Origin of the sequence: Bacillus sp. MMSF_3353, from assembly GCF_030733445.1 — a bacterium.
GTDB classification, from domain to species: domain Bacteria; phylum Bacillota; class Bacilli; order Bacillales; family Bacillaceae_G; genus Bacillus_A; species Bacillus_A wiedmannii.
In genome coordinates this window covers 1-115,343 of record NZ_JASHJA010000001.1, presented here as the reverse complement: position 1 = coordinate 115,343, position 115,343 = coordinate 1, and the positions used below count along the sequence as shown (strand labels likewise).

At 36.5% G+C, this 115,343-nt stretch carries 125 protein-coding genes, 3 pseudogenes and 3 other annotated features (1 of these 131 running past the window's edge); of the genes and pseudogenes, 37 read left to right on the top strand and 91 right to left on the bottom strand.

Features of this window, described 5'->3' with window-relative positions:
- Together RBB48_RS00640 and RBB48_RS00635 are read right to left on the bottom strand one after the other, a co-directional pair.
- Positions 1 to 437, bottom strand: partial view of a DHA2 family efflux MFS transporter permease subunit gene (locus tag RBB48_RS00640; RefSeq protein ID WP_087985376.1) — the 5' portion only. It extends 1,363 nt beyond the left edge of the window; the window shows 437 of its 1,800 coding nt (coding positions 1-437); it begins with the start codon at positions 435 to 437; the stop codon falls past the left edge of the window.
- 12 nt (positions 438 to 449) lie between these two features.
- Positions 450 to 1,103 (bottom strand): HlyD family secretion protein, encoded by a 654-nt coding sequence (locus tag RBB48_RS00635; RefSeq protein ID WP_001071411.1) that lies wholly within the window; start codon positions 1,101 to 1,103, stop codon positions 450 to 452.
- A gap of 297 nt (positions 1,104 to 1,400) precedes the next feature.
- Here RBB48_RS00635 and RBB48_RS00630 point away from each other — a divergent pair, with 297 nt between their 5' ends.
- Entirely contained in the window at positions 1,401 to 2,018 is a 618-nt protein-coding gene (locus tag RBB48_RS00630) for a TetR/AcrR family transcriptional regulator (RefSeq protein WP_048544339.1), read from the top strand.
- Between the two features lie 40 nt (positions 2,019 to 2,058).
- Here the strand turns inward: RBB48_RS00630 and RBB48_RS00625 are convergent, their stop codons facing one another.
- The 19 genes from RBB48_RS00625 to RBB48_RS00535 all read right to left on the bottom strand — a co-directional run bounded on the left by RBB48_RS00625 (position 2,059) and on the right by RBB48_RS00535 (position 22,276).
- Positions 2,059 to 3,144, bottom strand: coding sequence for a M42 family metallopeptidase (locus tag RBB48_RS00625; protein WP_048544341.1), 1,086 nt, complete (start codon positions 3,142 to 3,144; stop codon positions 2,059 to 2,061).
- Positions 3,145 to 3,213: 69 nt separating this feature from the next.
- Positions 3,214 to 3,705, bottom strand: coding sequence for a dUTP diphosphatase (locus RBB48_RS00620; RefSeq protein WP_000365057.1), 492 nt, complete (start codon positions 3,703 to 3,705; stop codon positions 3,214 to 3,216).
- Positions 3,706 to 4,175: 470 nt separating this feature from the next.
- A complete protein-coding gene (gene rplT, locus RBB48_RS00615; RefSeq protein WP_001138364.1) occupies positions 4,176 to 4,532 on the bottom strand; it encodes a 50S ribosomal protein L20 in 357 nt (118 codons plus the stop codon).
- A 37-nt stretch (positions 4,533 to 4,569) separates the two neighbouring features.
- The gene (gene rpmI / locus RBB48_RS00610) at positions 4,570 to 4,770 is read right to left on the bottom strand and encodes a 50S ribosomal protein L35 (protein WP_001125946.1); all 201 of its coding nucleotides are present in this window, start codon (positions 4,768 to 4,770) and stop codon (positions 4,570 to 4,572) included.
- Between the two features lie 21 nt (positions 4,771 to 4,791).
- Positions 4,792 to 5,295, bottom strand: coding sequence for a translation initiation factor IF-3 (gene infC, locus RBB48_RS00605; protein WP_000973214.1), 504 nt, complete (start codon positions 5,293 to 5,295; stop codon positions 4,792 to 4,794).
- 62 nt (positions 5,296 to 5,357) lie between these two features.
- Positions 5,358 to 5,478: a sequence feature (ribosomal protein L20 leader region), on the bottom strand.
- Positions 5,479 to 5,688: 210 nt separating this feature from the next.
- Entirely contained in the window at positions 5,689 to 7,626 is a 1,938-nt protein-coding gene (gene thrS, locus RBB48_RS00600) for a threonine--tRNA ligase (protein ID WP_000786074.1), read from the bottom strand.
- A 46-nt stretch (positions 7,627 to 7,672) separates the two neighbouring features.
- Positions 7,673 to 7,902 (bottom strand) — a binding site (T-box leader).
- Positions 7,903 to 7,933: 31 nt separating this feature from the next.
- The gene (ytxC, locus tag RBB48_RS00595; protein ID WP_088064546.1) at positions 7,934 to 8,815 is read right to left on the bottom strand and encodes a putative sporulation protein YtxC; all 882 of its coding nucleotides are present in this window, start codon (positions 8,813 to 8,815) and stop codon (positions 7,934 to 7,936) included.
- Between the two features lie 278 nt (positions 8,816 to 9,093).
- A complete protein-coding gene (gene dnaI, locus RBB48_RS00590; RefSeq protein ID WP_000400114.1) occupies positions 9,094 to 10,032 on the bottom strand; it encodes a primosomal protein DnaI in 939 nt (312 codons plus the stop codon).
- A gap of 33 nt (positions 10,033 to 10,065) precedes the next feature.
- On the bottom strand, positions 10,066 to 11,472 hold the full coding sequence (locus tag RBB48_RS00585; RefSeq protein WP_087985378.1) for a replication initiation and membrane attachment family protein: 1,407 nt from the start codon (positions 11,470 to 11,472) through the stop codon (positions 10,066 to 10,068).
- Between the two features lie 151 nt (positions 11,473 to 11,623).
- On the bottom strand, positions 11,624 to 12,085 hold the full coding sequence (gene nrdR, locus RBB48_RS00580; protein WP_001203687.1) for a transcriptional regulator NrdR: 462 nt from the start codon (positions 12,083 to 12,085) through the stop codon (positions 11,624 to 11,626).
- Positions 12,086 to 12,370: 285 nt separating this feature from the next.
- Complete coding sequence (speD, locus tag RBB48_RS00575; RefSeq protein ID WP_002003660.1) at positions 12,371 to 12,754, bottom strand: adenosylmethionine decarboxylase; 384 nt, start codon at positions 12,752 to 12,754, stop codon at positions 12,371 to 12,373.
- Between the two features lie 387 nt (positions 12,755 to 13,141).
- Positions 13,142 to 14,170 (bottom strand): glyceraldehyde-3-phosphate dehydrogenase, encoded by a 1,029-nt coding sequence (locus RBB48_RS00570; RefSeq protein ID WP_000198978.1) that lies wholly within the window; start codon positions 14,168 to 14,170, stop codon positions 13,142 to 13,144.
- Positions 14,171 to 14,279: 109 nt separating this feature from the next.
- Entirely contained in the window at positions 14,280 to 14,882 is a 603-nt protein-coding gene (coaE, locus tag RBB48_RS00565) for a dephospho-CoA kinase (RefSeq protein WP_097889207.1), read from the bottom strand.
- Between the two features lie 53 nt (positions 14,883 to 14,935).
- Positions 14,936 to 15,568, bottom strand: coding sequence for a sporulation membrane protein YtaF (gene ytaF / locus RBB48_RS00560; RefSeq protein WP_000281739.1), 633 nt, complete (start codon positions 15,566 to 15,568; stop codon positions 14,936 to 14,938).
- Between the two features lie 72 nt (positions 15,569 to 15,640).
- Positions 15,641 to 16,471: a DNA-formamidopyrimidine glycosylase gene (mutM, locus tag RBB48_RS00555; RefSeq protein ID WP_087985380.1), complete on the bottom strand. Its 831-nt coding sequence runs from the start codon at positions 16,469 to 16,471 to the stop codon at positions 15,641 to 15,643.
- A gap of 12 nt (positions 16,472 to 16,483) precedes the next feature.
- The gene (polA, locus tag RBB48_RS00550) at positions 16,484 to 19,117 is read right to left on the bottom strand and encodes a DNA polymerase I (protein ID WP_048544346.1); all 2,634 of its coding nucleotides are present in this window, start codon (positions 19,115 to 19,117) and stop codon (positions 16,484 to 16,486) included.
- Positions 19,118 to 19,401: 284 nt separating this feature from the next.
- A complete protein-coding gene (gene phoR / locus RBB48_RS00545; RefSeq protein ID WP_306007308.1) occupies positions 19,402 to 21,165 on the bottom strand; it encodes a sensory box histidine kinase PhoR in 1,764 nt (587 codons plus the stop codon).
- Positions 21,158 to 21,877: a two-component system response regulator PhoP gene (gene phoP, locus RBB48_RS00540; RefSeq protein ID WP_001065223.1), complete on the bottom strand. Its 720-nt coding sequence runs from the start codon at positions 21,875 to 21,877 to the stop codon at positions 21,158 to 21,160. The genes phoR and phoP overlap by 8 nt, the downstream gene beginning before the upstream one ends.
- Before the next feature lie 153 nt (positions 21,878 to 22,030).
- Positions 22,031 to 22,276 (bottom strand): hypothetical protein, encoded by a 246-nt coding sequence (locus tag RBB48_RS00535; protein WP_000871398.1) that lies wholly within the window; start codon positions 22,274 to 22,276, stop codon positions 22,031 to 22,033.
- An 89-nt stretch (positions 22,277 to 22,365) separates the two neighbouring features.
- Here RBB48_RS00535 and RBB48_RS00530 point away from each other — a divergent pair, with 89 nt between their 5' ends.
- Positions 22,366 to 22,497: a hypothetical protein gene (locus tag RBB48_RS00530; RefSeq protein WP_002122970.1), complete on the top strand. Its 132-nt coding sequence runs from the start codon at positions 22,366 to 22,368 to the stop codon at positions 22,495 to 22,497.
- Positions 22,498 to 22,554: 57 nt separating this feature from the next.
- Here RBB48_RS00530 and RBB48_RS00525 read toward each other — a convergent pair whose 3' ends face one another.
- From RBB48_RS00525 to RBB48_RS00505, 5 genes are all read right to left on the bottom strand, one after another.
- A complete protein-coding gene (locus tag RBB48_RS00525; protein ID WP_000914190.1) occupies positions 22,555 to 23,028 on the bottom strand; it encodes a MaoC family dehydratase in 474 nt (157 codons plus the stop codon).
- A gap of 217 nt (positions 23,029 to 23,245) precedes the next feature.
- Complete coding sequence (gene mdh / locus RBB48_RS00520) at positions 23,246 to 24,184, bottom strand: malate dehydrogenase (protein WP_088609290.1); 939 nt, start codon at positions 24,182 to 24,184, stop codon at positions 23,246 to 23,248.
- Positions 24,185 to 24,203: 19 nt separating this feature from the next.
- Positions 24,204 to 25,496, bottom strand: coding sequence for an NADP-dependent isocitrate dehydrogenase (gene icd, locus RBB48_RS00515; protein ID WP_000206896.1), 1,293 nt, complete (start codon positions 25,494 to 25,496; stop codon positions 24,204 to 24,206).
- 160 nt (positions 25,497 to 25,656) lie between these two features.
- Positions 25,657 to 26,805, bottom strand: a complete 1,149-nt coding sequence (gene citZ / locus RBB48_RS00510; RefSeq protein WP_000503659.1) for a citrate synthase — start codon at positions 26,803 to 26,805, stop codon at positions 25,657 to 25,659.
- 387 nt (positions 26,806 to 27,192) lie between these two features.
- On the bottom strand, positions 27,193 to 27,654 hold the full coding sequence (locus tag RBB48_RS00505) for a DUF441 domain-containing protein (protein ID WP_000625511.1): 462 nt from the start codon (positions 27,652 to 27,654) through the stop codon (positions 27,193 to 27,195).
- A gap of 420 nt (positions 27,655 to 28,074) precedes the next feature.
- Here RBB48_RS00505 and ytvI point away from each other — a divergent pair, with 420 nt between their 5' ends.
- Positions 28,075 to 29,193: a sporulation integral membrane protein YtvI gene (ytvI, locus tag RBB48_RS00500; RefSeq protein WP_088064550.1), complete on the top strand. Its 1,119-nt coding sequence runs from the start codon at positions 28,075 to 28,077 to the stop codon at positions 29,191 to 29,193.
- A 631-nt stretch (positions 29,194 to 29,824) separates the two neighbouring features.
- Here the strand turns inward: ytvI and RBB48_RS00495 are convergent.
- The 8 genes from RBB48_RS00495 to dnaE form a co-directional block, all read right to left on the bottom strand.
- Positions 29,825 to 30,214 (bottom strand): FxsA family protein, encoded by a 390-nt coding sequence (locus RBB48_RS00495; RefSeq protein ID WP_048544357.1) that lies wholly within the window; start codon positions 30,212 to 30,214, stop codon positions 29,825 to 29,827.
- A 199-nt stretch (positions 30,215 to 30,413) separates the two neighbouring features.
- The gene (pyk, locus tag RBB48_RS00490; RefSeq protein WP_001232677.1) at positions 30,414 to 32,171 is read right to left on the bottom strand and encodes a pyruvate kinase; all 1,758 of its coding nucleotides are present in this window, start codon (positions 32,169 to 32,171) and stop codon (positions 30,414 to 30,416) included.
- A gap of 53 nt (positions 32,172 to 32,224) precedes the next feature.
- Entirely contained in the window at positions 32,225 to 33,184 is a 960-nt protein-coding gene (gene pfkA / locus RBB48_RS00485) for a 6-phosphofructokinase (protein WP_306007307.1), read from the bottom strand.
- Between the two features lie 128 nt (positions 33,185 to 33,312).
- Entirely contained in the window at positions 33,313 to 34,287 is a 975-nt protein-coding gene (gene accA / locus RBB48_RS00480) for an acetyl-CoA carboxylase carboxyl transferase subunit alpha (protein ID WP_000818786.1), read from the bottom strand.
- Positions 34,275 to 35,144 (bottom strand): acetyl-CoA carboxylase, carboxyltransferase subunit beta, encoded by an 870-nt coding sequence (gene accD, locus RBB48_RS00475; RefSeq protein ID WP_000942866.1) that lies wholly within the window; start codon positions 35,142 to 35,144, stop codon positions 34,275 to 34,277. The genes accA and accD overlap by 13 nt, the downstream gene beginning before the upstream one ends.
- 185 nt (positions 35,145 to 35,329) lie before the next feature.
- Positions 35,330 to 35,974 carry a FadR/GntR family transcriptional regulator gene (locus RBB48_RS00470; RefSeq protein ID WP_000204434.1) on the bottom strand — a complete coding sequence of 215 codons (645 nt, stop codon included), beginning with the start codon at positions 35,972 to 35,974 and terminating at the stop codon, positions 35,330 to 35,332.
- Positions 35,975 to 35,988: 14 nt separating this feature from the next.
- On the bottom strand, positions 35,989 to 37,197 hold the full coding sequence (ystJ, locus tag RBB48_RS00465; protein ID WP_176546135.1) for an NADP-dependent malic enzyme: 1,209 nt from the start codon (positions 37,195 to 37,197) through the stop codon (positions 35,989 to 35,991).
- 133 nt (positions 37,198 to 37,330) lie between these two features.
- On the bottom strand, positions 37,331 to 40,657 hold the full coding sequence (gene dnaE / locus RBB48_RS00460; RefSeq protein WP_306007306.1) for a DNA polymerase III subunit alpha: 3,327 nt from the start codon (positions 40,655 to 40,657) through the stop codon (positions 37,331 to 37,333).
- Positions 40,658 to 40,699: 42 nt separating this feature from the next.
- Between dnaE and ytrH the strand changes: the two genes are divergently transcribed.
- Complete coding sequence (gene ytrH / locus RBB48_RS00455; protein WP_073516695.1) at positions 40,700 to 41,113, top strand: sporulation membrane protein YtrH; 414 nt, start codon at positions 40,700 to 40,702, stop codon at positions 41,111 to 41,113.
- Complete coding sequence (ytrI, locus tag RBB48_RS00450; protein ID WP_046958744.1) at positions 41,110 to 41,613, top strand: sporulation membrane protein YtrI; 504 nt, start codon at positions 41,110 to 41,112, stop codon at positions 41,611 to 41,613. The genes ytrH and ytrI overlap by 4 nt, the downstream gene beginning before the upstream one ends.
- A gap of 51 nt (positions 41,614 to 41,664) precedes the next feature.
- Here ytrI and RBB48_RS00445 read toward each other — a convergent pair whose 3' ends face one another.
- Positions 41,665 to 42,597: a DHH family phosphoesterase gene (locus RBB48_RS00445; protein ID WP_087985387.1), complete on the bottom strand. Its 933-nt coding sequence runs from the start codon at positions 42,595 to 42,597 to the stop codon at positions 41,665 to 41,667.
- Between the two features lie 237 nt (positions 42,598 to 42,834).
- Here RBB48_RS00445 and RBB48_RS00440 point away from each other — a divergent pair, with 237 nt between their 5' ends.
- Positions 42,835 to 43,131 (top strand): YtpI family protein, encoded by a 297-nt coding sequence (locus tag RBB48_RS00440; RefSeq protein ID WP_001144772.1) that lies wholly within the window; start codon positions 42,835 to 42,837, stop codon positions 43,129 to 43,131.
- A 17-nt stretch (positions 43,132 to 43,148) separates the two neighbouring features.
- Here the strand turns inward: RBB48_RS00440 and RBB48_RS00435 are convergent, their stop codons facing one another.
- From RBB48_RS00435 to RBB48_RS00420, 4 genes are all read right to left on the bottom strand, one after another.
- On the bottom strand, positions 43,149 to 43,412 hold the full coding sequence (locus RBB48_RS00435) for a DUF3949 domain-containing protein (protein ID WP_061677033.1): 264 nt from the start codon (positions 43,410 to 43,412) through the stop codon (positions 43,149 to 43,151).
- An 89-nt stretch (positions 43,413 to 43,501) separates the two neighbouring features.
- Positions 43,502 to 44,443, bottom strand: a complete 942-nt coding sequence (locus RBB48_RS00430) for a phosphotransferase enzyme family protein (protein WP_088609293.1) — start codon at positions 44,441 to 44,443, stop codon at positions 43,502 to 43,504.
- A gap of 135 nt (positions 44,444 to 44,578) precedes the next feature.
- Positions 44,579 to 44,902 (bottom strand): hypothetical protein, encoded by a 324-nt coding sequence (locus RBB48_RS00425; protein WP_306007305.1) that lies wholly within the window; start codon positions 44,900 to 44,902, stop codon positions 44,579 to 44,581.
- Positions 44,903 to 45,049: 147 nt separating this feature from the next.
- Positions 45,050 to 46,363 (bottom strand): CBS domain-containing protein, encoded by a 1,314-nt coding sequence (locus RBB48_RS00420; protein WP_000201566.1) that lies wholly within the window; start codon positions 46,361 to 46,363, stop codon positions 45,050 to 45,052.
- Positions 46,364 to 46,607: 244 nt separating this feature from the next.
- Between RBB48_RS00420 and RBB48_RS00415 the strand changes: the two genes are divergently transcribed.
- A complete protein-coding gene (locus RBB48_RS00415; protein WP_060486545.1) occupies positions 46,608 to 46,769 on the top strand; it encodes a hypothetical protein in 162 nt (53 codons plus the stop codon).
- Positions 46,770 to 46,809: 40 nt separating this feature from the next.
- On the opposite strand, the gene RBB48_RS00410 is transcribed toward RBB48_RS00415, so the two are convergent.
- A complete protein-coding gene (locus RBB48_RS00410) occupies positions 46,810 to 47,493 on the bottom strand; it encodes a metal-dependent hydrolase (RefSeq protein ID WP_097889203.1) in 684 nt (227 codons plus the stop codon).
- A gap of 149 nt (positions 47,494 to 47,642) precedes the next feature.
- Between RBB48_RS00410 and pepQ the strand changes: the two genes are divergently transcribed.
- Positions 47,643 to 48,740, top strand: a complete 1,098-nt coding sequence (pepQ, locus tag RBB48_RS00405) for a Xaa-Pro dipeptidase (RefSeq protein WP_016079120.1) — start codon at positions 47,643 to 47,645, stop codon at positions 48,738 to 48,740.
- A 40-nt stretch (positions 48,741 to 48,780) separates the two neighbouring features.
- Here pepQ and RBB48_RS00400 read toward each other — a convergent pair whose 3' ends face one another.
- Positions 48,781 to 49,155 (bottom strand): hypothetical protein, encoded by a 375-nt coding sequence (locus RBB48_RS00400; RefSeq protein WP_306007304.1) that lies wholly within the window; start codon positions 49,153 to 49,155, stop codon positions 48,781 to 48,783.
- Positions 49,156 to 49,248: 93 nt separating this feature from the next.
- Here RBB48_RS00400 and RBB48_RS00395 point away from each other — a divergent pair, with 93 nt between their 5' ends.
- Complete coding sequence (locus RBB48_RS00395; protein ID WP_306007303.1) at positions 49,249 to 50,076, top strand: DUF2785 domain-containing protein; 828 nt, start codon at positions 49,249 to 49,251, stop codon at positions 50,074 to 50,076.
- A 14-nt stretch (positions 50,077 to 50,090) separates the two neighbouring features.
- Here the strand turns inward: RBB48_RS00395 and RBB48_RS00390 are convergent, their stop codons facing one another.
- The 6 genes and pseudogenes from RBB48_RS00390 to RBB48_RS00365 all read right to left on the bottom strand — a co-directional run bounded on the left by RBB48_RS00390 (position 50,091) and on the right by RBB48_RS00365 (position 52,574).
- Positions 50,091 to 50,297, bottom strand: a complete 207-nt coding sequence (locus RBB48_RS00390; protein ID WP_001248904.1) for a hypothetical protein — start codon at positions 50,295 to 50,297, stop codon at positions 50,091 to 50,093.
- A 62-nt stretch (positions 50,298 to 50,359) separates the two neighbouring features.
- Positions 50,360 to 50,533, bottom strand: a pseudogene (locus RBB48_RS00385) (anti sigma factor C-terminal domain-containing protein); the annotation flags it as partial.
- Between the two features lie 103 nt (positions 50,534 to 50,636).
- Complete coding sequence (locus tag RBB48_RS00380) at positions 50,637 to 50,981, bottom strand: DUF6176 family protein (RefSeq protein ID WP_098230310.1); 345 nt, start codon at positions 50,979 to 50,981, stop codon at positions 50,637 to 50,639.
- Between the two features lie 2 nt (positions 50,982 to 50,983).
- A complete protein-coding gene (locus RBB48_RS00375; protein ID WP_306007302.1) occupies positions 50,984 to 51,772 on the bottom strand; it encodes a GNAT family N-acetyltransferase in 789 nt (262 codons plus the stop codon).
- The gene (locus RBB48_RS00370) at positions 51,769 to 52,101 is read right to left on the bottom strand and encodes a cupin domain-containing protein (RefSeq protein WP_000450941.1); all 333 of its coding nucleotides are present in this window, start codon (positions 52,099 to 52,101) and stop codon (positions 51,769 to 51,771) included. Before RBB48_RS00370 ends, RBB48_RS00375 begins: the two co-directional genes overlap by 4 nt.
- 44 nt (positions 52,102 to 52,145) lie before the next feature.
- The gene (locus RBB48_RS00365) at positions 52,146 to 52,574 is read right to left on the bottom strand and encodes a hypothetical protein (protein ID WP_088064561.1); all 429 of its coding nucleotides are present in this window, start codon (positions 52,572 to 52,574) and stop codon (positions 52,146 to 52,148) included.
- Between the two features lie 178 nt (positions 52,575 to 52,752).
- Here RBB48_RS00365 and RBB48_RS00360 point away from each other — a divergent pair, with 178 nt between their 5' ends.
- A complete protein-coding gene (locus tag RBB48_RS00360; RefSeq protein ID WP_000594567.1) occupies positions 52,753 to 52,968 on the top strand; it encodes a helix-turn-helix transcriptional regulator in 216 nt (71 codons plus the stop codon).
- Positions 52,965 to 53,390: a hypothetical protein gene (locus RBB48_RS00355; protein WP_087985399.1), complete on the top strand. Its 426-nt coding sequence runs from the start codon at positions 52,965 to 52,967 to the stop codon at positions 53,388 to 53,390. Before RBB48_RS00360 ends, RBB48_RS00355 begins: the two co-directional genes overlap by 4 nt.
- A 51-nt stretch (positions 53,391 to 53,441) precedes the next feature.
- Here the strand turns inward: RBB48_RS00355 and ald are convergent, their stop codons facing one another.
- Together ald and RBB48_RS00345 are read right to left on the bottom strand one after the other, a co-directional pair.
- Positions 53,442 to 54,575: an alanine dehydrogenase gene (gene ald / locus RBB48_RS00350; RefSeq protein ID WP_046956217.1), complete on the bottom strand. Its 1,134-nt coding sequence runs from the start codon at positions 54,573 to 54,575 to the stop codon at positions 53,442 to 53,444.
- A gap of 213 nt (positions 54,576 to 54,788) precedes the next feature.
- Positions 54,789 to 55,580, bottom strand: coding sequence for an SDR family oxidoreductase (locus RBB48_RS00345; protein WP_060486605.1), 792 nt, complete (start codon positions 55,578 to 55,580; stop codon positions 54,789 to 54,791).
- 147 nt (positions 55,581 to 55,727) lie between these two features.
- Here RBB48_RS00345 and RBB48_RS00340 point away from each other — a divergent pair, with 147 nt between their 5' ends.
- Entirely contained in the window at positions 55,728 to 56,186 is a 459-nt protein-coding gene (locus RBB48_RS00340) for a universal stress protein (RefSeq protein WP_001066680.1), read from the top strand.
- Between the two features lie 266 nt (positions 56,187 to 56,452).
- On the opposite strand, the gene RBB48_RS00335 is transcribed toward RBB48_RS00340, so the two are convergent.
- Together RBB48_RS00335 and RBB48_RS00330 are read right to left on the bottom strand one after the other, a co-directional pair.
- Positions 56,453 to 56,875 carry a VOC family protein gene (locus tag RBB48_RS00335; protein ID WP_088064563.1) on the bottom strand — a complete coding sequence of 141 codons (423 nt, stop codon included), beginning with the start codon at positions 56,873 to 56,875 and terminating at the stop codon, positions 56,453 to 56,455.
- Between the two features lie 98 nt (positions 56,876 to 56,973).
- Positions 56,974 to 57,669: pseudogene (locus RBB48_RS00330) on the bottom strand (hypothetical protein).
- A gap of 94 nt (positions 57,670 to 57,763) precedes the next feature.
- Here RBB48_RS00330 and RBB48_RS00325 point away from each other — a divergent pair.
- Positions 57,764 to 57,943, top strand: coding sequence for a hypothetical protein (locus tag RBB48_RS00325; protein ID WP_046956214.1), 180 nt, complete (start codon positions 57,764 to 57,766; stop codon positions 57,941 to 57,943).
- 76 nt (positions 57,944 to 58,019) lie between these two features.
- Here RBB48_RS00325 and argH read toward each other — a convergent pair whose 3' ends face one another.
- Positions 58,020 to 59,408: an argininosuccinate lyase gene (gene argH / locus RBB48_RS00320; RefSeq protein ID WP_087985402.1), complete on the bottom strand. Its 1,389-nt coding sequence runs from the start codon at positions 59,406 to 59,408 to the stop codon at positions 58,020 to 58,022.
- Positions 59,405 to 60,610 carry an argininosuccinate synthase gene (locus tag RBB48_RS00315; RefSeq protein ID WP_000412317.1) on the bottom strand — a complete coding sequence of 402 codons (1,206 nt, stop codon included), beginning with the start codon at positions 60,608 to 60,610 and terminating at the stop codon, positions 59,405 to 59,407. The genes argH and RBB48_RS00315 overlap by 4 nt, the downstream gene beginning before the upstream one ends.
- Before the next feature lie 166 nt (positions 60,611 to 60,776).
- On the opposite strand from RBB48_RS00315, the gene RBB48_RS00310 reads away from it, so the two are divergent.
- Positions 60,777 to 61,094 (top strand): radical SAM protein, encoded by a 318-nt coding sequence (locus RBB48_RS00310; protein ID WP_088064564.1) that lies wholly within the window; start codon positions 60,777 to 60,779, stop codon positions 61,092 to 61,094.
- 28 nt (positions 61,095 to 61,122) lie between these two features.
- On the opposite strand, the gene RBB48_RS00305 is transcribed toward RBB48_RS00310, so the two are convergent.
- Positions 61,123 to 61,317: a hypothetical protein gene (locus tag RBB48_RS00305; RefSeq protein ID WP_000910293.1), complete on the bottom strand. Its 195-nt coding sequence runs from the start codon at positions 61,315 to 61,317 to the stop codon at positions 61,123 to 61,125.
- Positions 61,318 to 62,172: 855 nt separating this feature from the next.
- Between RBB48_RS00305 and RBB48_RS00300 the strand changes: the two genes are divergently transcribed.
- Positions 62,173 to 62,835 carry a YitT family protein gene (locus RBB48_RS00300; RefSeq protein ID WP_048544413.1) on the top strand — a complete coding sequence of 221 codons (663 nt, stop codon included), beginning with the start codon at positions 62,173 to 62,175 and terminating at the stop codon, positions 62,833 to 62,835.
- Positions 62,836 to 62,867: 32 nt separating this feature from the next.
- Here RBB48_RS00300 and RBB48_RS00295 read toward each other — a convergent pair whose 3' ends face one another.
- A complete protein-coding gene (locus RBB48_RS00295; protein WP_001256865.1) occupies positions 62,868 to 63,701 on the bottom strand; it encodes an EcsC family protein in 834 nt (277 codons plus the stop codon).
- A gap of 137 nt (positions 63,702 to 63,838) precedes the next feature.
- Between RBB48_RS00295 and RBB48_RS00290 the strand changes: the two genes are divergently transcribed.
- Both RBB48_RS00290 and RBB48_RS00285 read left to right on the top strand, forming a co-directional pair.
- The gene (locus RBB48_RS00290) at positions 63,839 to 64,474 is read left to right on the top strand and encodes a DUF1796 family putative cysteine peptidase (protein ID WP_097889196.1); all 636 of its coding nucleotides are present in this window, start codon (positions 63,839 to 63,841) and stop codon (positions 64,472 to 64,474) included.
- A 71-nt stretch (positions 64,475 to 64,545) separates the two neighbouring features.
- The gene (locus RBB48_RS00285) at positions 64,546 to 64,959 is read left to right on the top strand and encodes an NUDIX hydrolase (RefSeq protein ID WP_087985406.1); all 414 of its coding nucleotides are present in this window, start codon (positions 64,546 to 64,548) and stop codon (positions 64,957 to 64,959) included.
- A 48-nt stretch (positions 64,960 to 65,007) separates the two neighbouring features.
- Here the strand turns inward: RBB48_RS00285 and ackA are convergent, their stop codons facing one another.
- The 5 genes from ackA to RBB48_RS00260 all read right to left on the bottom strand — a co-directional run bounded on the left by ackA (position 65,008) and on the right by RBB48_RS00260 (position 69,367).
- Positions 65,008 to 66,201, bottom strand: coding sequence for an acetate kinase (gene ackA, locus RBB48_RS00280; protein WP_000034571.1), 1,194 nt, complete (start codon positions 66,199 to 66,201; stop codon positions 65,008 to 65,010).
- Positions 66,202 to 66,500: 299 nt separating this feature from the next.
- Positions 66,501 to 67,487: a class I SAM-dependent methyltransferase gene (locus RBB48_RS00275; protein WP_141542729.1), complete on the bottom strand. Its 987-nt coding sequence runs from the start codon at positions 67,485 to 67,487 to the stop codon at positions 66,501 to 66,503.
- Positions 67,488 to 67,685: 198 nt separating this feature from the next.
- The gene (gene tpx / locus RBB48_RS00270) at positions 67,686 to 68,186 is read right to left on the bottom strand and encodes a thiol peroxidase (RefSeq protein WP_046956210.1); all 501 of its coding nucleotides are present in this window, start codon (positions 68,184 to 68,186) and stop codon (positions 67,686 to 67,688) included.
- Positions 68,187 to 68,320: 134 nt separating this feature from the next.
- Positions 68,321 to 68,716 carry a GerW family sporulation protein gene (gene ytfJ, locus RBB48_RS00265; RefSeq protein WP_000350005.1) on the bottom strand — a complete coding sequence of 132 codons (396 nt, stop codon included), beginning with the start codon at positions 68,714 to 68,716 and terminating at the stop codon, positions 68,321 to 68,323.
- A 12-nt stretch (positions 68,717 to 68,728) separates the two neighbouring features.
- Positions 68,729 to 69,367 carry a DUF2953 domain-containing protein gene (locus RBB48_RS00260; protein ID WP_088064566.1) on the bottom strand — a complete coding sequence of 213 codons (639 nt, stop codon included), beginning with the start codon at positions 69,365 to 69,367 and terminating at the stop codon, positions 68,729 to 68,731.
- A 205-nt stretch (positions 69,368 to 69,572) separates the two neighbouring features.
- On the opposite strand from RBB48_RS00260, the gene RBB48_RS00255 reads away from it, so the two are divergent.
- On the top strand, positions 69,573 to 70,376 hold the full coding sequence (locus tag RBB48_RS00255; RefSeq protein ID WP_048544426.1) for an NAD kinase: 804 nt from the start codon (positions 69,573 to 69,575) through the stop codon (positions 70,374 to 70,376).
- Between the two features lie 107 nt (positions 70,377 to 70,483).
- On the opposite strand, the gene RBB48_RS00250 is transcribed toward RBB48_RS00255, so the two are convergent.
- The 8 genes from RBB48_RS00250 to RBB48_RS00215 all read right to left on the bottom strand — a co-directional run bounded on the left by RBB48_RS00250 (position 70,484) and on the right by RBB48_RS00215 (position 80,071).
- Positions 70,484 to 72,052, bottom strand: a complete 1,569-nt coding sequence (locus RBB48_RS00250; protein ID WP_149213744.1) for an amidohydrolase — start codon at positions 72,050 to 72,052, stop codon at positions 70,484 to 70,486.
- Between the two features lie 88 nt (positions 72,053 to 72,140).
- Complete coding sequence (locus tag RBB48_RS00245; protein ID WP_048544430.1) at positions 72,141 to 72,572, bottom strand: VOC family protein; 432 nt, start codon at positions 72,570 to 72,572, stop codon at positions 72,141 to 72,143.
- Between the two features lie 103 nt (positions 72,573 to 72,675).
- Complete coding sequence (mbcS, locus tag RBB48_RS00240; RefSeq protein WP_087985410.1) at positions 72,676 to 74,262, bottom strand: acyl-CoA synthetase MbcS; 1,587 nt, start codon at positions 74,260 to 74,262, stop codon at positions 72,676 to 72,678.
- A gap of 176 nt (positions 74,263 to 74,438) precedes the next feature.
- Positions 74,439 to 74,636 (bottom strand): alpha/beta-type small acid-soluble spore protein, encoded by a 198-nt coding sequence (locus tag RBB48_RS00235; protein WP_000091640.1) that lies wholly within the window; start codon positions 74,634 to 74,636, stop codon positions 74,439 to 74,441.
- An 80-nt stretch (positions 74,637 to 74,716) separates the two neighbouring features.
- Positions 74,717 to 75,931: a tRNA uracil 4-sulfurtransferase ThiI gene (gene thiI, locus RBB48_RS00230; protein ID WP_060486566.1), complete on the bottom strand. Its 1,215-nt coding sequence runs from the start codon at positions 75,929 to 75,931 to the stop codon at positions 74,717 to 74,719.
- A gap of 6 nt (positions 75,932 to 75,937) precedes the next feature.
- Positions 75,938 to 77,080, bottom strand: a complete 1,143-nt coding sequence (locus tag RBB48_RS00225) for a cysteine desulfurase family protein (RefSeq protein ID WP_064460176.1) — start codon at positions 77,078 to 77,080, stop codon at positions 75,938 to 75,940.
- Between the two features lie 228 nt (positions 77,081 to 77,308).
- Positions 77,309 to 79,021 (bottom strand): septation ring formation regulator EzrA, encoded by a 1,713-nt coding sequence (ezrA, locus tag RBB48_RS00220; RefSeq protein ID WP_060486568.1) that lies wholly within the window; start codon positions 79,019 to 79,021, stop codon positions 77,309 to 77,311.
- Between the two features lie 207 nt (positions 79,022 to 79,228).
- Positions 79,229 to 80,071: a LysR family transcriptional regulator gene (locus RBB48_RS00215; RefSeq protein WP_088064571.1), complete on the bottom strand. Its 843-nt coding sequence runs from the start codon at positions 80,069 to 80,071 to the stop codon at positions 79,229 to 79,231.
- A gap of 124 nt (positions 80,072 to 80,195) precedes the next feature.
- Between RBB48_RS00215 and RBB48_RS00210 the strand changes: the two genes are divergently transcribed.
- On the top strand, positions 80,196 to 81,140 hold the full coding sequence (locus RBB48_RS00210) for a DMT family transporter (protein WP_088609303.1): 945 nt from the start codon (positions 80,196 to 80,198) through the stop codon (positions 81,138 to 81,140).
- A gap of 11 nt (positions 81,141 to 81,151) precedes the next feature.
- On the opposite strand, the gene refZ is transcribed toward RBB48_RS00210, so the two are convergent.
- Complete coding sequence (gene refZ / locus RBB48_RS00205) at positions 81,152 to 81,790, bottom strand: forespore capture DNA-binding protein RefZ (protein ID WP_087985414.1); 639 nt, start codon at positions 81,788 to 81,790, stop codon at positions 81,152 to 81,154.
- A 147-nt stretch (positions 81,791 to 81,937) separates the two neighbouring features.
- On the opposite strand from refZ, the gene RBB48_RS00200 reads away from it, so the two are divergent.
- Positions 81,938 to 82,417 carry a GAF domain-containing protein gene (locus tag RBB48_RS00200; RefSeq protein WP_087985415.1) on the top strand — a complete coding sequence of 160 codons (480 nt, stop codon included), beginning with the start codon at positions 81,938 to 81,940 and terminating at the stop codon, positions 82,415 to 82,417.
- Between the two features lie 62 nt (positions 82,418 to 82,479).
- Here the strand turns inward: RBB48_RS00200 and megL are convergent, their stop codons facing one another.
- Positions 82,480 to 83,658, bottom strand: coding sequence for a methionine gamma-lyase (gene megL, locus RBB48_RS00195; protein ID WP_088609304.1), 1,179 nt, complete (start codon positions 83,656 to 83,658; stop codon positions 82,480 to 82,482).
- Positions 83,659 to 84,058: 400 nt separating this feature from the next.
- Between megL and rpsD the strand changes: the two genes are divergently transcribed.
- Positions 84,059 to 84,661, top strand: a complete 603-nt coding sequence (rpsD, locus tag RBB48_RS00190; RefSeq protein WP_000135322.1) for a 30S ribosomal protein S4 — start codon at positions 84,059 to 84,061, stop codon at positions 84,659 to 84,661.
- A gap of 54 nt (positions 84,662 to 84,715) precedes the next feature.
- Here the strand turns inward: rpsD and RBB48_RS00185 are convergent, their stop codons facing one another.
- Entirely contained in the window at positions 84,716 to 84,844 is a 129-nt protein-coding gene (locus RBB48_RS00185) for a transporter (protein WP_087985417.1), read from the bottom strand.
- 150 nt (positions 84,845 to 84,994) lie between these two features.
- On the opposite strand from RBB48_RS00185, the gene RBB48_RS00180 reads away from it, so the two are divergent.
- A complete protein-coding gene (locus RBB48_RS00180) occupies positions 84,995 to 85,297 on the top strand; it encodes a YjdJ family protein (protein ID WP_088609305.1) in 303 nt (100 codons plus the stop codon).
- Positions 85,298 to 85,376: 79 nt separating this feature from the next.
- On the opposite strand, the gene tyrS is transcribed toward RBB48_RS00180, so the two are convergent.
- The 6 genes from tyrS to acsA form a co-directional block, all read right to left on the bottom strand.
- Positions 85,377 to 86,633, bottom strand: coding sequence for a tyrosine--tRNA ligase (gene tyrS, locus RBB48_RS00175; protein ID WP_046956195.1), 1,257 nt, complete (start codon positions 86,631 to 86,633; stop codon positions 85,377 to 85,379).
- 70 nt (positions 86,634 to 86,703) lie between these two features.
- Positions 86,704 to 86,933: a binding site (T-box leader), on the bottom strand.
- A 77-nt stretch (positions 86,934 to 87,010) separates the two neighbouring features.
- Positions 87,011 to 87,256 (bottom strand): hypothetical protein, encoded by a 246-nt coding sequence (locus tag RBB48_RS00170; RefSeq protein WP_088064575.1) that lies wholly within the window; start codon positions 87,254 to 87,256, stop codon positions 87,011 to 87,013.
- A complete protein-coding gene (locus RBB48_RS00165) occupies positions 87,237 to 87,782 on the bottom strand; it encodes an RNA polymerase sigma factor (RefSeq protein WP_088064576.1) in 546 nt (181 codons plus the stop codon). The genes RBB48_RS00170 and RBB48_RS00165 overlap by 20 nt, the downstream gene beginning before the upstream one ends.
- Complete coding sequence (locus tag RBB48_RS00160) at positions 87,763 to 88,218, bottom strand: hypothetical protein (protein ID WP_306007300.1); 456 nt, start codon at positions 88,216 to 88,218, stop codon at positions 87,763 to 87,765. Before RBB48_RS00160 ends, RBB48_RS00165 begins: the two co-directional genes overlap by 20 nt.
- A gap of 66 nt (positions 88,219 to 88,284) precedes the next feature.
- Entirely contained in the window at positions 88,285 to 88,842 is a 558-nt protein-coding gene (locus RBB48_RS00155; RefSeq protein ID WP_000845594.1) for a maltose acetyltransferase domain-containing protein, read from the bottom strand.
- A gap of 85 nt (positions 88,843 to 88,927) precedes the next feature.
- The gene (gene acsA, locus RBB48_RS00150; protein ID WP_046956190.1) at positions 88,928 to 90,646 is read right to left on the bottom strand and encodes an acetate--CoA ligase; all 1,719 of its coding nucleotides are present in this window, start codon (positions 90,644 to 90,646) and stop codon (positions 88,928 to 88,930) included.
- A gap of 176 nt (positions 90,647 to 90,822) precedes the next feature.
- Here acsA and acuA point away from each other — a divergent pair, with 176 nt between their 5' ends.
- From acuA to RBB48_RS00125, 5 genes are all read left to right on the top strand, one after another.
- Positions 90,823 to 91,455, top strand: a complete 633-nt coding sequence (gene acuA, locus RBB48_RS00145) for an acetoin utilization protein acetyltransferase AcuA (RefSeq protein WP_063222474.1) — start codon at positions 90,823 to 90,825, stop codon at positions 91,453 to 91,455.
- A gap of 17 nt (positions 91,456 to 91,472) precedes the next feature.
- The gene (locus RBB48_RS00140; protein ID WP_000634566.1) at positions 91,473 to 92,117 is read left to right on the top strand and encodes an acetoin utilization AcuB family protein; all 645 of its coding nucleotides are present in this window, start codon (positions 91,473 to 91,475) and stop codon (positions 92,115 to 92,117) included.
- Positions 92,114 to 93,280, top strand: a complete 1,167-nt coding sequence (acuC, locus tag RBB48_RS00135) for an acetoin utilization protein AcuC (RefSeq protein WP_000092828.1) — start codon at positions 92,114 to 92,116, stop codon at positions 93,278 to 93,280. Before RBB48_RS00140 ends, acuC begins: the two co-directional genes overlap by 4 nt.
- 195 nt (positions 93,281 to 93,475) lie before the next feature.
- Entirely contained in the window at positions 93,476 to 94,327 is an 852-nt protein-coding gene (locus tag RBB48_RS00130) for an alpha/beta fold hydrolase (protein ID WP_306007299.1), read from the top strand.
- Positions 94,328 to 94,395: 68 nt separating this feature from the next.
- Positions 94,396 to 94,809: a VOC family protein gene (locus RBB48_RS00125; RefSeq protein WP_000660174.1), complete on the top strand. Its 414-nt coding sequence runs from the start codon at positions 94,396 to 94,398 to the stop codon at positions 94,807 to 94,809.
- A 106-nt stretch (positions 94,810 to 94,915) separates the two neighbouring features.
- Here the strand turns inward: RBB48_RS00125 and RBB48_RS00120 are convergent, their stop codons facing one another.
- From RBB48_RS00120 to RBB48_RS00110, 3 genes are all read right to left on the bottom strand, one after another.
- Positions 94,916 to 95,185, bottom strand: a complete 270-nt coding sequence (locus RBB48_RS00120; protein WP_097908099.1) for a hypothetical protein — start codon at positions 95,183 to 95,185, stop codon at positions 94,916 to 94,918.
- 123 nt (positions 95,186 to 95,308) lie between these two features.
- Complete coding sequence (locus tag RBB48_RS00115) at positions 95,309 to 95,998, bottom strand: response regulator transcription factor (protein WP_000821767.1); 690 nt, start codon at positions 95,996 to 95,998, stop codon at positions 95,309 to 95,311.
- Position 95,999: 1 nt separating this feature from the next.
- Positions 96,000 to 97,454 (bottom strand): sensor histidine kinase, encoded by a 1,455-nt coding sequence (locus RBB48_RS00110; RefSeq protein ID WP_098089157.1) that lies wholly within the window; start codon positions 97,452 to 97,454, stop codon positions 96,000 to 96,002.
- A 149-nt stretch (positions 97,455 to 97,603) separates the two neighbouring features.
- On the opposite strand from RBB48_RS00110, the gene RBB48_RS00105 reads away from it, so the two are divergent.
- From RBB48_RS00105 to mscL, 4 genes are all read left to right on the top strand, one after another.
- Positions 97,604 to 97,819, top strand: a complete 216-nt coding sequence (locus RBB48_RS00105) for an ankyrin repeat domain-containing protein (protein ID WP_088064581.1) — start codon at positions 97,604 to 97,606, stop codon at positions 97,817 to 97,819.
- A 743-nt stretch (positions 97,820 to 98,562) separates the two neighbouring features.
- On the top strand, positions 98,563 to 99,693 hold the full coding sequence (locus RBB48_RS00100; protein WP_306007298.1) for an RNA-guided endonuclease InsQ/TnpB family protein: 1,131 nt from the start codon (positions 98,563 to 98,565) through the stop codon (positions 99,691 to 99,693).
- Between the two features lie 154 nt (positions 99,694 to 99,847).
- On the top strand, positions 99,848 to 100,774 hold the full coding sequence (locus RBB48_RS00095) for a Gfo/Idh/MocA family protein (RefSeq protein WP_088610258.1): 927 nt from the start codon (positions 99,848 to 99,850) through the stop codon (positions 100,772 to 100,774).
- Positions 100,775 to 100,902: 128 nt separating this feature from the next.
- Positions 100,903 to 101,304: a large conductance mechanosensitive channel protein MscL gene (gene mscL, locus RBB48_RS00090; RefSeq protein WP_000267007.1), complete on the top strand. Its 402-nt coding sequence runs from the start codon at positions 100,903 to 100,905 to the stop codon at positions 101,302 to 101,304.
- A gap of 48 nt (positions 101,305 to 101,352) precedes the next feature.
- On the opposite strand, the gene RBB48_RS00085 is transcribed toward mscL, so the two are convergent.
- Positions 101,353 to 101,625 carry a DUF3917 domain-containing protein gene (locus RBB48_RS00085; protein WP_000636592.1) on the bottom strand — a complete coding sequence of 91 codons (273 nt, stop codon included), beginning with the start codon at positions 101,623 to 101,625 and terminating at the stop codon, positions 101,353 to 101,355.
- A gap of 148 nt (positions 101,626 to 101,773) precedes the next feature.
- On the opposite strand from RBB48_RS00085, the pseudogene dhp61 reads away from it, so the two are divergent.
- From dhp61 to RBB48_RS00070, 3 genes and pseudogenes are all read left to right on the top strand, one after another.
- Positions 101,774 to 102,073 (top strand): annotated as a pseudogene (gene dhp61, locus RBB48_RS00080) (protein Dhp61).
- A gap of 79 nt (positions 102,074 to 102,152) precedes the next feature.
- Positions 102,153 to 102,389: a DUF3949 domain-containing protein gene (locus tag RBB48_RS00075; RefSeq protein WP_088064585.1), complete on the top strand. Its 237-nt coding sequence runs from the start codon at positions 102,153 to 102,155 to the stop codon at positions 102,387 to 102,389.
- 1 nt (position 102,390) lies between these two features.
- Positions 102,391 to 102,753: a DUF4288 domain-containing protein gene (locus RBB48_RS00070; RefSeq protein WP_137012498.1), complete on the top strand. Its 363-nt coding sequence runs from the start codon at positions 102,391 to 102,393 to the stop codon at positions 102,751 to 102,753.
- 34 nt (positions 102,754 to 102,787) lie between these two features.
- Here the strand turns inward: RBB48_RS00070 and ccpA are convergent, their stop codons facing one another.
- The 4 genes from ccpA to RBB48_RS00050 all read right to left on the bottom strand — a co-directional run bounded on the left by ccpA (position 102,788) and on the right by RBB48_RS00050 (position 106,305).
- The gene (ccpA, locus tag RBB48_RS00065) at positions 102,788 to 103,786 is read right to left on the bottom strand and encodes a catabolite control protein A (RefSeq protein ID WP_001103309.1); all 999 of its coding nucleotides are present in this window, start codon (positions 103,784 to 103,786) and stop codon (positions 102,788 to 102,790) included.
- Positions 103,787 to 104,332: 546 nt separating this feature from the next.
- A complete protein-coding gene (locus tag RBB48_RS00060; protein ID WP_088610259.1) occupies positions 104,333 to 105,349 on the bottom strand; it encodes a CamS family sex pheromone protein in 1,017 nt (338 codons plus the stop codon).
- Between the two features lie 117 nt (positions 105,350 to 105,466).
- The gene (gene ytxJ, locus RBB48_RS00055) at positions 105,467 to 105,793 is read right to left on the bottom strand and encodes a bacillithiol system redox-active protein YtxJ (protein WP_046956174.1); all 327 of its coding nucleotides are present in this window, start codon (positions 105,791 to 105,793) and stop codon (positions 105,467 to 105,469) included.
- A complete protein-coding gene (locus RBB48_RS00050; RefSeq protein WP_001197725.1) occupies positions 105,793 to 106,305 on the bottom strand; it encodes a DUF948 domain-containing protein in 513 nt (170 codons plus the stop codon). The genes ytxJ and RBB48_RS00050 overlap by 1 nt, the downstream gene beginning before the upstream one ends.
- 187 nt (positions 106,306 to 106,492) lie before the next feature.
- On the opposite strand from RBB48_RS00050, the gene RBB48_RS00045 reads away from it, so the two are divergent.
- Entirely contained in the window at positions 106,493 to 107,608 is a 1,116-nt protein-coding gene (locus RBB48_RS00045) for an aminopeptidase (RefSeq protein WP_046956172.1), read from the top strand.
- A gap of 36 nt (positions 107,609 to 107,644) precedes the next feature.
- On the opposite strand, the gene RBB48_RS00040 is transcribed toward RBB48_RS00045, so the two are convergent.
- From RBB48_RS00040 to RBB48_RS00030, 3 genes are all read right to left on the bottom strand, one after another.
- Positions 107,645 to 108,049, bottom strand: a complete 405-nt coding sequence (locus RBB48_RS00040; RefSeq protein WP_088610260.1) for a PH domain-containing protein — start codon at positions 108,047 to 108,049, stop codon at positions 107,645 to 107,647.
- 77 nt (positions 108,050 to 108,126) lie between these two features.
- Positions 108,127 to 108,618 (bottom strand): GNAT family N-acetyltransferase, encoded by a 492-nt coding sequence (locus RBB48_RS00035; RefSeq protein ID WP_088064589.1) that lies wholly within the window; start codon positions 108,616 to 108,618, stop codon positions 108,127 to 108,129.
- Positions 108,615 to 109,163 (bottom strand): GNAT family N-acetyltransferase, encoded by a 549-nt coding sequence (locus RBB48_RS00030; protein WP_088610261.1) that lies wholly within the window; start codon positions 109,161 to 109,163, stop codon positions 108,615 to 108,617. Before RBB48_RS00030 ends, RBB48_RS00035 begins: the two co-directional genes overlap by 4 nt.
- 145 nt (positions 109,164 to 109,308) lie before the next feature.
- On the opposite strand from RBB48_RS00030, the gene RBB48_RS00025 reads away from it, so the two are divergent.
- Together RBB48_RS00025 and RBB48_RS00020 are read left to right on the top strand one after the other, a co-directional pair.
- A complete protein-coding gene (locus RBB48_RS00025) occupies positions 109,309 to 109,653 on the top strand; it encodes a PadR family transcriptional regulator (RefSeq protein ID WP_048544504.1) in 345 nt (114 codons plus the stop codon).
- Positions 109,650 to 110,312 carry an HAAS signaling domain-containing protein gene (locus tag RBB48_RS00020; protein WP_199695301.1) on the top strand — a complete coding sequence of 221 codons (663 nt, stop codon included), beginning with the start codon at positions 109,650 to 109,652 and terminating at the stop codon, positions 110,310 to 110,312. The genes RBB48_RS00025 and RBB48_RS00020 overlap by 4 nt, the downstream gene beginning before the upstream one ends.
- 55 nt (positions 110,313 to 110,367) lie before the next feature.
- On the opposite strand, the gene murC is transcribed toward RBB48_RS00020, so the two are convergent.
- The 3 genes from murC to RBB48_RS00005 form a co-directional block, all read right to left on the bottom strand.
- A complete protein-coding gene (gene murC, locus RBB48_RS00015) occupies positions 110,368 to 111,678 on the bottom strand; it encodes a UDP-N-acetylmuramate--L-alanine ligase (protein ID WP_000219461.1) in 1,311 nt (436 codons plus the stop codon).
- 253 nt (positions 111,679 to 111,931) lie between these two features.
- Positions 111,932 to 113,050: a nicotinate phosphoribosyltransferase gene (locus tag RBB48_RS00010; protein WP_000658380.1), complete on the bottom strand. Its 1,119-nt coding sequence runs from the start codon at positions 113,048 to 113,050 to the stop codon at positions 111,932 to 111,934.
- A 61-nt stretch (positions 113,051 to 113,111) separates the two neighbouring features.
- A partial coding sequence (locus RBB48_RS00005; protein ID WP_306007297.1) for a DNA translocase FtsK occupies positions 113,112 to 115,343 on the bottom strand: 2,232 nt, incomplete at its 5' end.

The window sequence follows — 115,343 nt, the reverse complement described above, 5'->3', positions numbered from 1 at the left end:
TTTACAAGCATGAAACCTGTAATTAACCATTGTGCTGTTGAAGTTGATACGTTAAATTCGTTCATTAACGGAGGCAATGCAACGTTAATAATTGTTTGGTTTAAAATAGAAACGAACATGCCGAGAATTAATACAGCTACAACTGCTTTGACGTTCACATTTTCTACAGGCGTAGACATTTGTTTTTTCGGCGCTTCTTTTTCTTGTTTTACTTCTTCTTGCTTTCCTGTTTCTAACTCAACTACATTAGAAATTTCTGCTTCTTGCTTTCGTTCAATTTCTTTCTCTTCTGTTTCTACCTTACTTACTTCTATTTTATTTACGGCTGGGACTTGTTCTTCTCCCACGTTCGTTTTTTTCTTTCGTAAAAGACGATTTACAAGGAAGAAGACGATTATACAAAATAGTGCATATCCTGCAATTGCAATTGAGGACATCTCATCTCCCCCTTACTTATGAATACGAACTGACACATTCATTCCAGGAACAATATTTACTGATTTACTATGATCTAAAGAAATTTTAACTGGTACTACTTGTGTTACTTTCGTATAGTTCGCTGTTGCGTTGCTTGATGGTAACATAGAGAATGTATTCGCTGTTGTTAATCCAACTTGCTCTACTTTTCCTGATAAAGTTGTATCTGGGTATGCATCTACATACACATCTACATCTTGACCTTTTTGTACATCGTCAACATCTGTTTCTTCAATGTTTGCTGTTACCCATAAATTGTTCATATCAAATGCATAAGCAATTGGGCTACCTGCTCCAACGAAAGCATTTGTTGTTGCATTTGATTGCACAATTGTTGCATTTTGTGGAATTGTTACATCTACTGTTTGTTCTCCATTTGCTGCCGCTACAGTAACAGCACCTAATTTATCATTTTCATTGTAATTCTTTCCTACTTCAGCTTTCCAGTCAGTTAATTTACCTGCTACTGGTGATGCAATCGGAATTACCTTTCCATCAATTTTTGCATTTTCTGTTTTTAAATAATTTTCCGCTTGATTGTAATAGTAATAACCGCCAATACCGCCGCCAACTAGTACAATTAATGTGATAATGTTGATAATCACCATTCTTCGAAACTGATTCATTGCATTCCTCTCCTTATATCGCATATAATTTTTTTCTAAACTATTTACGTCCTTATTGTTTAGAGTGTTTAATTGTTAATTATATTAACTTTTAAACAAAAAAATCACACCATCTGCGGTGTAAATTGAAATTTATCTACCTGCGAGCGGTGCTGATTTCTGAAGGACTATCGTTTATAATTATAAATAATTATTTTGAATCTACAACCGACAATTTAAGTATGAAATGTCGCTTAAACAACAATATAATACCTATATGTTGTTTAAGTATAGAAAATTAAACGAGGGGAAGTAAAAATGTCTATTAAAAATACAAATGATCCACGTGTAAAGCGGACGAGACAACTCATACAGGATGCTTTTGTCGCTTTAGTAGGCGAAAAAGGATTTGATGATGTAACTGTTCAACATATTGCAGAACGTGCTCCTGTAAATCGCGCTACGTTTTATAGCCATTACCATGATAAATATGACCTATTAGACAAAAGCATTGAAGAAATGTTAGAGAAATTAACAGAAGTTATTAAGCCGAAAAATAGAAATAAAGAAGATTTTCAACTTACATTTGATTCACCACATCCGACATTTTTGGCTTTGTTCGAACATATTGCAGAAAATGTGAACTTCTATAACGTTATGCTTGGTGATAAAGCCGCTGGAAACTACTCTTATAAAATGATGAAAACAATACAAACACATTTAACATTAAGCCTGTCTATTTCACAGCCAGATGATAAAGATCTTATGGTTCCTCGTGATATTTTAATTAGTTATGTGACAGGAGCTCATATCGGGATGATTATGTCATGGTTAAAAAGAGGGATGATTTATACCCCGCATTTTATGGCTATGCAATTAACTCGTTTAATCATTTTAGGTGCTCATACTGCTGCAGGATTAGAACGACCTTTTTAAAACATAAAAAAGCGAAGGAAAATCTCCTTCGCTTTTTCTATTAATTAAATGTAATGTTATGTACAGCCTCTTTATCAAGACGTTTAATAACTTCTACAATTAACTTCACTGCATTTTCATAGTCATCACGGTGTAACATTGCCGCATGAGAATGAATGTAGCGCGTTGCAATCGTAATTGCCATAGACGGAATACCATTTGCAGAAATGTGAATTGCGCCTGCATCCGTTCCACCGCCCGCTACTGAATCATATTGATACGGGATTTGTAATTCGTCAGCAACATCAACTACAAAGTCACGTAAACCTGTATGTCCAATAACAGAAGCATCATATAAAATGATCTGTGGTCCATCACCCATTTTACTTTGCGCTTCTTTTGCCGTTACACCTGGTGTGTCACCAGCGATACCAACATCTACTGCGAATGCAATATCTGGTTTAATATAGTTCGCAGATGTTTTCGCACCACGAAGACCAACTTCTTCTTGTACAGTCCCTACGCCGTATACAACGTTTGGATGCTTTTCATCTTTTAATTGTTTTAATACGTCAATTGCAATTGCACAACCAATTCGGTTATCCCATGCTTTTGCAAGTAACATTTTTTCATTTTTCATCACTTGGAATTCAAAGTAAGGTACAACTTGATCGCCAGGTCGTACGCCCCACTCCATTGCCTCTTCTTGGCTAGAAGCACCAATATCGATGAACATGTCTTTAATTTCAACTGGCTTTTTACGCGCTTCTGGAGGTAAGATGTGTGGTGGTTTTGAACCAATTACACCTGTTACATCTCCTTTACGCGTTACAATTGTCACGCGCTGCGCAAGCATAACTTGTGACCACCAGCCACCAACTGTTTGGAAACGAAGGAAACCTTTGTCATCAATTTGCGTAATCATAAAGCCAACTTCATCTAAATGACCTGCAACCATAATTTTCGGGCCGTTTTCTTCCCCTATTTTTTTCGCAACTAAACTTCCTAAATTATCAGTAGAAAGTTCGTCCGCAAACGGCTCAATATATTTCTTCATTACTTCGCGTGGTTCACGCTCGTTACCCGCAATACCACGTGCATCTGTTAATTCTTTTAGCATTGTCAATGTCGCGTCTAATTTTGTCATTGCCAACACCCTCCTTTTTCTTCAGTCACTTCATTATACAAAAGGAAATTGAAATATTCAAAAATTAAATCAGTATCCTTGTGTTTGACGCTGATGATTTACTTCATTTTTATCTAAATATGCCTTTTCAATTTCTTCTTGCTCAAACTCTAGCGCTTGTCCAAGTCGAAGGTAGCTTGTAAATAATTCAATATAGTTCGTAATAGATGGTTGATCTGTAAAACGAATTACTTTCGCATATGTGTCTAAGAAAATTTCTACTTGTGTTTTATTCGTTTGTGCACATTTATAGAATAGGAAGTTTTTATCAATACCTAAATCAATTCCGATTGATAAAATAAAATGCAAGCCATCTACGTATTCTTCTAATATTACTTCACGTTCTGATGCTGGTTTGTTGCTCCAATATTTAAAACAACGTGTTTCATTTGCAAGTTCTCCAATTTCTACAAGAAGAGCTAACATTTTTTCTTTTAACAACTTTTTCGGTTGTAAATCATGCTCTTTCACAATACGGTCATCTAATTCTTTTTGTAATTTAAATAGTTGTAGTAAGTCCATTCTATTGTCCTCCTCCAACATCGCATTTTACGCAACAATGTTGTTTCATCTCAAAGTTCATTATTATTTTTCGTTTCTTATTAATAAGTCAGCCATTTATCTCTTTACAAAATAGCTTGTCCTTAATTTACAAATACGTTTCAATCATCACTATTAGATTGTTCACTCCGATTGGTGATAGTTAATCATTATCCGGGGATTGTCCACTGATAAAAAATTTATTTTATCTGATGAAAGTTGCATATCATCTTTCCATTATAGCAGTGTCGTTTCAGGTAGGAAAGATACTCTTCTTTCCAAAGGGGGATAATTGAAAAAAGCCAGGAGAATTCTCCTGGCTTCATATATATATTCTTCTATATCGCTATAGCTTTTATATTGATTTTGTCATATCGATAACGACATACTTCTCTTTGCATACAAATAAAAAAACCTTAGAAGAAAAATCTTCTAAGGTTTCAACTAATTAATTAGTTAATGTTGTTTTTTGCAACTGTTGCTAATTCAGCGAAAGCTTTTTCGTCATGAACAGCTAAGTCAGCAAGCATCTTGCGGTTAACTTCGATGCCAGCATTTTTAAGACCGTGCATTAAACGGCTGTAAGAAAGACCATTCATACGAGCTGCTGCGTTGATACGTGTAATCCATAATTTACGGAAGTCACGTTTCTTTTGACGACGGTCACGGAATGCATACATTAGAGATTTCATAACCTGTTGGTTAGCAACCTTGAATAATGTACTCTTAGAACCGTAGTAACCTTTTGCTAATTTTATAACTTTTTTACGACGTTGACGAGTAACTGTACCACCTTTTACTCTTGGCATAATATTACCTCCTAATTGTTCTATATATCAGCCGAACTTATTTTAAGTTGTCAAGCATTTGACGAATGCGTTTGAAGTCACCAGCGCTTACTACACCAGCTTTACGTAGTTTACGTTTAGCTTTTGTAGATTTGTTAGCGAATAAATGGCTTGTGTAAGCGTGAGAACGTTTCAGTTTACCTGATCCAGTCTTTTTGAAACGCTTTGCAGAGCCGCGATGAGTTTTTTGTTTAGGCATAGGTATTTCCTCCTCTATCTATTACTTATCGTTTTTCGGTGCTAAAACTAAGAACATACTACGTCCTTCCATTTTAGGCTTAGATTCAATTGTACTAACTTCAGCACAAGCTTCTGAGAAGCGATCTAAAACACGTTGACCGATTTCTTTATGAGTAATGGCACGTCCTTTAAAGCGAATTGACGCTTTAACCTTGTCGCCTTTCTCTAAAAACTTGATAGCATTACGAAGTTTTGTGTTAAAGTCGTGTTCATCAATTGTTGGACTTAAACGAACTTCTTTCATGCTAATTACTTTTTGATTTTTGCGCTGTTCTTTTTCTTTCTTCTGTTGCTCAAAGCGGAATTTACCGTAGTCCATAATGCGGCATACTGGCGGTTTCGCATTTGGAGCAACTAATACTAAATCAAGATTAAGATTTGCAGCTAAGTCTAAAGCGTCATTACGAGACTTGATTCCAAGTTGATCGCCATTTGCACCAACTAAACGTACTTCACGTGCACGAATTTGCTCGTTAATCATCATATCCTTGCTAATAGTAAGCCACCTCCAAGGTTTTTTCAGAACATCTTTTGTAGTCATAGAACCCGACAAAAAAAGTGCGGGCATACGACACCCACACTTGTAAATTCTTAAGTAAGAAATACATTTACCTGTAAACTGCGAATGCGTCCATCAGGTGAGAAGCGGGTGCTTCTACTTGTTCCACAAAACAATATTCTATTATCCTTGATGAGTTTATCATAGGACATGACGTCTGTCAAGAAGACGCTATGTGTTTTACTAACAACAAGAAATATTGTAACAAACAACTAACATACTTGCAATACTTTTTTATGATAAGTATAGTTTGGTTATTTTTTCTAGTTTTTCTTTTTTATAATACATACGAAAGCCGCGGTATACCGCGGCTCTGTCTTATCGTTTTCCTTCTACTTTAATCATATCAACAAAAGCATCTAATGCAATTGTTTCTGATTTTTGTTCACCATATTTACGTACGTTTACGCCGTTTTCAGTTACTTCATTGTCACCTACTACAAGCATGTACGGAATTTTTTGCATTTGTGCTTCACGGATTTTGTAACCAATTTTCTCTTCACGAGTATCTAATTCAACACGGATACCAGCACGACGTAATTCATCTTGTACTTTCTTCGCATAATCTAAATGTACTTGCGGAGAAACTGGAATTACTTGCGCTTGAACTGGAGCTAACCAAGTTGGGAATGCACCTTTGTATTCTTCAATTAAGAAGGCTACGAAACGTTCCATAGTTGATACAACACCACGGTGAATTACAACTGGACGATGTTGTTTACCGTCTTCACCAACGTAAGATAATTCAAAGCGTTCTGGAAGTAAGAAGTCTAATTGTACAGTTGAAAGTGTTTCGTCTTTTCCAAGAGCAGTACGAACTTGAACGTCAAGTTTTGGACCGTAGAATGCCGCTTCACCTTCAGCTTCATAGTAATCAAGACCCATTTCATCCATAGCTTCTTTTAACATACCTTGTGCTTTTTCCCACATCTCATCATCAGCATAGTACTTTTTAGTATCAGCTGGGTCACGATAAGATAGACGGAATGAATAGTTCTCTAAACCAAAATCTTTGTACACTTCTAGAGTTAAGTTTACAACACGTTTTAACTCTTCTTTAATTTGATCTGGGCGAACGAAAATGTGCGCATCGTTTAAAGTCATTCCGCGTACACGTTGTAATCCAGATAATGCTCCAGACATTTCATAGCGGTGCATTGTTCCAAGTTCGGCAATACGGATTGGTAATTCACGGTAGCTGTGAATATCATTTTTATAAACCATCATGTGGTGAGGGCAGTTCATCGGACGAAGAACTAACTCTTCATTATCCATTTCCATTGATGGGAACATACCATCACGGTAGTGATTCCAGTGACCAGAAGTTTCATAAAGCTCTCTGCTTCCTAGTACTGGAGTGTATACGTGATCATAGCCTAAGCTTGCTTCTTTATCAACGATGTAACGCTCGATAATGCGGCGGATAGTTGCACCTTTTGGTAACCAAAGTGGTAAACCTTGTCCTACTTTTTGGCTATTAGTAAATAGTTTTAATTCTTTACCTAATTTACGGTGATCGCGCTCTTTCGCTTCTTCAAGCATACGTAAGTGCTCATCTAATTCTGCTTTCTTAACGAATGCAGTACCGTAAATACGTTGTAGCATTTTATTATTGCTATCGCCGCGCCAGTAAGCACCTGCAACGCTTAATAATTTAAATACTTTAATTTTCCCTGTAGATGGAAGGTGAACACCACGGCAAAGGTCGAAGAATTCGCCTTGCTCGTAGATTGAAATAACTGCATCTTCTGGAAGATCGTTAATTAAATCTAATTTTAACTCATCGCCGATTTCTTCAAAGCGACGAAGTGCTTCTGCACGTGGCACTTCATGACGAACGATTTCTAAGTTCTCGTTCACAATTTTTTGCATTTCTTTTTCGATTTTCTTGAAGTCTTCAACTGTAATTGCTTCTTCCATATCAATATCGTAGTAGAAGCCATTTTCAATCACTGGACCAATGCCGAGCTCAAGCTTAGCATCTTTATATAAACGTTTTAACGCTTGTGCTAATAGGTGGGCTGTTGAATGGCGTAAAATGTATAAGCCATCTTCAGAATCTAATGTAATAATAGAAACTGCACCATCTTCTTCGATTGGTGTAACAAGATCGATCATCTCATCGTTTAATTTTCCAGCCACAGCTTTTTTCTTTAAGCCTGGGCTAATAGAAGCTGCGATTTCTTCAGTTGTTACGCCTTTTGGAAACTCCTTCACAGCTCCATCAGGGAAAGTAATTTTAACTACATCTGCCATCACTGGTCACTCCTCTTTTTTCAAAATAAAAAACACTCATCCCGTAAAAAGGGACGAGTGTTGAATTCGTGGTTCCACCCTTGTTCCAATTAACATTATTGTTAATTGCTCAAGTTCAACATAACGGTGTTGTCCGTTAGCAATTACTAGAAAAAACCGTTCACTGCTAAAGTTTAGAGGTGGTAAGTAATAATCCCGTACTAGGAAGCTCACACCCTAAGGCTTCCCTCTCTGAAAATCGTAGAAAACTACTCATGTCCTCATCATGACATTTCAATATATTTCATTTATGTAGGTAATTATATGCTCAAAAACTTAGAAAATCAAGGGCGTTACCTTTATTTTTTAAATTTTTCACATTGCGCTCAAACTCATGTAATCCATGTAATTGGACCCGTTCTTGAAATACATTTCGCAAAGTAATAATCATATTATGGTCTTGTTCTTTCGTATATAAATAAATTTTTTTCGGCGAAATAGAAAGAAGTGGTGCAATTACTTTCGTATCAATATATACATCCTTTTGCTTTAATAATTCCTCGTCTATATATTGGACCAATTTCTCCTGTTTTAAACGTCTACCTTTATCATCATAGAAAATAAAACTTTCATCAAAAATAAGATGCACACAGGACAAACGTGATTTTCGGCTGCGCACTTGTTGCCTTAGCGTCTCAATAAACATTTGATATTCTTGTTCCAACTTATACTCATCAATCGACAATTCAGCAAGCTTAGCTACCATTTCCCTATATGTACGAAGGCGAAAACGAACATATGATGAAAACGAGAACGAAAGCGGATCACAAAGCCAGTTATTTAAAGAAGATTTAATATATGATTCAAATGTGTGACGTGTTAATTCACGAGCAATCCCTTTTCTTCTTCCCTTTAAAATCTCTTGTGCCATATGCAATATTTGATGACACTCTTCCTCTTCTTCATAAAAAAACTTCTCTTTTAAGATTGTATAAATCCACTTATTTTGCTTTACATTCACAATGAAACATACCATTACCGGCAATAAAATCTTTTCAATATAATTCGATTCACATACTGGTATGTGAATCACCACTTTTTGTTCCTGTAAATACACACTCGTTTCCTTATATAACAGTTCCGCTCTTTTCAATAGTTGTCTATATACATGCATAGCATCATTTTTTTCTTCGAAGCAAATTTCAATCACTTTTGTCCCCCCTTTTATCCCTGCTCTAAAGGATTGTATCTATACGTTACAAATCCTATAAGAGTCCGTCCCGCGTGAAGTTCACTCTTAGTAGAATTACATTTCCTATCGTTAGAAAATCCACTCAATATGGCTTGCTAATTTTATATATATTAAGGGAGGGAGAAAAAAATGATACAAGCTACAATGAATTTTCTATAAGAAGTTTTTCGTTTTGCAATTCACCTATTCTGAAAAGTGTTCAAAACGAAAAAAGAGCAAGCTTTTCAGCTTACTCTTTACTTATGACGTCGGTTTTTCCCGCCAATCGGAATTGGCTTCGCTAAATATTTAATTCGTTCCATAATACGCGCTGCTTTCATTTGTTCTGCTTCACCACGCTGTGTATACGTTAAATGATGTTCCAATTCCTTGAAATCAAAGTTAGACGTAAAGAACGTCGGTAAGTTTTCTAACATACGGAATTGCAAAATGGCACCAAGCACATCGTCACGCACAAAACTTGACATCGCTTCTGCTCCGATATCATCTAGCATTAAAACTTGTACGCGTTTCACCGCATCAATCTTTTCCCCAATCGAATTATCTTGAATCGAACTTTTAATTTCACGTAAAAATTCAGGGAAGTATACGAGCATCGAACTTATTTTCTTTTGAGCAAGTTCATTCGCCATTGCTCCTAACAAATACGTTTTCCCTACACCAAATTTACCGTACAAATATAAACCTTGTACTTTTTTACCAGGTTCATATGTACTTAAAAATTCATTAGCTGCACCAATTGCATCAATACGCGCATCTAAATCTGAAGGATCTAAGTTTTCCATCGTTGCCTGTAAAATGTCAGTTGGCATATATACACTTTGAACGAGTTTTTCATATTTCTTTCTCTCGTCATATGCTACTTTTCTAACGCAACGATCGTATTGAATATCAATCATCTTCCCTTGGATAACGAGCTTTGGCTCATATCCTTGCAGCATGTTTTTACACGAACCTAGATCCGGACAATCCGCACAACCTACACTTTGTCCAATATATTCGTATAACTTCACAAGGCTGCGCTCAATCATAGAAGTTGTTACTTCACCTTGATGTTCGTCTATAAATTCTTTCACACGCGGATGCGCCATTACTTCCGCCTTTAATACTTCATATCTATTTTTAAAATTTTTATTTTCCATTAACTTTGCAAATGAATTTTGAATATGCTCCATTTTCTCACCTCAAAGAGCGTTCATTCTCTTCTATTAATCACGCTTATATTTTTTTAACACTTCTTCTAGTCGTTTTCGTTCATCATCTAACGTACTTGCATCTTTTTTCTTACTTACATCTTTCTTCACTGTTTCTTTCTCTTGTTCTTTCGGCTCTTCTTTCAGCCAATCTGGTACCATTTCTTTTCTTATCGTTTTCTTCGACGTACGGCCTTTTTTCTTCGTCTCAGCCCATTCTTGATATTGACGGTTTTCTTCTTTCGCTAACGCCATTGCTTCAGCTACTGTACCGACCTTTTTACGTGCCCAATGCCCAGCAATTTTCTCCACATACGTTTTCGCAAGCTTCATATCTGAGCGTAGCATAACGTAATAAATAAGTACATTCACAACACCTGGCGTTAATTTTTGATTGATCATTACATCTTCAACGATCTGCAAGTCAGCCTTTGTCGCCTCTGCACCACCAGAGATTTCTTTTAATAGTTGTTTTGGTGAGATTTCCTCTAACTGTTTTATTAACATCTCTTCTTGTGTAGAAGGCTCTTTTCCTTCCATCATACGTGCAGCGTGAGGTTGTACTCTTTCACTTAATACAGGTAACGCTTGACCGTTTTCGAACTGATACCAATCACGTGCTCCTTTTCTAAGCCTTTCGGTATCAATTGTCTGCATCTCTGTCACCGTACCAAGAACGATATTTTGCATCGATAACACATCTACATCGTACACGTAAGCAAGTGTAATGACACATTCTCGCACTTGATCTGTAATCGCCTTTTTAGGGACAAGAGCGGACAAGCCATCTACAAATAAGGAGAAATCAAAGAAATCATTCCAAACTTTTGGAGCGTCTCCCTTCTCGTTACTTGGCATAGCTGTCGTTTTTGGAATACGAAGATCTTCTTGCGCATGCTCAAGCTGTCCTGGATTAAACGAACCAAACACATCATTGAAAGAACGCGTAACATTTTCATAAGAAGCAAAATCAAATTCTTCTTCTAAGAAATATTGCTTTACTTGATTATATTTTGTCCGACTCAATCGATTGTATAAAAAGATGCTTAACACAATATCATCAAAAAACTGCTTCGGAGATAAAGGTGGTTGCAATTCATATATAAACATTCGAATATCTTTTTCTTTCTTAATATATACCTTCAAAAGCCCAATTGCTTCTAACTTTACTCGTTCCTCATATATTTCGGGAAGCTGCATCTGCATGGTCACCATAAGGGAATGATGTGTATTCTCTTTTCCAAACACACGATCTTGCTCTAACTCTCCCCATAGCGTCATGTACAAACTAAAAGCTCTACTACCTATTAACGGCTGATACAACATCGTTAACACTTTTCGGTCGTAATTATGCAATAACCCTTTCGCACTTACTTTATAACGATCAATTGGCAATAGCTCCATCCATGACTGTTTTTCCATTCTTGCTTTTCCTTTCTCTCATCCAATCTATCCTCTACTTCATTCGTTCTATCTTCATTATATAATTGCTTAGCGAAAAAGAGCTATTAGCTTTCGCTTCTAGCTCTCTTATCTCATTACTACGGTATGTAAAGAGAATAAAATACAACTTCTACTCTCTTTCTTTTTGCAGTATATCTTTTAATTCTTCAATAAATACATTTAAATCTTTAAATTGGCGATATACAGAAGCAAAACGCACGTAAGCAACATCATCAATATCACGCAGTTCTTCCATAACAATTTCACCAATCATATCACTTTTCACTTCTGATATACCTAAATTACGAAGTTCACGTTCCACACTTTGAGTTACTTCTTCTAATTGTCTTAAAGATACTGGTCTTTTTTCACACGCTTTAATTAAGCCGCGCAAAATCTTTTCTTTATTAAATTCTTCTCGTGTGCCTTCTTTTTTTACAACGATAAGAGGTGACTCTTCTACTCTTTCAAATGTCGTAAAGCGACTTAAACAACTTTCACACTCTCTCCTTCTTCGAATAGAGCGCCCCTCGTCTACCGGACGCGAATCTAACACTCTTGTACCATTATGCGAACAGGATGGACAACGCAATATATTCACTCCTTTACACTATACTCTTTATTTTTTCTCTACTTACTTCATCTGACAATATATATACAATATTATATAACTCATTCTAACTCTCTTACCACTTTAAGTTTAAGCACATTATTTTATCATCTCGTTTTCAAAAATAAGATGGTAGATGGGGTGCTAACTTATTCGTAAGAGCTCAATTTATCTCACTAACGAGTACGTTATATTTTTCCTTTTTTATAAACTAAAAAAGAGGTGCATTATACACCTCTTTACATTTTAAATCAATTATGTTCTTTTTTAAAGAGCTTTTGTTTCTCTCTGCTTAATTTCGAAGCTACCAGTGCCTCGAGGAAGCTCGATGCTCTCACGCGTTTTCGCGTTTAAACCTTCTGCAATATATTCTGCAGCAACATTTGGATCAATACGATCCCCACAAGTATAAACATCAATACTTGCGTAACCGTGCTCCGGAAAGCTATGAATTGTTAAATGTGATTCCGAGATAATTACTACTCCACTTACACCTTGTGGTGCAAATTTATGGAAAGCAACCTCACGCACTTCAGCACCAGCTCTCAGTGCTGCATCCACAAATAATTGTTCAATATACGGCATGTCATTAAGCTTGTCGAAATCGCAATCCCAAAGTTCAGCGATTACGTGACGACCCATCGTATCCATAGTATCCATTCTACAGTTCCCCCTTGTAAATTTATTCTAACTGTTCGAATTGAAAACTAATTTGCAATTTGGCTTGCTCCACTACCACGGGGGAAAGTTAGTCCAGAGAGGTCCTAACCCTTTAAGTAGTGACTACGTACCTCAGCTCTTAAGTTTACGAGTGTTAGTATACTTTGTTTATTTTCATTTTGCAACAACAGTTTTTTCGATTTTCTGTCATATTTTCCTCTTTACTTTTCCCTAAAAAAAATAAATGATTCACAAATACAGTAATCACAACGTTTCGTGGTATGTCCACTTTCAAAAATATACTCCTATAATTTTTTTCCTTTTCAGAAAAAAATAAAAAAAGAGGGCAAATATTCACTTGCCCTCTCCCTTATTCACTTAAATATGTTGCACATTTTTTTGTTTCGCTAATTCGTCAACAACTAACGTTACAAGATCTACAACACGACGAGAGTAGCCCCACTCGTTATCATACCAAGCAAGTACTTTCACTTTACGATCACCCATTACCATTGTAGATAAACCATCAATAATAGCTGAGTGTGTATTTGTATTAAAGTCAATAGATACTAAAGGCTCTTCGCTGAATTCTACAATGCCTTTTAACGCACCGTTTGCAACAGTTTTGAATGCTTCATTAATAGCTTCAACTGTCACATCACGTTTTACATCTACTACTAAGTCAACAAGAGACACGTTTGGCGTTGGTACACGAAGTGCCATACCATGAAGTTTTCCGTTTAAGTGCGGAAGAACTTTTGCAAGCGCTTTCGCGGCACCTGTCGTTGTCGGAATGATTGATTGTCCGCAAGCACGTGCTCTTCTTAAATCTTTATGTGGGTTATCAATATTTTTTTGGTCATTTGTATAAGCGTGAACAGTTGTCATTAAACCGTTTTCAATTCCAAACTGCTCATCTAACACCTTAACAACAGGCGCTAAACAGTTTGTTGTGCAAGATGCATTTGAAATAACAGTATGTTTTGTAATATCTAATTGGTCTTCGTTCACACCAACTACAATTGTTACATCTTCATTTTTACCAGGCGCTGTTAAAATAACTTTTTTCGCTCCAGCTTCAACATGAAGAATTGCTTTTTCTTTTGAATTAAATTTACCAGTTGCTTCAATTACAACTTCAACACCTAAATCTGTCCAAGGCAATTCCTTTGGATCGCGGTTGTTTAAAAGGCGAATCATTTTCCCATCAACTAACAAGTGATCTTCAAATGCTTCTACTGTTCCGTCAAACTTGCCGTGAACTGTATCATATTTAATTAAATGTGCTAACGTTTCAGATGGATAGCTTGCATTGATTGCTACAATTTCGAATGCGCTTTCTTTTATTGCCTGACGAAATACCATTCTCCCAATACGTCCAAATCCATTAATTGCCACACGAGTCATAATATGTTATCCCCCTTGAATGCGTTATACTATTTATCTCCAATCCCAATAATAGTATAACACAAAAAGGGGATATGTCACTAAGCATTTTCATTAATTTCACAATTTTTTAGTCAATAATGTTCCAATTCTTTAAAATCACCTGTAATTGTGTTTTCGTTCCCATAATTGTGCCATCATTATTTATCACTTCATCTGCATTCTTCACTTTTTCTTCTAACGGCATTTGAGATTGAATACGAGCTGTTGCTTCTTCTTCTGAAAAATTATTTCGTTTCATTAAACGTTCTAATTGCGTATGTGGCTTAACCGCTACAACTAATACGCGGTCAACGAGACTTGTTAATTTGCTTTCAAATAAGAGAGGTATATCTAACACAACCGCTTGCATACCTTCCTTTATGTACTTTTCCTTTTGTGTATTCATTTCCTCACGAACTGCAGGATGAACGATTTTATTTAACTGCAATCGTTTTTCTTCATTATAGAAAACGACACTTCCTAATTTCGGGCGATCCAATTCTCCATCTTCTTGTAATACTTCCGTTCCAAACACTTCTACAATTTTGCTATATGCTGGTTTTCCTCGCTCTACAACTTCTCTTGCAATAATATCTGCATCAATAACTGGTATACTCAGTTCACGAAACATTTGAGACACTGTACTTTTTCCGCTTGCAATGCCTCCCGTTAATCCAATTACTACTGTCATCATAATCCTCCTCACAATATAAAAGGCGCGAAACTAATGTTCCACGCCCATACTTACATTTTCCAAATTCCAATAATAATGAGTAATACCCCAGGCAGGAATGTAAATTTTTGTAACCACTTCATGTTTGATAAAACCGTTCCAAGTTTCATTCCAATAAATAAAAACAAAGAACTCATAACCGCAACTAATATCGCCATCATAGCGGGCGCATACCCTAATAAAGATGCACCAATTCCAGCACCGAACGAATCTATAGAAAGAGCGATACCAAGAAGCAATGCTTCTCCTGCGGAAATGGTGCCTGATTTATCAAAATCTGCAACAGTCGGTTTCCGTAAAATTTGAATCACTAGCCCGAGCGAAGCAATTTCTAATTTCCAAACCTTCTCCTCTTGCTTTGGTTCTTCTTTTTTCTCACTTCGAAAAAATTGATATAATACCCAAATTCCTATTCCAATAAGAACAAGCCCACCGATACGCGTTGCGATAACAGGTGAAAATATTTTCGCGATCATATGTCCAATTCCCATTGAAACAAGCATAACAGCCGCTGAACACATTCCGATAATTATAATTGATCTTAGTGGAATTCTTACGCTTCTTAAACCATATGTTAGCCCTACACTACAGCTATCTAAGCTTAATGTAAAAGCTAATAAAATAAGAGATAAATAAAGGTACATCGGTAAGCTCCTCCCTTATACATAGCCCTGCTGTATGTATATGACAAATGCCTATCCAATGTTATCTCTTTTCTATATTCTCGGCTGACAAATCGGGCAGTAATGCGTTCCTCTTCCGCCAACAACTGTTTTTTCTAATATCGTACCGCAAGTCACACATGGTTCTCCTTTTTTTCCGTATACATTTAGAAGTTCTTGGAATGAGCCAATTTGCCCTTGCGAATTCATATACGTTCGAATTGTACTTCCGCCTCGCTTCACTGCTTCACCTAACGTTGTAACAGTCGCCTCGTAAATTCGTTCAATTTCTTCTGCTGTTAAAGACGAAGCTTCTCGTTCCGGATGAATTTGAGAACGGAATAAAACTTCATCTACATATATATTTCCAAGCCCTACTAAAAGACGCTGGTCTAATAATACGACTTTTATTTTACGATTGGTCTTTTGCAATCTTTCTTGTAAATACTGCGGTGTCAATTCAGCATCAAACGGCTCCGGACCTAAGTCAGCAAGAGGCATTTGATTCAATTCTTCACCTTTCTTAAAGAGATGCATCGTACCAAACTTTCTCACATCTTTATAATGTAATTCAGTTCCATCTGTAAATAAGAAACGGACGTGTGTATGCTTATCAATTGGCTCATCCTCTTGATGCAGTAAAAACTTACCTTCCATACGTAAATGTGAAACAATAACATAATTCGTTACATATAAAAGCAAAAACTTTCCTCTTCGCTTTATATTTTCAATCTTCTCGCCTCTTAGCATTTCTTTAAAGATTTCTGCATCATCCGGACGTTTTACTATTTTTGGATAAGTAATAATGACATCTTCAATCGTTTTTCCTGTTACAAGATTTTCAAGCGTCCGCCTAACATTTTCAACCTCTGGTAATTCAGGCATTTCATCACTTCCTTATTTTGCGTCGTACCAAGTTGGACCGTAAGAATAATCAACTTTCAGCGGAACCGCGAGTTCAATCGCATGCTCCATTACTTCAGGTACAAGCTTCTCTAATTTTTCAATTTCTTCTTTTGGTGCTTCAAATATCAATTCATCGTGTACTTGCAGAAGTAGACGCGCCTGTAATCCTTCTTCTTCTAGACGGTCTGCCATAATAATCATCGCTTTTTTAATAATATCTGCTGCAGTCCCTTGAATTGGTGTATTCATAGCCGTACGCTCAGCAAAGCTACGTAAATTGAAATTACGACTCGTAATTTCCGGAATATAACGGCGGCGATTTAATAATGTAGCCACATACCCTTTTTGTTTCGCATCTTTTACGATGTCACTCATGTATTCTTGTACACCAGGGAAACTTTCTAAATACTTTTCAATAAATTCCGCTGCTGCTTTTCTTGTAATTCCTAAGTTTTGTGAAAGACCATAATCACTAATACCATATACAATCCCGAAATTGACAGCTTTCGCTTGTCGTCTCATATTCGAAGTTACTTCATCTTTTTCAACGCCAAATACATCCATCGCTGTTTTCGTATGAATATCCATGTCATGTTGGAACGCTTCAACTAGCCCTTTATCATTTGCAATATGAGCTAATACGCGAAGTTCAATTTGTGAATAATCTGCCGCATACATAATCCATCCTTCTTCTGATGGAACAAATGCCTGACGAATCTTTCTTCCTTCTTCTAATCGAATCGGGATATTTTGCAAGTTCGGATCCGTTGAACTTAATCGACCTGTTTGCGTTAATACTTGATTGAAACGAGTATGGATTTTAGATGAATCTTCATGTACAACTTTTAATAAACCTTCAATATAAGTTGAATTTAGTTTCCCTAATTGACGATAATGTAAAATGTTTGGAATGATTTCATGGCGATCCATAAGCTTTTCTAGTACATCTGCTGACGTAGAATAACCTGTTTTCGTCTTTTTAATAACTGGTAAGTTTAAGTTCTCAAACAGAATAACACCAAGCTGCTTCGGTGAATTAATATTAAATTCTGTTCCCGCAAGCTTATAAATTTCCTGTTCCATTTCCTTTAATCTACCTGCAAGTTCTTCTCCCATATTACGAAGACGCTCCGTATCAACTTTTACACCTTTTACTTCCATATCAGCTAATACACGCGCAAGTGGTAATTCTAACTCTGTAAACAGTTCATATTGCTCATTCTTTTGTAACTCTTCAACGAATGTTTGCTTTACATCATATAATACGTGCACTTTACGAGCTACATGCTCCGCTACTACTTCTAGCTCTGGAACAGCACGCTTCGCACCTTTTCCGTAAACTTCTTCATCAGATTTCACAGCATGTGTTTCTTTCATTTTTGCTACAGTACGGAAATCTTTATCCGTATCAGCCGGGTCAAGTAAATAAGCAGCGATTAGTAGATCAAAGTCAATCCCTTGCATATCTATCCCGTTCCATTTAAGTGCAACGATTGCGCGCTTCGCATCAAATGTATACTTTCTCATTTCTCCATCTGCAAGCCACTCTTTAAAAGCGTCTGACTTAAGAGCAATTTCTGTTTGAATAAAGTAACAGCCATTTTCATTTTGAATACCAAAACCTTGAATGTCCGCTTTATGATAGTTATCTTCTTGTACTTCAACAATAAGCGCACTATCTTGCACTAGCATTTCTTCTGTAACTTCTTCCACAATATCAAATGTAATATCATCTAATTCAGCTGGAGTCGTTTCTTCTGGCGTAACACCTAATTTATTTAAAAGTGATGTAAATCCTAAATTCTCGAACATTGGAATCACATCACTTGCTTCATACCCTTTATACTCCATATCATCCACATGCACTGTAATCGGCGCATCTGTAATAATAGTTGCAAGATCTTTACTCATAAGAGCTTGGTCTTTATTTGCTTCTAGCTTTTCTTTTAATTTCTTCCCGCTCACTTGATCTATATTTTCATACACTGCCTCGACCGTTTCAAACTGTGTTAACAATTTAATCGCAGTTTTTTCACCAACTCCTGGTACACCTGGAATATTATCTGACTGGTCTCCCATTAAACCTTTCATATCGATAATTTGCTTTGGTGATAAGCTGTATTTCTCAAATAAAGCTTCTTTCGTATATTCATCCACTTCTGTAATCCCTTTGCGTGGAATACATACGAGTGTATTATCTGAAACAAGTTGCAGTAAGTCTTTATCTCCTGAAATAACTTTTACATGAAACCCTTGTTCACTCGCTTCTTTCGCTAACGTCCCCATAATGTCATCCGCTTCATAATTTTCTAATTCATAACGCGGTACGTTGAATGCATCAAGCATCTCACGAATAAACGGGAATTGCTCTGATAATTCAGGTGGAGTCTTTTGACGTCCTCCTTTATACTCACTATACGTTTTATGACGGAATGTCGTTTTACCCGCATCAAACGCTACTAACATATGCGTTGGTTTTTCTTCCTCTAATATTCTCATTAACATCATTGTAAAACCGTAAATTGCGTTCGTATGTATACCTTTGTCGTTATTTAAAAGCGGTAGTGCAAAGAAAGCACGATACGCGATATTGTTACCATCTACTAATACGACCTTTTTTTCCAAACCAGAAACCTCCCCATACAAATTTGAAATGATTTTTTTCACAGAAAAAAAACCGTTCCTTTCCTCTCTCTATATTAACATGACTAATAGAGAGAAGAAAAATAACGGCTATTTTCTATCATATATATAAACGTTTACTAACATAAAAGGGAAGTGACGAGAACAGCATAACTATTCTCGTCCAAAATTACTCCTTGGATGAAGGGGTTTTCATGTATTATATTAACAGACCTTTATTAATATTTAATTAAGCCATTGTTAATATATTGTAAACATCCTTCATCCTATTTTTCAGTTGCTGATTTTGGTAAAACAACTGTAAATGTTGTCCCTTCCCCAACTTCACTATCCACTGTAATCGTACCGTGATGTGCCTCAACTAAATGCTTTACAATCGATAATCCGAGGCCTGTACCACCAGTATTTCTACTTCTCGCTTTATCCACTCGGTAAAAGCGTTCAAAAATACGCGGAATTTCATCTTTACTAATACCAATTCCCGTATCCGATACTTTTATATAAGCATTATATTTATCTTCTACTAATTCTACAGAAACAACGCCTCCAGCCGGCGTATATACGATTGCGTTATTCATTAAATTAATAAAGATTTGCTTCAAACGACTTGGATCTCCAATGACCGAGACTCCTTTTAGCGCATTTACTTGTAAAGAAATTTCTTTTTCTCCTGCTTTGTTATCAAGCACCATATGAATGTCTTCAAGAAGTCCCTTCATATCAACGGTCCCCATACTCAATTTAAATCCTTGTTGCTCAATCTTTGATAAATCTAATAAATCTTCAATTAACCCTTGCATGCGTTCACTTTCTTTTAAAATAATGTGCAAGAAATGTTCGCAGAATTTTTTATTATCCATAGCACCGTCCAAGAGCGTTTCTGAAAAACCTTTAATAGAAGTAATCGGTGTCTTTAGTTCATGAGAAACATTCGCTAAAAAGTCTTTTCTCATTTGTTCTAATTTCTTTAGCTCAGTAATGTCATGGAATACAAGGACAATCCCTTTCCATTCATGGTTCGTCCCGATAATCGGTGCTCCATATACTTCAAAATGCTTTCGCTCAATTCCAAGCGGCAATAACATTTGTTTACGCACTTTCACTTCTGTCATAAAGATTTCTTCCACGAGCTCTATAATTTCTGTATGATGAAACGACTCATAATATAAACGATCTAAATATTCTTCATCTGTTACGTGGAAAGTCTCCTTATAAGAACGGTTTACAAGGTTTATATAACCGCGGCTATCAATTAAAATCATTCCGCTTCCCATATTTTCAATTAACGTATGCAGACGATCTTGTTGCATTTCTTGCTCAAGTGTCATCTCTTGTAAATTACGGGCTAAAATATTAATTGCTTTACTCAGCATTCCTGTTTCATCCGAATGACTTTCATAAGCGCGTGCTTTATAATTTCCCTTCGCTAATTCGATAGCAACTTTCGTAACGGATTCAATTGGCCTAATATATTGCCCTGTAATTTTCATACCTAAAAATACGACTACGAGACAAGCGATAACAAATCCGATAATTAATAATCCCCACGTTTTTTGATGAACAGATTTCAAAGGCTCAATTGTACTTTTCACCAAAATGTACCCTTGTTTCCCTGCTACATCTTGAACGAATACCGCATGGTAAAATTCATTATTCTGATTTGTTTCTTTCGTAATGACTTTGTTTCTTTGTTTTGTTGTTTCAGAAGAAAGTTCTTTAATTATCCCTTCACTAAAAGCAGACTGTTCTCCTCCGCTATATTGAACTTTCTTTTTTTCATCTACAAATGCAATAGAAGCCTGTATTTTTTCTTCTAACTTTTCAAATACATATGGATTTTTTAAAACATCATCAAAACCCTGTTCTTCTGCTAATACCGCAACATACTCTGTCTCTTTTACCATTCTCTCTTTTGCATGATCTATATAGTAGTTTTCAAACACGGTTTCCAGTAATAAACCTAGTCCAACTAAAATAAGAACAATAAGAGAAACAAATGTAAAAAGAAGCCTGGAACGAAATTTATTCATCCCCTTTTGGCTCCTCTAATTTATATCCTAAACCACGTATCGTTTTAATGTACGTCGGTTTTTTCGTATTTTGTTCAATTTTATCGCGCAAATGGCTAATATGAACGTCAACAATTCGTGTATCACCAGCAAAATCATAGTTCCATACAGCACTTAATAATTGATCACGTGTCAACACGCGACTTTTATTTTTCGCAAGATAAACAAGTAGTTCAAATTCTTTTGGTGTTAATTCAAGCTTTCTTCCTTGGAAATAAGCCTCATAAAATTCCGGCAAAATTTTAAGTTCAGCAAGTGTGATGCTCTCTTCATCTGACGCTTCTTTCACTTGTTCTTCTTGTTGTAATTTCGTGCGGCGCAAAATTGCCTTCACACGCGCAACAACTTCCCTTGGGCTAAATGGCTTCGTCATATAATCATCTGCCCCAAGTTCAAGACCTAGCACTTTATCAAATTCATCATCTTTTGCTGTTAACATTAAAATCGGCGTCATAACGCGCTGCAATCGTAATTCTTTACACACTTCCATACCATCCATTTTTGGAAGCATTAAATCTAATATAATTAAATCTGGGCGTTCTGTTGTCGCTTTTTGAAGCGCCATTTCTCCATCCATCGCTGTTATCACTTCAAACCCAGCTTGTTGTAGATTAAATTCAATTAAAGTTAAGATAAATTCCTCATCATCAACTACTAAAATACGATTGTTCATTCTTTTCCTCCAAGTTATAGACTTGAAACCTTCTTCATCCTAGTATTTTCCCCGTTATTCTCATCATACTAGAAAACAAGGTCCCTCTCAATATAATTGTCTATTCATGGGCTCGTTTCTACTAATGCTTCGAAAATAAAAGCAATTAAAACTTCATTCTCTCTCCCTCTCCGCTATCCAAACTCGGTAGATAAACCTACCTTTTTCAAAGTATTTTTCCGTATGAACCACAAATCCCCTCTCCTGCGCTAGGAAAAACGAAAGAGCATACGCTATTTTATAGTCCGGTGTTTCATATCTATCAAATAGTCTTCCATACATTTCATTCGCGACCCCGTCTGCCCACACTTCAGCTTCTCTTATCGTTTCAAAGATAACATCTTCTTTTTTCCACTTCACCTTAAAAATCACCCCTTTTATTGACTTACATTATTAATCTTTATATTATTAATTTAAATATATAAATATTAAAAACACGGAGGTCTATTATGCGATTAGTTCTACCTATTCTATCTTTAGTAGTAACATGTATTCTTACTTTCAACGCCCCAAGCTGGGATACTATTAAAACAGGTTGTTCCGATTTCGCCGAAGGATTCACACAAGGATTCTTCAACTAAAAATAACGCTAGCCCCCTTATAGAAAGGTATGCTAGCGCTATTCATATTTTCATGTTTTAAAAATTATCTAATGCTTTTTCCATAATAGAAACTGATTTAAAAGGCGGCGTTACTGTTAAAGAACCCTTTACAACCGTTTCTCCTTTTTCATCATGAGCAGATACAAGCATATCAATTGTATGTTCCTCCTCAGAAACAGCTACAACTTCAAAATGGATTTGTAACGTTTCATAATGATGAACATGCTTCACGAACGTAAGGTCCTTCCTAGTAATATGACTGCCTGGACCTGGTAAATATTTCGTAACTGCCGTTGTAATCATTCCCGTTAGCATAATGCTTGGTACAATCGGCTTTTCATACGGAGTTTGGGATGCGTAATCATGCTGAATATATAATGGATTGGCATCATTCGTTAACCCTAAGTACAATAACAAATCTTTATCCTCAATTTTTTCAGTGATAGATAATTTCTCTCCTACTGTAATTTCATCCATTCTACGACCAATTTGAACTTTTTTCTTTAACATGTTACAACCCCCTCCGATTTTTTCACCTTATTATCCTACTAATAGCGATACCTTATCCGAAATTTACTATGATGAGGGCAATGTATAGTATAAATCTATAGTTTCATTATAGGATACACCAAATGATAGCGTTTTCATATTATTTCAAAAAAACATTTGAATAAATAGTAGAAAAAGATTCGGGGCCCCGAATCTTTTTCTACTTAATATTTAATTATTAAACAAGAACCTTCATTATATTACGTACAGATTCTACAGAGCGATCTAACGCTTCTCTTTCATCTGTAAGAAGTTCTAACTCAATAATTTTTTCAATTCCGTTACCACCTAGAATTACTGGTACGCCTAAGTAAAGGTCGCTATAACCATATTCACCTTCAAGGTACGCAATAGCTGGTAATACACGGCGTTGATCTTTTAAGATTGCTTCTGTCATTTCAACTAAAGAAGCAGCTGGTGCGTAATATGCACTACCGTTTCCTAATAAGCCTACAATCTCGCCGCCACCTTTACGGGTACGTTCTACGATTGCTTCTAAACGCTCTTTCGGAATTAACGTTTCTAACGGAATGCCACCTGCATAAGAATAACGTACAAGAGGTACCATATCGTCACCGTGTCCACCAAGAACAAATCCTGTAATATCTTTCACAGAAAGATTTAATTCTTGTGCAATAAATGTACGGAAACGAGCTGTATCTAATACGCCCGATTGACCGATAACACGCTCTTTCGGGAATCCTGCTTCTTTAAATACAGAATATGTCATTGCATCAACTGGATTTGTTAACACAACAATAATCGCATTTGGTGAATGTTTTGCAATGTCGCGCGTAATACTTTTCATAATTTTAGAGTTTGTTGCTACTAAGTCATCACGGCTCATACCAGGCTTACGTGCAATACCTGCTGTAATAACGACAACGTCAGAATCAGCAGTATCTGCGTAATCAGATGTTCCAATAATGTTAGCATCAAAACCTTGTACTGGGCTCGCTTCTAACATATCTAACGCTTTCCCTTTTGTTGGATTTTCCAGTTGTGGAATGTCCACTAATACAACATCTGCAAGTTCTTTTTGTGCTAATAAGAATGCTGTTGTTGCTCCTGTAAATCCTGCACCGATGACTGAAACTTTCTTGCGTTTGATTGTCATAATTTACCCCCCGCTTTAATTATGCGTTTTTGATTATCGCTACATCCATGTTTTTAATAAGTTCATTAGCGAACTCAGAACATTTCACTTCTGTTGCACCTTCCATTAAGCGTGCGAAATCATAAGTTACTACTTTTGAAGCAATTGTTTTCTCAACTGAATCAGTTACTAATTTCGCAGCTTCGTTCCATCCTAAGTGCTCTAATAATAATACACCAGAAAGAAGAACTGAAGATGGGTTTACTTTGTCTAAACCTGCATATTTTGGAGCTGTACCATGTGTAGCTTCAAAGATAGCATGTCCAGTCACATAGTTAATGTTTGCACCAGGTGCAATACCAATTCCACCTACTTGTGCAGCAAGTGCATCAGAGATGTAGTCTCCGTTTAAGTTCATTGTTGCAACAACATCGAACTCACGTGGACGAGTTAAAATCTGTTGTAAGAAGATGTCTGCAATAGAATCTTTTACGATGATTTTCCCAGCCACTTCAGCGTCTGCCATCGCTTTATTCGCTGCATCTTTACCATCTTTCTCAACGATACGATCATATTCAGCCCAAGTAAATACTTTATCGCCGAATTCTTGTTCCGCTACTTCGTAACCCCAGTTTTTGAAAGCACCTTCTGTAAATTTCATAATGTTTCCTTTATGAACTAATGTAACAGAAGAACGTTTTTCATTAATTGCATATTGAATTGCAGCACGAACAAGACGCTTTGTCCCTTCTTCTGAGATTGGTTTAATACCAATACCAGATGTTTCTGGGAAGCGGATTTTATTAACACCCATTGCTTCTTTTAAGAAAGCAAGGACTTTTTCTGCTTCCGGAGATCCTTGTGCATATTCAATTCCAGCATAAATGTCTTCTGTATTCTCACGGAAAATAACCATATCAGTATCTTCCGGACGTTTTACAGGTGAAGGAACACCATCAAAATAACGAACTGGACGTAGACATACATATAAATCTAATTCTTGACGAAGTGCTACGTTTAGAGAACGAATACCACCGCCAACTGGAGTTGTAAGTGGACCTTTAATCGCGATTAAATATTCACGGATTAAATTTAAAGTTTCTTCTGGTAACCACTCGCCTGTTTGGTTGAATGCTTTTTCCCCTGCAAGCACTTCTTTCCAAACGATTTTCTTCTCACCATCATAAGCTTTTTCAACTGCTGCTTCTAGTACACGAGATGCAGCTGCCCAAATATCAGGACCAATTCCATCTCCTTCGATAAATGGAATAATCGGATTGTTTGGTACATTCATAACACCATTAGTTACAGTAATTTTTTCACCTGTCGTCAATGTGATAACCCCCATGTTTGAAATTTCATATGTATGAAACTGAGGGAATAACCCCTCAGTTCAAACCGTTATTTAAATTAAAATATTCTAATCATTACGTCTTTCCGAAAAAATCAGACTTTTGAAAGCGTATTTTCACTATCAAAATAGTGTTTTTCGCTTATCGTTGTGCAATTGGAACGTACACTTGATGTGTTGGTCCATTATAATCAGCACGCGGACGGATTAAACGGTTGTTTTCATATTGTTCTAGAATATGAGCTAACCAGCCTGACATACGGCTAATTGCAAAAATAGGTGTAAATAAGTCATGGTCAATTCCTAAACAATGGTATACAGAAGCTGAATAGAAATCAACATTTGGTGGAAGACCTTTTTCTTTTGTTACAATGTCTTCAATTTTGATAGACATATTATACCATTTGTCTTCTCCTAAAAGCACGCATAATCTCTTAGACATTTCGCGTAAATGTTTTGCACGCGGATCACCCTGCTCATATACACGGTGGCCAAAGCCCATGATTTTCACTTTATTTTGAAGAGCATTATGAATATATGATTCTACATTTTCTTCTTCGCCAATTTCAGTTAGCATCTTCATTACATTTTCGTTTGCCCCGCCGTGAAGAGGACCTTTTAACGCACCGATTGCTGCTGTAATACCAGAATATACATCTGAAAGTGTAGCTACACAAACGCGTGCAGTAAATGTAGAAGCGTTTAACTCATGATCTGCGTGAAGTACAAGCGCCTTGTCAAAAGCTTCAATTTCAACTTCATTTGGCTCGCGATCATTTAACATGTACAAGAAGTTTGCAGCTAATGATAAATCGTTTCTAGGCTCAACAACATCTAAACCTTTACGAATTCTTGCATAAGCAGCAACTAAAGTTCCCACTTGAGCCTGCAATTTAACCGCTTTCAAATAATTGGAGTTTTCATCCATAATTTCAGCGCTCTCATCATATAATGATAGCATGGAAATTGCAGTTCGTAAAACAGACATCGGATGTGCGATTTTTAAATCTACTTGTTTCAAATATGTTAAAATCTCACCTGGAACTTTATAGTATTCCGATACAATCTCTTTAAATTTCGCTAGTTCTTGTTCATTAGGAAGCTTGCGATGCCATAATAAGTACACTACTTCTTCAAATGTAGCATTCTCAGCTAAATCATCAATATTATACCCAACATAAGTTAATGTATCATCAATAATAGAGCTCACAGATGATGTTGTTGCTACTACCCCTTCTAAACCTCGAATAACAGTCATGACATTCTCTCCTTTTCCTGAAAATTCTCCCAACCTTGCTCCTTATATCTATTTGCTTCCCTTTTGAATTATGAACGCCCGTTCACTCTTTAGGCAAGCAAAATGCACGATCATGCAAATTTGTTGCGATGTTCCCCTCTTATTGTCCATTGTTTACATGGAAAGCATGAGCGTGAATGTCTCCCCGAATCCTCACGCTCAAAACAACAAGTTAGTGAGGAAAATTAATCCCGAAGAGTTTTATGATAAAAACAACATAAAACAATATCATTATAAAATTGTTTTATGTTGTTTTTATTTTATCTGGTGTAAAGTCTCTGCTGTTATGTAACTTTTCAAAGTTTCTAATCCTATTATAAACAATTATCTGACTTTTGTGAACAGAAAGAATTCAAAAATTTTATATTACTATAAAATTCCTTATTTAAACATCTGTATAATACTCATAACTGCATAGGCAATTCCAGCCCCAATTAATGGACCTACAGCAACTCCATTAAATAAAGCAACCGCTATAATTGTCCCGAAAACGAGCGCAGTTGTAATATGAGGATCCGTCGTCAATAATTGTACGCCGCCTTTCGCTAACAAAGCAACCGCTACCCCTGAAGCTAAAGCAATCCATGCATAATACGATTTCGCCGCTTCTCCAAGTTGTTTAAAACCTATTTCCCCCGTTGCAATCGGTACGAGTACTGCTATTGTAATAACCGTTACACCGAGGTTAATCCCTTTCGTTTGTAGATAAGGAAAGACTTTATCTCCTAGAAACGTAAATTTCAATAAAAATAACACACCAATAGCTACAGTAAGCGATTGGTTTTTAGCAACAAGTCCTATAATAAGTAGTATGAATAAAAATAACGTTGACTGACTAATCATGTTTACACTTCCTTTCTGAAAATAATGAACTCATTTCCAAACAAAAATACCTTTAAACCTATCGTTATACATGCTATATCGATGTATATTCAACAATAACCACTTCATTTTTTATGTATTTTAAAATGCTAAACTGAGACTTTCATCATCAAAAATTTAAGCCTATATACATTTTTGAAAACGATTGTCTCTCCTTTCTTTTCTAATAAGAAACAGGTAAAATAAAAAGAAGAGAAAATGAAGTTTTTACCATATAGTAGAAGCATCAACACCAAGCTTTTACAGTCACTCATGTACTGAAAAAGCAGGAAAAATCCATCATTCCACTATAACATAAAGTGAAACTTTAATCAGTGCAGCACACTCGTTATAAGTTGAGCGAATTAGGATAATCCAAATTGGAATGGGAGGTATACATCTTTGAACCGAAACTTACTATATATGATATTGCGACTCATATTTGTCATTGTAGCAACGGTAGCCGGGTTCTATGCATTACTATATATGTCAGGACTTATCTATCCTTTTATTATCGCTTTCGCATTTGCTTATTTGATTAATCCCGTCGTCAATTTCCTTAATCAAAAACTACAATTTCCTCGCGCACTAGCAGTACTCGTTAGCTTAATTCTCGTATTCGGAGCTATCGTCGGACTCGTTACATATCTTGTAACGGAAGCAATATCGGCCACAACATACTTACTACAACTTGTTACAGTAAAGTTCCCGGATATCGTTAAATTCGCAGAGCAATTTGCACTTAATCATATTATGCCTCTCTATGATGATTTAATTTCTAAATTTAATCATCTTGGGGAACCACAGCGCTATACGATTACACAAAACATTCAAAACTTAGGAACCGAAGCAACGACGCAAATGAAAGAACTTTTAACTGCTATTATAAGCGGGTTAACAAATTTCATTAGTGCATTACCAACCACTTTAACTGTCCTTGTATTCGTTTTATTAGCCACTTTCTTCATTAGTTACGATTGGCATCATCTTGCTCAGAAAGTAAGAAAATTTTTGCCCAATCGTGTTCATGGCTATGGAAAAACTATTTTTGTCGACTTAAGAAAAGCTTTATTTGGTTTTGTTAAAGCGCAACTTACACTCGTATCTATGACAACTGTTATTGTACTAATCGGACTTTTAATATTACGCGTACCATACGCCATTACTATCGCGATTATTACAGGGGTTGTAGATTTACTCCCTTATTTAGGAACAGGTGCCGTCTTCGTTCCTTGGGTTATATACGTATTTTTCACTGGCGATACTGCTTTCGCCATCGGTCTTCTCATCTTATACATCGTCGTGATTGTCCAAAGACAAATTATGGAGCCTAAAGTACTTTCATCTAATATCGGCCTCGATCCATTAGCAACACTAATCGCTCTATTTGTCGGCTTTAAGCTTTTTGGCTTTTTAGGATTAATCATCGGTCCAGTCATCTTAGTACTACTTAATACATTGCACAAAGCTCGTGTATTCCATGATTTGTGGAAATATATTAAAGGCTCACCTTCAAAATAATAGTTTCTAATTCATATACAACAAAAAACTTATATGTAATCAGTGGGAATTTCCCACTGATTATTCCTTATACTTGTTTTTCACACTCATTACATACAACAAGAGAATTTCCCACAAAAAGGATAATACTCTTGTTTTTTTGCATAGAAAACGCATATTCTGAGGTATTTTTACATATTTATTCTATTATTTTTATAATTATTACTTACATTTATTACTTTTTATGTAAATGAATAAATATGCAAAATGTTATAAAATAAGACTTAAACTAACATTTTTCCTGTTCGTATCTAACTTTTCCATACCAATTGATTCTTTTTATATACAAAAACCAGCTTGAGTTCATATGAATTTCCCTACAACACACTCATTAAGAACTACCTCCATATCCAATCGAAAAATACATAGCAAATATAATAAGGCAAAACTATGATCAGTAAGGATTTTGTCCACCACCGATTATTAACTTTCACCAACCGGACTTGTATGAGTAGTCTGATTTCCACTTAACTCCTTCGCATTCACCACATTTTAAGGCATGATACAGCAACACTTTAATCAACAGAACTTTATCCATCTCTCATCCTTTTGCGGGCAAAAAAATAGTGCTTAGATCGCTATAATCTAAGCACTATTTCTGCACAATAATAGTAGAACTCTTTCTAAACTTCCATTCCATCCACTTCATAACAAATGGCTTCAACAAAGCCCTCGTCATAGGGATAACGAAGATCAAACCTATTATATCCGTTACGTATCCAGGAAGTACCAAAAGAATACCTCCTACAAAGATAAAAATACCATCCAGTACCGCTCCTCCTGGCATTTCTCCTCTATTCAACTTAGATTGAATCTCTCTAAGCACTTTAAATCCTTGTCTTTTCGCTAAATAGACACCTACAACACCCGTAAATACAATCATAGCGAACGTAGACCATAAACCTATTACATGACTCGATCCAATTAAGACTGTAATCTCAATCGCCGGTATTAAAATAAACAAGAATAGTAACCACTTCATAGTTCTACACTCCTCTCACTCATCACTTTAAACGAACCCAGAGCGCCCGTATACGCTACACAGAAACTAAACACCTTTCCTTCCCTATTGAACCTCGTAACAAACGGATTTTAAACGTAATTCCAGGCGTTTCAAGCTGATTCCACCTCGTTTTTGTGTAAAAAAAAGAGAAGGACTCCGATCCTTCTCTTCGTATTACTTATAGCACTTCCGCATGTCCATTATAAACAATTCCGCGTGCTGCATCAACTGTTACTTCTTGGCCATTTTTTAAAGTTGCTGTTACGCCGTTTACACCAACGATAACAGGAATACCGATTGATACACCTACAACAGCCGCATGGCTTGTTAGACCGCCTTCTTCTACAACTAGAGCAGCAGCTTTTTCGATTGCAGGAATCATATCTTTATCAGTGCTTGTTGTAACAAGGATATCACCTTTGTTTACGTTCGCTACAGCTTCAGCAGCTGTTTTCGCTACAACTACTTTACCTTTTGCAGCTTTACGACCGATTCCTTGTCCTTTCGCAACTTCTTCACCAACAACATGGATTTTCATTAAGTTTGTTGTACCAGTTTCAGCAACTGGAACACCAGCAGTGATTACTACAGTGTCTCCAAGTCCAATTAGACCTGCATCCATACCTGTTTGAATTGCAGTATCTAACATTTCGTCAGTAGACGCTGCACGTTTTCCAGCCATAAATGCTTGTACACCCCAAACAAGTGCAAGACGACGTCCTACTTGCTCGTCAGATGTTACAGCTACGATTGGAGATTTCGGACGGTATTTAGAGATCATTTTCGCAGTATGTCCACTTTCTGTTGGAGCTACGATTGCAGCTACATCAAGAGCAAGTGCTGTATGCGCAACAGATTGGCTAATTGCATCTGTAATTGTTGGAGTGAACTCTTTAATACGTTTTTTGAACATATCTTCATATTGTAATGATTTTTCAACACGCACTGCAATGTTAGCCATCATTGTTACTGCTTCTACTGGGTATTGACCAGCAGCTGTTTCACCTGAAAGCATGATTGCATCTGTACCATCGAAGATTGCGTTAGCTACGTCACTTGCTTCCGCACGAGTTGGACGTGGGTTACGTTGCATAGAATCTAACATTTGTGTCGCAGTAATAACCGGTTTACCTAACACGTTACATTTTTTGATTAGACGTTTTTGTACTAATGGTACTTCTTCTGGTGGAATTTCTACACCCATATCACCACGAGCTACCATTAAACCGTCAGAAACTTCTAAGATTGAATCGATGTTATCGATACCCTCTTGGTTTTCGATTTTTGGTACGATTTGGATGTATTGAGCGTTATGCTCTTCTAATAATTCACGGATTTCTAATACGTCAGATGCTTTACGTACGAATGAAGCTGCGATGAAATCAACTTTTTGCTCGATACCGAAGACGATATCTTTTACGTCTTTTTCAGTGATACCAGGAAGCTTAATGCTTACGTTTGGTACGTTAACACCTTTTTTATTTTTTACAGTTCCGCTGTTTAAAACTTTTGTACGGATGTTTCCGTCAGCTTTTTCGATTACTTCTAGTTCGATAAGACCGTCATCGATTAGAATACGAGAACCTGGGTCTACATCGTCATAAAGACCAGCATAAGATACAGAGAACTTCTCTGCAGTACCTAATACTTGCTCAGTAGAAAGAACTACTTCTGCACCTGTTACAAGCTCAGCTTGTCCGTCTACGAAGTCGTGAGTACGGATTTCTGGACCTTTTGTATCAAGTAAGATACCAACTGTTTTACCAGTTTTCTTTGAAGCTTCACGAATGTTTTTAATACGAGCGCCGTGCTCTTCATGGCTACCATGAGAGAAGTTTAAACGAGCAACGTTCATACCCGCTTCGATTAATTGTTCTAATTTCTCAATACTTTCACTAGCAGGACCTATAGTACATACAATTTTAGTTTTACGCATATTGCACCTCCGAAAATTATGAAACCGTTCCCAAATATCCGACATTAAGCCGATTAGATGGATAATTCTTTAGATAATTGATACATATCTTTATCGATTGTATGCTTTTGAGCTAACGCTTCGATAATATCATGATCAACAAGTTTATTATCTTGAATACCTACACAGCGTCCACCTCTATCAGCAATTAATAATTCAACTGCTCTTGCGCCAAGACGACTTGCTAATACACGGTCTTGTGCACTTGGTGATCCACCACGTTGTACGTGACCTAATACAGTTACACGAGTATCAAAGTTTGTTGCTTCTTCAATGTGCTTACCGATGTCAATTGCACTTCCAACACCTTCAGCCACAATGATAATACTGTGTTTTTTACCACGTTCACTACCACGCTTCAGACGAGCAATAACATCTTCCATGTCATACTCTTCTTCTGGAATTAAGATTGTTTCGGCACCATCAGCTAAACCAGCCCATAATGCGATATCTCCAGCATGACGTCCCATTACTTCGATAACATATGTACGTTCATGAGATGTAGCTGTGTCACGAATTTTATCAATTGCATCAATAACAGTATTTAAAGCTGTATCGAAACCAATTGTGAAGTCTGTTCCAGGAATATCATTGTCGATTGTACCTGGTACACCAACACATGGGAATCCTTGTTCAGTTAATTTTTTAGCACCTTGGTAAGAGCCATCTCCACCAATAACAACAAGTCCTTCGATACCATGTTTCTTTAATTGCTCGATACCTTTTAGTCGTACTTCTGGATCTTTAAACTCAGGACATCTTGCTGTATATAATTTCGTACCACCACGGTGGATAATATCGCCAACAGAACCAAGTTCTAATTTTTCAATATGACCAGAAATTAAACCCGCGTATCCATGGTAAATACCATATACTTCAATATCATGGAAAATCGCTTTACGAACAACTGCACGAATGGCAGCATTCATACCAGGTGAATCTCCACCACTTGTTAATACACCAATACGTTTCATTTGTACTCACCTCATAAAGATTATTTGCCTTATAATAAAATAACACGAAAAAATATAAAAACACAATGGAGAAGATGTGTCTTTTCATAATAAAAACGTGCATTCGCGAAGAGGAACGCACGCTTTTATTATTTTATCCCAATGGAAGCGTTTGAAAACGAAACTTGCCCAATTTTCATATATTTTTCATAACGTTTTTCGATTAATTCATCTTTCGAAATTCCGCTTAATTGTTCAAAAGTTTTCTTAAGCATTAAATCTATATTTTCTGATTGTTTTAAAATGTTACGATGCGCTCCACCTTTTGCCTCTGGAATAATTTCGTCAATTACACCTAATTCTTTCAAATCTAATGCTGTAATTTTCATCGCTTCTGCAGCTTCTTTTGCTTTACCAGCGTCTTTCCAAAGAATTGCCGCCGCACCCTCTGGTGTAATAACAGAATACGTGGAATTTTCCAGCATATGAATGTAATCTCCTACTCCAAGACCTAACGCACCACCACTACCACCTTCACCGATAACAATACAAATAACAGGTACAGTTAAACCCGCCATTTCAAATAAATTACGGGCAATCGCCTCACTTTGTCCACGTTCTTCAGCTGCTTTACCAGGATAAGCTCCCTTCGTATCGATGAAACAAATAATAGGACGATTAAACTTTTCCGCTTGTTTCATTAGACGCAGTGCTTTTCGATATCCTTCTGGATGAGGCATCCCAAAATTACGACGAATATTTTCTTTCGTATCTTTTCCGCGTTGGTGCCCAATTACAGTTACAGGCATCCCCTTATATTTCGCAATGCCGCCGACAATCGCTGCATCGTCGCCAAATAGGCGATCTCCATGACATTCAAAAAAATTAGTAAATAAGTGCTCAATATAATCGAGCGTTGTCGGTCGTTCTGCATGACGAGCAATTTGAACACGGTCCCATACTTTCATATTGCCGTATATATCTTCCTCTAATTTTTCTAGCTTGTCTTCCAAAATACGAATCTCCTCACTGAAGTCCATCTGGCTGTTTTTCGTATAGTCTTTCAGTTCACGAATCTTATTTCTTAGCTCAACAACTGGTTTCTCAAATTCTAGCTCTGCCATACAGCCATTTCCCCTCCTTGATGAACTTCTAAAATCTTACGGAGTGATTCTCTCATATCATCACGATGCACAACCGCATCTAATTGACCGTGCTCTAATAAAAATTCTGCCGTTTGGAAATCTTCCGGTAGTTTTTCACGCACTGTTTGTTCAATTACACGTCTACCAGCAAATCCGATAAGTGCACCTGGCTCTGCAAGATTGTAATCACCAAGTGAAGCGAAACTCGCTGAAACCCCGCCCGTCGTTGGGTGAGTCATAACAGAAATAAATAACCCTCCTGCATTACTATGCTTTTTCAAAGCTACGCTTGTTTTTGCCATTTGCATTAAACTTAATATCCCTTCTTGCATACGGGCACCACCCGACGCAGTAAAGATAATAAATGGAACTTGTAAGTCGTATGCTTTTTCAACTGCACGGGCAATTTTCTCTCCTACAACAGAGCCCATGCTGCCCATTCGAAAACGAGAATCCATTACTGCAACAACAACAAGCATGTCATCAATTGTTCCTTCACCAGTTACAACCGCTTCGTTCAATTTAGTCTTCTTACGATCGCTCTCTAGTTTCTCTTCGTATCCTGGAAACTCGAGTGGATTTAATGAAACCATTTCTTTGTCATACTCACGGAATGACCCTTCGTCCAATATACTATCAAGACGTTCCCATGCATTCATAGGATGATGATATCCACAATTCACACATACTTTTAAATTTTTTAGAAGCTCTTTCGTATACATGATTTTTTTACATTTCGGACATTTTGTCATAACGCCATCTGGTACATCTTTTCGTACTTGTTCTGAAGGTATTGCAGCGTACTTTTTCTTTTTCACGAATAAATCTCTTAGCACAATTTGACCCCCTTCGTTGAGAGCTAAGGTTAGCGCAAGAAGAAAATTGGGCTAACACCAAAGTTTGATGTTAGCCTTATCTTCTCAATCTGTCTAATAACCTCACTCTTTACGTTTAACTTTAACCGCTACGCGATAGAATGTTTGTCATAACGTGTCATGGTCATTTCGACAAATTTTATACATTACGAGTGAAACTGTATATTCTCTACTAATTCATCGTAAATTTTTAGTGCATCATTTTCTTGTTTTTCTTCCAAAGTAGCATAAAGCTTTCTATACATATCGATAGAATCTCCTGAAACTTCACAAGAAAGAGTTGATACGTAATCATTTACGATCATCCAAATGCGATAGAGTAAATAATTATCGACTTGTTCAATGAGTGTTTTAAAGAACGTTTGATGAAGCATTGGAATCGAGTTTTCATTTTCTTCAAGCACTTGATTTAATTTTCTTAGCACTTTAGAAAACGTTTCTTTCGGCAAATTACATACAATTCGAATCATATCTTTCTCAAGCAATCGTTTTGTTTGTAATAAATCACGAATTGTTTTCTCATCTTGCAGCAAGAACGGCGCAATCAATTGTACAAGACCGTTATCGTAAAAGTTTCGAATAAACGTCCCTTCACCACGTCTCGTTTCAATCAATCCTACCAGTTCTAAAGCACGCAATGCTTCTCTTACAGAGGAACGCCCTACGTTTAAACGTGAACTTAACTCACGCTCAGACGGCAAACGATCCCCCGCCACCAATCCATCTTCTTCCATAATGGAACGGATTTTTTTTACAATTTCGAGATATACTTTTGTATTTGATGATGTCAATGGAAATTCCTCGCTTATTCTTTACCAATCAGCGCTAATTGTTTTGTTTTCTCAGCAATCTCATTTGGATCTACTTGACGGCGAGCTACTCCTGTCTCCATTGCAGCTCTCGCAACGTAAGCTGCCACTTGAGGCGCTACACGCGCGTCAAACGGTGCCGGAATGATATAGTCTGCATTCAACTCATCTTCTGCTACAAGCTCAGCAATAGCCTGTACAGCTGCCATCTTCATTTCTTCGTTAATTTGTGTCGCATGTACGTCAAGTGCACCACGGAAAATACCAGGGAACGCTAGTACATTATTTACTTGGTTCGCGAAGTCAGAACGACCCGTTCCAACAACAGCTGCGCCCGCTGCTTTTGCCAATTCTGGCATAATTTCTGGAACTGGATTCGCCATTGCAAAAATAATTGCATCGTCATTCATTGTACGAACCATCTCTTCTGTTAATGCACCTTCTGCAGATACACCAATGAATACGTCCGCACCTTGTACAACGTCAGCTAAAGAACCTTCAATACGATTCTTATTTGTATATTTTGCAACTTCATCCTTCACCGGATTCATACCTGTAGGACGACCATCATAGATTGCGCCTTTACGGTCACACATAATAATGTCGCGTACACCATAGCGATATAAAAGTTTAATAATTGCAATACCTGCTGCACCTGCGCCATTTGCGACAACTTTAATGTCAGACATTTTCTTTCCAACTAATTTTAGCGCGTTCACAAGACCTGCTACTGTTACGATAGCTGTTCCGTGTTGATCATCATGGAAGATAGGAATATTTGTTTCTTTTTTCAAACGTTCTTCAATAATGAAGCAGTTTGGTGCTGCGATATCCTCTAAGTTAACGCCGCCAAAAGTTGGCTCCATTAATTTTACAGTTTCAACAATTTTATCTACATCGTTTGTATTTAAGGCAATTGGGAATGCATCTACACCAGCAAAGCTCTTGAATAATACAGCTTTACCTTCCATTACTGGAAGAGATGCTTCAGGTCCAATGTTACCAAGACCAAGTACAGCCGTTCCATCTGTCACAACTGCTACCATATTTCCCTTCATCGTATATTCATATACCTTACTTTTATCGTCATAAATTTCCTTACAAGGTTCTGCAACCCCTGGAGAATATGCAAGACTTAAATCTTTTGCATTTTCTACTTTTACTTTTGATACAGTTTCTAATTTTCCTTGATGCACTTTATGCATGTGAAGTGCTTCTTCACGAAGTGTTGACAAACTATCCACTCTCCTCAAATTATTCTAGCTGATATCAATTTCTCCAAGTGGTCTGACCACGAACACTACTACTATAATAATCGAAGTGTAGGGAAATTGTCCATTATATTTTCACAACTACATTTTCTTCCCCGACAATTTCACGAAGTGCTCCTAAACATTCTTCACTTGGATGAATCGATAAACTTCGAGACAATTGTACCATTTTATGTTCCTTTTCATAATAAATTAGTACTTTCGCAAAACCTGAATAGTCAAACAATATTTTAGTAACCTGATTTAAAAGCTTTTTCTCATACTGAGACGACAATTTCACGTAAACAGATGCATCTTTCTTTTCTTCATACACATCCATTTCTTCTAACGGATATAGTCCATTTACAATCCATTGCAACTTATGATTTCTAAGCTCAATCATGCCGTCAACTAAAACAATTGCTCCTTCTTGTAACTTATCTGAGAAATGTATATATGTTTCAGGGAAAAGAACTGCTTCCATTTCATCGTTTTGATCACAAAATGTAATAAACGCCATCTTTTGCAACTTTTTCGTACGAATCACTCTCACGCTTGTTATATACACGATAGCCCTTTGTACTTTTTTCTTATGTCGCATTGCCTGAGCAAGAGATGGAATTTCTAATTCTTTCGCTAACTTCACATACTGCGCTGTCGGATAGCTTGATAAATAAAAACCTAGTGCTTCCTTCTCTTTATTTAACTGTTCAATAAAAGAGAGCTCTTCTCCTTGCACGTATTTTGATTTTGGAACAGCATCTCCTAAATCACGTGCAAGATTTGCGTACTCTAACGCTCCTTTAAGGCTTTTCCATAAATTTGTTCTCGAAACACCAAAATCGTCAAAACACCCAGACCAGACGAACGCCTCTAAATTTCGCTCTGTTACAAACTTTGATGGCATGCGAAGACAAAATTCAAATAAATCTTCAAATACTTTTTTCTCTCGTTCTTCGAGTAATGCTGTCACTGTAGCCATTCCGATGTTTCGAATTGAAAGTAAGCTGTAACGTATCGCATTACCTTCTATTTGGAAATTGTAACCACTTCTCTGAAGAGACGGCGGCAAAACGTGAAAACCTTTCCGCTTCGTTTCTCGTATATACTGCACAATCTTATCTTCATTTCCAATTGCACTTGATAATAATGCTGTCATAAATTCCAGCGTATAATTCGCTTTTAAGTAAGCAAGCTGATATCCAATCATACTGTAGGCTACAGCGTGACTTCGGTTAAAACCGTAATTCGCAAATCTTACAATTAAATCGTAAATTTTCTCTGCGGATGTCTCGTCATAACCATTTTGTAAACAGCCTTGTACAAAATGCTTACGCTCCTGATCTAAAATATCACGATTTTTTTTACTCACTGCTCGGCGTAATAAATCTGCTTCTCCGAGCGAGAATCCCGCCAACTTCGACGCAATTTGCATAATTTGTTCTTGGTATACAATTACACCGTATGTTCTTTCTAAAATTGGCTTTAAATCCGGATGTAAATATTCAATTTTTCTTTTTCCGTGCTTTGATTCAATAAAGGTTGGAATTTGTTCCATTGGTCCTGGTCTATATAACGAGTTAACAGCGACAATATCTTCAAATTCATTCGGTTTTAACCCGCGAAGTACATTTCGCATACCACCTGATTCAAGCTGGAATACACCTGTTGTATCCCCTCTACCTAACAATTGGAACGTCTTTTCATCTTGAAGTGGTAAATTTCTTAAATCAATTTGTGTCCCCGTCTTTTTCACGATAAACTTTATAATATTTTCAAGTAACGTTAAATTACGTAATCCTAAAAAATCCATCTTTAACAAACCAAGTTCTTCTAATGCATCAGCTGGGTATTGCGTAACATACACATCGTTATGCCCTTCTTGTATTGCAACACTTCCGGTTAACGGCTCTTGGCTCATAATAACGCCAGCTGCATGAATAGACGTATGACGTGGTAAGCCTTCTACACGTTTTGCAATTTCAAACACACGCTCATGTAACAGATTCCCTTGTATAAACTCACGGAGTGATTGCGATTCCTCATATGCATCTTTTAACGTTATACCAAGCTTTGATGGGATAAGTTTTGAAAATATGTCAATGTCTCGCGGCGGAAGCCCCATTACACGCGCAATATCTCTAATTGCCGCTTTCGCTGCAAGCGTCCCGAACGTTACAATTTGTGCAACACGCAGCTGACCATATTTATCTTTCACATATCGAATCATCTCATCACGTCTTATATCTGGAAAATCGATATCAATATCTGGAAGTGTCACACGTTCAGGATTTAAAAATCTTTCAAATAATAGATCGTATTCAATCGGATCAATATCTGTAATTTCTAATACGTAAGAAACGAGTGAGCCGGCTGCCGATCCACGTCCTGGTCCTGTTAAAATATGATTTTCATGCGCATACTTCATAAAATCCCACACGATGAGGAAATAATCACTAAACCCCATACTAGAAATAACGTTTAATTCATGATTCAAACGCTTTATATGTACTTCTTTCGGCGTACCATATCGTTTCTGCAAGCCTTCTTCACAAACGCGGCGTAAATACATATCATTCGTCTCGTTAGCTGGAACAGGAAATTTCGGTAATTGATTTATATGAAACGGTATTTCTACTCTGCAACGTTCTGCAATTTCTACTGTGTTATAAATCGCTTCTTCTACGTGAGAAAATAGTGCTTCCATTTCATCTGATGATTTTAAATAATATTGATCAGTTTTCAACCTTGGTCTATCTGGATCAGTCATTTTCGTTCCACTTTCAACAGATAATAAGCACTCATGAACAAGTGCGTCACTTTGATTGATGTAGCGTACATCGTTTGTTGCAACGACTGGAACATTTATCCTACTCATAAATGCAGGTAATTTCTCTTGCAGGAGCAGTTCATCTTGAATTGCATGATGCTGCAAACTCATATAAAAATTGTCGAACATACCTTGATACATGCGAGCTACTTCTTCAGCTTGACTCTCTTTGTCTTCTAATAATAATTTTTCAATTTCCCCATCTTTACCTGGTGAAATAGCAATTAATCCTTTCGCATAATGGGCAAGCCACTTTTTCGGAATACCTTCTTTTGACTTCGTCATAATGCTACTAGAAATCTTTAATAAATTTTGATAGCCCATTTCATTTTCAGCAAGTAAAACAAGCGGATAAGATTTTTCCTCTTCTTCACTAAAAATAGAAGCTGTTAAGCCGATAATAGGCTGTATACCATGTTTCTTACATGCTTTATAAAACGGAATAACGCCATACATAACATTTTCGTCCGTAATAGCGAGTGACGAGAAACCAAGTTCTTTCGCCCTGACTACAAGCTCATCAATTTTACAAGCACTTTTTAATAAACTAAAAACGGTTTGACATTGTAAATGCACAAACTTCACTGTTGTACCCTCTCTTTACCAATCTGACTACTTTTATTATAGGTGATGAGGAAAGCGGAAATCAAAACATACTTCTTATACTTTGTCCATATATATGAAGAAGAAAGGGGAATGACGATGGATGTAAGAGAACATACTTTTTTCTCTCTGCTTATTATTAGTTATTTTATTGCCTTTGGGGTGATACTTGGTGGTTCATTAATTGGTGGATTTGGTGCATTTCTTATCGGAAAACCAACTCTAACTTACATTAATCAATTCGCCCAAAATTTAAGAATTTGGGCACTCGTTGCAGCAATTGGCGGAACATTTGATACTTTTTATAGCTTTGAAAGAAGTTTCTTTGGCGGAGATATGAAAGATATTGTAAAACAAATTCTCCTTATTTTTTTCGCAACGGGTGGTATGCAAACAGGTCTTACTATTATTAAATGGCTAACGCAGGAACATGTATGAGAGTACCAAGTGCCAATACAGCAAAAAAATGGTATTTAGTTTTAGCTGGTGCTGCTGTTGGAGGCGTGTTGAGCTGGTTTGTTTTTTTGTACATATACGGTGTTTTTCAAGAAGAACAAGCTAGTAAAATAGCAGAGCAACGAGAAATTATAGAAAAACAAGAAGCAAAGCTCCACGTCCTTCTCGAAGATCAAGAAAAATTGAATACAGAAAATAAACGGCTCTTAACTATTCAAGAGATTAAAATAAAACTTATAAATCGAGAAAAATACGATTTAGACAACCTTACACTCGAAAATATGACTACGTCTATCCATAATGACCTCCAACATCTTTTAACGAAAAACATTCAAAGTATAGCAAAAAATAAAGACCTACTCAAAAAGGTAATCGAAAACAAAACGTACAAACATTACGATCGGCTATACCGTTTCAAAGTCGATACGATATCTTTTGATACAGTGCTTGAAATTAGCATTACGATAGAGAAAGAAAAATAAAGAAGGAGGGCTTTAGCGCCGCTCCTTCTTTTCGTTTTCATATATAATCTCTTATCTACACAACTCACGTAAATCAGCAAAAAGACGATCCGCTTCTTCCCAAGAAGATGCTTTTGCACCAGAAGCCATCGGATGCCCTCCGCCATTATATTGCATTGCTAATTTATTTATCACTGGTCCTTTTGAACGAAGACGAACACGAATCACATCGTCTTCCTCTAAAAATAGAACCCACGACTTTAATCCATCAATATTACCAAGTGCTCCAACAACACCGGATGCCTCAGAAGGAAGTACATCAAACTTTTCTAACACTTCTTTCGTTAATTTAATGTAAGCTGCTCCTTCTTCTACCATCGTAAAGTTTTGTAAAATATAGCCGTTTAAACGAGCAATCTTTTCTTTCGTCTTATACATTTCATTATATAAATCTGTGAACTTCACATCCATATCAACAAGCTCACTTACATAACGAAGTGTTTTCGCTGTTGTATTCGGGAATAAGAAACGACCTGTATCCCCAACAATACCCGCTAAAATAAGACGAGCTGCTTCTTTCGTTATCTGTAATCCTTTATCTTTTCCATAACTGTAAAACTCATAAATCATTTCACTTGTAGAACTTGCTGTCGTATCTACCCACGTAATATCTCCGTACGGATCTTCATTCGGATGATGATCAATTTTAATTAACATCTTCCCTTTTGCATAGCGTTGATCGTCAACACGTTCTTGGTTCGCAGTATCACATACGATAACAAGTGCATTTTCATATACACTATCTTCAATATCATCCATTACTCGTAAATATTCTAGTGAAGGTTCATTGTACCCAACCGTATAAATATTTTTCTCTGGAAACGATTCTTGTAGAATTGTACCAAGACCTCCCTGTGAACCTAACGCATCTGGATCTGGACGCACATGACGATGAATAATAATTGTATCAAACTCTTTAATTGCTCTTAAAATTTGCTCATGCATATGTATAATCTCCTTTTTACTCAACTTCTTCACTTTAACGTGCAGTAAAAGCCCGATTGGTGCGGGCAAATCATTAGCGTAGAAACATCCTCACACTAATTAAAGTTTCACTTTATCCTCCATTATAACGGAAAGTATTTCATACATGCGAACAATTGCTTTATAATAAAAGTTAGAAAGTTTAGATATTTCTTTTTCTCTACCATTATTTTTCACAAAGCGATGGGAGCGTGCATTATGCCAGTATTAGTCTTCTGTATTATCGTCTCATTTATGTTGTACCTCTTTTACAAAACAAAATACTTTCGTACAAACCGCCCAATGGAGAAAGGTTGGCTCTCAGGAAAATCCGCAATGGCACTTGGTTCATTCGTCTTATTCTTTGGGATAAACCAATTCTTTTTAGAACTTTCAACCGCTCGAATTATCGTTGGTGTTTTATTTGTTCTATTTGGTAGTGCAAGTGTATTTAATGGATTTCGCCAATACAAACATTTCTTACCATTAGCAGTTGAAGAAGCTGAATCTGTCTGAAGCAACATAAAAAAGCATCAATATTGTGATGCTTTTTTACGTCCCCTAACTTTTAAAATCATATATGCAACAAAAGCAGAAGGTATATTAAAGGGGTTGCCTTGTACATGAAAATGTAATTGTTCTTCCTCAAAAGACATTTTTTCATATAGTTCTCGCTGAGATAATCCTGTTCGTTTCTTTTTTTCATGTAAACCTTGTAAGTATAAATATTGAAACGGTATCATCACAAGAAAGTAAAATAGTGCGATTCCACCAAAGAAGAGCACTTCTGATGACATATTGCATACCACCTTCCTAAAATCCATTTCCTTACAATTCAATTGTAACATAGTATAAATTCTAATTAAATTAATATTCTGTTTTTTAGTTATACAATTGTCTCACCACATAATTCCTCTTCAGCATACTGAACATATCGCCGAATAAAAGCACCGGGATCTTTTCTAATAGGCTCGATATCAAGCCTTAATGGAATCTTTCCCGCCATATAAAAAATTCTCGAAGCAGTCCCAAGTCGAATGGCTGGTTCTGAAATACTTTCCCCATATCCCATCATAAAATTCTCCCATACGTCTTCTAACTGTCCCGAAGCAATTAAATGCAATCTCGGAACACCAATATCAAACTCTTTATACCCAAATCCACATTCATCAAAATCAAGTAAATACCAATCCTCTTTGTCTACAAGAATATTTCCAAAATGCATATCACCGTGAACAAATTGTTTTTCTCCTAGTTGAGTTGAATTTGCGAGTTCTTGTATTCTTTCTGCAATTCTTATGCATTTATGCTTATCCGCATGCGATAGAAATGAAGCATTTAGTAATCGTTGTAAAGGCTCGTGGATTATCTTTTGCTCACTATATATAGGCCTTTCATAACCTCTCCAAGTTTGCGGCACTCTTTTGAGCACTTCATTTGTTTTTTCATGAAACTTTCGCATTAATGATCCGAGTTTTTCATAGTCCCTATCCCTTGGTTCTAAAATTTCACTTCCGTTTATAAACCTAAAGACAACAAAATACTGGATATTTCCTTCATCTTTCATAATAGGTGTGATCAAATCACCACTTTTATTGACAACTACTTCTGGTACTAACATTTGTTTTTGTATCGCTATTAACCAATGTATTTCAGCTTCTATTTGCTCGGCTGTATAACGTCCCTCTCTATACTGCCTCACTACAAATTTATTTTTGTCCGATTCTAATATATATGTTTGATTTTCTCCCCCATGTAACAATGAAACTTTCGTAAAACTATTAAAATTATATTGCTTACATAACTGCTCTTTAATGTGAAAATCCATTCTTCTCCCCCTAGTTCATATAGTGAAGCGTAGTTTCCCTATCCAATTACACTATTATTATCTCTTAATGATTAGTAGCGTAAGCTTTCTTATCAACTAACAACCAATTTTCTATCCGTACTCATACATATCCTTCTATTTTTTCACTTCTCTATCCGAACTCTTACGTAACTTAAACAATAGCTTCAAAATCCAATAAAACAAAATAAAGTTAAAGAAAAAACCTAATGGATTAAACCAACATTCCCACACACCATAATAAACAAACGTTTCAGCTGGTACACCAAAGTAAAGAAAATCCGGCTCATTTTCTCCTGATATAGGAATCAAGGCACCTATACTAGCAAGAGTCAAACTTACAAAATACAACCTCTTTTTAATAGCATTCATTCTTCTATGCGTTAAAACATGAATAATGATGAAACATACGACCACTAAAAAGAAAATGATTCCGTCCATTCACTTCCTCCTTATCGCTATGCCATTTCCGCATCTTCGAATTTTTCAGTATTTTTATTATACATATGAAATGATACGCTATTTATTTTTTGTTTCTATCCTTTTAAATAAAAAATGGAACAAACCAAAGCGGTCTGCTCCATCTTTTTATTTATCGATCAACTGCACCATAAGTAATGCTTTCCCGACAACATTACCTTCATGATGTACTTCTACATCAACCTTACCAAATTTACGTCCAATTTCTAATACTTTCGGATGAACCGATACAACATTGTCAATTTGAACTGGTTTTACGAAATAAATTGTTAAGTTCTCAACAATTAAATCACTCTTCTTTTGCGCACGAATAACGCGATTCGTTGCTTCCGTCACAATTGTTGTGAATACACCGTAAGATAACGTTCCGATTGAATTCGTCATTTGCGGCGTCACTGAAAATTGATATAAATGTTCATTTTTCGCTTCTTTCGGCGTCATAAATTGATTCGTTACAATATCATCGATTGTTTCGCCGACTTGTGGTTGACGCTGAATCATTTGTAGCGCCTGAAGTACATCTTGACGACTAATAATTCCTTGCAGTTTATTTCCTTCATCAACAACTGGAAGTAACTCAATACCTTCCCACACCATCATACGTGCTGCAGCTGCGACAGACATTTTACCGTTTACCGTAATTGGATGCTTTGTCATCACTTTATCAATTGGTGTTTCTTTCACGACACCAATCATATCTTTTGAAGTTACGATACCTAACACCTTTTTATTTTCATCAACAATTGGATAACGTCCATGCATCGTTTCTTCATTGTACGCATGCCATTGCTGCACTGTATCATTCGGCTTTAAATATAACGTCTCTTCAATTGGCGTTAAAATATCTTCAACGAGGACAATTTCTTTCTTAATAAGCTGATCGTAAATTGCACGGTTAATTAACGTCGCAACTGTAAATGTATCGTAACTACTTGAAATAATCGGCAGTTTTAATTCGTCTGCTAATTTCTTCACATGATCTTCCGTATCAAATCCGCCCGTAATTAATACCGCAGCTCCGGCTTCTAACGCTAATTGATGCGCGTTCGTACGGTTACCGATAATAAGTAAGTTTCCAGCTTCTGTATAGCGCATCATCGCTTCTAATTTCATTGCCCCGATTACGAATTTATTTAACGTTTTATGTAGGCCCTCTCTGCCCCCAAGTACTTGACCATCGACAATGTTAACGACTTCTGCATATGTCAGCTTTTCAATATTCTCTTTCTTCTTTTGTTCAATTCGTATTGTTCCGACACGTTCAATCGTACTAACATATCCTTTATTTTCTGCATCTTTAATTGCACGGTAAGCTGTCCCTTCACTTACACTCAAATCTTTCGCAATTTGCCTTACAGAAATTTTATGCCCTACTGGCAGGCCATTAATATGTTCTAAAATTTGGTTATGCTTGGTAGCCAAATGGTTTCACCATACTTTCTTTTCCCTAAATTCTTCATGTGTTGTATTTTCAGTATACTATATTTTCAAAACTGTTACACTCTCTCTTTATATATCTGTACTATTTTTTTTATAACAAAATACGCCTTACATTACACTACTTCTTCTATTACAACAATGTAATGGTATTGTCATCTCGTTCGATAGTTTGTCCAGCCGCTTCAATATACAATGAAGACAAGAAATGAAACAAAGGAGCGGATATATGATGAAAAAATTATTAGAAGTTGTAGGTGCTGTATTTTTAGCTTTCGTAGATGGAAAAAAAGTTGCAATGGAATTGAATGAAACACCTGAACAGCCACTTCCAAAAAGAAAAAAATCATCAAAACAAGTACAACCTTTAAAAGCTGTCCTACACACGTAAAAAACCCTTCACTTGTCTTTTCAAATGAAGGGTTTCTTTTCTATAGTGTAATACTTTCTCCAGCTTCTAATACTTTTCCTGTACAATTTTGTAGCTTTTCTACAAATTGATATGGGTCTTGTTCAATTACTGGGAACGTATTGTAATGCATCGGTACAACAGTTTTCGCCTGAGTCCATTTCGCTGCTAAAACAGCATCTTCTGGCCCCATTGTGAAATTATCACCAATTGGTAAAAATGCTATATCAATGTTATTCAGTTCCCCAATTAATTTCATATCAGAGAATAGAGCGGTATCTCCTGCATGGTATACAGTTTTCTCTTCTGCTGTAAATAAAATACCTGCTGGCATACCTGTATATGTAATCGTCTTATTTTCTTCATCAATATAACTAGAACCGTGGAATGCTTGTGTAAACTTCACTTTTCCGAAGTCAAATTCATGCGAACCACCAATATGCATCGGATGTGTATTTACACCTTGCCAACTTAAAAATGTCGCTAGTTCAAATGGTGCCACAACAACTGCATTATTTTTCTTCGCAAGCTCTACTGTATCTCCAACATGATCACCATGTCCATGCGATAAAAGAATTACATCTACTTTGACATCTTCAGCCTTTAAATCCGTTGTCGGATTTCCAGTTAAAAATGGATCAATTAAAATCACTTTTCCATTCGTTTCAATCTTTACAACTGAATGCCCGTGATAAGATACTTTCATTACTACATTCCTCCCCTATTCACATTCTCATTTTTTATTCTACATGATTTTTCAATTCCCTGTCTTTTCTAACATCTATTTACTTGTCATAACGCTTTCTTCCGATGTAAAGTTATATTTGTAATTAAATATCTCGGGGGTGCCAATCGATGAATGCTAGATTAGAAAATTTAATGCAATGGCTAAAAGAAAAAAACGTAGAAGCTGCGTTCTTAACTTCTACACCGAACGTCTTCTACATGACAAACTTCCACTGTGAACCACATGAAAGACTTCTTGGTATGTTTGTATTCCAAGAAAAAGAGCCTATTTTAATTTGCCCTAAAATGGAAGAAGGTCAAGCGCGTAACGCTGGCTGGGCACATGAAATTATCGGATTTACTGATACTGACAGACCATGGGATATGATTGCAAAAGCAATTAAAGACCGCGGCATCAATGCAAATGCAGTTGCAATTGAAAAAGAACATTTAAACGTAGAACGCTACGAAGAATTAACAAAGTTATTCCCAAATGCAGCTTTCAAATCAGCTGAGGAAAAAGTTCGTGAACTTCGTTTAATTAAAGATGAAAAAGAACTTTCTATTTTACGCGAAGCAGCTAAAATGGCGGACTACGCTGTTGAAGTTGGTGTAAATGCAATTAAAGAAAATCGTAGCGAGCTAGAAGTATTAGCAATTATTGAACACGAATTAAAAACAAAAGGCATACATAAAATGTCATTTGATACGATGGTATTAGCAGGTGCAAACTCTGCTCTTCCACACGGTATTCCAGGTGCAAACAAAATGAAACGCGGCGATTTCGTACTATTTGATTTAGGCGTAATCATTGAAGGTTATTGCTCTGACATTACACGTACAGTAGCATTCGGTGACATTTCTGAAGAACAAACTCGCATTTATAACACTGTACTTGCTGGACAACTACAAGCAGTTGAAGCATGTAAACCAGGTGTTACACTTGGCGCAATCGACAACGCTGCTCGTTCTGTTATCGCAGATGCAGGTTACGGCGACTTCTTCCCGCACCGCCTTGGTCACGGACTTGGAATTAGCGTACACGAATATCCAGATGTAAAAGCTGGTAACGAGTCTCCATTAAAAGAAGGTATGGTCTTCACAATCGAGCCAGGTATTTACGTACCAAACGTAGGTGGCGTTCGTATTGAAGATGATATTTACATCACAAAAGACGGGTCAGAAATTTTAACGAAATTCCCGAAAGAATTACAATTTGTGAAATAAGAAAAAAGGCAGCGTGATTGCTGCCTTTTTTCTTTCTCTACTATTTCAAATTTAACACCATCTTCTCCTCATACTTATCATCCCATTTAATCACAACCTCTATCGGTTCATCTTTAGATAGAGGCGCACAACTTACACAAGAAGACTTCATTTCAATCCTTGCTCCTTTATGAACTTCTGAAGTTTGCATCATTGCACTAAAGGTTTCATTAATAGCAATCTCTAAATTTTTAAATTCTGTATTTCCATCTCCGCCCTTATACTGAAACGTAAACATTCCATCTTCACTGTCATCCTTAATATATCCTTTATATTGCCCCGTCCAACTTTTGCTCTCACTAGAAAAAGTAACATACGAAATCGAACAACTTCCTAAAAAGAAAATACTAATAAAAAAGAATAATGCTCTCTTCATAATGCCCCTCCATTCAAAAGCACTTATTTATTGTCTATTTCTTCCTCTTATTATATTATAAAAATACAGAATTTTCTAAAATAGGAGGTTTATATGTTACAACAACAGTTAGAAGAAATTCGTAATAATAATTACATACTGAATAAAACACTTAACATTGATTCTTTAAGTTCCAATATGCTTGAGCATATCGGTGTTACTGATAGCTATTTAAGAGACAAACTTATTTACTCTACTTTTTTTCATCTCATCAAAAAGGACTACATTTCACACACACAATTAAAGAAACTATTATTAGAAAGCATGAGTGAAAAATATTTATTGTATAAAATTCATTCGGATGACGCAGATGCTGTATTTACCCGCGCATTTACAACATTATTAATTGCGCTCATTATTGATGCCGATACAAAATATAATTTCTTATCACAGAATGATATTTTAACTGTAAAAGATCAATTGATTCTATATATGAACAATGAACATGATTTCCGTGGATATGTGCAAGACCACGGCTGGGCACATAGTATCGCTCATGCTACTGATACATTTGAAGCGCTTGTTCGTAGTCCTAAACTGGAAACTTTACATTACGAAGAAATATTACAAACTTTATTAAACAAAGTTTGTGTCCATTCTATTTACTACAAATATGAAGAAGACGAGCGACTCGTTTATCCGATTGTCTCAATGCTACAAAATAGTCTAAAGGAAGACGTACTCATATTAGCCCTTCATGACTTAGTAGCTCAATTACCAGCCCAAAAACAAACACTACATATTGAATCATACGAGTTTCTATACGGAAATATAAAATCTTTCCTACGCAGCTTATTTTTCAGACTACGTACACTTTCTATATGTGAAGAAACCGAATGCGAAATTGAAAAATTGCTACGAGAGCTTCCAAAATATTATTAAAAAAAGAAGGCCACTCAAAAAGTGCCTTCTTCTATTTCACTAATATTTAATTGAAATTTCACGATCCAAACTGAGAAAAGGTGGACAAGAATCGCAAACGCCATACATGCTCCGCTTAAAAAAGTTAGTATAGGATGCGAATACACGTGCCCTAATCCATAGGATATCGCCACGAAAAACATTGTTATGTAAATATAAATTGCTCCATGTATTTGCCTCATATTAACCTCCTTTTCCCATATTATAACATAAATTTCTGATTATTCACATTAATCTCTCGTAATCAATATTTCTCAACTGTTACACCTCTAACAGCAGCCTTAATATACGGTGCTCCTTGTAAACTTTGTAAATCCTCTGTTTTACCTGTTACAACTACACCGTATATTTATAAGTCTTTTACTACAAAGTTTTTCATCTCATTATAGTTTTCCCTAAAATACTTTTGATACCCCCCTTATTTTCACTTAAAGATATCTAAATACAGCTTTTCTTCAAATTTTTTTTCAAAATAAAAAGCACACCTACCTTGATGTGCTTCTCTCAAAAATACTATTCTATTATTTCATCGCTTCCTTCACAACATCTTGAATCATAACGACTTCTGTTTTCATATCAACAGATGGTGCTTCTTCATCAATACATTCATGCCAAAATTCTAAGTGCTTTTTATCAATTTCATGATGAGAATTTTCGACAAGAGCCCCGCCTTCTCCTTGCACAGAATACCAATATAAGTATTCTTTTCCATCTCTTATTTCCCGGAAAATTGTCTCAACGTACATCTTTTCGTCGTTTAGTGTCAAAAGCACTTCTTTCATATTGTCATTAAGAAGCTGCATCCATGCATCTACACGCTGACTTTTACCTTGTTTCACTTTGAATCTCGTTAACTCTACATTCATTTTTATTCCCCCGTTTTCTTGCGTACAAACAATCTATATTCTATTGGATGATTAAAACTTAATTTACTAGCTAGTTTTTGCGAAGGAATATTGTCTACATAACAATCCCAGCACGGTGTAATATCATTTTGCATGCAATGTTCAATAAACCGCGTTGCAACAGCTTGTGCTAATCCTTTTCCTTGATATGATTCATGCGTCACAATATCAATTTCAGCAAATCCATTCCCATTAAATATCGAAACACATTCAGCTACAATCATCCCATCTTGTTCTATACAAAATCCAAAGCCATTATTTAAAAATGCTTCAGTTGATCCCCAATATTCTTTATAATACACCTCTGTAAATTCATTGCTTCGTTCTATATCACTTTTATCAATACGCTTCACTTCATATGTATTTTTGTTTGCATCTCGTTTTCTCTCTTCAAAAATTTCTCGTTGAAATTTCATTCGAGGCATGTCCCGAAGTGCATTACTAAAACGCCCTTCAATCATCATTTCCCACTCTTCAATTGAAGTGAAGAGTGTAAATCTCTTCTCTGTTTTTTCAATGGCCATTTTTAAATACGCAAATAAATCTTCGTTATAATTATGATCATCCGTATCACCAAATAAATAATAGATACCGTTAGCTGTACGAATTAATCCTGCTGTTAACTTCTCGTTTGCAAAAATCTCACCATCTATCATTTGATCACATACCGCATAAGCAAACGTCGTCGTTTTTGTATGACTTTCTAAAATCGGAAAGATTTTTCTATACTCAGCTACAGATAATTTTTTCATAACTGCTCCACTTTAATCGTATCAGCTTCTATATTTTCAAAACAAAGATTTACTGTTCTCTTTAATGCTCTCGTTCTATGAATCGTGCATGCTGGAATTAAGATAGAATCATTCGGCTTTAAAACTGCTGTTTCTCCATCTTCAAAATCGATAAGTAATTCTCCCTCTAGCACAATGAATAATTCATCCGAATTAGAATGATAGTGCCAATCATATTCACCAGTAAATACAGCGATTCGTAAGCAATGACTATTTACATTTGAAACGACGAAGTTTTTATGTTGATCTTGAATGTCCTTTGTTAATTCTATTAAGTTCACAGTTTCCATCTTTCGTCCCACCCTTTCATTAGTCGTTCTTCTGAAAAAACAACTTAGTCTCCACCACCTCCGCAATCTCCTCCACTATCACTTGAGCTGCTACAATCGTTGCTACTGTAGTCACCGAATCCACTTGATGAGCTTGAAGCATCTGAAGATTTTTTTCTCATTTTTCTTTGCTTATCGTTCTTACTTTCATAACTAGGCCACACTTTATTAAATAATATAAAGAATAAGACTAGCTCTATTGCGACAAGGAGATACCCAAAAACATTCTCAATAATATTGGGTGTTATCCCAAAACTGTAAAACACCCTAGCTGAATAAAGACACAAAATTACATACAGAGCCATACAAATATACCGAAATGTTTTCTCTATCATAATGACTATTTTTTGTGATAGAGGTATGTTCTGTTCCTGTTTTTTCTTCATATACTTTTGTCTTTTAACTTGCCTTTTCTTCCGCTTTTTACTCCCCATTAAATCTCCTCTTTCGACTTCTTTTTTCATTTAATTCCAAATTATCACAAAAAATAACATTATAACAAGCTATATTTCACGTAAAGTTTTGTTTACTTTTTGTAAAGTTTTATTTACTTATTACCTAAAAATGGATATAGTAAATGTAACAAATTTACAAAAAGGAGACTTTGTATATTTGATTAAAAATAAGGTGAAACAATTCCGCGTCGTTAGAGACATCACCCAAGAACAATTAGCTTCCTCTGTTCAAATCACTAGACAATCCCTCATCGCTATCGAGAAGAATAAATACAACCCGAGTTTAGAATTAGCATTGAAATTATGTGAGTTTTTCAACTGTAAAGTAGAAGATTTATTTCAATTAGATAAAACCGGGGAGGAAAAAGAATGAAAAACCCTTTTAATCAAAAGTTCATTTCGCATCTTACCTTTTTATTGTTAGGTTCAACTTTTCTTTATTTCACTAGTAATGATGAAGAAAAAATTACTTCTGTCCTTCTATTCGCTGGCGTATTTATACTCTTAGACTCGATACTATTCGTAGTGAAACAAATATTCTTTAAGAAAAAAAAGAGCGATCCCGAAAAATATCCATTACCTGAGATGGATGAAAGAATCGAGAAGATGAGTTTAAAACTTATGGCGCAAATTTTTGGTCTCTCTCATTTAATCGGTTCTGCGATACTATTTATTTTATATATCACTGACAAAAATTCGATGATACGAGTTGAGTATGCCTTATATTACTTATTCGGCATTCTTTTCTTTACAATGATGTTCGGATTGAAAATTGTAAAGAAACTAGACAATTAATCCAAGCAAAAAGCCCCTCCTTACAAAAGGAGGGGCTTACATGTATTTCTATTATGATAAAGCAGGAGCTTTTTCAAGAAGCTCTTTCGCATCAGCATATTGTAAACCGTGTGCTTCTGCAACTGCTTCGAATGTTACATATCCGTCTAATGTGTTAATACCTTTTAATAATGCAGTGTTGCCTAAGCAAGCATCTTTGTAGCCTTTGTTCGCAATTTGTACTGCATATGGTACCGTTACGTTTGTTAATGCAAGAGTTGATGTACGTGGAACTGCTCCTGGCATATTAGCAACTGCATAATGAACAACGCCATGTTTTTCGTAAGTTGGGTTGTCGTGAGTTGTAATACGGTCAGTTGTTTCGAAAATACCACCTTGGTCAATCGCGATATCTACAACGACAGAACCTGGTTCCATTGATTGAATCATTTCTTCTGTTACAAGTTTTGGCGCTTTTGCACCTGGAATTAATACCGCTCCAATAACAAGGTCAGATTCTTTTACAGCTTCTGCAATGTTGTATGGATTAGACATTAACGTTTTTACTTGGTTACCGAAAATGTCATCTAGTTGACGAAGACGCTCTGCACTTAAGTCAATGATTGTTACATCTGCACCTAAACCTACTGCAATCTTAGCTGCGTTTGTACCAGCTTGACCACCGCCGATAATTGTTACTTTGCCGCGTTTTACCCCTGGAACGCCTGCAAGTAAAATACCTTTACCGCCTTTGTTTTTCTCAAGGAATTGTGCACCGATTTGTGCAGACATACGACCAGCTACTTCACTCATAGGTGCAAGTAATGGTAAAGAACGATTGTCTAATTGCACTGTTTCGTATGCAATTGATACAACTTTGTTATCAATTAATGCTTTCGTTAATTCTGGTTCTGGAGCTAAGTGTAAGTATGTGAATAAAATTAAACCTTCGCGGAAATAGCCGTATTCACTTGCAACTGGCTCTTTCACCTTCATAACCATATCTTGATTCCATGCTTCTTCAGCAGTTTCAACAAGTTTCGCACCAGCTTGTACGTATTCTTCATCTGTAAAGCCTGATCCTATACCTGATCCTTTTTGAACAAAAACTTCATGACCATTTTGTACTAAATGTACCGCTCCCGCTGGCGTCATTGCCACACGGTTTTCATTATTTTTAATTTCTGTTGGAATACCGATACGCATTATTAGTTCCCCCTTGAGTTATGAAATGACCCCTGAATCATTTTTAAAGCGCTTTCTACGCTCTTATATTTTAACATAATATCTCAATATTTGACAAAAAAATAATACAAGTTTTCCGATAGATTTAATCTTACATTAAAGGACAGTATTATCCGCACCTCTCAGCGTAAAGGATAAACTGTCCAATTATTCAAAACTTCACCTTATTTCGCTCTATCGATGTCTATGAATAACATCTACTGCACCAGTTACTTCAATAATTGTACCGGTAATCATATCGGAATCGTCTTCACATAAAAACGAAATCGTTCTTGCGATATCTTCACCTGTTCCAGATCTACCAATTGGTGTTTTATGTTCTTTCAATTGACGTGCTTCTTGAATTGTCGCTTCTTTCATTTCACCAATAATATCACCAGGACATACCATATTTGCAGTAATACCATATTCTGCCTCTTCGTAAGCAATTGTTTTCGTTAATGAAACAAGTCCTACTTTCGCTGCTGCAAAAGCTGAACGATAAATCCATCCCGGTGCGCTATCTGCCCCTTGGAATCCGTAATTAATAATACGGCCAAAGTTCTGTTTTCTCATAACCGGAACGACAAGTTTTAATAAATGAAATACCGCTGTTAAATTACCCTGAATCATTTCATTCCATTCGTCTTCTTCATAATCGACTAACTTTTTTCGTTCAAATACATATGGACCAGCATTATTAATTAAAAAGTCAATTTTACCAAAACGGCTTATCGCTTCTTCTACTATTTTATGTAAATCTTCCTTTTTCGTGACATCCGCTTGCACGAATTGTAGACGCTCTTCCATATTTTTATATGTTTCTTTCATCGTTTCCATAGCAGTTATATCGCTATGATATGTTACTGTTACTGAATACCCTTTAGCCAATAACTTTTCTGTTACTTGCTTTCCTAAACCTTTCGTACCGGCTGTAATGAGCGCGTGTCTCACAAACATGCCTCCTTTTAAATTGCTATACTTCATATGTAACAAGTTCTCGCCTCAATTACAACTAAAATGAATTAAAGCAAAGTTTTCAAAATTCTGTAACGTTTCTGGCAAGCACATTACCAAAATTTGCTTTATAATAAAGTTGTAAACGGTAATAAAAATGATTGGGAGGAATTTACTATGAATAATACATATACAAATATTTTAATCGCGGTGGATGGTTCTAAAGAAGCAGAAAGAGCTTTTAAAAAAGCAATTCAAGTCGCAAAACGCAACAATGCAACATTAACAATTGCTCATATCGTTGATGTAAAAGCATACTCAGCAGTAGAAGCTTATAGCCGCGCAATTGCTGAACGTGCAAATCTATTTGCAGAAGACTTATTAGAAGACTACAAAAAAACTGCGCTTGAAGCTGGCCTTGAAAAAATTGAAACTGTATTAGAATTTGGTAATCCTAAATCTAAAATTTCAAAAGAAATCGCTCCAAACCATAAAGTAGATTTAATTATGTGTGGTGCAACTGGTTTAAATGCTGTTGAGCGTTTCCTAATTGGTAGCGTCTCTGAACATATTATTCGCTATGCGAAATGCGATGTCCTTGTTGTTCGTGGTGATGAGGAGCAAGGTGATCTTTAATTCATAAATAAAACACCAAGTCCACATGTTTTACTGGTGGATAAGGGAAATGAAGCTTTAGGCTTGAATGAACAATAAATACATGTTGCTCAACAATGATAAAAAAGGAGTGGGTAATCCACTCCTTTTTTTCACGAATGTGTAAGAAGAATAAAGATGTTTCATTTTACTCATAAAAATAAATCTTCTCTGTTTTTCTCCACTCTTACATGGATTTTAAAATCCTCATTTTTTAATTGATTTTCTAATCAAGTTTAAACTGTATTCTACTTAATTCTTTGAGTAATTGGATGGTCATCTTTTAGTTGTAACAAATCCCATAAATTCCCGTACAAATCCTTGAATACTGCAACTATTCCATATTCTTGCTCTTTCGGCTCTCTCACAAATTCTATTCCTCTTGAAATCATTTCATTATAATCTCTCCAAAAATCGTCAGTATTTAAGAAAAGAAAAACTCTGCCGCCTGATTGGTTACCGATAAAGGAATCTTGCTCAGGTTTAGATGCTCTAGCCAGTAATATTGTGGTGCCGACTGAACCAGGAGGAGATACCACTACCCATCTTTTGTTTTGCTCTGGCTGATATATATCTTGGACTAGTGTGAAATTTAGTTTCTTTGTATAGAACTCTATTGCCTCATCGTAGTCTTTTACTACTAATGCGATATGAACTATTGATTGAACCATTATTATCCCTCCTATTATTACTGAATAAGCAAATTATAGTATAACATTTCTTGCTTTAATCTATCTATTAGCTTAATAACACAGGCTCTTGTTTTTCTTCATTTCACATACTTCACTATAAATACAAAACAAACAACCACTACAACAGCTACTTCCAATACATATGGCGGTAAGAACTTCAAAGACCATAATGCCATCATGATAGTCGCAACCATTAAATACGATTGTCGTGCATCTTCTGTCATTTTTTTACGAAGCAAGAATACATACAAATAACCGATTGGCGGCGTAATAAAGCAAAGAACATATATAATTTTAGATTTCAAATATCATTTTTGTTCCCCGAGCTTCTGTATATCTTCTTCTATTCTCTTATGCTCTTGCTCTCTCGCTTCTTCTACAAGCGGATTTTCCTCTTCTCCTCGCTTTTCTTTCATATAAGGAAGAAAGTGCACGAAAAAATAGTATGCAAATACGAACGCTCCAAATCCAATATTTAATCTTTCTAACGGAATATGCTCACTAAAAAAAACAGCAGCTATCACTAAAGAAAAACAATACGTCGTCATCCAAAATGAACGTTTTCTCTTTTTCCGTTCCATTTCTTTTTTATCTTGTACATGTTTTCTTTTCGAAAGCCATATCGAAATACAGCAATCTACTACAAATAGAATAAAGATAAATATCCCAACGTGTACTGTTTCTACATCCTCAAATGAAAAGATATTTGGGAATGCAACATGTAACACAATTAGCGTGTACAAAATTATCCCTATAAAATAAATACGTCTCATTTTCCATTCCTTTCTTATTTCCTAACTTTAGGTTAACATACATTTTTTAGAAATAGACGGACAAAATATATATGTTAAAAAAGGAGGATGCTATATGAATGATTCTGAACGTATTATTTTAGATGTGAACGGGAAAGAGCTCGAAATGTTAGATACAATCCGTACACATTTTAAAGAAAAACATGGTGTGGAACTAAGTAATGGTGCATTACTTAGAGATTTGATGGATATTGAGTATATTCGAATTACGGAAGATCGACATAAGTATGATTAACTTTAAGCAATAAAAATCACAAAAAAGGTACGCTTCTCTCTACTAAGATTCGCGTACCTTCTGCCCTATAAATCAATCAACTTCCAACAAACTCTCCAACTAATCCCTTCGCCTTCTCCAAAGCTTTCTCAATTTGCTCAAATCCTGTCCCGCCAGCACTGTTACGACGCTTTACAGCTGCATATGGTGAAAGAACTTCATACAAATCTTCTTCAAATAATGAGCTCATTTCTTTATATGTTGCAAGTGGTACATCTACTAAATAAATTCCTTTTTGTGTGCAGTGTAGCACTAGCTTCCCAACAATTTCATGAGCTTGACGGAATGGGAGTCCTTTGCTGGCCAAGTAGTCAGCAATTTCTGTTGCGTTAGAGAAATCTTGCGTCACAGCTTGCCCCATTTTTTCTTTGTTTACAGTCATCGTCTCTAGCATGCCTGCCATAATATGAAGGCAGCCTTCTACTGTTTTTACTGTATCAAACATTCCTTCTTTATCTTCTTGCAAGTCTTTATTGTAAGCGAGCGGTAATCCTTTCATGACTGTAAGTAAACTAAATAAATTACCATATACTCTGCCTGTTTTACCACGAATAAGTTCCGCCATATCCGGATTTTTCTTTTGTGGCATAATGCTGCTTCCCGTTGCGTATTGATCGCTCATTTCAATAAATTGAAACTCTTGGCTACTCCATAAAATAAGTTCTTCGCAGAAGCGTGATAAGTGCATCATGAGCATAGATGAGTTACTTAGGAACTCCAGTATGAAATCACGATCGCTTACTGCATCTAAACTATTTTCATAGAGTCCATTAAATCCAAGAAGCTCCGCACTATATTCTCGGTCAATCGGGAATGTTGTCCCAGCTAACGCTCCTGCTCCTAATGGTGAAATGTTAATGCGCTTTAATGAATCTTCATAACGATTCACATCACGCTCTAACATCCAAAAGTAAGCGAGAATATGATGAGCAAATGAAATTGGCTGCGCACGCTGCAAATGCGTATAACCAGGCATAATGGTTTCAATATTATTTTCTGCTTGATGAACAAGAACAGTTTGCAATTGTTTTGTAGCTTTTATAATATGTTCTACTTTTTCTTTCAAATATAAATGCATATCAGTCGCTACTTGATCATTACGGCTTCGTCCTGTATGAAGTTTCCCTCCTACTTCACCGATTTGTTCAATTAACATTTTTTCAATGTTTAAATGAATATCTTCTGCTTCTACTGAGAATTGAAGCTTATTCTCTTTTGCTTCTTTTAATAAATACTGAAGCCCTATCTTTATTTTCTCTGCTTCTTCTTTCGTAACGATACCTTGCTTTGCTAGCATCGTTACGTGCGCAATACTTCCCTTTATATCTTGATTTACTAATTGTTGATCGAAGGAGATGGATGCTCCAAACTCTTCAACCCACGCTTCCGCTTCTTCTGTAAAACGTCCGCCCCAAAGTTTGCTCACGCTTCCACCTTCTTTTGATTCACTTGGCTGTATACTTTCGTCGGTAAACCGAATAATGAAATGAATCCAACTGCTGCATCATGATTAAATTCGTCCTGAGCAGTATATGTTGCTAATTTTTCGTCATATAAAGAGTACTCAGATTTACGTCCTTCTACAATCGCATGGCCTTTAAATAATTTCACACGCACTGTACCTGTTACATTTTTTTGCGTTTCTTGTAAGAAAGCATGAAGCGCTTGTTTTAAAGGAGAGAACCATAAACCGTTATAAATAAGTTCTGTTATTTTCTGCTCAATCACCGGTTTAAAATGTGCTACTTCTTTTACGTGCGTTAAATCTTCCAGCTCTTTATGTGCTGTGATTAACGTCATTGCCGCTGGACATTCGTATACTTCACGCGATTTAATACCAACGAGGCGATTTTCTACGTGATCGATACGTCCAACGCCATGTTTTCCAGCAAGCGCATTTAACGTTTTAATTAATTCTGAAAGTGAATATGCAGTGCCATTTAAAGTAGTCGGTACACCTGCTTCAAAGCCGATTTCTACAAACTCTGGTTTATTCGGTGTATCTTCTAATGCCAATGTCATCTCATACGCATCTTCTGGCGGCGCTGCCCATGGATCTTCTAAAATACCACATTCGTTACTGCGTCCCCATAAGTTTTGATCGATTGAAAACGGGCTGTCTAAATTAATCGGAATGGGTACATCGTTTTCTTTTGCATATGCAATTTCTTCTTCACGTGACCATTTCCATTCACGTACAGGCGCAATCACTTCTAAGTAAGGATTTAACGCTTGAATAGAAACTTCAAAACGAACTTGATCATTCCCTTTCCCTGTACATCCGTGTGCAACTGCAGTCGCCCCTTCTTGTTCTGCAATTTCTACTAATTTCTTAGCGATAAGTGGACGAGATAATGCAGAAACGAGAGGGTATTTCCCTTCGTATAACGTGTGCGCTTGCATCGCCATCAATGCATATTCATTTGCAAATTCCTCTTGAACATCAATCATATATGATTTAATTGCACCTACTGAAAGTGCCTTTTCTTTTACGAATGCTAAGTCTTTACCTTCCCCTAAGTCTAAACAAAGCGCGATAATATCATAATTCTTCTCTTGTAACCATTTAATTGCAACGGAAGTATCAAGACCTCCAGAATATGCTAATACCACTTTTTTCTTCTCCATTTTGCATCCCCCTAAAGAATAAATATTCATTTTCTTTTATAATAATACACACTTTAACACCTTTCACAAAATGTATCAAGAGTCATTTTCAAATTTTTTCAAACAATTCCGTCGAGCTTCTTTCTGTTTTCATGTACAATATAAGCAGGAAAACGGGGGTGAACTTATGGAAAAATATTTCTTATACGATGATCATCTAGGAATTGAAATTCCGTATTTACAAGAAGATTGGGAAGATATCCCCGAAAAAATACAGCATGCTATTTTATTAAAGTGGGAACAAGTTCGAGGAAAGATTCCTGATCGTATAAAAGAACTCGAGCACTCTATTAATGCAAAACAGCATCATTTAAATAACGAAGAAAACTTCGAAATTTCTTGCAAACTTAATTCAGAAATTGCCGATCTCGCTTCCATCATTAATGACCTTTGGCTTTGGTATCGACTCACTCAAAATGTATCTGAGGGAAAAGCACACCAATGAAAAAAGCATGTCCCTCAATTACTTTGGGTCATGCTTTTTTGTCGTAACACGATTTACAATATATTTCTTGTGCTGTTTTCGCTAAACACACATCGAACGGTCCAACTAATATACTTCTTTCCTTTGGCAACTTTACAAAAGCAACGAGCTCTTCTTCATATTGAATCTTTTTCTGACATGAAACGCATACTAATTCTTTTCTTTTGAACATGTCTTTTAGCATATCTTCTCTCTCCCTTTCATCTATCTATATTGATATAATCTCATAACAATTAAGACTTGTAAAAAAATGACACATTCTGAAGCGAATTATTCATATACTATGTACAAAAGGAGGTCTCAATTTTATGCGAGCTTTCATTATTATCGCTTTAACTTTTTTAAGTGTGATTAGCTGGGATGCGTTTTTTAAAGATAAAGGTGACCAGAAAGATACAACTGAATAAACGCCATCTCTTTCTTACTTATTGGACAAACATTAAAACACTGTCCAATTCTGCAAAATAACTTAGGCTTTTCTACAAAAATATTTAAACATAACAATTTTTGTAGATTTCCTCCGCTTATTGTCGGTTTCCATCCGCATACATTTTTTGAAAGTATGATATAATAATATAAATCTTGAAGGAAGGGATTTTGATATCATGATCGCTCGAAGGAGCATGTGGCATCGTATTGACGAATCATACACGTAGCGTATTTTTCAGCTCAGATACTTTAGTCTAGCGAAAAAAATACGAGAGTGGGGAAATTATGATTGCCCGAAGGATAATTTGGCAAAAAAAAGACTCTTCTTACACGTAGCGTTTTGTTTAGGACTTAATTGTTACTAGCTAAACAAAACAAAGAAGAGCAGGATTGCTAAATGAAGAATCCTACTCCACGTTTTGTTTAGTCGTTTTAAGACTTAAACTAAAACGAAGGTAGGGAGAATTGATGGACGAGAGGATTATTCGTTATTTCTTCAGCGACATATAGCGTAGTTAGTTTTTTTCGTAAACTAACTGAAGCTACATGTGAGCTCGTAGTTAGTTTACAACACAAAAAGGACTACTAACTACGGAAAGAAGGAATAACGATGAGGAACATCCAAAGTCGACAAATTATTAAAGAAATTTTTATGGTTTTAATCGGTTCATTTATTTTAGCAGCAGCGCTATATCACATTCACTTCCAAAACCACTTAACAGAAGGTGGATTTGTAGGAATTGCACTATTTATCCAAAATTTTTATGATATTTCACCATCTATTTCAACTGTAATTATGGATATCCCAATTATTTTATTATGTGCTTCATTTTTAGGTAAAAAAATGGTTGGTTATTCATTCCTAGGTTCGATTTCATTCGGAGTATTTTATTCTCTTATGGAAAATTATTCTCCATTTACGGTCGATTTATCAAATAATTTATTTATAGCTGCAGTAGTTGGCGGTGCGTTAGCTGGTATTGGACTCGGTTTTATATTGCGATTTGGCGGTGCAACCGGCGGAGACGACATTTTAACAATTGTATTAAGTAAACGAACTCGTTTTACAATTGGGCAAATTTTCTTCGTCTTTGACGCGATTGTTCTTGCGCTTTCATTATATTATTTAAATTGGACAGAAATTGCTTTTACTATTCTTTCAATTGCTGTACAGGCAAAAACATTGGATTTAATTTATTATCCAAAAGCAGAGAAAAAAGCAGAAAAGCAACCAGTATCTATTCCAATGTCCAAAAAGCATGCAACAAATTAAAAAAAGCGAAAGGCTTCGGCCTCTCGCTTTTTTTACGCTCTTTTTTCCTTCTCGACTATGTGGCGCACTTGATAAAATCTATTTGCAAATTCAGTAACATTTCTTGTTAAACGATAGTTCACTGTAGACCCGATTGCCATTCCAATTACCGGAATACCTTGGAATAATTTACGACGAAGAGCATAAATCGAAAATGTTTTCAAAATTTGTTTTAACACAACCTCAGTAGAAGCTGGTTGTAATACCGCTTCGTCTCCTTCATAGAAGAACGAATCTTCTTGCTCTAGCTCTTGCAGTAAATTGTACCATGCGTATTGCTGAAGCCTTCCTGGTAGTAATGACGCATGAAACACCTTTAACGCAAGCATCATTTCATAAGGCTTGTTCACATCATGTCCAAATGATGTTGCAATAAGTTGGACAGCCTTCACATTTAATGCAATCATAACCGGAAAATCAGCCGTTAATAATAATAAACCTCCAGCACCCGTTGCTCCGCCTTGTACGAATGAATATAGGCGATGTCGCGCTGTTTGCTGCTCTGCTATGTATGTTAACTGATCAATAGATAATGCTTTCAAATCTTCTAGTTGCTCAATTGATTCATCAAATAATCTCGACGTTCCTAAAATACGATTACGCGCGTCTAACTGTGATTGTGAACTTTGAATCAATGCATGCAAATGAAAGAGCCATCCATCTGCTTTCGTAAAGAAATCTTTTCGTTTTTTCTCAGGTAATTTCGCAATTGTCGTATGTACCCATTTATCAAAAATTTTTTGAAAATCAGTCGCTTCTTGCTCAACTAATTGCGATTCCCATTCTTTTATATTGTCTAAAATGGCTTGTTCTCGCTTCGATCGCATCGTAACAACCACCTCGTTCGATTTTTTTCTATTGTAACATATTTCTGCTTATTCTTTGCAAATATGCTTGTCTATCTTTATTCACATTCCATTTTTTAGTGACATAAAATATTAGCAAAAAGGATGAGATAAATCACATGAATCTATCCAATATAAAAAAAGAATATAATGCAGTATTCAGCTTAGGACAAAACTGCTGGCCTGCTTGGGCGTTATACCAATTCGAATTATCACCCTTTTTTGGTGTTATCGATTTTATGCTAAGCCCTTCATTAGAAAAAGTGAATGTATTATTACAAAATCGATTTGACCGTTTTCTACAGTTCGAAAACTTATCTTTCATCTCATTTTGGGATGATGGTGCGAAATTAAGACTCCGTGACAACCTATATGAAATCGAATCCTGCCACGACTTTAAAACAGATGTAAACACACCAACTTCTTGGCCTTCTTATACAGAAGTTAAGTTAAACTATGAGCATCGAATTCATCGTTTTCTAACTACAATTGAAACGGCAGAATCCATATTGTTTATTCGAACTGGAGGAACATACGAAGAAGCGCATTCTTTGGAACACATTTTATCTCAAATAGTTAAACATAAATTCTCTGTCCTATTACTACTTCCTGCAGATGTACCAAATGTTGCCCAAGAAGATTGGGGATTACAAAATATTTGCGTTATAAAATGCCCTATTATGGATGTATACCAGTACAATGAAGCATTTTGGAGTGACCTATTTGATGGACTCACGATTAGACCGCAGTCCTAAATACACGATACTTTTTATTACAAAACACATTATAATCATCCTTATACAAAAGAAATAAGGAGTAATTATATATGTATCCACGTGCAAAAGCTTTTGGCATTGCTATACATCACGGTAGACTTCTCGTACAAGAATATCATACAGGCGATGAAACATATTACCGACCTCTTGGCGGTTCAATTGAACTTGGTGAAAAATCAGCACATACCGTTATTCGCGAATTTCAAGAAGAGCTTCACACAGAAGTGGAAATCACCAATTATTTAGGCTGCTTAGAAAATATCTTTCATCTAGATGGAGAAATTGGTCATGAAATCATTCAGCTATATTCTTTACGCTTATTAGACATGTCACTATATGAAATGGAAATACTGAATATACAAGATGAACAAACACTGTCATATGCAAAATGGATTTCCCTCACTGCATTCATTCAAAAAGAGAAAGCACTATATCCAGATGGAATCTTGAAATATATCCAATAGAAAAAAGACGAAACCCTATAGGATCTCGTCTTTTTTTCATATAGTATATTAACCAATATCTCCAAGACGTAGTACGTCACGAGCGATCATAACTTCTTCGTCAGTTGGAATTACGATAATTTTTACTGGAGAGTGTGGGAAGCTGATGAATGCTTCTTCACCAAATACGTTATTACGTTTTACGTCGAAGTATACGCCCATGTACTCAAGGCCTTCTAATACACGCTCACGAATAATCGCACTGTTTTCACCTACACCAGCTGTAAAGATGATAGCGTCAACGCCTTTCATACGAGCTGTGTAAGAACCGATGTATTTGTGGATACGGCTTACGAATACATCAAGTGCTACTTTCGCACGGTGGTCGCCTTCTTCTTCTTTCGCAATGATGTCACGTAGGTCACTAGAGTAACCAGTAAGACCTAACATACCACTCTTCTTGTTTAATACGCTAACTACTTCTTCTACTGTTTGGCCTGTTTTTTCCATGATGTATGGAATTAAAGCAGGGTCAATGTTACCAGAACGTGTACCCATTGTTACACCAGCAAGTGGAGTGAAGCCCATAGAAGTATCGATAGATTTACCGCCTTCTACTGCTGCGATACTTGCACCATTACCTAAGTGACAAGAAAGTAAGCTTAAGCTTTCAAGTGGACGACCTAATAATTCAGCCGCACGCTCAGTTACGTATTTATGAGAAGTTCCGTGGAAACCGTATTTACGGATACCGAATTTTTCATAGTACTCATATGGTAGGCTGTATAAGAATGCAGATTCCGGCATTGTTTGGTGGAATGCTGTATCGAATACTGCTACTGCTGGTACGTTTGGTAATACTTCTTGGAATGCTTTAATACCAACAAGGTTTGCTGGGTTATGAAGTGGTGCTAAATCGCTTAACTCTTCGATATCAGCTAATACTTCATCAGTAATTAAAACAGAGTCAGCAAATTTTTCGCCGCCGTGAACAACACGGTGACCGATACCGCCAATCTCATCTAGAGACTTAACGATTCCGTTTTCAGTTAATTTTTTAAGAAGCATATTTACTGCTACTGCATGATCTGGAATATTTGTAATTTCTTTTTGTTTTTCGCCATCTACAGTAATAGTGAAGATACTATCTTCTAAACCGATACGTTCTACTAAACCTTTTGTTAATACTGTTTCACTTGGCATTTCAAATAATTGGAATTTTAAGGAAGAGCTTCCTGCGTTAATCGCGATGATTTTTGACATCTAGTCTTTCGCCCCTTTTTCTCTTGGTAGTTGTGTGGATATGTCCACAAACCGCTCGATTTTATCTGATCAAATTCACTAAATATGAAAACGTTTCATCATTAGTGAATTTTATACTCACGATTTTAATTTAAACATCGTCCGACATATATTTCAAGTGAAAAAATTGTAACACCAAGAAAAAATATATATTACAGATTTCAAAAAAATTCAGTTTAATCTAGTATATATTTAAAAATATGACATATCCTATAAAACTGTACTACATGAATTACTAATCCTGTTACATATACCTTGCCTTATTTGTGGGTTGCAAACCAAGTATTTAATTGATCCATAATGTTCTCCATCGCCTTCATGTTGGAGAATTTAGGTAACTCCACTAATAACGCCTGTTTTGGCATTGTTACACTAGGACCTTTCTTTTGGAGAACAAATATACTTTTTGCATTTTTCTCGTTTTTAAACATGGAAACAGGTAGCTGTAATAGCCCTTGAATAAAACATGTTTCTTTAATAAATGCATGTAATTTTGGTGCTTGATCACTTTCAAAAATGAAGTTTGGTACTAGGAAGAATAAGTACCCGCCTTCTTTCGTATGTTTCACACTTTGTTCAATAAATAGGTGATGGGCATACGACATTCCTTGATCTGCTTTTAACTTATATTCACTTGCACCGATTTCATTTGGATAGTAACCAATCGGTAAGTCTGAAACGACTGCATCAACCGGATCGATATAAAGTGGCGCTAGTCCATCTTGATGGAAGAATTCGATTGCATGCTTTTGTAAATTCGCATTTACTAAAGCAAGTTTAATTAACACTTCATCCACTTCTACACCAAATCCACTCATTGCTAGTCCTTCTTTGGCGCTATTAAATACTGTAGTCATTAAGTTACCTGTTCCAATTGCAGGATCTAAAACAGTAATTTCGTTTTGCCCTTGCATAAATTTATGGAATAAGTAGCTCATGAACATTCCAACTGCATCAGGCGTCATTTCGTGATTCGCTTGTACGCCTTCTTTCATTCCTTTTAAAATGGCTAACTGAAATGCTTTACGAATTTCTTCACCTTTATATGTTTCTTCATTAAACGTACTATATTCACGATTCAGCCTTTCAATTGCTGATTCGGATAATTCCTCTTGTAAAATTGCTCCTTCAAACAAGTTATCACCTGTTTCTACAAGCGCCTCTAAATATGTTACATCTAATTCTTTACGTAAAACTACCGCAGAAGAATCAAAAATAGAAAATAATGTTTCTACTGTCTGACTCACGTACATTCCTCCTTCTCTCTTTTACACATAACTTATATCATACCACAAAGTGTTTTTTTCCAAAAAGAAAAAGCGACCTCCTGCAAAGAGCTCCCCTTTAAGTTATATATGATATAACGTTTTTTCTCATATATTGGTACCATTACGCAGCAATACATGAGAAAAAACGACCTCTTTATAAGAGGTCATTTCTTCACATTATTTTGCCGCTTTAGCTGCTTCTAATGCTGCTTCATAGTTTGGATGGCTTGTACCTTCGCTTACGTATTCTGCGTAAACTACTTTGTCGTTGCTATCTACTACGAATACTGCACGAGCAAGTAAACGAAGCTCTTTCATTACTAAGCCGTAAGCTTCACCGAATGAAAGATCGCGGTGGTCAGAAAGTGTAACAACATTTTCTAAACCGTTTGCTGCACACCAGCGTTTTTGAGCGAATGGTAAGTCAGCGCTAATTGTTAACACTTTCGCGTTTTCAATACCTGCTGCATCTTGGTTAAAACGACGTGTTTGTGCATCACACACACCTGTATCGATTGAAGGTACAACACTAATTAATTTTACTTCGCCTTTGTATGTTTCTAAACTTACTGGAGATAAGTCATTTGCTAATACTTGGAATTCTGGCGCTTGATCGCCAACTTTAACTTCTGTTCCAACTAAAGTCATTGGGTTACCTTTAAAAGTTACGTTTGCCACTTGAAAATCCTCCCTTATTTAAACAAAATATGTACAATGTAAATGATAGTTTGTCCCTATCGATAATGCAAATAAAATCGCTTTATTTACAAAAAAATTAAAGAAGCTAATCCATTGATTAGCTTCTTTATTTGTTAAATTTGAAATTCAGGATCGTCTTCTTTTCGTTTATCCATCATTTCTTTCACTTTATCAACAGCTTGTGGTGCTAATTCAATTATTTTATCGATGACGTGTGTTTGCTTATCTAAATGCAACACTTTTACACCTTCTCCATTTATTACAAGAAAAGCAACAGGATTAATAGAAACTCCTCCACCACTTCCCCCGCCAAATGGATGACGGCCTGAATGTTCTACTTTACCAAATTCACTTCCACCAGCAGCGAATCCGAAACTAACTTTTGAAACGGTAAGAATTACACTTCCATCTGCCGCTTTAATCGGATCACCAACAATTGTATTTACATCAGTCATTTGTTTTAAATGCTGCATTGCGGTTGTCATTAAACCTTGAATTGGATGGTCCACTTTATATCCCCCCTATGCTTGAACTGATTTTTCATTCGTACCAGATCTTTGTCTTCTCATAAACGTGAGTAATTTGATACCCGTTTTTATAGCACGAAATATACGAAAAGATGCTGTTAACTCACATCTTGATGCAAATCCTTTCCCTTGAAAAACAGGGGTGATTTCAAATTCTGGTACGTCAACAATATGCATATATTGTCCTACAACTCCAGCAGCCATTCCTTTTGTCCCCCATGCATATCCAGTGACAATTCCAGTACTAGCTGCATCACCTGCTCCAATTTGGGTGTGCCATTTCCAACCATTGATTTTTACTCGTTTGAGAAAATCTTTAACGATAGTATGAACTTCTTGCAGCTTTTTTATCAGTTCCCCTATACTATCAAGTTGTGCCATAATTTTATTATCAATTCCGCCTTCTTCTTCAGCTTTTTCGATTTTCTCTCCTGTCTTTTTCTGCTGTTTTTCAATTCTTTCCAATACGTCAAACGTATATCGAATCATCCATATTTTCACTTGAAACAAACATTGCTTTTCCATTTCTGAATATAAAAATGTCACTTTAAGCTTTATTTTCGACAATAGTATAAGCAAAATAAAAAGGAGAAGAATTATTATTCCAATCACGAGCCACTTCATACGTATCATCCTTTCACTCCGTACCCATTATCGACAAGTTTATTCATCATTAAACAGAATCCTTTAAAATTGAATATAAAAATTTTTCTAAAAATAAAAAGGGATTTTGACATTTTATATCGAAATATATTATTTGAACATATCGTCGGGGAACATATTTGGATGATATGTAGCACGAAGAACAGAAAATTTAACTGCAGTGGAGGGATACATAATGGCAGATCGTCGCAATTTATTTTTCTTTTATGGTGATGACAAAGCAACGCTCGTTGAAAAAATGAAACCAATCTATCGTATTTTAGAAGAGAATGGTTTTACCATATTAGATCATTCAAAAAATGCAAACGCTATCGTCAGTGTTGGAGATGATGCAACTTTCTTACAAGCCGTTCGTCAAACTGGTTTTAGAGAAGATTGTTTATACGCAGGGATTTCTACGAAAGATGAAACTTCTTTCTACTGCGATTTCCATATTGATCACGTCGATACAGCCCTTCAAGAAATTACAAAAAATGAAATTGAAGTGCGAAAATATCCAACAATTCAGGTAGATGTAGATCACGGTACATCTTTCCATTGTTTAAATGAGTTCTCATTACGCTCTAGCATTATTAAAACATTCGTTGTAGATGTTCACGTTGATGATCTATATTTCGAAACATTTAGAGGGGACGGTTTAGTTGTTTCTACCCCAACAGGAAGTACAGCTTACAATAAATCATTACATGGTGCGGTTGTTGATCCGCTTATCCCATGCTTCCAAGTAAGCGAATTAGCATCTTTAAATAACAACACATACCGTACGCTCGGTTCACCATTCATTTTAAATCACGAGCGTACACTAACTTTAAAACTACGACCAGACGGTAACGATTATCCAGTTATCGGTATGGATAATGAAGCGCTTAGCATTAAACAAGTGGAAAAAGCTGTTGTACGCTTAAGCGATAAACAAATTAAAACAGTTAAATTAAAAAACAATTCCTTCTGGGAAAAAGTACAAAGAACATTTTTATAGCATTAAAATAACCGCCGAATTATGGGATCCCATAATTCGGCGGTTATTTATTTCTCTCGCTACCGACCACTATTCTTGTCATTTTTTATCGGTAAGTCGATATATTTTCACACGTCTTTCCTATACACAATCTTCCCATCAATTACCGTCATTTCTGCTTGTACTTCTTTTATTTCTTCTGCCTCTACCTCAAATATATTTCGATCTACTATCGTAAAGTCCGCTTCATATCCCTTTGCGATTTTCCCTCGCTTCGCTTCTTTTCCGATTGCATAGGCACTTCCTGTTGTAAATAAAGAGATAGCTTCATATACCGTTAATCTTTCCTCTGGCATATAGCATACGCCGTCAATAAAACTTCTACGTGTAACAGCACTATATATGCCTAAAAACGGATTCACTTGTTCAATTGGCGCGTCAGACCCACCGTTGCAGTGTAATCCCGCTTCTAGTAACGTCTTCCAAGCATATGCATATCGAAGACGATGCTCGCCTAGTTTTTCAATGACTGATGGGAAGTCCGATGACACAAAGACGGGCTGAATATCGATAATAGCCGGCAAGTGTTGCATTCTCTCAATCAATTCTTCACGAGCTAACTGACAATGAATAATACGATCGCGAAAACCTTCTGCTGGTGGATATAATTCAAGTGCATCAATGACATATTCAAGCGATAAATCACCTATTGTATGAATCGCAACTGGCATATGTAAATCCCGTGCTTTTTTCACTAACTCCGCAAGCTCTTCACGTGAGAAGATTGCAACTCCATTTGTTTCCTGCGCATCTTCATACGGTTCACTTAATAAAGCTGTTCTTCCGCCAAAAGAGCCATCAGAAAAAATTTTCATCGCTCCAAATTCAATATAATGCTCATTTTCATATTCTTTTCGCTCATGTGCCACTTCATGGTGAACGAGCAAATGCGCTTTAAAGGGCATTTCTTTTATAACATGAGAAAACGCATTATGCGTTTTTCTAAAACCACCGTAATAATTCAAATCTTCCGTATGCCCACCGACGAGTCCGTATTGCCAGCAATCTTTAATCGCTGTTTGCAGAGCTCTTTGTAAGTAGGCTTCATCAATTTCAGGCTGAACATGTTTTATTAGTTCTTGTCCTTGTTCATATAAAAGCCCTGTTAAATTATTCAATGCGTCCCGGCCGACTTTTCCTCCTTTCGGGTCTTGCGTCGTCTCTGTTATGTTCGCTTCTTGCAATATGTATGAATTCACCCATGTAACGTGGCGACAAACGCGCTTTAATAAAATGGGGTGTTCTTTAGAGATTTCATCTAAATCACGTACATGAACTTGTTTTGTATCTGTAAAATTATTTTCATTCCAGCCTTCTCCAATAACCCAAGAACCTTTTGGCGCTTCTTCTACTCGCTTCTGAACAAGAGTCAACACTTCGCTATAAGATGTACAATTTGATAAGTCTAGACGGAGTAACCTCTCCCCGTGCCCAATAAGATGCATATGACTATCAACGAGACCTGGGATCATCGTTTTGCCTTTTAAGTCATACAACTTCACGTCTGAATATCGACTTTCTAGCTCTTCCTTACTCCCAGCATCAACAATCATGCCCTTTTCAACATAAATAGCTTCTACTTTTTCATTCTCTTCTCGCATCGTGTAAGTGGTGCCGCCATACCAAATTTCTCCCATATGCTCATCCCCCTTTTCCCTTTAGTCTACGAAATTAGAGCGTATAAAAAAAGCACCATTTCGATTAAAAATGGTGCCTTTCTAAAAATTACTTTTGTTCAGTAGGGTTCGTTGTGATTTGCCATTCAATGCTAAATTTATCTTTAAGTTGTCCGTATGCTGGGCTCCAGAACGTTTCTTGAAGTGGCATAATAACTTCTCCACCCTCTTGTAACTTTTCGAATACTTCTTTCGCTTTTTCTGCATTACTAATTTGAATTGCAATTGTTACTTGAGATCCGATTGCATGCCCTTGACCTGGGAATGTATCAGAAATCATAAGGTCCGTATTACCAACTTTTAAAGTAGCATGTAAAACGCGCTCTTTTGCTTCAGCTGGAATCGGGTATTCTGGATTTTCAGGCATGTCACCAAAAGTTTGCATGATTTCTACTTTTGCGTCTAACGCCTCTTTATAAAACTGTACAGCCTCTTGCCCACTACCATCTAAAACTAAGTACGGATTAATACCTAAAATCATACGGACACCTCTTTTTTAAGTTTATAAAAATCGAACTTGTGTTCGTTTTTATATTATCATTGTTTGGCATTTCATTCAACTATTTCCTTCACTGTTTTCAAAATTATTTTGACGGAATCTCCATCTCTTGTTTTCTAAGTTCAATACGGCGAATTTTTCCGGAAATCGTTTTCGGTAGTTCATCTACAAATTCAATTTTGCGAGGGTATTTATATGGTGCAGTGAGTTCTTTGACGTGTTGTTGGAGTACTGGAATTAATGTTTCTTCATTCTTGTCTATATTCTCTCTTAATACGATAAATGCCTTCACGACACTTCCGCGAATTTCATCAGGGCTTGCGACAACCGCACACTCTCTTACGTAAGGGTGTTTTACAAGCGCATCTTCTACTTCAAACGGCCCAATTGTATAACCAGAGCTAATAATAATATCATCACCGCGCCCTTCAAACCAGAAATAGCCGTCTTCATCTTTCTTCGCTTTATCACCGGTAATATAATAATCACCGCGGAATTGCATCGCTGTGCGCTCATCGTCTTTATAATATTGTTTAAAGAGGGCTGGCGTTTCAATGTGAACTGCGATATCACCAACTTCTCCTACCTGTACCGGAATACCTTCTTCATCTACAATATCAACGTGGTTGCCTGGCGTTGGTTTTCCCATTGATCCCGGTCTAATATCCATCCCTTTCATTACACCAACAAGCAATGTATTTTCCGTTTGCCCGTAGCCGTCTCTTACTGTAATATTAAAGTGCTTTTGGAACGTTTCAATGACTTCTCTATTTAATGGCTCACCTGCGGATACAGCGCTATGTAACGCTTCTAAATTGTACTCACTTAAGTCTTCTACTTTTGCCATTAATCTATACTCAGTCGGCGTACAACAAAGCACATTCACCTTATTATCACCTAATAAGTTTAAATACGTTTTTGGTTCAAATTTACCGTTGTATACAAATCCTGTCGCTCCTGATCCGAGAGTTGCTAAAAACGGGCTCCAAATCCACTTTTGCCAACCTGGACTAGCCGTCGCCCATACAACATCATCCTCTTCAATTCCGAGCCAATTTGGAGCGCTCGTGCGCAAATGAGCGTATGCCCACGCATGCGTATGAACAACACCTTTTGGGTTTCCTGTCGTTCCTGACGTGTAAGATAAAAAGACCATATCTTCTTTATCAGTCTTCGCCATTTCTAACATGTCACTTTCTGTTTCTAACGCTGTTTTTAAATTAATCCATCCATCTACTGACTGCTCGCTCAGAACGAATTTTTGAAGAGATTCCATCGCTTCTATATCATCAAACTGCCCAATGTACGGCTCATAACTTACGATTGCTTTTACTTCCCCGTGCCCAATGCGATATTCTATATCCTTTTTGCGCAACATTTCCGAACTCGGAATTACGACAAATCCTGCTTTAATCGCAGCGATATACGTCATGTACGCTTCAATTAAGCGCGGCATCATAATGAGGAGCTTGTCCCCTTTTTGCAGACCACTCTTTATAAAAGCGTTTCCAATTTTATTCGCACCTTTCATAAGCTCAGCGTATGTAACTTCTCGTCTATTCCCTTTATCATCTTGCCAAATTAAAGCAAGCTTATCTTTATCACCTGTATATTTCTCTATTTCAGAAACTAAATTATAAGACGGTGGCGCCAACAATTCCTCTCTCTTCATACAATATCCTCCTCCATTTCTATGCCTCCCTTATATAATAAAGAATTTTCAGTTAATTTTGAACCCTCTTCTTTTGACAAATTTTTTATGTCTATGTCGAAATGAATGTATACCGATGCAAACAACAAAAAGAAAGAGCGGGAAAACCCGCTCTTTCTAAGCCATCTTATATGGGATTATTTTTGGTAACCACCTAATTGTTGCTCAGCTAGTGAAACTAGACGTTTAGTGATTTCACCACCAACAGAACCGTTAGCGCGAGCTGTTGCATCTGCTCCAAGTTGAACACCAAACTCTTGAGCGATTTCGTATTTCATTTGGTCTAATGCTGATTCAGCACCAGGAACCGCTAATTTATTTGTGCTACGTGACATGTTATATCACCTCCTTGTGAGTATAGAGTGTGATAAATAACATGACTTCATACACGTTTTAGATATGGTAATTTATGGTTTTAGAAAAGTTCTTCGAATTTGTCTTCTTCCGCCACTACTTCTACCGTTTGTAATACCATTGTTTCTTTGTTCGCTACAGCTTCATCGATTAATGGTGTGAAATCGTATTTCGCTTCAAAACGATTCGCTTTTTCACGCTTTGGCTTCGTCGATGGGCTTGCTGGTGTGAATACTGTACAGCAATCTTCGTACGGACGAATTGAAATATCATATGTGCCGATTTCTTCAGCGATTTTAATAATTTCTAATTTATCCATCGTAATAAGTGGACGAATAACCGGATAGTTTGTTACCTCGTTGATTGTATGCATACTATCTAACGTTTGGCTTGCTACTTGTCCAAGACTTTCACCAGTCGTAATTGCAAGTGCATTACGCTCCTCTGCGATACGCTCTGTAATACGCATCATCATACGGCGCATAACTGTCATTGAATAGCTAGATGGAATTTCTTTATTAATCGTTTTTTGCACTTCTGTAAATGGAACAAGGTGAAGCGTTACACGTTTACAGTACTTCGTTAACTCTTGTGCTAAATCGATTACTTTTTGTTTTGCACGCTCGCTTGTGAAAGGTGGGCTATGGAAATGAACTGCTTCCACAGACACGCCGCGTTTCATCGTTAAGTACGTTGCTACTGGGCTATCGATACCACCAGAAAGAAGTACCATTACTTTTCCGCCAACACCAACTGGTAAACCACCAGCTCCCATATGCTCACCACACATAATATAGCTGTAACCACTGCGAATTTCTATACGTACATTCACATCTGGATTATGAACATCTACTGTGATATCCTCTGTATTTTCTAAAATGTGTCCACCGATTTCTGGAAGTAACTCCATCGTCTTCATTGGGAAGCGCTTATCAGAACGGTGCACTGTAATTTTAAAAGTTTTCACATCATCTTTTACTTGTAAGAAAGCTGCTAATGCACCCTTTTTAATATCTTCTAATTCTGATGGTACTTTCATCGCTAAGTTAAACTTATGAATACCGAATACATCTTTCAATCTTTCAGAAATTGCTTCATGGTCTTCGCCATTTAATTGAATGTACATACGGTCATGCGTTGCATCGATTTTAATATTTGGGAACTTTTTCAGCTTGAACTTTACGTTATCTTTCAATGTGCTTACAAATTTAGAGCGGTTCTTACCTTTAGTCGTCATCTCTCCATAACGAACTAAAATATATTCATATGTCATCATATTCCTTTACCTCATCACTTCATATAATTTTGGCATCGTCTCTTTCACAATACCTTCAAATTGTTTTACTTCTTCCATCGTGTTTTCTGGTGCCAAACTAATACGAATAGCACTTGCAGCAGCGGCATGGGGTACTCCCATTGACACTAACACTCTGCTCACTTCATTTGCTTTTGAAGAACAAGCAGACTTCGTCGATACATATACACCGTGCTCTTCTAAAGCATGAACGACCACTTCTGGTTTTAAACCAACAAATGACACATTTAAAATGTGCGGTGCTGCATATGCAAGCGACGTATTAATCGTTACATCTTCCATCTCTTTCAAGAAACGGACAAGCTCTGTTTGTAAATTTTGCAAATGAGCTATCTTTTCTTTCACTTGTTCCATTGTCATGCGAAGTGCTTTCACCATCGCTACAATGCCAGGTAAGTTTTCTGTACCAGAGCGATACTTAAGCTCTTGTTGACCACCTGATAAAATTGGATCTAATCTTACGCCATCACGTACATAAAGAAGACCCGTTCCTTTTACACTGTGGAATTTATGTCCAGATATTGAGCAAAGATCAATATGAGAAGCATATAAATCAAGCGGTACTTTTCCTATCCCTTGTACATGGTCCACATGGAATCTTATTTTCGGATAGTTCGATAATAACGTTCCAATTTCAGCAACAGGCTGAATTGCTCCAGTCTCGTTGTTCACGTGAATAATTGACACAAGAATCGTATCTTCACGAAGTGCTCGTTTTACATCCTCTACCGATACAACACCATGCTCATTAACCGGTAAATATGTTACATCAAAACCGAGATCTTCTAATTGTTTATATGCTTCAAACACAGACGCGTGTTCAATATTTGTTGTAATAATATGTTTACCGCGCGAACGATTCCTCATCGCTATTCCTTTAATCGCAAGGTTATTCCCTTCCGTTCCACCTGATGTGAAAATAATCTCAGAAGGTTTAACGTGAAGAAGCTGCGCTGCAATCGTTCTTGATTGTGTTAATAGACGCTCTGCCTCTCCTCCAAGCGAATGAATAGAAGAAGGGTTTCCAAAATATTTTCCAGCAACCGTTACGTACGATTGAAGGGCTTCTGGATATGGCTTCGTCGTCGCACTATTATCAAAATAGATCATCGTTCTTCCCCTTTCAGCGCTATCACATCATATAATCATATCACAAATACGTGTAATTACGCTAAGACTACTCAAAGGTTCCATTTTATCCCGATTGTGAAGGCCGATAATTAGCGAGGATGACCCTACTGACTACAGTTTCACTATATTTTAAAACGAATAACCTTACTGTATTCCGCTATTCATTATAGCAACATCGTCCCCAAAATTACACAAAAAAACAAACCCTTATGAAAGGGTTTGTTCATTGTCTACATATTCAGCTATTTTTTGAACAACGCCAGGTTCAAGTTGCTCTAGTACAGAAGCCGCTTGTTCTAAAGCTGCATCGTATTGATATTCACGGAATAATTTCTCCGCATAATTTAAGCTCTCTGCAAGGTTCTCATCATGACTGCGGTAACGATTACCGTATTGAATTAATTTTTCAACTAAATACGCTTGTCCAATTAACTCTTCTGTCATTTCAGCTACACCATTAACAGTTGTGTACGCTTCTTCTAAACTGCTATTTACAGCATTCATATTTAACGGTTTCACTTCTAACTGTTCATATACAGCTTGCATTGCCATTTGTCCTCTTTGTAAATCTTCCATAATGCTTTCTGGAAGACCTGGCAAATTCGACTTTTGCATAAAACGTTTCGTTTCAAAAATGATATTTCGCATTTCTTGTAACTTCTCACGTGCTTCAAATTCTTCTTTACGCATCGTTTGCAGCATTTCTTTATATTCTGCATGAAGTACTTTTAACGTTTCACATTGCTCATAAACCTCTTCTAGTTCCTCACGAATAATAGAGAAGGCTATATCTTGTTCCGCAACTCGTAATCGCAGCATTTCAAAACGTTTCGTTAAAATATGCATTTGCTTTTCAATTACTTTTTGAGACTCAATGTCCTTATCTTGTAGCTGATAACTTTGTTTCACAAGTTGTGTTTCTGCTTTTGTTTCAATCGTTTCAGTACGAATTTCTTCTAAGTCTTCATAAACAGAAAGTGTTTTTTGCTCCACATAATGTCTCGCATGTACTTCTTGTTCCAGTTGATCATAGAAGCCATCTAAACGCGTTTTTAAGTTTTCTACTTTTTCAGCGGCTTCTGTTATATGAAGCTCCTGTATATCCATTAAACATGTGTGTAGTTGTGTCGTCATATCACGAACTTCTTTAGGGACTTCCAAATACTCTAATACATAACCTTGTCTTACCATATCATTATGTCCTTGTAATAAATCTTCCAGCTGAACTGGTAACGTCGCTTGACACTCTACCAATAAATCCGGAATTTGATGAATAATGATTTCTAAGCTTGCCAAACCTTCTTCTAAACTAATAACAATTTCTCTCGCTTTTAAATAGTCACCATTATCTGTTGCCTCTTCAAAGCTTTTAAACTTATTAGATTCAGCATCTAGCATCTCTTCGATTTTCTGCTCTGCTGCTCCATACATATGTCTATGAGCAAGAACACTCTTCTTCATACTACGATATGTATCACGTAACTCTTCAATTTCCGAGCTATTTTTTTCATGGCTTTCTAATAATTGCTGTAATTCATTTAAAATATCTGTAATACGATTATCAGCGTCATCTAAACCACTTATGGATTCATTCATCGCATGCTTTGCTTTTCGGAAGGAGAATTGCGAGGCGAATTTTCGCGCTTGCGCTAAATCTTTGTCTGCTTTCGGAAGGGTTGTTGATACAATCTCATCCCATTCTTCACGCCATTTACCAAACAGTTCTTCTGTTTGACCCGTCATGTTTAAATCTTTCACCCGTTTTAGTTCATCTGCCACAGGTTTATCTTTTATCTCTTGTTTCCACTGCTCCAGTGCTTCAATATCTTTATATGAACGATTTCTTATCACAAGCTCTATCATGAGCAGCACTAGAATAGAGCTTACTACAATGATAACGATCGTCAGGATAGAATCCATGCAAAAAAGCCTCCTAGTTATATCTCTTTTTTTGTCCGTTCCGTTTATGAAATGGAAGGCATTATGTATAAAAAGGGAATCCCCCTATATTTAACAACTAACAATGTACTAATCATACCATGTAATGGCTTGTTTTTGACCTAGTTTTTTTTAAAATTTCATGTTTCTTTCAATGCAATTGTAATCTTTCTCAATCTTCTGTTTGGATTAGCTTCCATCATCAAATGATTGCAATAACGGGTTCTCTTCCATATGGGATACGAAATAAATTTTGCGTGCAAGTGGTGGTTCAATAGAAATCGCATGCACATTCCCTTGCTTTACCGCTTGCTTTACTGACATTTCTGGAAGTAACGTAATACCAAGTCCAGCTCCGACCATCGCAAGCATCGGTTCTGCATAAGAAGTTTCAAATGCAATGATTGGTTTCGCACCTATCCCCTGAAACATATTCGTAATCATTTTCCTTACATCACAGATTTCTGGGTATACGATTAACTTTTCATTTTGCAAATCTTCCATTCGGATCACTGTTTTCTCTTTATAAAGATGATCATTTGAAACGACACAAACAATTTTTTCTACTCGCATTTCTTTTATACACGTAGCGTCTTCTACTACTGAATCGACGAACATCGCTTCAATCTTCCGTTCTTTAAAGAGTCCCATTAGTACTTTCGTATGCTCAATTTTCCATTCTACTTCGAATCCGTCACCTAATACATCTTTACATTTTGATATGTAATGAGCTGCTAAACTTGGCAATATGCCTATAGAAATTTTCCGCTTCTCTTGAAAATTCTTCATTTCGGCTTTCACTTCATATATGTGTTCCAAAATCGGTAACATTCTTGTTATAAATAACTCTCCAGCTTCTGTTAACTCCACTCCTTGTGCGGAACGCTTCAGTAAAGTAACCTCTAAGCCCGCTTCTAACCTTTGAATTTGTTTACTAAGCGCCGGTTGAGAAATATGTAAAAGCTTACTCGCCTTTGATAAACTTCGCGTATTCTTTACTTCAAGAAACGATCGTACTGCCTCCAAATCCATCGTACACACCTCTAACATAAAGTTATAACTGTCATAAAAAATCGATATTTCCTTCTATAAACAATTACTCTTTATACTTATTTCATCAACTTACTATAACGAAATGTAAAGGGGAAAGATACTCTTGGACAAAAAACAAATGCTACTCGGATCCCTCCTATGCTTACTTGCCGTAACGGCTTGGGGATTTATGTTTCCTGTCATGGCAAATGCCCTGCAGTTTATTGATCCGTTCTTCTTCACAACTATCCGATACGGATCAGCAGCTATTATTTTTCTTATTTTGCTATTCATTACTGAAGGAAAAACTTCACTCCGCTTAGAGAAAAGAACACTTTCGTTATTCTTTTACGGAACAGTCGGTTTCGCTGGATATGGTTTTCTCATTTTTTACGGCCAACAACTTGCTGGGCCTTCTGGGGCCATTCATGCTGCGATGATTCAGTCTCTTATGCCACTCATCGCTTTATTATTGCAGTGGATAACAAAAAACAAACGCCCACAAAACTACACATTCCTTTGTATGTTCGTTGCATTGCTCGGTGTTATGCTCGTCATTTCAAAAGGAAATATTCACTTATTATTTGGATCTGCCAGTCACCTCTCAACAAATATACTTATGCTATGCGGTGTTACTTGCTGGGTCATTTACACGAACGGTGGTGCTCGTTTTCAATCTTGGTCACCACTTCGATATACGACGTTAACTTGTTTATTCGGCTCCATTTCACTCATCGTTATTGTCGCTTTCTTCACGTACACAAACATCGTTACTATGCCGTCACTTCGTACCATTATGAGCGTTCGTTTTGAACTCTTGTATATGTCGATTGTTGCAGGTGTTATCGCTGTATTTTGCTGGAACACAGGAAATCGCTATATTTCATCTATTAACGGCATATTATTTATGAATTTAGTTCCTGTACTTGCACTTATCGGTTCCATCTTTCGAGGTTATACAGTCGACAAAATTGAAATTGCCGGAGCCTCATTAACAATTATTGCGCTATTATGCAACAATGCATGGCAAAGGAAAGAAAGCACAAAAATCCCCACCTCAGTTCGTTAGGTGGGGATTTTTCACATATGAACAGCTCTTGGCAATTCATAGTACATATTCGTTATACATAATGTTTGCTCCATCCATTGTTCAATTTCTTTCGTGTACATTTCTATGAAAAATGTCTCGGACGGAAAAGAATGCAGCACTTCTGATATATATTGTGGATATAAAAACGGCATATTCATCATACCTTTTAATTGCGTCATAAACATTGTAAAAGATACCTTTTTAAACTCTTGCTTCATTTGTCCCTGTCTAATCATTTGCTCTATATAATATCTTTCTTTAGAAAAGTAAATGGTCATCACTTCGCGAATTAATGTCGTATCAAGTGAAAGCTCTCGGTAGAAGAAACGTGTCAGTTCCCTATTTTCAAATTGATATCGTAAAATCTCACGCACCATTTGCACCATCACATCTTTAGCAGACAAATATTCTCTCTGTTCGAACGACATTTCAATCACATGAATATATCCTTCTAAAAAGTCAGTAATAAGCTGTTCTAATAAACCTTGCTTTCCAGCAAAATAATATGAAATATTCGCTACATTCACATCCGCTCGCTTTGCAATTTCTCGCACCGACGTTCCATCATAACCTTTCGTGTTAAACAACGATATTGCCGCATCAATTACTTTTTGTTTCGTCTGTTTCATGCGCTCACTTCCTCTCACTGAACAGCTATAGTTTAAATTTCTTGACTTTTAAGACAAATTCCTTTAATTTTCTATCGACAAAGTCATGTGAAATACATTGTATTTTGCTAATATTTTACACATCTCGATAAAAAGGGAGTTGTTTCCATGTTTACAAAAGAAAGTTATGCAGGTTCTCGTGAAGAGCAATACGAGACAGTAATTAAACAACTGGATGCATTATTAACTGGCGAACCGAACGTAGTCGCAAACTTATCAAATGCGTCCGCATTATTAAATCAATTTTTAGATCGTGTGAATTGGGTTGGCTTTTATGTAACAGACGGAAATCAGCTTGTTCTTGGACCTTTCCAAGGAATGCCTGCTTGCGTGCGCATTCCATTTGGACGAGGCGTTTGCGGCGTTGCAGCTGAAACAAAAACAACGCAGCTTGTAGCAGACGTTCACCAATTTCCAGGACATATCGCTTGCGACAGTGCTTCGAATTCAGAAATCGTTGTACCGATCGTGAAAGAAGGAAATGTCATTGGTGTACTTGATATTGATAGCCCTGAAAAAAATCGTTTTGATGAAGTAGATCAGCGCTATTTAGAAAAGTTTGTGGAAACACTCCTAAAACATATTTAAAAAAGAAAAGAGTGAGTTATCGATTGCGTACATCACGTACGAAACCGATAGCTCACTCTTTTTTATTGATTACTAACAGTAGATACTTTCTTTAGTGCCTGTTCTAAATCAGAAACGATATCTTCCCATGATTCTAAACCGACAGATAAACGTATTAAATTATCGTAAATACCCATTTCTTGTCTTAGCTCAGTTGGAATCGCAGCGTGTGTCATCGTTGCTGGGTGCTGAATTAACGTTTCTGTATCCCCTAAACTTACGGCAATTGTAATAAAGTGAAGGTCATTGATAAACGCTTGCGTCTCTTCTTTTCCGCCTTTAATTGAAAAAGAAATCACACCACCGCCCCGTTTCATTTGGCGAGATGCTAACTCCCCTTCTGGATACCAAACACCTTCTACCGCATCATGATTTTTCAGAAACGAGACAATTTTTTCTGCATTATCACAATGACGGTCCATCCTTACCGCTAACGTCTTTAATCCACGTAACAATAACCACGCATCAAACGGCGCCATAATGCCGCCGATATCTTTACGCATCGGGCGAATTTTTTCAGCTAATGCTTTCGTTTTACAAATCGTTACACCCGCCACAACATCGCCATGACCACCAATATATTTTGTCGCACTATGAACAACCGCATCACAACCAAGTTCAAGCGGTCTTTGTAAATAAGGTGAACAAAACGTATTATCAACAACGACAAGTAAGCCATTTCGCTTCGCAACCCGAATAACTTGTTTTAAATCGATTAATTTCATCGTTGGATTAATCGGTGTTTCAACGAAAATAATCTTTGTATTCGGACGGATTTTATTTTCGACATCATCCTCTGTCTCCATATCACAAAACGAATGCGTAATCATAAATTTCTCTTCTAACACTTCTAAAAAACCGTACGTGCACCCGTATAATCCATTTGAACAAATAATATGATCTCCAGCTTTTAAAAAGCCAATTAACGTTGCTGAAATAGCTGCCATTCCTGATCCGAAAGCAAGTGCTTCTTCTCCTCCTTCTAACACCGCCATACGTTCTTCAAATAATTTTACAGTTGGATTTCCAAGTCTTGAGTAAATATAAGACGGATCCACTCCCGCAAAACTCGCCTCTCCTTGCTGCGCAGTCTCAAATGTAAATGTAGACGTTTGAAATAACGGTGGTGTTAAACTTCCTTTATGTTCCTCAGATGTATACCCGTGATGAATTAACGCTGTCTCCATATGCTTCTTTTTCATAAAAACATCCCCTTTTATGTTTTTATTCCCGCATATTCATCAACAAAAAATTAATGAACATTTTTTACTATATTTTATGTAAGCGTTTCATTTGTGTTTCTATCACTTCTTTTATATCGTTTTAAATTCCTTCTTGTTCATTTCCAAAATTTATATGCATAAAACAAAAACGTACTTGCTTGACGAAACTCTGGGTAAAAGATATAATAGCGTTTGTGTAAAATAAAAAGGCAGCCTTGTAATGTGAGTTTATCGTTTGTATTTTGTTCCTCTACGGAGGTGTATCTCGTAACTCCCTGCTGCTGGAGCGAAGGTACATGAAAACAAAATGCCCGTAAATATCGATTACGTCTGTTTTTATTTTACGTAAATAAAAACATTTTTAAAGGAGGAGTCAACTATGGCTCGTTATACAGGTCCAGCTTGGAAACTGTCTCGTCGTCTTGGAATCTCTCTAAGCGGCACAGGAAAAGAATTAGAAAAACGCCCTTACGCACCAGGTCCTCACGGTCCTAACCAACGTAAGAAACTTTCAGAATACGGTTTACAATTACAAGAGAAACAAAAACTTCGTCACATGTACGGCATGACTGAGCGTCAATTCCGTCGCACATTTGACCAAGCAGGTAAAATGCCTGGTAAGCACGGCGAAAACTTCATGATCCTTCTTGAAGCTCGTCTTGACAACCTAGTTTACCGTATGGGCTTAGCTCGCACTCGTCGTGCAGCTCGCCAATTAGTAAACCACGGCCACATCACAGTTGATGGATCTCGCGTAGATATCCCATCTTACCGTGTAAAACCTGGTCAAACAATCAGCGTTCGCGAAAAATCTAACAGCCTTGTTGTTGTTAAAGAAGCGATCGAAGTTAACAACTTCGTACCAGAATACTTAACTTTCGATGCTGATAAATTAGAAGCTACTTACACTCGTCACGCTGAGCGTTCTGAGTTAGCAGCTGAAATCAACGAAGCATTAATCGTAGAGTTCTACTCTCGTTAATGACAAAAAGCCAATCCTCTGGATTGGCTTTTTTCGTTTATATATAAAATAAAATTATTTATTTTCCTCTTGTTGAACGTATACATAAGCATCTTTCTGCTCTTTATGTACATCCACCTTCGAATTCTCTGCAAGCTGACCCGCGTTTAGCAAAGAAAAAATAATGAGCGCTTCTAGTGACATTTTGTTTTACCACTCCTTTCTAGTTGTTATACATTTATCATACCGCTTACATGTGATTTCCGTATGAACTCGAAAAGGAGATTACAACAAAAAGGTTACAGGAATACGAATGCACGCTATAATAACCATAAAATAGGGGGTTGATTCATTTTGACAATAAATCAAATGGTTCAATTAGGTAGTGCATGTATGCTGTTTATTACTTCCGCACTTATTAATTGGTATCAGGGAAGTAATTTAATAGATGATCCTGATGAATGGAAATATAGCGCTAAGTTTACGAATTACTTTAAAGGCACCGTTTCAAGTTACGAAGATATTTATCAAATCGATTTCTTTATATATGCAGCAAAATTTTATCCAACAGCATTTATTGTTATGCTCAGTAGCTTACTTTATATGCTCATATTAATTCTTCATATTCTATTTACAAGAACTCGTAAGGTAATCTAAATTCATACATAAAAAAACCCGAATCATAAACTTTTCAGCCTACAATTCGGGGTACTATTTGTTTTATATTCGTTTCTGATTAGTAACGAATTAAGAAATATTTCTTTTTACCGCGGCGAATGATTGTGAATTTACCTTCGATGCGGTCGTTTTCTGTTACAACGTAGTCTAATGCTTGTGTACGCTCACCGTTTACGTAGATTGCGCCGTTCGTTACATCTTCACGTGCTTGACGTTTTGATGGAGAGATTTTGCTTTCTACAAGTAAGTCGATTAATACTGTATCTTCTGCAGTACGTTCTACAGATGGTACGTCTTTGAACCCTTGTTCGATTTCGCTTGCAGTCAGTTCTGCTACAGAACCGCTGAATAATGCAGCTGAAATTTTAATCGCTTGCTCTAATGCTTCTTCGCCGTGAACAAGTTTTGTCATTTCAGCACCTAATGCTTTTTGTGCTGCACGTTTTTCTGGTGCTTCAGCTACTTGCTTCTCAAGCTCAAGAATTTCTTCATGAGATAAGAATGTGAAGTATTTTAAGTATTTAACAACGTCGCGGTCATCTGTGTTAATCCAGAATTGGTAGAACTCGTAAGGAGTTGTTTTTTCTGGGTCTAACCAAATTGCGCCGCCTTCTGTTTTACCAAACTTCGTACCGTCAGATTTCGTAACTAGTGGAATTGTTAAACCAAATGCTTTCGCATCTTCTTCTGATTTACGGATTAATTCAAGACCAGCTGTAATGTTACCCCATTGGTCACTACCACCGATTTGCAAGCGGCAATTATGGTTTTGGTATAAGTTTAAGAAGTCGTATGATTGTAAAATCATATAACTAAACTCAGTGAATGAAATACCAGTATCTAAACGAGATGCTACTGTATCTTTTGCTAACATATAGTTTAAACCGAAGTTTTTACCGATATCGCGTAAGAATGAAATTACATCTAAGTTACCAAGCCAGTCATAGTTGTTAGCCATTGTTGCTGGGTTGTCCACGTTTTCAAACTCTAAGAAGTTTGAAAGTTGGTTTTTAATGCTTTCTGTGTAGTAAGCAACTGTATCTTTCGTATTTAATGTACGTTCTGCTTTTTTACCACTTGGGTCACCGATCATACCAGTACCACCGCCAACAAGTGCAATTGGTTGGTGACCAGCTAATTGGAAGCGACGTAACATTAATACTGGTAACATATGACCGATGTGTAAGCTATCCGCTGTCGGATCGAAACCACAGTATAATTTAACGCTTTCTTTTTCTAATAATTGCTCAAGTCCCTCAGCGTCTGTTTGCTGATTAATTAGACCGCGAAATTCAAGATCTTGTAAAATACCCATATCCTACATACTCTCCTTTAAGTTCATTACTGGCGTGAAGGTTGAAAACATAAAAAAATCGCCCCTTCAAATAAGGGACGATTTTGATTATCGCGTTACCACCCTAGTTGCAGGCAAAAAAAAGCCTACCACCTTATTTACATAACGGCTTAGCACCGTCTTTTCCCTTTTGAATACAATTCAATCGAAAAAAGATGCTCTAGGGGCGTAATTCGCGATCATCTATGTGCTGATTTTCACCGGCCATCAGCTCTCTAAAACAGGGAAATGATCACTACTTCTCCCTTTCCACGCTCAATTATTCATATACTTTTCTTTATACCATCATTTATATAGGCGTGTCAAATAGAGGTCGAGTTTCTCTTCTTGCTAATCCTTTACAACGTCGCAAAGAGTATCGTAATAAGAGAAAGAATTGGAACTCCAACTAATAACGATACATGAAACACAACAGATAAATCGTTCCCAATCGTCGCCTCCACAGGATCTTTCGCTGGAGAACCAAGAAATCCGATTAATCGATCGAAGCGACTTACCGTTTTTGGAAAATCTGGTATTTCTACATAATCACTATCTAAATGCTGCTTTAATTTATATTCACTTTTAAAGGGATTTTCGCTCAATTTCATCCACCTCCAGCAATTGTTTCAATTTCTTTATCCCGTTATGAAGTCTCGACTTCACTGTTCCAATCGGAATGTTTAATATCTCAGCAATCTCTTTTTGCTGCATATCATGATAATAAGAAAGAATAAGGACAGCTCGCTGCTCTTCCGGAACTTTCAAAATTGCTTCTCTTACTGTGAGCCGATCTTCGTGGGAAAATTCTTTTTCCTGAATCGGCACTAAAAATGGCAAAAGCGTATGCCACTTTTTTCTTCTATTTAATTTATTAATCATGAGACGATAACCAATTTGAAATAAATACGTTTTTATTTTGCCTTTTTCAAGTTCATACATATGTTTCTTACGCTCTAACGTCAAAAACGTATCTTGCACAAGGTCGATACTTAATTGTTCATCTCGGTTAAATCGATACAAAAATGTGTATAGCGCTGGTTTGATTAAAACATATAGTTTTTCTCCCGCCTGTTTATCTCCACTTTGATACGCAAGCATGAGCTCCTCCTCAATCCCAATCTGCGCCATGATTTTTGATCTCCTTTATTCCTTTTAACGTTAACGAAATACGGGAAATTAAATATACACTTGCGACAATAATCCATACTTGTGATTGATTTGTAAAAAATTGAACATACGGGTTTTGTATTGTATGACTGGTTGAAACTAAAATATTTAATGCTTGCACACATATGCATGCATACACTGCAAGACAAGCCGAAATTGTATCAAATACATTCCAGCGAAAATACACTTTTGTTTTTGTAAAATCAATTTTATATCCATTTTTTCTTACTATATGTTTTCTATCAAATGGAATAATGATTGAAAACATAACAATCATCATGACCCCAGCTGTAATCATTGATACTTTAAATCCGATTGGCATCGGTAAGAAAAGACCACAAGAAAATACGACTATAATTCCAATTAAAGCAAAAGCAAGAAGTAATTTATTAGACATATAAAAGCCTCCCTCATCTATTCTTTCATAAATGTATACAGACGAGGAAGGCACTTCGTTCAAATATTATTTTATTTTTTTAATAATCTTCGCAGGATTTCCGCCAACTACTACATTATCCGGCACATCTTTCGTTACAACGGCGCCAGATGCGATCACCGCATTATCTCCAATTGTTACACCAGGATTAATAATCGCTCTTCCGCCAATCCATACGTTATCACCAATTGTAACTGGTTTCCCGTATTCTGATCCGCTTATGCGCTCTACTGGATCAAGCGGGTGTGTTGCTGTATAAATGTGAACTCCTGGAGCTAACATACAGTTCACTCCGATTGTCACCGGGCATACGTCTAAAATGGTACAGTCAAAGTTCGCGTAAAAATTTTCGCCAACGTGAATGTTATAGCCATAATCACATCTAAAAGAAGATTCAAGATGAATGTTATCTCCAGTCGTTCCGAATAGTTCTTTTACGATTTCGCTACGCTCTTTTAATTGTACTTCTGGCGTTTCATTTAATTTTCTCGTTAATATACGAGCTTGCTCCCTCTCTTGAACTAAAACTGGATCAGCTGGTATGTACATTTCTCCTAGTATCATCTTTTCTTTTTCTGTTTTCATTTTATTACCCCCTTTAACTTATATATATAAGTTAATAATAACATAAAAAAAGGTCTGAACGTTATTTCGTTCAGACCTTCCTCTCTTAATCTTCCATCGTTGATAAGTCACCTGTTGGTAAGTTTAATTCCCACGCTTTTAATACGCGGCGCATAATTTTACCACTTCTCGTTTTCGGTAATTTATCTCTAAATTCAATTTGTCTTGGCGCTGCATGAGCTGCTAGGCCTTTCTTTACAAATTGACGAATCTCTTCTTTTAATTCATCAGATGGTTCGTATCCTGCTCGAAGCGCGATAAATGCTTTAATGATTTCTCCGCGCACTGGATCAGGAATACCAATTACACCAGCCTCTGCAACAGCAGCATGCTCGATTAATTTGCTTTCTACTTCAAACGGACCAACTCGCTCACCTGACGTCATAATTACATCATCAATACGCCCTTGGAACCAGAAGTATCCATCTTCATCCATATAAGCAGAGTCACCTGATACGTACCAATCTCCCGGCATAAAGTAAGATTCATACTTTTGCTGGTTATTCCAGATTCCACGCATCATCGCTGGCCAACCTTTACCAATTGCTAAGTTACCCATTGTGTATGGAGGAACTTCATTTCCTTCATTATCAACAATCGCTGCTTTCACACCTGGAATTGGTTTACCCATTGAACCTGGACGGATTTCCATACAAGGGTAGTTACAAATAACTTGTCCACCTGTTTCTGTCATCCACCACGTATCATGAATACGAAGTCCAAATGCGTTCATACCCCAGCGAATTACTTCTGGATTTAACGGTTCACCAACGCTTAATACGTGACGAACTTGTGATAAATCATATTTTTTAATTGCGTCTTGTCCAGCTCCCATTAACATACGGAATGCTGTTGGTGCACTATACCAAACTGTTACACCGTAATCTTGCAGTGCTTCATACCACGCTTCTGGGCTAAAGCGTCCACCTAAAATAACATTGGATGCTCCAACTAACCACGGTGCGAAAATACCGTAAGCCGTTCCAGTTACCCAGCCTGGGTCAGCTGTACACCAATATACATCATCTTCTTTTAAATCTAATACCCATTTCGCCGTTTGATAGTGCTGAACCATTGCGTTCTGCGCATGAAGAACACCTTTTGGTTTACCAGTAGAACCAGATGTGTAATGTAGAATCAAACCGTCTTCACGGCCTAACCATTCGATATGTAATTCTTTTGAAGCTTGTTCAAATAAAGGATTGAACGCTACCGTTTTACCGCCTTCTTCTACATTATCTCCAACAAGGAAGACTGTTTTTAAAGCAGGTAAATCATTTAATGGTACGCGCTCTAACAATTCAGGAGTTGTAATTAACACCTTCGCTTCGCTATCTTCTAAACGATCGCGAACTGCGCCTTCCATAAATGCTTCAAATAGCGGACCAACGATTGCTCCTAATTTCACTGCACCAAGAAGGGCAAAATATAATTCTGGAGAACGCGGCATAAAAATAAAAACGCGATCGCCTTTTTCTACATCGCCATAATTTTTCAGGACGTTTCCTGCTTTATTAGAAAAATCCTTCATTTCCTTAAATGTATATTTCTCTTTTCGCGATCCATCTTGATAATAAAGGGCTACTTTATTTTTACGATCGGATTTCGCATGCTTATCAATTGCCTCATACGCCATATTTACTCGGCCTGTTTCATTCCAAGTAAAGTTTTTATTAACCTCTTCCCAGTTAAAATTCGCGTATGCCTCATCATAATTCGGCAAATTATTTTCTCCTTTAATGACAGGAAGCGTTTCTACTTTCATACTTTACATCCCCCTCCTATGTATTCTATTATCTATTATAATGATATTATTTAAAATTTTCAGTATATTTGTTGATTTTTAGACAAATTTTTAATGACAAATTTCGATTCACATCGCATATATTATAAAGTACGATATTAATAGATTCACAAACCCTCAAGGTGGTGAGTAATACATTGATTCATAAAAAAATATATAATGCTAGAAACTTAAAAACAGCGAAAGGCACTTTAATTATTGAAGGTCCTGTCTCTACACATAACTTAGAAATGTATGAATTTCATCCCGATTTAGTTGCGTTTCGTCCTGCCGAGCAGCAATATAAAGCAATTGTCGAAATTTCTAAATTACCAGAAGCTCGTCTCATTATTGCAAGACATGACCAAACGATTGTTGGATATGTTACATACTTATATCCTGATCCGCTCGAACGATGGTCAGAAGGAAAGATTGAAAACTTAATTGAACTCGGGGCAATTGAAGTTGTCCCCGCCTTCCGCGGTTGCGCTGTCGGAAAGAACTTATTAGAAGTTTCAATGATGGACGATTATATGGAAGATTACATTATATTGACGACTGAATATTATTGGCACTGGGATTTAAAACAAACAGGCTTAAATGTTTGGGAGTACCGAAAAGTAATGGAAAAGATGATGAATGCTGGTGGCTTACAATGGATGGCTACAGATGATCCTGAAATTTGTTCACATCCTGCTAACTGTTTAATGGTCCGCATCGGTAAACGCGTTGATACGGATTCTATTCAAGCATTTGATCGTCTACGTTTTCACAATCGTTTTATGTATTAATAAAGGGGGCAACTGGAATGATTGTAGAAGAAATTATGAATCAAGATGTGGTGACACTACATCCAAACGATACAATCGAAACAGCAATCCGAACGATACGCACGAAAGGCATTCGGCACATTCCAATTGTCGATCAAAATAATCATGTCGTAGGCATTATTTCTGATCGGGATGTAAGAGATGCAAGTCCGTCTATTTTAGATGAACAAGTTTCACTCGATATGCTGAAGCAACCACTTGAACTTATTATGAAACATCCTGTAATGACTTGCCATCCTCTCGATTTCGTTGAAGAAATTGCTACTTTATTTTTTGAAAATAAAATTGGCTGTCTCCCTGTTACAAAGGCTGGCAAGCTAGTTGGAATCATTTCTGAATCTACTGTACTGCACACGTTAGTGAAATTAACAGGAGCACATCAACCAAGTTCACAAATTGAAATTCAAGTAAAAAACGAACCTGGTATTCTTGGAAAAGTCGTTGCTATTTTTAGTGACTTGCAAATAAATATCGTGAGCGTTCTCGTCTATCCAGCAAAAGATGAGAATGATAAAGTACTCGTTTTCCGCATTCAAACGATGAATCCGCTAAAAGTGATTGATGCACTTGAAGCAGAAGGCTACCGCGTATTATGGCCGAACATTATGGGGATGCAAGCATGAGTAGCGCGTTTATTTATTCGGATGACTTTCGGGGCTATTCGTTTAGCCCTGATCATCCTTTTAACCAACTACGCGTCACACTTACGTATGATTTATTACAAAAGGGCGGTTTTATCTCTCCCTCCCAAATCATCTCACCACGGATGGCTACAGATGAAGAGATCGCCTACGTTCATACAGAGGAGTACATAAATGCGGTAAAACGTGCTGGAGAAGGTAAGTTAGAAAAATCAATTGCGATGACATATGGACTCGGAACAGAAGATACACCGATGTTTCCAAATATGCACGAAGCAAGCGCATTACTCGTTGGCGGTACGTTAACTGCTGTCGACGCTGTTCTTTCCGGGAAAGTAAAACACGCACTTAATTTAGGCGGTGGCTTACATCATGGCTTCCGCGGCAAGGCATCTGGCTTTTGTATTTATAACGATAGTTCCATCGCAATGAAATATATACAGAAAAAATACGGTTTACGTGTTTTATATATTGATACAGATGCTCATCACGGTGATGGTGTACAGTGGTCTTTTTACGACGATCCTAACGTATGCACCATTTCACTACATGAAACTGGGCGTTATTTATTCCCTGGAACTGGTGCTGTAAATGAACGCGGACAAGGTAATGGCTATAGTTATTCTTTTAACGTTCCACTCGATGCCTTTACAGAAGACGAATCGTTTTTAAATTCATATCGCACTGTCGTAAAAGAAGTTGCCGCATACTTTAAACCGGATATTATTTTAACGCAAAACGGCGCTGACGCACATTATTACGACCCACTTACACACCTTTGCGCAACGATGAATATTTACCGTGAAATACCGAAGCTCGCTCGCGAAATCGCTAATGAATATTGCGAAGGTCGCTGGATCGCTGTCGGCGGCGGTGGCTATGACCACTGGCGCGTCGTCCCAAGAGCTTGGGCACTCATTTGGCTCGAAATGAACAACATCCAAAACATCTCAGGTTATCTCCCTCCAGAATGGATTGACGCTTGGAAAGGACAAGCTGAAACAGAACTTCCCCTCACATGGGAAGATCCAGACAACATGTATAAACCGATCCCCCGTAAACCAGAAATTGAAGAAAAGAACGCATTAACTGTAACGAAATCCCTTGAAATAATTCGGAATAATATGACAAAATCTTTGTACTAAACGAAAAGGAGGCTCGTTTTTGAATAGCCTCCTTTTATTTATAGCTTGCTATTATTGTCGGTTTCTGTCGGTAAGTCGATATATTTTGATAATCGCTGATATATTTTAATAACCGCCGATATATTTCGAAAATCGCTGATATATTTTATTTCATAATTAAGTGGTCCAACTTTTATCAGAAAAGGTCGTGATATTATGTGGACACAACAAATAATCAACACGAAACGTGGCACATTTGAAATCTTTACAAAAGGAAGTGGCGAACCGCTTTGCATTACACATCACTATTCACAATTTAATGAAACTGGTGATTACTTTGCGAATGTTTTCACTGCTATGCATCGTGTATTGCTCATTAATTTACGAAACGCTGGTAACTCAGCAAAAGCCAATTCAGAAAAAGAATTAGGTATGATTGAAACCGTTCACGACTTAGAAGCAATACGGGAAGCTTTACAACTCCCAACATGGCATTTCGCTGGCCACTCAACAGGCGGTATGCTTGGGCTTTTATATGCGATTACATATCCAAATTCCTTACAATCATTAGTCATCGTTGGAGCTGCAGCAAGTAACTATACCGAAACACCATTTTGTATTTATCACCCGACACATCCACAGTTTCATTATATGCAAAAGCTCATCGAAAACTTAAAAACCCCTCGCCTTACAAATGCAGAAAGAAAAAAACTATCTACTAATAGAACAAAATTATCATTGTATAAACCAGAAAACTACAACTCTTATTTTAGTAAACCAATCCAAAAAACAATGTCCGCTAGCCGGATGAATGCTTTCGCCAATGAATATCCTTCATTTGATTTAAGAGAGCATTTACCTTCCATCCAAACAAAGACACTTATTATATGCGGAAGACATGATGTACAGTGCCCAATTCAGTATTCTATTGAGATGCATGATGGCATACGTAATTCTATCTTTGTGATATTTGAGGAGAGTAACCATTATCCTTTTTTAGAAGAATCCAGTCGGTTTACTTCTATTACTCAAGAATTTTTTGGGATTAAAAAGAAAATTAAGGACTAACAAAGGCAATAAGTCTAGGAAGAGAGAACAAGTTTATTAGTGCTGTTTTGCTAAAGGAGGAAAATAGGGTGAAAGAAAAATTATTAAGAGTTGGAACGACTTATATTCCAGTTACCAACGTAGAGCTTTCTTTAAACTGGTATGTAAATAAATTGGGAGCAGAGTTGAACTTTAAAGACGAAGACAAAGCTATTATTAACTTTGCAAATCAAAGCTTTTTTCTAGTTAAATCCCAAGATAATCAAACCTTAAATTTTTTTGATTTTCACGGTGAAGAACGCTTTTCTATAACATTCGAAGTTAACGGATTACATGTACTAGAATCAATTCATAGTGAATTTATTGAAAAGGAAATTCTAGTTGGAGAGATTGAAAACAGAGGGCATGCTGGGAAGAATTTTGTTTTTTATGATTTAGATGGTAATAAATTTGATGTTTGGAGTGAATTAAGTCCTATTTTCAAAGAAAAATACCTAATATAGAGTGATTTTTTACAATCAGACGTAAGTATTAAATAACATAGAAAGATACGAGGCTTATTCCATTAAAGCCTCGTTAATGAATATATTAACCTTCAAAAGAAATATTTCACACTAGAAACAACAAGAAGAACAAAAAAATCATTAAACCTACATCAAATAATACTGCCTTTTTATCTCCTTCTTTTAAACTTATCATAAAACTAGAAATTATTTTAATTCCAAAAAAGACCATCATAAATAACCAACCGAAATGATCATTCGTAGAATCTCCATCATAAAACATTTGTATTGCACCGATAATTAATAAGATAAGTATGATATTAGTTCCAATCTTTAAAGCCTTGTTTAATTTATTATCTTTTAATGTATCTCTCAAAATGTCGCACGCCCTCTCATACTCCCCTATGTTTTATCTCTCTTTATATTTTAACATAAATTACCTATTATTCCCTTTTTGTTCAAATAACATAAAAAACCTGCCAATTACTCGGCAGGTGCATTACACGTTAAAGCGATAACCAGCTCCCCATACTGTTTCAATATATTGCGGGTGGGCGGGATCTCTTTCAATTTTTTCGCGTAGTTTTCTAATGTGAACAACGACAGTAGCTAAATCACCAGCTGAGTCTAGTCCCCAAATACGTTCAAATAACTGTTCTTTATTTAATACTTGGTTTGGATGCGTTACAAAGAATGTTAATAAATCAAATTCTTTCGTTGTAAACGCAATTTCTTCATTGTTTATAAAAACTTTTCTCGCTCGCTGATCAATAGAAATTCCGTGAATGTATAACGTATCACGTTGCTTACTCACATTTCCTGATAATCTTTCATAACGAGAAATATGAGCTTTTACCCTTGCGACTAATTCACTCGGGCTAAACGGTTTCGTTATATAATCATCCGCTCCTAAACCGAGTCCGCGAATTTTATCTATATCTTCCTTCTTTGCTGAAACAAGTAAAATCGGAATGTCTTTTATAGCACGTATTTGTTTACAAATTTCAAAACCGTTCATTTTCGGAAGCATAATATCTAAAATAATTAGATCATAATCTTCCTGAAGAGCCATTTGTAGACCTACTTCTCCTGAATGTTCTACATCGACTTGAAAATCACTAATTTCTAAATAATCTCTCTGTAATTCTGCAATACTTATTTCATCTTCTACTAGTAAAATTCTCTTCATTCTACTCACCACATTCCTGTACTTTTTTCAATGAGAAGAAAATACTTGTACCTTCCCCAAGCTTACTTTCCGCCCAAATTTCTCCGCCATGTTCTTCAACAATTTGTTTCGCTATCGCTAAGCCAAGTCCACTTCCACCTGTGCTAGAATTTCGCGATTGCTCTGCACGATAAAACCGCTCAAATATATACGGCAGCGTATCAGCTTCTATACCTGCCCCATTGTCCATCACTTTCACAATAACTTTATTGTTATCACTCAATACTGTTACAGTAATTTTCTTCTCTTCTTTATCCATGTATTTCACACTATTATGAATTAAATTTGATATCACTCTATTTATCTTTTCGCAATCAGCCGTTACATATAGTGGTGATGAATGTAATTGTAAGTAAACTTCTATACCTTCCTCACTTAAATCCATCTGCATCTCTTCTAATAATTCCTGCATAAACACGTTTAACTCTATCGTTTCAAACTGAAAGGGAACTCGATTCAAATCAAGCTTCGAAAACAAAAAGAGCTCATCAATAAGTGTATCCATATGTTTTGCCTTCGTATGAATGGTCGTTAAATACTTATCCATTTTCTCTGGCGTATTTGCGACTCCATCTTTTATGCCTTCTACATATCCGATAATAGATGTGATCGGTGTTTTTAAATCATGAGATATATTGGAAATGAGCTCTTTTCGATTTTCTTCATACTGCGTTTGCATCTCTATCGACTCTTTTAATTTCTTTCTCATTTCCTCAAACCCTTGATTTAATTGCCCGATTTCATCATGGGATGTAACTGGAATTTGAAAATCTAAATTCCCTTCTTTAATTCTCCCAGTCGCATCTTTCAACACAAAAATTGGTTTTATCACACTTCTTGAGACGAAATAACTTACTAATCCAATGAGTAATATCGCTAACAGTAAAAGTGCTACGAATAAAATTGGAAATAATTTTTGTGTAAGATCTACAAATGAACTTTGCCTTTTTAGTACAAATATACTCCCTTCTTCATCTCCGGGAAAATAAAAATCAAATTTTACATATCGATAAAATGTATCGCCTAGTTCTGTTGTACCACGACTATTAATATTTGCTGATTCAAATTTCGGAATGGCTTCTTTTAAAGATACACCTTCAAATATTTTTGTAGCATAAGAAATGGTTTCTCCCTTTCTTACAACTATTTTCACCCCTTCTTTTTCAAGTGATGAAACGAACGATTCATCTAATAGTTGTGATTGATTTTTCTTTGCCGCTAATTTCAATTCAATATACGTATTCTCTTCTTCTGGCGTAAGCGGCTTTTGAATATAGGAACTTTTATAGAAATTTTTCACTGATTCCAAGTCTCCTGTTATAGAAAAAACAATTAAAAATCCCGCGACTAATATGAGCGTGATGGAAACGAGAATAACAGCGATATAAGAGAATAAAAATCTTGTTTTAATAGACATATGTTACATCCTCACTTTAACAAACCATGTTATTCATAAGCATAAAAATATATGTTCAAATACTCAAGCGATTTTATAGTAACTTTAGCGTCAGTTTATAAAAATTTAATGTTCTTCTTTTACAGTTGAAATGAGGAGGTTGAAATTCCATGTTCAAAAAAACATTAAGCATGTTATGTTGCGTAATTTTTTTACAAGGTTGCTCACAAGAACAAGAAGTTAAAAAGGAGATGACAAGCATGGAGACAGCGCTACACGGTGCAGATGTAAATATTCCAGACAACGATGGTGTTACCCCGTTAGAGCATGCTCGCGCTCATAACTTTGAAGAGATAGAGAAGATTTTGTTAGAAGGACGTAAGTAAAAAGCTAATTTTTGCCTTCCTCTCCCATCCTATGCTACATTTAAGCCGTTACATCAATATTAATAGGGTAACTAACTGTTACGATTTATTTAACAAATTATAACCAAAGTTAATTAAATATATCAGTAAGCCCTGCTAGTCAAGTGATTGGCTAGTAGTGAGGGTTAACTGCGGGCAATCCCTAAAGCTGATTGAACTACAACGTGGCTAGAAATGGTGAGCGTGAATGTTGCGAAAGCAGAAAAAATCAATCAGATGGTGCAAGGTTAAATCCTAAACACTAGAACAATGGGTCTTCCGCCTCGAATCATCTAAGTCAAAAGTGATAAGATGAACGTTCAACGACTATCTCGTATAACTGACGAGAGTACACCACAAGCCTATGGTGGTGGAAAAATCCTCTATCTCTAAAGAGATAAACATATAGTCTGCGCTCATGTGAAAATATGAGAAGTTCATAAGAGAACTGGCTAAGGAATTGCGCCCTTAGTTGAACAAGATAAATTTTATTGAATCTATCAAACTTCATTGAACTTGTCGAACGTATGTGCTATGTTAGGTTCAATGAGGTGAGAATAATAATGAAATTTTCACGAGTTAGTCAAGTATCGGAATTAACAGGTTTGTATCCGAGTAGTCTCAGGAGAATGCTGGTGGAACACGCTGCCATTCAGAAGAATCAATCTTTCGTTATCTAAAAGATAAGTGCTCGAATATTCGCACAGTAAAGGAGTTAAATTCTGATGATATTGGCGAAGAAAGTCAGACAGATTCCAACGCCTGAACAAGAACAAGTGCTTAGAAACCATGCTGGTGCTGCAAGATTTGCTTATAACTATTGTAAAAGAATGAGTGATAGATATTATAAGCTATTTGGAAAATCTGTTTCACAGTTAGCTTTACAGAAACGATTTACAAAGATCAAGAAGCGAAAGAGATATGAGTGGTTAAAAGACATTAATGCACAAGTTCCTAAACAGGCTTCAAAAGATTTTGATACGGCGAGGAAACATTCGTTCAAAAAGTACAAAAATGGTTATCACACTTCTTATAAATCCAAAAAAGATTTAATTCAAGGATTTTATGCCAATTATGAAAGACTGATTATAGGAAAGAAAGTAGTTTATATTCAGTCCATTGGAGAAGTGAAAACAAGCCAACAACTACCACGAAACAAAAAACCATCCAATCCAAGAGTTACCTTTGATGGTCGTCACTGGTGGATGAGTGTAGGGTTCCAAGAAAACTTTGAATCCCAAGAACTAACCAATGATTCGATTGGTGTGGATGTTGGTTTAAAAGAGCTGTTTGTAGCTTCTAATGGTACGAAAGAACGAAATATAAACAAAGATGCCAAGGTTAAAAAACTTTTGAGAAGGAAAAAGTCAGCGCAAAGAGATATGTCTAGGAGATTTAAAAAAGGTGTAAAAATTCAATCTGCCGGATATGAAAAAGCTAAAACTGAGCACCTGCGGTTATCTAGGAAAATTACGAATATCCGAAATAACCATATCCATCAAGCAACAGCTAAATTGGTGAAAACCAAACCAAGGAGAATTGTTGTGGAAGACTTACCTATCTCAAACCTGTTAAAAAACAAAAAACTATCGAAGGCACTTTCCTTTCAAAAATTAAACTTCTTCTTTCAATGTTTGTCATACAAGTGCGAGAAGTACGGCATTGCGTATGTAAAAGCTGATAAATGGTTCGCCTCAAGCAAGATTTGTTCATGTTGCGGAGTAAAATACAACCATTCAGTTCAACCGGAAGGACAGTGGAGTTTAAAAATACGTGAGTGGTGTTGTGTTGGGTGCAATAGCCATCACGATAGGGATGTAAATGCGTCGATAAATTTATCAAGATGGGTAAAATAAATGCTTGATAATAGGAGGTAACGATACTGCCTCGTGTGGAGTGTTATACCCCTCGTCCCTTTGGGGCTGCGAGAACACGATGAAGCACTAACTTGTGTAAATTTGATTGAATTGTATAGATTTAGTTAAGTTTATCGTATCGGTGGGAATAAACATGAATAAACCTAAAATTGGGATGATTGGACTTGGAGGTATTGCGCAAAAGGCCTATCTTCCAACACTTACAAAAGAAACAGATTGGAATTTTGTAGGGGCGTTTACACCTAACGCGGAGAAAAGGAAACAAGTTTGCCACCAATACCGCATTCAAGACTTTCATTCTATTGAAACGTTGGCTTCAGAATGTGATGCAATCTTCGTCCATAGTTCAACTGCTACACATTATGAAATCGTTTCTGAACTTCTGAAAAAAGGAATTGACGTTTATGTTGATAAGCCGCTAGCAGCTACAGTGGAACAAGCTGAGCAACTAGTCGAGTTGAGCGAAAAGCATAACAGAAAGTTAATGGTCGGATTTAATCGCCGATTCGTTCCTATGTATGTTGCTGCAAAAGAGCAAGCTCATAATATTTCATGGGTTCGAATTGAAAAACACCGCACAAATAAAGTGGGGCCATATACGTACGACTTTACTATGTTAGATGATTACTTACATATTGTAGATACTGCTCGCTGGTTAGCTAATGATGATCTTAACGTCGTTCATAATATGATGCAAATAAATGAAAAGAATGAACTTCTTTACGGACATCACACATATACAACGCCAAGTGGACTGTTACTTTCTACCGCAATGCATCGCCACGCCGGTACAAATTTAGAACAAATTGAACTTGTAACGACAGGTAAAATCATTCGCGTAAAAAATATGAACACATTTGAAGTTGAGCAGGAAAATGCAGTTTCTCAGATTGGTTCACCATCATGGGATACGACGTTAAAACAACGTGGTTTTGAAGATGCTGTTCATCATTTTATTGAATGTGTACAAGGAGATACAAAGCCTGTTGTAGATGGATTAGAAGGATTAAAAACGCAGCAGCTGCTGCAATCTCTACTGGAGAATGTAAACAAAAATTAAAACGGATACATTTTTCAGAATTTACTTTCATTCCCATTTTCTCTTTATTTCTCTCACAAATTTCTATAGAATATGTTGATAGGAATTATAAATTTCATATTGAATCGTGGAAAGGATGGGATTAACACATGTGGAACGAGTTTAAAAAATTCGCATTCAAAGGGAATGTAATCGATTTAGCTGTCGGGGTTGTAATCGGTGCTGCATTTGGTAAAATCGTTAGTTCTTTAGTAAAAGATATTATCACACCATTACTTGGTATGGTATTAGGTGGCGTTAACTTTACAGATTTACATTTTGGATATGGTAAATCTGCTGTTATGTATGGTAACTTCATCCAAACTATTTTTGATTTCTTAATTATTGCAGCTTCTATCTTTATGTTCGTTAAAGTGTTCAACAAACTAACATCTAAAAGAGAAGAAGAAGAAAAGACAGAAGAAATTCCAGAACCAACAAAAGAAGAAGTTCTTCTTAGCGAAATTCGCGACTTATTAAAACAACAAAATTCTTCTAAAGATAGAGCATAATTGAACGGATAAAAAGGCATGCCCCTCGGGACATGCCTTTTCTATATTCTATAACGTTTCCGAATTCATATGAATAAATAAAATAATACCTGCAACCATAAGTACCATAATACTACCTGCAAATAGTGTAATACCCATGAACATTAAACTTGTGCTCATGTCCACTGATACACTTTCAATAAAAATAGAAATTACATACGTGATAAGGGCAATTCCTGCAAGAATACTTCCTGGAACAAATCGCTTTAAGCCATTTTGTTTTAACGTCATATATGCAAAAATAGCAGTCATACAAAGCGTAATTATCCAAAGAACGATCATCTCTTCTCCCCCCTCACAAGCCTTTTCTTTCTATTATACATGACATTGCCCTATAATAGTTAAATTTGCACTTATGTGACATATAACAAGGAACAATACCATTTTGTAGCGAAGTCACCAATAGGCCATATACTCGGGAGGATTTCAATTGGAAGATGATATTGTAGGATATTTTAAACAGGTAGAGCGATTCGATTATATTACAATCGACTTAGACACAAAGTTTTTTTTATGTCTAAGTTGTACAATTAGAAACAAATATAACTTTACTAAAATTATCACTTAACTTAGACAAAGATGAAATTATTATTGCTGGCAATGTAAAACAATATAATCCTTCTAGGTTAGAACAGTTAATACAAAGTTTTAAGCGCACTGCACACAAACATGCCTGGAACATAATTTACGAAGTCCTGAAGAACTTTTTGCATTTTGGAAAGAAAATTGACCACCAAAAAAATGGATATTTTTTATATAAATCGATATAATTACCATATATAAATATTCTTTACAAGGGAGTGTTCATAATGATTTGGATTTCACTAATCGTATTAGCCTATTTCATCATTCTCGTCCCAATACAGTACAACTATATTAAGATATTAAAGAAAAAACAGAAAAAAATGAACGTGTCACAAAACGAACTATATGACAACATGTCTTATGAAGAATCCCAAATACACTATCATTATCAAAGCAACGTATTTACAATACCTGCTTCGCTTGTCGCAAGTATTATTTATAAGGTGAAACATGCAGCATAATATGTACGCTGTAAAATTATTATTTGAATCTGTTCATTCTGGTGAGCCTCATCCTACGAAAGTGGATGAGCATTATGAAGAAAATCACGATAAACTTTTTGAAGAAAGTATTATCCTCGTTAAAGCAAACGACCTAGAGGAAGCTCACGAATTAGGCAAAAAAATAGCTATACACTCTGAAGAATCGTACGATAATGTGTACGGTGAACAAGTCACATGGAAGTTTCGAAAAGTGTTACATGTATTTGAATTAAATGATACTTCATTTGAAACAGGAACAGAGTTGTACGCAAGATTTTTACACGTTAAAAAAAATGAAACGGTAGATACAATAGTTAAAACATACTACCCTGAATACGAATAAAAGCTCACAGCAATTGCTGTGAGCTTTTTTATACTTATTTCGTTGAATCTCTAAATTGGATACGGTGAGGTAAGATAACAGTGTGATCTTCCACTTTTTCTTTGTTCATATACTTTGTTAATAGACGCATTGCTACTGCACCGATATCATACATTGGTTGTACAACTGTTGAAAGTTGCGGACGAACCATTAATGCAAGGCGTGTATTATCGAAACCAAGTACTTCTACATCAGTTGGTACGTTTAATCCAGCGTCTTGTGCTGCATGGATTACACCTAGTGCCATTTCGTCAGAAGATACGAAGATTGCTGTTGGCTTTTCATCACTGCTCCAAAGCTTTTCGAATGCTTCGATACCTGAATCATATGTGTAATCTCCATCGATTATAAGATTTTCATCATATGAAATACCTGCTTCTTCTAAAGCTTTTTTATAACCTTGTAACTTCTTCGCGCTTCCCGCTTTATTAATGAAAGGACCAGAGACGAAACCGATACGCGTATGCCCTTGCTCAATAAAGTGCTTCATTGCGTCGTAAGCTGCTTGCGTATAATCAATATTTACTGATGGCGTTTCATTTTGCTCATCAAATGACGCTGCTAATACGATTGGTACTGGAGACTTTTTGAATTCTTCAATGTGAATGTCTGTAATATCTTCACCCATGAAAACAATTCCGTCCACTTGTTTTCCAAGCATCGTATTTAATAAATGGAACTCTTTCTCTTTGTTTTGGTCAGAGTTACTTAAAATGATGTTATATTTGTACATTGTTGCGATATCTTCAATTCCACGAGCAAGTTCTGCATAAAACGTATTTGAGATATCAGGAATAATAACACCTACTGTAGTTGTCTTCTTACTTGCTAGTCCACGTGCTACCGCATTTGGGCGGTACCCTAAACGATCAATCGCTTCTAATACTTTCTTTCTTGTTGTAGGCTTTACATTTGGATTACCGTTCACTACACGAGATACGGTAGCCATTGAAACGTTTGCTTCACGCGCTACATCATAAATTGTTACGTTCATCTCATCGCACACTCCTTCTATTTTTGTTATCTATTTTTATGTATCGGTTACTTGAATGAAAAAAAGACATCAACTCTATTTGCAGATGCCACCAATCGTCCCGAGTTCTTCCTTTTACTAATGATACGATAAAAACGCAGGCTCATACAATATTTTCCCGCAAAAGTTTCGAAAAAATTCGCTTCTTTTCTCGTATTTTCGTATTTTTTATGAAAAAAAGGGCATTTTTTGTAAAAAAATAGATATCCCATGAGTACAAACTGTATATTAAGCCGTACGTTAGTAAATGAAATTTATATCGGCGATTTATATATATCGACTTACCGACAGAAACCGACAATGATATTCATTTGATGCGCGCTGGATCTGGGCTGGCAATAGAAGGTCACATCACCCTGTAGAATGCGTTATATCGGCAACGACAGGTAAATGTGTTGCTTTCTTTAAAATCGGCGCAGCGGATATAGGAAGCGTATTACGCGGCGCTCCTTCCCATCGTACCTTTTCACTTACAATAAAAAAAGACAGTTTAAACACTGTCTTTTTTTATAAGAAGGAAACAAACGGTTTTTCGCTGTTTTTCTCTTTTATAATAATTGCCTCAATTTTACTCTCGGACTTTATCTGCAATTGTACTTTCGCATCTTTAGGTAATTTTTCTAACATACTTTGAGCAGCCATTTGAGTAAGAGCCATTAATTCTGTTTTACCGTTATATTTAATAACGATATTCATATTTAATGTATCCATCTGATTTTTCTTGTAAGAAACTTTAGCATTTACTGGGATAAAATCTGCCGGAGAAAAACCTTTCATCGCATCAGCAAATTCAGTTATTTTTGTATTATCTTCTCCATGTGCTTGTTTAAATTCATCAGAAGGATATGAATATGCTTGTTCATCGATCGTACTCCAATTTCCAAGGTTCGTATCATTCTTTTGAACGGTAGCACTAGCAATATACGTCCCATTTTTTAAAGAACTTGTACTTTCTTGCTTAAAGATAGCAAACGTAATTGGAGACTTATTATACTTGTCATTTTTATTAATCGCTTCAATAAGTTGCTTGGCAACTTCAGTACCCTTAGACATAGCTTCTTCATTCGATACACTTGAAGACATGGCTAACCCGATCACAACGCCAGATAAACTTAATTCATTTGAATTCTGCTTCCCGAAATAGTCTTGTTCTATAATATTTGTCAAAACGGGTGCTTTTACTTTTGCGACTAGTTCATCAACTAACTTCTCCGGAATATACTGATTTAATTGTAGTACATGATTTTCTGTATCAAATTGCTCTTTTGCAATATTCATTAAACCATTTTCATACTCTGCTAAATCTAATTTAGAATTTGTTGTTATATTAGCTGTATTGATAACCTTTTGTTCTTTTAAAGGAATTACAGTTCTATAATAATCTTTAGAAACAGCAGTTCTCGGAATCATGCTTTTTTCTTTCGTATCCTTCTGTATAACTTCATCCTTCTTACTAATCGTATCATTACTACAAGCTCCTAGTAATAAACTTACGACCGCGAAGGATAATGCCATTTTCTTCATTACTTAAAACCTACTTTCAACAATCTAATTATTTAATTTGAACTAATAACAGTGTACCATTAAATATATTTCAACAAAAACAAAAAAAAGAAGCAAGCACCTTTCGCTTGCTTCTTTTTACTTAATATTCTCTTCTAAAGCGTCTTTTTTAATGTTCCAATGAGACGTATTCCATACTACCATCCCATCTTTTATGTATAACACTTGCGGAGATTCATGTTTAATGCTGTACTGTTCTGCAACACGATTCGAAACATCTCTCGCATCTTGTACGTATAAGTAATACGCTGGTACTGCTCTTTCTTCACTACAATACGCTTGAAATTCTGTATATGCACCGTGACTAATCGGGCATGTCGTACTATGTTTAAAAAGAACATAAGGCTCGTTTTTTTCTACTAATACTTCAAGTTCTTCAATTGCTTCAATTTTTGTCATATTCATCACGATTCACCTCTCATACGAAGTCTAGAGCGCTTTTCTTTCTTTTCAGCTTTTTTCTCAAGTCTTTCTAATTTACGCTCTTCTTTTTCAACCTTTTTCTCTTGTCTTGTCGCACGATAATGATTGTATACTTCAATTGCTGCGCTACTCCACTGTACAACTTGCGCTACTTTATCGGCATTATTTTCAATTTCGTCCGTAACAGAATCTGATACATTACGAAGTTTCGTATTTAAAGAATGGATTGTCGTTCCAATTCCATCTACACCCGATACTACTTTATTTAATGATTGTGACTTCTGTTGAATGTCATCAGCTAACGCATTTGTTTTATGTAATAATTGCTCCGTCTCTACGCTAATCCCTTGCATTTGCTTTTCTAAACCTTCTAACGTGCTTGCAACGTTTTCTAACGTCTTTTGAACCGATAACAACGTTCTGCATACATATACTACTAATACAGCGAAAGCAACCGCGATAATAGCCGCACTTACATATAAAAGAACTTGCATTTCATCACTTCCTTTATCTTTTTCATACTTTCCCCTATTATACAATCATTTTCCGTTTCGTTCTAATCCCTATCTTTTCATTAGAATTTTCATACTTATTCGTTAACTTTAACATAAATGATTCAACAAATTCCACTAAGTAGGTTACAATAGGAGAGGATACATAATTAGTAGGGAGGCTTTACATATGAAAGATCCACGCATTGAAAAGTTAGCATACAATTTAATTAACTACTCTATCCGCTTACAAAAAGGCGAAAAAGTATTAATTGAAAACTTTGGCTTACAAAAAGAACTTGTAACTGCACTTGTAAAAGAAGCATATGCAGCTGGTGGTTTCCCATTCGTTTCTTTAAAAGATCATCAAGTAGATCGCTCTTTATTAATGGGTGCTACTGAAGAACATTTTGAACAAATCGCTGCATATGAAGCAAGCGTAATGAAAGATATGGACGCTTATATCGGTCTTCGCTCTGGCGATAACATTAACGAACAAGCTGACGTGCCAAGTGAAAGAATGCAAATTCACGGTCAAACAGTTGGTAAGAAAGTTCATAGAGACATCCGCGTTCCGAAAACGCGCTGGGTTGTTCTTCGCTACCCAAATGCTTCTATGGCGCAGCTTGCTAAAATGAGCACAGAAGCTTTCGAAGACTTCTACTTCGAAGTTTGTAACTTAGACTACGGTAAAATGGATAAGGCGATGGATAGCCTTGTTACATTAATGAATAAAACTGATAAAGTTCGCCTAACTGGCCCTGGAACTGACTTAACATTCTCTATTAAAGATATTCCAGCTATTAAATGTTCAGGTCATTTAAACATTCCAGACGGTGAAGTATACTCTGCACCAGTTCGCGATTCTGTTAATGGTACAGTTTCTTACAACACACCATCTCCTTACAACGGTTATACATTTGAAAATGTACAACTTAAATTTGAGAACGGTCAAATCGTTGAAGCAACTGCAAACGATACAGAGCGCATTAACAAAATCTTCGATACAGACGAAGGCGCACGCTTCGTTGGTGAGTTCGCAATTGGCGTAAACCCATACATCTTACATCCAATGGGAGACATCCTATTCGATGAAAAAATCGATGGCAGCTTCCACTTTACACCTGGACAAGCTTACGAAGATGCATGGAACGGTAACAACTCGAACATTCACTGGGATCTAGTATGCATCCAACGCCCTGAATACGGCGGCGGCGAAATTTACTTCGACGACGTACTAATCCGTAAAGACGGACGCTTCGTTGTATCTGAACTAGAAGCTTTAAATCCAGAGAACTTAAAATAATAAATAAAAACGCTCGGAATTTTCTCCGAGCGTTTTTCATTTATTACCTACCATTTCTATTTTCACATGTGGACTCTCTTTTTCTACAAGCGATAAAAACTGCTCCATATGTTGCGGCATCGCAACCATATGTACTTTGTATGTATTCGTCGTAATTTCAAGGGATTTCCCAACTTGACGAATGATTCGTATCTCTTTCAATACGATATCGTCATTTAAAATACCGTACTTTAATACCCCATTTTCTACTTTGTGCTTTTTAATAAATACTTCCCAAACGAGTGGTACATTTACAAGGAAACATAAACCCATTCCAATTAACGCTGACATCCACTGCTCTTTATTTGAGATAATCATGACAAGTGGATATACGAACATAAAAACTAACGTGAGACAAACGAAAATTACTACCGATTTACTTCTTTGAATCGGAATGTTCATACACGCACCCCCTACCCCAAATTATACCACTTTTTCCATTTTAGTTCATAAAAAAAGGCCATTTCTACATGACCTTCTTAAACAATATATCTATAGAATTTCTTATCCACCTGTAACACTGGAAAACTTTTTGGCAAATCTTCTATATCCACACTTTGAAAACCATTCTTTTCATAAAAGCGATGTGCTGCTAAAAATTTCACTGTCGTTCCTAAGTAAATATCTTTCAGCTTTTTATTCTCAGCCCACGAAATTGCTGTTTGGAGCAACTTATGTGATGCGCCCCATTCTTTTCCGCGAAATTCTTTTTTTACGAACATTTTTCTTAGCGCTACTTGCTGATTCTCAATATCTAATAAAGCTACTGTTCCAACTACTTTATCATCATAAGTTGCTACCCAAAAGTTTCCATGATTCCTTTGATAAAATGTTTCTATTTCAAGCAGGTCTGGCTGCTCTTCTTTCGTAATGGGGACATTGTACTCTTTTTGCTGAATATGAACGATAAGATCTACTACTTCATCTTGAAACGTACTTTCATACGGAATAATGCGTATCTTCTCGTTCATCGAATCTCCTTCCACTCTGAAGCTAGTAAACTATATACAGCGATATCGTGAAAATGATCATATAGCCATTCATCATCTCTTAAAATACCATCTAACTTAAAACCTAAACGCTCTGGAATAGCGCGGCTTTTCACATTTTCAACACCGCATCTAATTTCCACTTTATTTAATTTTAAATTCTCAAATGCATATTGAAGTACAGCCTTCACGCTACGCGTCATAATACCTTTCCCGCCAGCATCTTCTGCCAGGTAATATCCGAGACTGGCCGCTTTCTTCCCCCAACTTACCGGATGAATGCCTACCATCCCAACGAGCTTTCCTTTATAACGTATGCCACTTTCAAAACCGTCTCCCTCTGCAAACTTCTTTAACCACATCGGACAAATCTCATCATACGCACCAGCTGATTTCATCCCATCTACCCAAGGAAGCCATCTTCGTAAATGATTACGGTTTTGGTCTATTAATTGATATAGTTCCTCTTTATGATGCTTCTCTAATAACTGTAATTCGATTTCATCGTCTACTCGAAGTGTGAACATGTTTTTTAGCTCCCTTTTAGTTTTCTTATTATTCTAACACTTACAGATATAAATTGTTAAATATTCACACTTTATTTTAAATTATATATATGAACACCCACTATATATGATTGATATCTAGATATGAGTCATATATAGTTAAAGCATGGAAAAAAATGATAATTTTATAATTCAATTACGTAAAGGTGTTTTTGATCTTGCTATTTTGTCTTTAATAAGTAAACAACCTATGTACGGATACGAAATTACAAGTGCATTACAAGATATCCCTGTGTTTCATATCCCAAACGGTTCGATTTACCCCATATTAAATCGAATCACGAAAAACAATTGGGCTATTTCCTATTGGGAAGAGTCCGGTGATGGCCCAAAAAGAAAATACTATCGAATTACAGACGAAGGGAGAGAAATTTTACATAGTCGCTTACATGATTATGATGCAGTGTATCATGCTCTAATGTTACTAGCTAAAGGAGAGGATAAAAAATGAACAAGGAACAATTCTTTTCAAATGAACTCATTGCTTCTTTCTTACAGGATTTCGACAAAGGTTTAATGAACTTACCTACCTCAGCAAGAGAACAACATGTGCTAGAAATCAAATCCGATTTATATGAAAATGCATTAAGTAAAGAAAATGAAGGGATACCATTAGCAAGCATCCCTTCACAAGTGATTGAAGAATTTCTTCCTCCAAAAGAATTAGCACAGGAAATTGCCGGAGAATATACAGACGTTATTCAAGATGCACAGCAATTTACAAATACATTTATTAAATACTTTACAGGGCTATCTGTTGCTCCACTCGTTGCTTTATCAGTACCTATCGCACTTGGCTTTATAAATATTTCAGCTAATTTACCATTTTTATTAGCCTTTATCGTAAGCAATATTTGGTTCATCTGTAGAGAAAACCATTGGAATACAAAGCAATTAAAATTTTTAAAAACAATGATTTCCTTTAGTACTAGCGTTTTAATTGCACTTCCGTTTGCATTCTTCGCGATTCGAATTATGATAACAAAACAATTCGATATATTTTCATTCTATTATTTAATCGGATATGTACTTTTTAGTTCACTATATATCTTTTTATTAAAACAACTATACAAAAAGAATAAACACTATCAACAGATTAACGCTTTTTAAAATATATCGAACACAACAAAAAAAGACGCACAGCCACAGCTATGCGTCTTTTCTATTACTTCTCTGCAACTTGAACTTCTTTTACGTAAGCTGCTTCGAATTTTTGGATGTCTCCTGCGCCCATGAAAATTAGAACGCCGTTTTTATGTTTCTTTAATACATCCGTTGTTGTATCTGTAATTAGTTCTGCACCGTCAATACGCTTTTGCAGATCTTCGATTGTTAATTCACCTTTGTTTTCGCGCGCTGATCCGAAAATATCACATAAGTATACTTGGTCAGCTTTGCTTAAGCTTTCAGCGAACTCATCTAAGAACTTTTCTGTACGTGAGAATGTATGCGGCTGGAATACAGCGACAACTTCACGCTCTGGATGTTTTTGACGAGCTGCTTCAATCGTTGCATTAATTTCTGTCGGATGGTGTGCGTAGTCATCGATAATAACTTGCTCTCCCATTGGCTTTTCATTAAAGCGACGTTTTACGCCTTCAAAAGTTGTTAACTGATGCTTAACTGCTTCTACATCAACGTTTTCATAATGGCAAAGCGCGATTACTGCTAATGCATTTAATACGCTGTGGTTGCCGTATCCTGTAATTTTGAACGTGTCATAGTACGTATTACGAACGAATACATCGAAAATAGTACCATCTGTTCTCTTTTGAATGTTACGTGCTTGGAAATCATTATCTTCTCCAAATCCATAGAAAATAACAGGTACTTTCGCTTGAATTTTTTGAAGTTCTTCATCATCCCCACATGCAATAATACCTTTTTTCACTTGCAATGCCATCTCTTGGAATGCATTGAATACATCATTGATATCTGAGAAATAATCTGGATGATCAAAATCAATGTTTGTCATAATTGCATAGTCTGGATTGTAAGACAAGAAATGACGACGATACTCACAAGCTTCAAATACAAAATACTTACTATTTTCTACCCCATGCCCTGTTCCATCTCCAATGAGGTAAGATGTAGGGTGTGCACCTTGCATTACATGGGCTAACAAACCAGTTGTTGATGTTTTTCCATGTGCACCAGTTACAGCAACACTTGTGTATTGGTTCATAAGATCACCTAAGAAGTGATGGTAACGATGTACTGGGATGTTTAATTCTTTTGCTGCTACAATTTCTTCATGCGTATCAGGAAATGCATTTCCTGCAATAATCACTTGTCCTTCTTTTACATTATTTTTATCAAAAGGAAGGATCGAGATATTACGCTTTTCCAACGCTGTTTGTGTAAAGAAACGCTTTTCATAATCAGACCCTTGAACAGTATGCTTCATGTCATGAAGAATTTGAGCTAATGAACTCATTCCTGTTCCTTTAATTCCTACAAAATGGTAAACTGTCATCTTAAAGAACCTCCAACATTTCGAACTAATACAACGGCCTATCTATAAGACAGTATATGAATCTTTTCTTATTTTGGTAATCATCATACATTTTTGATGTAGTGAAGTTATTCTTTCCCTTCACTTATCAGGATAAACTCGTACGTACTTCTTTTTTATGTCCATAACAAATCCATTATAGCAAAAAAGAAGCCGCTATACTATGATAACAGAAAAACTGATAGGGTCAATCACCTATCAGTTTTTCTCTCTTTTACATATCTTCTCTTTTTTCTAATTGAACACGCTCTAGACGTGGGTTTGGACGATATTTACGACCAGCTTTCGCTTCTGGTTTTCCATTTAATTCTACGTTATCACCAGTAAAGCCAATATTCATTTTTAATAAGCTACTTCCTACTCCGTATATATCAACAGGTACGTTTTGAGCTTCAAATTCACGAATACGCTTCTCATCAAATCCACCAGTTACAACGATGTCTACATGCTGGAATCCTTCTTCATCAAGTGCTTTACGAAGTGCGAATACAAGTGATGGGTTTACACCACGTGGATCGAATGTTCCAAGTACTTCTGGGTGGCGAATGAAGTATTGATCAATCATCGTGCGCGACGTATCTACACGTACACCTTTTAATGTTGATCCAAATTCACGCGCTACGCGAAGTGCATCTGTAATGACATCATTATTGTAATCAATTAATACAACTAATTCATCTTCTGGGAATTTCTTATGATATGCTTTTGCCGCTTCCACAACATCACCATTAAACATTTGAATTAATGCGTGAGGCATTGTCCCCATACCACTTCTACCCCACCATTCATTCATCGCATGCGTCGCTTGTGCGCTCATACCCCCGATGTATGCTGCATAACCGTCACCAGCTTGTTGCGTATAATGATCGTCACGATCTCCCATGAAAATAACTGGTTTTTCTTTATCTACGCTACGCGCAGCTTGGACAACGTTATATACGTTTGTCGCAACTGATGTACGACGGGCTAAAATCCCATCAATGACACCTTCTAAAAATCCGAAATTTTCATAAGGACCATGAATTGTTAACACTGTTTCAAACGGACTAATATTATCGCCATCTTTTAAAGAGTTAATTTCAAGTTCCTCAGGATTTTTGGCGAATGTTTGTAGCAAAGCAATCACTTCATCTGTTCCGCAAAGAACTGCATTTTCCTTTTGGAAAAATTGCATCGTCACAACACTTTTCGGGCGAAATTCTTCAATGATTTCTCTAGTCTTTAAAAAGTAAACGGCAGAGAACCAACCTTCTCCAACACGTTCGTCAAATTTAAATGTTCTATTTGTTAGTCTATTTATTTCACCTTTTAATTTTAATTCAATTTCTTTCATGTCGCTTTACTCCCTACTTTACTATCCAACATTTTCTATTAGTATACAGCAAAACCGTTTACTATACATTTGTTTCCTGCATAGCAGCGAATTCATCCTCAGAAATAAGGACATCTCTCGGTTTCGTTCCTCTTCCTTCAGAAATAATCCCTTGCGATTCCATCTCTTCAATGAGACGTGCCGCGCGATTATAACCGATGCGGAATTTTCGCTGTACAGAAGATGTGGACGCTCCCCCTTGTTCTACAACAAATTGACATGCATCAAAGAACAATTCGTCTTCCGACTCAGCTTGTTCTGTTTTCGCTAATAAATCCTCTTGCTTAAATAAGTAATTCGGCTTCATTTGCTTTCTCACATGATCAACTGTTTTCTCAATCTCATCATCCGATACATATACACCTTGTACACGAACTGGTTTAGACGTACCGTTTCCTAAAAATAGCATATCACCACGGCCAAGTAATTTCTCCGCGCCCCCAATATCAATAATCGTACGCGAATCAACTTGAGATGATACAGTAAACGCAATACGCGTTGGAATGTTTGACTTAATTAAACCTGTAATAACATCTACAGACGGACGCTGCGTTGCTACTAATAAATGAATACCACAAGCACGTGCTTTTTGCGCAATACGACAAATCGCTTCCTCAACATCACCAGGTGCTACCATCATTAAATCGGCTAACTCGTCAATGACAATAACGATATAAGGTAATGTCTCTCCTGGAATTTCTCGCCCACTTACAATCGTATTATAACGAGTTAAATCACGAGCACCAGCGTGCGCAAACAATTCATAACGACGCTCCATTTCTTCAACCGCCCACTTTAATGCAGCTGTCGCTGCTTTTACATCCGTAATAACAGGTGCTACAAGATGCGGAACAGAATTGTATGGTGCAAGCTCAACCATCTTCGGATCGATTAACATTAACTTCACTTCATGCGGTTTCGCTTTATATAAAATGCTCGTTAAAATTGCGTTAATGCACACACTTTTACCAGAACCCGTTGCACCCGCAATAAGTCCATGTGGCATTTTTCGAATATCCGTTACAATTGGATCGCCTGAAATATCAAGTCCTAGCGCAACTGTAAGCGGTGATTCGCTCTTTGTAAACACAGGACTTCTTAAAATTTCACGAAGGAATACTGGCTTACTTTCTTTATTTGGAACTTCGATTCCAATCGCACTCTTCCCTGGAATCGGTGCTTCAATACGAATATCTTTCGCTGCTAAACTCAGTTTAATATCATCACTTAAGTTTGTAATTTTATTTACTTTCACACCTGGGTCTGGCTGTACTTCAAAACGAGTTACCGCTGGACCTTGCGATACGTTAATAACATGTGCACCAACGTGGAAATTATTAAATGTTGTATCTAATAATTCTTTCTGTTCATCCAACCATTCCGTATTATCTAAAGCTGCCTGCTGCGGAATTGACAACAATGTTAATGGCGGAATTGCATATGTCGGTGGTGTTTGCAATACATTTCGCATATCGTTCTCTCTTTGATTTACAACATATGCTTTCTCTTGTACTTCCGTACTTGAAGTTGGCTTTTGTACTTGCTCTACCACCACTTGTTGCACTGGACGTTCTTCCACTTGTGATTCCACCACTACTTGCTGCATTGGTTTCTCTTCCGCTTGTGGTTCTACTACTACTTGTTGCACTGGGTGTTCTTCCACTCGTGATTCTACCACTACTTGCTGCATTGGTTTCTCTTCCACTTGTGGTTCTACTGCCACTTGTTGCATTGGTCTTTCTTCCACTTGTGGTTCCACTACTACTTGCTGCATTGGCTTTTCTTCCACTTGTTGGACAGGCTTATTCTCTACTCGTTCACTCATAGAAGGTTGCATTGCATTTACTCTAGCCGCATGTCTTTCCATTAATCGCGTTCTGTCTTGTTTCAACATAACAACATTAAATGGGACATGGCGCTTTTTCTGACGTTTTGGTTCTTCTTTTTGTACAATTGGTTGCTCTTCTGAGACCGGTGTTTCCTCTACAACTTGTCGTTCTTCTGCAATCCGTGCTTCTTCTACAACTCGTTGTTCTTCCGCAATCGGCGCTTCTTCTACAACTCGTTGCTCTTCCGCAATCCGTGCTTCTTCTACAACTTGTTGTTCTTCTGCAATCAGTGCTTCTTCTACAACTGGCTGCTCTTCCGCAATCGGCGCTTCTTCTACAACTGACTGCTCTTCCGCAATCGGCGCTTCTTCTACAACTCGTTGCTCTTCCGCAATCCGTGCTTCTTCTACAACTTGTTGTTCTTC

Coding starts and splice junctions, on each gene's coding strand:
- RBB48_RS00635 (WP_001071411.1), bottom strand. CDS start 1,103: ATGAATCAGTTTCGAAGAATGGTGATTATCAACATTATCACATTAATT.
- RBB48_RS00630 (WP_048544339.1), top strand. CDS start 1,401: ATGTCTATTAAAAATACAAATGATCCACGTGTAAAGCGGACGAGACAA.
- RBB48_RS00625 (WP_048544341.1), bottom strand. CDS start 3,144: ATGACAAAATTAGACGCGACATTGACAATGCTAAAAGAATTAACAGAT.
- RBB48_RS00620 (WP_000365057.1), bottom strand. CDS start 3,705: ATGGACTTACTACAACTATTTAAATTACAAAAAGAATTAGATGACCGT.
- rplT (WP_001138364.1), bottom strand. CDS start 4,532: ATGCCAAGAGTAAAAGGTGGTACAGTTACTCGTCAACGTCGTAAAAAA.
- rpmI (WP_001125946.1), bottom strand. CDS start 4,770: ATGCCTAAACAAAAAACTCATCGCGGCTCTGCAAAGCGTTTCAAAAAG.
- infC (WP_000973214.1), bottom strand. CDS start 5,295: ATGATGATTAACGAGCAAATTCGTGCACGTGAAGTACGTTTAGTTGGT.
- thrS (WP_000786074.1), bottom strand. CDS start 7,626: ATGGCAGATGTAGTTAAAATTACTTTCCCTGATGGAGCTGTGAAGGAG.
- dnaI (WP_000400114.1), bottom strand. CDS start 10,032: ATGGAGCATATTCAAAATTCATTTGCAAAGTTAATGGAAAATAAAAAT.
- RBB48_RS00585 (WP_087985378.1), bottom strand. CDS start 11,472: ATGGAAAAACAGTCATGGATGGAGCTATTGCCAATTGATCGTTATAAA.
- speD (WP_002003660.1), bottom strand. CDS start 12,754: ATGGATACGATGGGTCGTCACGTAATCGCTGAACTTTGGGATTGCGAT.
- RBB48_RS00570 (WP_000198978.1), bottom strand. CDS start 14,170: ATGACTCGTGTGGCAATTAATGGATTTGGACGTATTGGGAGAATGGTA.
- coaE (WP_097889207.1), bottom strand. CDS start 14,882: ATGACAGTAGTAATTGGATTAACGGGAGGCATTGCAAGCGGAAAAAGT.
- ytaF (WP_000281739.1), bottom strand. CDS start 15,568: ATGTACCTTTATTTATCTCTTATTTTATTAGCTTTTACATTAAGCTTA.
- mutM (WP_087985380.1), bottom strand. CDS start 16,471: ATGCCTGAATTACCAGAGGTTGAAAATGTTAGGCGGACGCTTGAAAAT.
- phoR (WP_306007308.1), bottom strand. CDS start 21,165: ATGAATAAATTTCGTTCCAGGCTTCTTTTTACATTTGTTTCTCTTATT.
- phoP (WP_001065223.1), bottom strand. CDS start 21,877: ATGAACAATCGTATTTTAGTAGTTGATGATGAGGAATTTATCTTAACT.
- RBB48_RS00530 (WP_002122970.1), top strand. CDS start 22,366: ATGCGATTAGTTCTACCTATTCTATCTTTAGTAGTAACATGTATTCTT.
- RBB48_RS00525 (WP_000914190.1), bottom strand. CDS start 23,028: ATGTTAAAGAAAAAAGTTCAAATTGGTCGTAGAATGGATGAAATTACA.
- mdh (WP_088609290.1), bottom strand. CDS start 24,184: ATGACAATCAAACGCAAGAAAGTTTCAGTCATCGGTGCAGGATTTACA.
- RBB48_RS00505 (WP_000625511.1), bottom strand. CDS start 27,654: ATGATTAGTCAGTCAACGTTATTTTTATTCATACTACTTATTATAGGA.
- RBB48_RS00495 (WP_048544357.1), bottom strand. CDS start 30,214: ATGAAGTGGTTACTATTCTTGTTTATTTTAATACCGGCGATTGAGATT.
- pyk (WP_001232677.1), bottom strand. CDS start 32,171: ATGCGTAAAACTAAAATTGTATGTACTATAGGTCCTGCTAGTGAAAGT.
- pfkA (WP_306007307.1), bottom strand. CDS start 33,184: ATGAAACGTATTGGTGTATTAACAAGTGGTGGAGATTCACCTGGTATG.
- accA (WP_000818786.1), bottom strand. CDS start 34,287: ATGGCAGAGCTAGAATTTGAGAAACCAGTTGTTGAGCTAAGAAATAAG.
- ystJ (WP_176546135.1), bottom strand. CDS start 37,197: ATGCATAAAGTGCATCAAGGAAAATTAGAAACTGTATCAAAAGTAAAA.
- ytrI (WP_046958744.1), top strand. CDS start 41,110: ATGAGAGTACCAAGTGCCAATACAGCAAAAAAATGGTATTTAGTTTTA.
- RBB48_RS00445 (WP_087985387.1), bottom strand. CDS start 42,597: ATGCATGAGCAAATTTTAAGAGCAATTAAAGAGTTTGATACAATTATT.
- RBB48_RS00440 (WP_001144772.1), top strand. CDS start 42,835: ATGCCAGTATTAGTCTTCTGTATTATCGTCTCATTTATGTTGTACCTC.
- RBB48_RS00435 (WP_061677033.1), bottom strand. CDS start 43,412: ATGTCATCAGAAGTGCTCTTCTTTGGTGGAATCGCACTATTTTACTTT.
- RBB48_RS00430 (WP_088609293.1), bottom strand. CDS start 44,443: ATGGATTTTCACATTAAAGAGCAGTTATGTAAGCAATATAATTTTAAT.
- RBB48_RS00425 (WP_306007305.1), bottom strand. CDS start 44,902: ATGGACGGAATCATTTTCTTTTTAGTGGTCGTATGTTTCATCATTATT.
- RBB48_RS00415 (WP_060486545.1), top strand. CDS start 46,608: ATGATGAAAAAATTATTAGAAGTTGTAGGTGCTGTATTTTTAGCTTTC.
- RBB48_RS00410 (WP_097889203.1), bottom strand. CDS start 47,493: ATGAAAGTATCTTATCACGGGCATTCAGTTGTAAAGATTGAAACGAAT.
- pepQ (WP_016079120.1), top strand. CDS start 47,643: ATGAATGCTAGATTAGAAAATTTAATGCAATGGCTAAAAGAAAAAAAC.
- RBB48_RS00400 (WP_306007304.1), bottom strand. CDS start 49,155: ATGAAGAGAGCATTATTCTTTTTTATTAGTATTTTCTTTTTAGGAAGT.
- RBB48_RS00395 (WP_306007303.1), top strand. CDS start 49,249: ATGTTACAACAACAGTTAGAAGAAATTCGTAATAATAATTACATACTG.
- RBB48_RS00390 (WP_001248904.1), bottom strand. CDS start 50,297: ATGAGGCAAATACATGGAGCAATTTATATTTACATAACAATGTTTTTC.
- RBB48_RS00380 (WP_098230310.1), bottom strand. CDS start 50,981: ATGAATGTAGAGTTAACGAGATTCAAAGTGAAACAAGGTAAAAGTCAG.
- RBB48_RS00375 (WP_306007302.1), bottom strand. CDS start 51,772: ATGAAAAAATTATCTGTAGCTGAGTATAGAAAAATCTTTCCGATTTTA.
- RBB48_RS00370 (WP_000450941.1), bottom strand. CDS start 52,101: ATGGAAACTGTGAACTTAATAGAATTAACAAAGGACATTCAAGATCAA.
- RBB48_RS00365 (WP_088064561.1), bottom strand. CDS start 52,574: ATGGGGAGTAAAAAGCGGAAGAAAAGGCAAGTTAAAAGACAAAAGTAT.
- RBB48_RS00355 (WP_087985399.1), top strand. CDS start 52,965: ATGAAAAACCCTTTTAATCAAAAGTTCATTTCGCATCTTACCTTTTTA.
- ald (WP_046956217.1), bottom strand. CDS start 54,575: ATGCGTATCGGTATTCCAACAGAAATTAAAAATAATGAAAACCGTGTG.
- RBB48_RS00345 (WP_060486605.1), bottom strand. CDS start 55,580: ATGAAGTATAGCAATTTAAAAGGAGGCATGTTTGTGAGACACGCGCTC.
- RBB48_RS00340 (WP_001066680.1), top strand. CDS start 55,728: ATGAATAATACATATACAAATATTTTAATCGCGGTGGATGGTTCTAAA.
- RBB48_RS00335 (WP_088064563.1), bottom strand. CDS start 56,875: ATGGTTCAATCAATAGTTCATATCGCATTAGTAGTAAAAGACTACGAT.
- RBB48_RS00325 (WP_046956214.1), top strand. CDS start 57,764: ATGAATGATTCTGAACGTATTATTTTAGATGTGAACGGGAAAGAGCTC.
- RBB48_RS00315 (WP_000412317.1), bottom strand. CDS start 60,610: ATGGAGAAGAAAAAAGTGGTATTAGCATATTCTGGAGGTCTTGATACT.
- RBB48_RS00310 (WP_088064564.1), top strand. CDS start 60,777: ATGGAAAAATATTTCTTATACGATGATCATCTAGGAATTGAAATTCCG.
- RBB48_RS00305 (WP_000910293.1), bottom strand. CDS start 61,317: ATGCTAAAAGACATGTTCAAAAGAAAAGAATTAGTATGCGTTTCATGT.
- RBB48_RS00300 (WP_048544413.1), top strand. CDS start 62,173: ATGAGGAACATCCAAAGTCGACAAATTATTAAAGAAATTTTTATGGTT.
- RBB48_RS00295 (WP_001256865.1), bottom strand. CDS start 63,701: ATGCGATCGAAGCGAGAACAAGCCATTTTAGACAATATAAAAGAATGG.
- RBB48_RS00290 (WP_097889196.1), top strand. CDS start 63,839: ATGAATCTATCCAATATAAAAAAAGAATATAATGCAGTATTCAGCTTA.
- RBB48_RS00285 (WP_087985406.1), top strand. CDS start 64,546: ATGTATCCACGTGCAAAAGCTTTTGGCATTGCTATACATCACGGTAGA.
- ackA (WP_000034571.1), bottom strand. CDS start 66,201: ATGTCAAAAATCATCGCGATTAACGCAGGAAGCTCTTCCTTAAAATTC.
- RBB48_RS00260 (WP_088064566.1), bottom strand. CDS start 69,367: ATGATACGTATGAAGTGGCTCGTGATTGGAATAATAATTCTTCTCCTT.
- RBB48_RS00255 (WP_048544426.1), top strand. CDS start 69,573: ATGGCAGATCGTCGCAATTTATTTTTCTTTTATGGTGATGACAAAGCA.
- RBB48_RS00250 (WP_149213744.1), bottom strand. CDS start 72,052: ATGGGAGAAATTTGGTATGGCGGCACCACTTACACGATGCGAGAAGAG.
- RBB48_RS00245 (WP_048544430.1), bottom strand. CDS start 72,572: ATGATTTTAGGTATTAATCCGTACTTAGTTTTAGATGGTAGTGGGCAA.
- mbcS (WP_087985410.1), bottom strand. CDS start 74,262: ATGAAGAGAGAGGAATTGTTGGCGCCACCGTCTTATAATTTAGTTTCT.
- RBB48_RS00235 (WP_000091640.1), bottom strand. CDS start 74,636: ATGTCACGTAGCACAAATAAATTAGCGGTTCCTGGTGCTGAATCAGCA.
- thiI (WP_060486566.1), bottom strand. CDS start 75,931: ATGATGACATATGAATATATTTTAGTTCGTTATGGAGAGATGACGACT.
- RBB48_RS00225 (WP_064460176.1), bottom strand. CDS start 77,080: ATGATCTATTTTGATAATAGTGCGACGACGAAGCCATATCCAGAAGCC.
- ezrA (WP_060486568.1), bottom strand. CDS start 79,021: ATGGATTCTATCCTGACGATCGTTATCATTGTAGTAAGCTCTATTCTA.
- RBB48_RS00215 (WP_088064571.1), bottom strand. CDS start 80,071: ATGGATTTGGAGGCAGTACGATCGTTTCTTGAAGTAAAGAATACGCGA.
- refZ (WP_087985414.1), bottom strand. CDS start 81,790: ATGAAACAGACGAAACAAAAAGTAATTGATGCGGCAATATCGTTGTTT.
- RBB48_RS00200 (WP_087985415.1), top strand. CDS start 81,938: ATGTTTACAAAAGAAAGTTATGCAGGTTCTCGTGAAGAGCAATACGAG.
- megL (WP_088609304.1), bottom strand. CDS start 83,658: ATGAAAAAGAAGCATATGGAGACAGCGTTAATTCATCACGGGTATACA.
- rpsD (WP_000135322.1), top strand. CDS start 84,059: ATGGCTCGTTATACAGGTCCAGCTTGGAAACTGTCTCGTCGTCTTGGA.
- RBB48_RS00185 (WP_087985417.1), bottom strand. CDS start 84,844: ATGTCACTAGAAGCGCTCATTATTTTTTCTTTGCTAAACGCGGGTCAG.
- tyrS (WP_046956195.1), bottom strand. CDS start 86,633: ATGGGTATTTTACAAGATCTTGAATTTCGCGGTCTAATTAATCAGCAA.
- RBB48_RS00165 (WP_088064576.1), bottom strand. CDS start 87,782: ATGGCGCAGATTGGGATTGAGGAGGAGCTCATGCTTGCGTATCAAAGT.
- RBB48_RS00160 (WP_306007300.1), bottom strand. CDS start 88,218: ATGTCTAATAAATTACTTCTTGCTTTTGCTTTAATTGGAATTATAGTC.
- RBB48_RS00155 (WP_000845594.1), bottom strand. CDS start 88,842: ATGAAAACAGAAAAAGAAAAGATGATACTAGGAGAAATGTACATACCA.
- acsA (WP_046956190.1), bottom strand. CDS start 90,646: ATGAAAGTAGAAACGCTTCCTGTCATTAAAGGAGAAAATAATTTGCCG.
- RBB48_RS00140 (WP_000634566.1), top strand. CDS start 91,473: ATGATTGTAGAAGAAATTATGAATCAAGATGTGGTGACACTACATCCA.
- acuC (WP_000092828.1), top strand. CDS start 92,114: ATGAGTAGCGCGTTTATTTATTCGGATGACTTTCGGGGCTATTCGTTT.
- RBB48_RS00130 (WP_306007299.1), top strand. CDS start 93,476: ATGTGGACACAACAAATAATCAACACGAAACGTGGCACATTTGAAATC.
- RBB48_RS00115 (WP_000821767.1), bottom strand. CDS start 95,998: ATGAAGAGAATTTTACTAGTAGAAGATGAAATAAGTATTGCAGAATTA.
- RBB48_RS00110 (WP_098089157.1), bottom strand. CDS start 97,454: ATGTCTATTAAAACAAGATTTTTATTCTCTTATATCGCTGTTATTCTC.
- RBB48_RS00105 (WP_088064581.1), top strand. CDS start 97,604: ATGTTCAAAAAAACATTAAGCATGTTATGTTGCGTAATTTTTTTACAA.
- RBB48_RS00100 (WP_306007298.1), top strand. CDS start 98,563: ATGATATTGGCGAAGAAAGTCAGACAGATTCCAACGCCTGAACAAGAA.
- RBB48_RS00095 (WP_088610258.1), top strand. CDS start 99,848: ATGAATAAACCTAAAATTGGGATGATTGGACTTGGAGGTATTGCGCAA.
- mscL (WP_000267007.1), top strand. CDS start 100,903: ATGTGGAACGAGTTTAAAAAATTCGCATTCAAAGGGAATGTAATCGAT.
- RBB48_RS00085 (WP_000636592.1), bottom strand. CDS start 101,625: ATGATCGTTCTTTGGATAATTACGCTTTGTATGACTGCTATTTTTGCA.
- RBB48_RS00075 (WP_088064585.1), top strand. CDS start 102,153: ATGATTTGGATTTCACTAATCGTATTAGCCTATTTCATCATTCTCGTC.
- RBB48_RS00070 (WP_137012498.1), top strand. CDS start 102,391: ATGTACGCTGTAAAATTATTATTTGAATCTGTTCATTCTGGTGAGCCT.
- ccpA (WP_001103309.1), bottom strand. CDS start 103,786: ATGAACGTAACAATTTATGATGTAGCGCGTGAAGCAAACGTTTCAATG.
- RBB48_RS00060 (WP_088610259.1), bottom strand. CDS start 105,349: ATGAAGAAAATGGCATTATCCTTCGCGGTCGTAAGTTTATTACTAGGA.
- ytxJ (WP_046956174.1), bottom strand. CDS start 105,793: ATGAATATGACAAAAATTGAAGCAATTGAAGAACTTGAAGTATTAGTA.
- RBB48_RS00050 (WP_001197725.1), bottom strand. CDS start 106,305: ATGCAAGTTCTTTTATATGTAAGTGCGGCTATTATCGCGGTTGCTTTC.
- RBB48_RS00045 (WP_046956172.1), top strand. CDS start 106,493: ATGAAAGATCCACGCATTGAAAAGTTAGCATACAATTTAATTAACTAC.
- RBB48_RS00040 (WP_088610260.1), bottom strand. CDS start 108,049: ATGAACATTCCGATTCAAAGAAGTAAATCGGTAGTAATTTTCGTTTGT.
- RBB48_RS00035 (WP_088064589.1), bottom strand. CDS start 108,618: ATGAACGAGAAGATACGCATTATTCCGTATGAAAGTACGTTTCAAGAT.
- RBB48_RS00030 (WP_088610261.1), bottom strand. CDS start 109,163: ATGTTCACACTTCGAGTAGACGATGAAATCGAATTACAGTTATTAGAG.
- RBB48_RS00025 (WP_048544504.1), top strand. CDS start 109,309: ATGGAAAAAAATGATAATTTTATAATTCAATTACGTAAAGGTGTTTTT.
- RBB48_RS00020 (WP_199695301.1), top strand. CDS start 109,650: ATGAACAAGGAACAATTCTTTTCAAATGAACTCATTGCTTCTTTCTTA.
- murC (WP_000219461.1), bottom strand. CDS start 111,678: ATGACAGTTTACCATTTTGTAGGAATTAAAGGAACAGGAATGAGTTCA.
- RBB48_RS00010 (WP_000658380.1), bottom strand. CDS start 113,050: ATGAAAGAAATTGAATTAAAATTAAAAGGTGAAATAAATAGACTAACA.